Origin of the sequence: Pseudomonas sp. TH41 (genome assembly GCF_016650695.1) — a bacterium.
GTDB lineage: Bacteria > Pseudomonadota > Gammaproteobacteria > Pseudomonadales > Pseudomonadaceae > Aquipseudomonas.
On the sequence record NZ_JAEKFH010000003.1, the window covers coordinates 2,506,161 to 2,619,910 of the forward strand.

Consider the following 113,750-nt stretch of genomic DNA (forward strand, 5'->3'; position numbering starts at 1 on the left):
CAGCATCAAACCGCGCTTGGGGATCACGCCGGCTTCCTGGAACGAACCGCCGTGGAACTCGGGGTCGGTGAGGATCGCCTGGCGCGCCACTTCGTTGAACGCGATGTTCTGCGCTGACAGCTTGGGTGCCGAGGCAATGGCCAGGCAGTGGCGAATGCGATCCGGGTAGGTGATGCTCCATTGCATCGCCTGCATGCCCCCGAGACTGCCACCAATCACGGCGGCCCATTGGCTGATGCCGAGTTGGTCAGCCAGGCGCGCCTGGCTGTGGACCCAATCTTCCACGGTCAGCACCGGGAAGTCGGCGCCGAACGGCTTGCCGGTTTCCGGATTGACGCTGCTCGGGCCGGTAGAACCGTTGCAACCGCCGAGGTTGTTCAGGCTGACCACGAAGAACTTGAGGGTGTCGATCGGTTTACCGGGGCCGATGCAGCTGTCCCACCAACCGGGTTTGCGGTCGTCGGGGCTGTGGAAGCCGGCAGCGTGATGGTGGCCGGACAAGGCGTGGCAGATCAGCACGGCGTTGCTCGCCGTGGCGTTCAGCGTTCCGTAGGTCTCGTAAATCAGGTCATAGGCTGGAAGCGAACGGCCACAGGCCAGGGCCAGGGGTTCGCTGAAGTGCGCCATTTGCGGCGTCACCAGACCAACAGAATCGGCGGGAAAGGCAGTTGGCATCGACCCTGCTCTCGTTGAAATGAGGCGTAAGTCTAAAGACCAGTGCCTTTAGCAGCAAGCTAAGGCCCGAGCTGATTTCATTCAGTTAGACCGAGGTGCGCCATTCGCGAGCAAGTCGGATCGCCGCACCGCCGCTCCCACATTGGAATGCATTTCAAATGTGGGAGCGGGCTTGCTCGCGAAGAACGATAACGCAGTCTGCCAGAATTAGATCAGCCCAAACAGCTCCTTCGGCATCAGGGCGTAGTACGCAACGCGCGGAATCAGCCAGCTTTGCAGCAACTGCAGCGCAATGAACGCGAAGATCGGCGAAATGTCGAGGCCGCCCAGGTTTGGAATGAATCGGCGGAACGGTGCGAGTACCGGTTCAGTGATCTGTGTGACCAGTTCTGCGGCCGGGCTGTGGCTGCCCGGGGCGACCCAGGACAGAATCACACTGATGATCATCGCGTAGAACAATACCTTCAAAAACAGCGAGAAGATGCCGATCAGCGCCCACGGCGCCAGGAACAATACGTCGACCTTGTAGCCGCTGAGCAGCAGGATGACCGCGAACAGCGCCATCTGCACGACCAGCGCCAGTACCAGCGATGACATGTCCAGCCCGAACATGCTCGGGATGACCCGGCGCAGTGGCTTGAGTAAAGGTTGGGTGGCTTTTACGGCGAACTGGCAGAGCGGGTTGTAGAAGTTTGCCCGAACCAGTTGCAGGATGAAGCGCAGCAGCACGATCAGCAGGTATAGGCTGCCCAGGGTTTGAATCACGAAAATGGCAGCGTCATTGAGTCCGAGCATCATTGAGTCCTTTGTGAGAGCTGATTAGCGACCGAGTTGCTCAGCCATCTCGGCTGAACGATGTGCAGCGGCGCCGAGTGCTTTTTCTACCAGGGCTTCGAAGCCGCCGGCCTGGAACGACTTGATCGCCGCTTCCGTGGTGCCCGCAGGCGACGTCACGCGACGGCGCAATTCAGCCGCATCGACATCACTGGCCACCGCCATGTGTGCGGCGCCCAAAGCGGTTTGCAGGGTCAGTTGTGCGGCGATGTCTGCGGGCAGGCCGAGCTTCACGCCTGCAGCGGTCATGGCTTCGATCAGCAGGAAGAAGTATGCCGGGCCCGATCCGGAGACGGCCGTCACCGCGTCCAGTTGCTGCTCTTCGGTCAGCCACAATGCAATGCCGACGGCCGACAGCAGTTCTTGCGCTTGCTGGCGTTGATCGGCGTTCACTTCGGCGGTGGCGAACAAACCGCTCACGCCCTGACGTAGCAGCGCGGGGGTGTTGGGCATGCAACGCACGATCGGCTGGGCACCGAGCCAGTTGTTCATGCTGGCGCAGGTGATGCCTGCCGCGATGGAAACCACCAGTTGATTCGGTTTCAGGCTCGGGCGAATCGCTTCGCAGACGGCTTTCATCGCCTGGGGTTTGACGGCAAGCACGACGACGTCAGCGTCCTGGATGGCTTCGGCGTTGTCGGCGAATACGTCGATACCGTGTTCAGCATTCACTTTGGCGCGGGTTTCAGCGCCCGGATCGCTGGCACGAATCTGTGCGGCGTCCAGACCCTTGGCGCGCAGGCCGCCGATGAGGCTGGCGGCCATGTTGCCGGCACCGATAAAGGCAATACGAGTCTTGCTCATGTCAGGTCCTTATAAATAGAAGAGTCGGCCATGGATCAAGGTTGACCGTAGTCGCGGGCGCCAAACAGGGCCGTACCGATACGGACCCAGGTGGCGCCCATGGCGATGGCTGACTCAAGGTCGTGGCTCATGCCCATGGACAGTGTGTCGAGCGGCAGATTGAGGCTCGCTTGCAGACGTTGCACCGCCGAAAAAGCGGCGTCCTGTGCGGCACGATCTTCAGTCGGCTCGGGGATTGCCATCAACCCACGCAATTTGATGCGCGGCAATTCGCTGATGGCGTTGGCCAGTGCTGGCAGGTCGGCCGGGGTGCAGCCGGACTTGCTGGCTTCACCGCTGACGTTGACCTGGATGCAGATGTTCAAGGGCGGCATATCGGCAGGACGTTGTTCGGACAGTCGTTGTGCGATTTTCAAACGATCCACGGAATGCACCCAGGCGAAGTGCTCGGCGATAGCGCGAGTCTTGTTCGACTGAATGGGGCCGATGAAGTGCCAGATCAAGGGCAGGTCGGCCAATTCAAGCTGTTTGCTCAGGGCTTCCTGCAGATAGTTCTCGCCAAAATCGCGCAGCCCCGCGGCGTGGGCTTCACGCAGGGCCTCGGCGGGCTTGGTCTTGCTCACGGCCAGCAGCTGAACGCTGTGTTCGTCGCGGTGGGCGGCGAGGGCAGCGGCGTGGATGCGCGATCTAACCTGAACAATGTTGTCTGCTATCGTGGACATCAAGGGGCGCCAGCGGGTCTGAAGTTGGCCGCATTCTACTGGAATTGAGGAGTGCTATGGATATCACTGAGCTGCTGGCCTTCAGCGCTAAACAGGGCGCGTCCGACTTGCACCTGTCTGCCGGGCTGCCACCGATGATTCGTGTCGATGGTGATGTGCGGCGCATCAACCTGCCGGCCCTGGACCACAAACAGGTTCAGGCGCTCATCTACGACATCATGAACGACCCCCAGCGCGTGGACTTTGAGAAGCATCTGGAAACCGACTTTTCCTTTGATGTGCCCGGCGTAGCGCGCTTTCGGGTTAACGCGTTCAATCAGAATCGCGGTGCCGGCGCGGTGTTCCGGACCATTCCGTCGAAGGTCCTGAGCATGGACGACCTGGGCATGGGGGAAGTGTTTCGCAAAATTACCGATGCCCCCCGTGGTCTGGTGCTGGTCACGGGACCGACCGGCTCCGGCAAGTCCACCACCCTGGCGGCAATGATCGATTACCTGAACAACCATCGCCATCACCACATTCTCACCATCGAAGACCCGATTGAATTCGTCCACGAATCGCGCAAATGCCTGATCAATCAGCGTGAAGTCCACCGCGATACCCGCAGTTTTGCTACAGCCCTGCGCTCGGCCCTGCGGGAAGATCCGGATGTGATCCTGGTGGGGGAGATGCGCGATCTGGAGACCATTCGCCTGGCGCTGACCGCCGCCGAGACTGGTCACCTGGTGTTCGGCACGCTGCACACCACGTCAGCGGCGAAAACCATCGACCGGGTGGTGGATGTATTCCCGGGGGACGAAAAGTCGATGGTGCGTTCAATGCTGTCGGAGTCGTTGCTGGCAGTGGTGTCGCAGACACTGGTCAAGAAAATTGGCGGTGGGCGGATCGCGGCCCACGAAATCATGCTCGGCACGTCGGCGATCCGTAACCTGATCCGTGAAGACAAGGTGGCGCAGATGTACTCATCGATTCAGACCGGTGGGAACCTGGGGATGCAGACGCTGGATATGTGCTTGAAGGAGCTGGTGGCCAAGGGATTGGTCAGTCGCGACCATGCGCGTGAGAAGGCGCGATCACCGGATAACTTCTAAAGCAAAAGATCGCAGCCTGCGGCAGCTCCTACAGGGAAACATATCCCAATGTAGGAGCTGCCGAAGGCTGCGATCTTTTGATCTTGCGTTAAAAAATCAGCGCTGTACGACGCGCATCTGGCCCGGTTCTTTTGGCAGAACCCGCTTGGCAACCACGTAGTGGCTTTCCCAGTACGGTTTCTTCAGGGTGTCGATGCTCACCGACTTGCCACGACGCGGTGCGTGGATGAAGCGGTCGTTGCCCAGGTAAATGGCAACGTGATTGACCCGGCGGCTCTTGATGTTGAAGAAAATCAGGTCGCCTGGTTTCAGATCGTTGCGATCGACTTTCTCGCCATGACCGCTGGCCATCGCGTTGGACGTGCGCGGCAGGTCGAAAGTGGCGTCGTTAAACGCGTATTTCACCAGACCACTGCAATCGAACCCTTTACTTGGGCTGCTGCCGCCCCAACGGTATGGAGTACCGAGGACGTTGACTGCGCGGCTCAACACGTTGCTGCTTTCCTTGGCCGCCATCGGCGGTACAAGTTTGCTGTTGGCTTTGCTCAGGTGAGTCGAATGTTTTGCAGTTTGTTTGTTTTTGCTTGAAGGAGCAGAAACGTGGGATTTTGGGGTGTAACCATTAACGTTTGGAAGACGTTGCTCACGATTGGTGGCGTGGGCGGCCAGTGGCATCAAAAGGCAAATGGTTAGCCATGTCTTGAAAAATGGACGCATTAGGCAAGGCTCATATGGGTTAGCGCGAAACTTTATAACAGCTTTTTTGTCTCTTCCGAGGCCGTTGGTCGATTCAAACGGAGGGCAACGGAACCAAATAAGCGGAAAATTGACGCGATTGTCTGACAGAAGTCAGGTGCTATAAGGCTTTGACGGGGGACAAGCTAACATGTGCCATACGTCGGCAACCTGTAAAAAAGTCACAAAGAATTCAAGAATATTTATCTATCGTGTGAATCGAGGTCCTTCATGAACACCTATCAACAGGCCGGCCCGCATCAAGATACGCACAGCAAAGTGATCGGTTACCTGCTGTGGATTTTCGGTTTCACCGGGGCACACCGCTTTTATTACGGCAAGCCGGTCACCGGGACGATCTGGTTCTTCACGTTCGGTTTGCTGGGCATTGGCTGGCTGATCGACGTGTTTCTGATCCCTGCCATGGACCGTGAAGCGGATCTGCGGTTCACCGCCGGGCCTATCGAATACAACGTGGCGTGGATTCTGCTGACGTTTCTTGGGGTGTTCGGCGTACACCGGATGTATCAGGGGAAATGGATCAGCGGGTTGCTGTACCTGGTGACGGGCGGGTTGTTCTTTGTCGGGGTGCTGTATGACTTCTGGACGCTGAATGATCAGGTGTCGATTCGCAATGCGCAGAGCCGATAATCGAAGATCAAAAGATCGCAGGCTTCGCCAGCTCCTACAGAGGGATATGCGTTTCCCTGTAGGAGCTGCCGCAGGCTGCGATCTTTTTCGGTCTTAAGCCTGGTGACTAATCCGCCCATCCACCAAGGTGTAACGCACCAGTGCCGGCAGGCTATGCCCGATAAACGGGCAGTTCTCGCCCTTGGACAGCCAGGTTTCACCCGCCACGGTCGAAGCCGCCGGGTCGAACAGCACGATGTCCGCCGGGCCTCCGACGGCCAACTTGCCGGCCGGCAGGCGCAACGCCTCTGCAGGTCCGGTACTCAGCCGCGCCAGCAGCGTCGGCAGATCCAGCAAACCATCCTCGACCAAGGTCATTGCCAGCGGCAGCAACAATTCAACGCTGCTGATGCCCGGCTCGGTCGCCCCGAACGGCGCCAGTTTGGCATCGCGCTCGTGGGGTTGGTGATGACTGGAAATCGCCGAAATCACACCCGACTTCACCGCCTCACGCAAGCCATCGCGGTCGGCGCGGGTGCGCAACGGTGGCTGCACGTGATACAGGCTGTTGAAGTCGATCAGTGCTTCGTCGGTCAGGATCAGCTGGTACAGCGCCACATCGGCGGTCACCGGCAGTCCACGCGCCTGGGCCTGAGCGATCAAGGCCACGCCGCGAGCGCTGGTGAGCTGACTGAAATGCGCGCGCACGCCACTTTGCTCGACCAGCAGCAGATCCCGGGCCAGGGCTACGGTCTCGGCGGTTTCCGGAATGCCCGGCAAACCGAGGAAACTGGCGGTCGGGCCTTCATGCGCCAGGCCACCCTCGGCCAGATCATGGTCCTGAGAGTTGAAAATCACCGTCAGGTCGAACGTCGCCGCGTATTCCAGCGCCCGGCACAGCGTGCGGGTGTTGCGGAAGCTCTCCAGGCCGTTGCCGAAGGCCACGCAGCCAGCATCGCGCAGCGCGACCAGTTCGGCCAGCTGTTCGCCGTCCAGGCCTTTGCTCAGGGCGCCAATCGGGAAGACTTTGGCGTTGCCGGCCTCGCGGGCGCGGTCGAGGATCAGTTCGGCCACGGCCGAGGTGTCCAGCACCGGTTTGGTTTTCGGCGGGCAGCACAGGCTGGTGACACCACCGGCCGCAGCGGCGCGGGTTTCGCTGACGATTGAGCCTTTGCGGCTGTAACCCGGTTCGCGCAGGGCGACGTTCAGGTCAACCAGGCCAGGGGCGGCGACGAGGCCGTGGGCGTCGAGAGTGTCGACGGGCACAAAACCGGCTGGCGCCGCACCCAGGGCAACGATCTTGCAGGCTTCAATATGAATGTCGGTAACTTTATCCAGGCCAGTGGCTGGATCGATGACGCGGGCGCCGAGGATGCTGAGCTTCACTGGGCGTTCTCCTGCTCGAATTGGCGCTGGGCAGTCTGCCCGCTCATGGCCATGGACAGCACAGCCATACGAATGGCGATGCCGTAGGTTACTTGGTTGAGAATCACCGAGTGCGGACCGTCGGCCACCGCCGACTCAATTTCCACCCCGCGGTTGATCGGCCCCGGGTGCATGACGATGCAATCCGGTTTGGCCCCGGCCAGGCGCGCAGTGGTCAGGCCGAACAGGCGGTAGAACTCGCCCTCGCTCGGCAGCAGGCCACCGGCCATGCGCTCGCGTTGCAGGCGCAGCATGATCACCACGTCGACGTCTTTCAGGCCTTCGGTCATGTCGGTGTAGACCTTCACGCCGTATTGCTCGATACCGATCGGCAGCAGGGTTTTCGGCGCGATCACGCGGATATCCGGGCAGCCGAGGGTTTTCAGCGCCAGCATGTTCGAGCGTGCGACCCGCGAGTGCAGGATGTCACCGACGATGGCCACCGAGAGGTTTTCGAAGCCGCCCTTGTGCCGGCGGATGGTGAGCATGTCGAGCATGCCTTGAGTCGGGTGGGCGTGACGGCCGTCGCCGCCGTTGATGATCGCCACTTGCGGGCACACATGTTCGGCGATGAAGTGCGCGGCGCCAGAATCACCGTGGCGCACGACAAACATGTCGGCGGCCATCGCTTCGAGGTTGCGCAGGGTATCGAGCAGGGTTTCGCCCTTGCTCGCCGACGACGTGGACACGTTCAAGGTGATCACGTCAGCCGAGAGCCGCTGAGCGGCCAGTTCGAAGGTGGTGCGGGTGCGGGTGGAGTTCTCGAAGAACACGTTGCACACGGTCTTGCCGCGCAGCAACGGGACTTTCTTCACCGCTCGGGCGCCGACTTCAAGGAACGAGTCGGCGGTATCGAGGATTTCCGTCAGCAACTCGCGGCGCAAGCCGTCGAGCGAGAGGAAGTGGCGCAGCTGGCCCTGATCATTGAGCTGCAGCGGGCGCTTGGTTTCTAGAGGCGTCATCGCGAAGGGGACTCTCAATAGGGCGAATTAAAGGGCGAGGTCTTGCAGTTCGAGCGCAAGCTCCGGGCCGGACAACTTCACGCGCTCGTGGGCGGCGAGGGCCAGGGTTGCACCGACCACATTCGGACGGATCGGCAGTTCACCGGCGTCCAGGTCCAGCAGGCAGACCAGCGTCACGCTGGCCGGTCGACCGTAGTCGAAGAGTTCGTTCATGGCCGCGCGGATGGTCCGGCCGCTCATCAACACGTCGTCGATCAGCACCAGGTGCTGGCCTTCGATCTCGAACGGCAGGGCCGACGGGCGGACTTGCGGGTGCAGGCCGTTCTGGCTGAAGTCGTCGCGGTAGAAGGAAACGTCCAGCGTCCCCAGTGGCGAGTCGCTGCCCAGTTCATCGAGCAACGCCTGGGCGACCCAGACGCCGCCGGTACGGATACCGATGTAGCGCGGTTCGCTGATGCCACGGTGTTCCAGGTGTGCCTTGAGACGGATTGCCATCTGGCTGATCAGTTCGGCGGGATTGGGCAGGCTCATGGTTGCTCCTTCTTGGGCCCGAGCCGGGTATCGCTGCGTTTGGCTCGGGTTGTAGCTAAGAGAGACGTGATGACGGCTCTTCAGGATTCGAACAGTGCGGTGTTTTCGTCGAGCCAGCCTTGCAGCAGCAGGGCGGCGGCGATGGCATCGACCGGGTTGTCGCGGTAACTGCCCTTTTGCCCGCCACGATCCCGTCGTTCGCCTTTGGCCTCGAAGGTCGTCAGGCGTTCATCGTGGGTATAGAAAGGCAAGTTGTAGCGGCCGTTGAGGCGGCGGGCGAACTTTTCGGCCCGCAGGCACATGTCGCTGGGCGTACCGTCCATGTTCAGTGGCAGACCGACCACCACGGCATCGGGTTTCCACTCTTTAATGAGGGCTTCGACCTGGTTCCAGTCCGGAATGCCGTTTTGTGCCTTCAAGGTGCACAGCTCGCGGGCCTGGCCGGTAATCACCTGGCCGACCGCGACGCCGATCTGTTTGGTGCCGTAGTCGAATCCCAGAATCAGCCGCAGGGCCATCAGGCGTGCCCCGCCTGGCTGGTGAGCAGGCTTAGATTGATGCCCAGGTGTTTGGCCGCCGCTTCCAGGCGCAGTTCGCTGCTGGTGTTGAACAGGATGTCGGCGTCGAACGGGCAGGTGAGCCAGGCGTTGTCAGCCAGTTCGGCCTCAAGCTGCCCGGCTTCCCAGCCCGCGTAGCCGAGGATAATCAGGCTTTTCGCCGGACCAACGCCGTCGGCGATGGCGAACAGCACATCCTGGGAGGTCGATAGCGACAGTTCGCCTTCCAGATCAACGGTTGCCTGATAGTGCTGGCCTGAAGGGTGCAGGACAAAACCGCGATCAGTCTGCACCGGGCCGCCGATGAAAATCGGCACATGCTGGCAGAGCACCGGTGGTTCGACGTCGGGGCGCAATTGCTCGAGGATGTCGGCCAGATTGAGGTCCTGCGCACGGTTGACTACCAGCCCCATGGCACCATTGGCCGTGTGCTCGACGATGTAGGTCAAGGTGTGCGCAAAGTTCGGGTCGACCATGTGAGGCATGGCGATCAGGAAGTGATGCTTGAGGTAGCTGGGGCTGACGTTCTTCATGAGCGCTAGTGTGGCGTTGGAGGGGCGAACTGACAAGCTGGGGATGTGCAGGAAATGCCGCAAATCTGTAGGAGCAGCCGGTCGACGCTCGATTGCTCGCGATGGTCGTCAACGATAACGCTGCAAACCTGACACTCCGCGGTGTTCTCGGGTTTTTCGCGAGCAAGCTCGCTCCTACAAGGGTCTTGCGGTGTCAGTTGCTGGAAAGTTTATCCCCGCGCGCAAATTTCCAGGTCCGGATGATTTCCAGTCGGTCGACGTCTGACAGGTCCCCGGTAAAGGGTGAAAATGGCGCGGCCAGGCGCACGATGCGCTGGGCGGCCTGGTCGAGCAACGGCTGGCCGGAGGATTCCAGTACCAGCACTTCATAGAGCGAACCGTCGCTGTTGATCGAGACCATCAGGCGCAAATTGCCGTAGATCTGCTGGCGCCGTGCTTCGTCGGGGTAATTGAGATTACCGATCCGTTCAACCTTCTTGCGCCACTCATCCTTGTACCAGGCACCCTTGTCGCGCATGGTCGATGCTGCGCTCAGGCGATGGATGCGCGGGCGCTTGGCGTACAGCTGTTGTTCGTTGGCCAGTTCCGCTTCCAGGCTGGCAATGTCGCTGGACAGCTGCGAGCTGTCGAACGTCGGCGCCGCCACCGCAGGTTTGGTTTCAGTCTTGGGTTCCTGGTTTTTGGCGGGGGCTTTTTTCGGCTTCGGCGCCACGGTGGTCACGGCTGCCTTGGGCGGCGCTTCCTGTACTTCAGGCTTGGCGGCGGGCGGTGGCGTGACTTGCTGCACCTTGTTGTCCTGGAAGGGCGCGACCTCGGTCGTCTTCGGGATCGCCTTTTTATCCAGCGTGCCGCTGCCTTCCTGATTTTCCTGCGCGAGGAAGTCAGCTTTCGCAGGCTTTTTTTCGCTTTTGAAGGTGGCGAGGGTGATTTCCAGGGTTCTGCTGATCTGCTTGGGTTCGACCATCGTAAAGCCGACGCCCAACAGCAAGGCCAGGTGAATCAACGCCGCGAGAAACAGGGTAAAACCGAGGCGATCGGCCGGGCGCACGCCACGGTGGGCGAGTTCAGCGGGCAGATCGGACGGGAGCGTCATGACAAGAAAACCAACATCGCGTTTTTCACAGGCCGCGCATGATAACGCAATGTTGGTCGCATCTTGGCTGTTCTATATCAACGAGCCTTGAGCTTCTGATCGATGGCATCCATCAGCATCCCGCCGATATCGGTGCCAAACGCGTTATCAATTTCGCGAATGCACGTCGGGCTGGTGACGTTGATTTCCGTCAGGTGCTCGCCGATCACGTCAAGCCCCACGAACAGCAGGCCTTTCTCGCGCAGGGTCGGGCCGACTTGGGCGGCGATCCAGCGATCCTTGTCGGTCAGCGGACGGGCTTCACCACGGCCACCGGCCGCGAGGTTGCCACGGGTTTCGCCAGCAGCGGGAATCCGCGCCAGGCAGTAATCCACCGGCTCGCCGTCGATCATCAGGATGCGTTTGTCGCCATCGACGATAGCGGGCAGATAGCCCTGGATCATGATCTGCTGCTTGCCATGCAAAGTCAGGGTTTCGAGGATCACCGACAGGTTCGGGTGGCCGGCGGTGTGACGGAAGATCGATGAGCCGCCCATGCCGTCCAGCGGCTTGAGGATCACGTCGCCGTGGTGATCGGCGAATTCACGCAGGACGTCCGGGCGACGGCTGACGATGGTCGGCGGCGTGCACTGCGGGAACAGCGTGGCGAACAGCTTTTCGTTGCAGTCACGCAGGCTCTGCGGCTTGTTGACCACCAGCACGCCGGCGCGCTCGGCCTGCTCCAACAGGTAAGTGGAGTAGACGAATTCCATGTCGAACGGCGGATCCTTGCGCATCAGGATCACGTCCAGATCGCTCAGCAGCGCGTCAGTCTCGGCTTCCAGTTCGAACCATTTCTGCGGGTCGGCGAAGACTTTCAACGGCCGCATCCGCGCCCGCGCTTCACCTTCAGCCTGGTACAAATCGCTCTGTTCCATATAGAACAGTTCCCAGCCGCGCTTCTGTGCAGCCAGCAACATGGCCAGCGAGCTATCCTTTTTATAGGAAATGCCGGCAATAGGATCCATGACAATCCCGACGCGAACGCTCATGGGTTTTTCCTCGAAATTTGGGGGCTAATGTCGATCTCCTGTAGGAGCGAGCTTGCTCGCGATGGACCTGAGAGCACCGCGCTTATCCAGCCAGCACGCGTCATCGTTAACGATCATCGCGAGCAAGCTCGCTCCCACAAAGGATCAGTCCAAAAGGACCGTATAAAAGTGGCGTCAGAGTGGCGCTGAGTGTGTTCCCGGTCAAGGAAAAACCCACGTCAAGGTCGGCTGATAGATTGGATTTGGAGACTGTGCTAAAAAGGCTGCCATGCCGTGCTGGCCCTTGAGCATCAAGGGTTTCGAGCCCCTGGTAACCGGAAAACGGACAAATTGATTCGCAAAGGCGACGGTAGAGCCACTATGGAACAGCATTCCAGCGCCTTGAAGGTCATGGTGATCGACGATTCGAAGACGATTCGCCGCACCGCCGAAACGCTGTTGAAGAATGTAGGGTGTGAGGTCATCACGGCCATCGACGGTTTCGATGCCCTGGCCAAGATTGCCGACAATCACCCGGGCATCATCTTTGTCGACATCATGATGCCGCGTCTGGATGGCTATCAGACCTGCGCTTTAATCAAGAACAACAGTGCGTTCAAGTCCACGCCAGTGATTATGCTGTCGTCCAAGGACGGGCTGTTCGACAAGGCCAAGGGGCGCATCGTCGGCTCCGACCAGTTTTTGACCAAGCCTTTCAGCAAGGAAGAGCTGCTGAACGCGATCCAGGCCCATGTACCGGGCTTCGCCGCCGTTTTGCCGCAGTAGGACACGCACAGTGACGCTCGGCCAGCGGGCCCGGCGTCGACAAGAATGGGGAAGACCATGGCACGTATTCTGATCGTCGATGATTCGCCGACCGAAATGTACAAACTGACCGGCATGCTCGAAAAGCACGGCCATGAAGTGTTGAAAGCCGAAAACGGTGCCGACGGCGTGGCACTGGCCCGCCAGGAAAAACCCGATGCGGTGCTGATGGACATCGTCATGCCCGGCCTCAATGGTTTCCAGGCGACCCGTCAGCTGACCAAAGACCCGGACACCGGGCACATCCCGGTGATCATCATTACCACCAAGGATCAGGAAACCGACAAGGTCTGGGGCACACGCCAGGGCGCCAAGGACTACCTGACCAAGCCGGTCGATGAAGAGACGCTGATCAAAACCCTGAACAACGTGCTGGCCGGTTGATCATTCGGCCATGACGGAGTCGCTGACTGCCTTCGAACTGCTGTTGCAGATCGACCAGCGCTGCCGTTTGCTGGCGGCGGATTTACCGTCCCAGCCGACCCGGCAGGACAGCTGGAGCGGCATCGGCTTCCGTTTGGGTGAACACTGGTACGTCGCGCCGATGGGCGAAGTCAGCGAAGTGTTGCACGAGCCGCGGTTCACTCAGTTGCCGGGGGTAAAACCCTGGATCAAAGGTGTGGCCAATCTGCGCGGACGGTTGCTGCCAATCCTGGATTTATGCGCTTTCTTCGGCCATGAACTCTCGACACTGCGCAAGCAGCGGCGGGTGTTGGTGGTGGAGCATCAAGACGTGTTTGCGGGGTTGATGGTCGATGAAGTCTTCGGCCTCCAGCACTTTGCGCAAGACAGCCTTGAACCGATAGAGACCTTGAGCGGCCCGATTGCACCGTTCATCAAAGGCCGGTTTCAGCGCGAGCAGACCTGGCAGGTGTTCAGCCCGTTTGCGTTGGCGCAATCGCAGAGCTTTATGAACGTAGCGCTGTAAACGCGGACCCTTTGTAGGAGCGAGCTTGCTCGCGATGGTGTGTCAGTCGACATCAATTTAGCTGACACACCTTCGCGAGCAAGCTCGCTCCTACAAGGGGGCTCGGCGAGGTTCACAGGTGTTGGTTAACAGGCGAGGACCGATGATAAAAACAAAAACAGGCAATCCAGAAGGGTCGCGCAGCCGGTCGCAGATCATCGTGCTGTTCATCGCGCTGATCGTCTTCATCATGCTGCTGTTTGCCAACTTCGCTTACCTCAACACCCAAGCCACGTACGACAAACAGTACATCGGTCACGCCGGCGAGTTGCGCGTGCTGTCCCAGCGCATTGCCAAAAACGCCACCGAAGCCGCCGCCGGCAAGGCGGCTGCGTTCAAGTTGTTGAGCGAGGCGCGAAATGACTTCGCCCAGCGCTGGGGTTACTTGAAGAAGGGCGACCCCACCACCGGCCTGCCACCGGCGCCGTCCACCGTGCGCCCGGAAATGCGCGCCGTTCAGCAGGATTGGGAGCGCCTGCTGAAAAACACCGACGCCATCCTCTCCAGCGAACAGACCGTTTTGTCACTGCATCAAGTCGCTGCGACCCTGGCCGAAACCGTGCCACAGTTGCAGGTCGAGTACGAAAAGGTCGTCGAGATCCTCCTGCAACGCGGCGCGCCTGCCGCCCAGGTCGCGATGGCCCAGCGTCAGTCGCTGTTGGCCGAGCGCATCCTGGGGGCGGTGAACACCGTGTTGTCCGGCGACGAAAACTCGCAACAGGCCGCCGACGCCTTTGGTCGAGATGCCGCGCGTTTCGGCCAAGTGCTCAATGGCATGCTTCAGGGCAATCCGACACTGAAAATCAGCCAGGTCGAAGACCGCGATGCTCGCGCCCGTTTGACCGAGATTGCCGAGCTGTTCGAATTCGTTTCCGGCTCGGTGGATGAAATCCTCGAAACCTCGCCGGAGCTGTTCAAGGTCCGTGAATCGGCCAGCAACATTTTCACCCTGTCGCAAACCCTGCTCGACGAAGCCTCGCACCTGGCCACCGGTTTCGAAAACCTCGCCGGCGGGCGCAACATCGACACCATTGGTGGCTATGTGCTGGGCCTGCTGGCGCTGATGTCGATCATCCTCATCGGTCTGGTGATGGTTCGGGAAACCAACCGACAGCTGCGCGAAACCGCCGAGAAAAACGAGCGCAACCAGAACGCGATCATGCGCCTGCTCGACGAAATCGAAGACCTGGCGGATGGCGATCTGACCGTGACCGCCTCGGTGACCGAAGACTTCACCGGGACCATCGCCGACTCAATCAACTATTCCGTGGACCAGTTGCGCGATCTGGTGGCGACCATCAACCTCACCGCCGGCCAGGTTGCCGCTGCCGTGCAGGAAACCCAGGCCACCGCCATGCACCTGGCGCAGGCCTCGGAACATCAGGCCCAACAGATCAGCGAAGCCTCTACTGCGATCAACGACATGGCCCAGTCCATTGACCAGGTCTCGGCCAACGCCGCTGAATCCTCCGCGGTGGCGGAGCGCTCGGTGGAAATCGCCAACAAAGGCAACGAGGTGGTGCACAACACCATCCACGGCATGGATAACATCCGTGAGCAGATTCAGGACACCGCCAAACGCATCAAGCGTCTGGGCGAGTCTTCTCAGGAAATCGGCGACATTGTCAGCCTGATCGATGACATTGCCGATCAAACCAACATCCTCGCGCTCAACGCGGCGATCCAGGCCTCGATGGCCGGTGACGCCGGACGTGGTTTTGCGGTGGTGGCCGACGAAGTCCAACGCCTGGCCGAGCGCTCGTCCGCCGCCACCCGACAGATCGAAACCCTGGTGCGGGCGATTCAGACCGACACCAACGAAGCGGTCATTTCCATGGAACAGACCACCACAGAAGTGGTGCGCGGCGCGCGTCTGGCGCAGGATGCCGGTGTGGCGCTGGAGGAAATCGAAGGCGTATCGAAGACACTGGCAGCGCTGATCCAGAGTATTTCCAACGCCGCCCAGCAGCAGACCTCTTCCGCCGGGCAGATTTCCCTGACGATGAACGTGATCCAGCAGATCACCTCGCAGACCTCGTCCGGTTCAACCGCCACTGCCGAGAGCATCGGCAACCTGGCGAAAATGGCCAGCCAGCTGCGGCGTTCGGTGTCCGGTTTCACCTTGCCGGCCGCCAAGGCGCAGACTGTGGATAAAGTGTGAAGTGCCTAGGGGCGCTTGCGTGTTTTGACTGGAGCAGTGACTGGAGTGGTTATGGGTGATCGGCACGACTATGTGGCCCTCGAGTGGGTCAAAGGCGAGATTGCCGAAACGCTGAAAGTGGCTCACCAGGCGATTGAAACGTTGCTTGATGACCCTCAGGCAACGCACGCCCTGAACGATTGCCTGGCGTGCGTCCATCAGGTACACGGCAGTTTGCAGATGGTCGAGTTCTACGGCGCGGCGTTGCTCGCCGAAGAGATGGAACAGTTAACGACGGCCTTGCAGCTAAACCGCGTGAGTCATCGCGATGAAGCGATTCATTTATTGCTGCAAGCCCTCGGACAGCTACCGATCTACCTCGACCGGGTGCAGGGCGCTCGCCGTGATTTGCCATTGGTGGTACTGCCGCTGATCAACGATTTGCGCAGCGCCCGTGGTGAAAGCCTGTTATCGGAAACCAGCCTGTTCAGCCCGCAACTGCCGGACCTTCCACCGCTGGATGATGAGGCGCTGGCGCTGCTGGAACCGGCGGACTTGCCCGGTGTGCTGCGCAAGTTACGGCAGATGTTGCAAATGGCGCTGGTCGGTTTCTTGCGTGAGCAAGATAACGACACCACGCTTGATTACCTGGCCAAGGTCTTCGCGCGCCTCGAAGGGTTGTGCGGCAACGCACCGCTGAGTCCGTTATGGCAAGTCGCCTCGGCGCTGGTCGAGGGCATGCGCGGCGGCTCGATTGCCAACAGCCCGGCGCTGCGCAGCCTGTTCAAGGACGCTGATAAAGAACTCAAACGCCTGCTCGAACAGGGCATGGCCGGCATCAATCAGCCGGCGCCGCCCGAATTGCTGAAAAGTTTGCTGTTTTACATTGCCAAGGCCGAACACCCCACCGGGCAGATGCTGACCATGAAAGATCGCTACGGACTGGATGACGCATTGCCTGACCGCGCGATGGTCGATGAAGAACGGGCACGGCTCGCCGGCCCCGATCGCGACGCCATGCGCTCAGTGCTGGCCGCGCTGTGTGAAGAACTGGTGCGGGTCAAGGAGCGCCTGGACCTGTTCGTGCGCAGCGACCGTCAGCACACTTCCGACCTCGACAACCTGCTGGCCCCCCTGCGCCAAATCGCCGACACCCTGGCGGTGCTGGGGTTCGGTCAGCCGCGCAAGGTCATCATCGATCAGTTGGCAGTGGTCCTGAGCCTCGCCCAGGGTCAGCGCGAACCCAATGACGCGATCTTGATGGACGTCGCCGGTGCCTTGCTCTACGTCGAAGCGACGTTGGCTGGCATGGTCGGCACCGTGGAGCCGGAAAGCCAGGAGGACAGTCGTCTGCCGACGACCGACCTCACGCAGATTCATCAGATCGTGATTCGCGAGGCGCGGATTTGCCTGCAACAGGCCAAGGACATGATCGTCGACTACATCGACGCCGATTGGGATCGCCAGCATTTGCTGCCGTTGCCTGCGCTGCTGACCCAGGTGCGCGGTGCGCTGGCGATGATTCCGTTGAGCCGGGCGGCGAGCCTGATCGAGACGTGCAACCACTTCATCCGCGAGCATCTGCTGCTGGAACCGGACCAGCCCGGCTGGCAGGAACTGGACAGTCTGGCCGACGTCATTACCAGCATCGAATATTACCTGGAACGCCTCAGCGATGACCCGCAAGCATCCGGCGAACAGCTGCTCGACGTTGCGGAAAAAAGCCTGGCCGCGCTCGGGTTTTTCCCCCGCGAGCTGCAGGTGCCGGTCCTTGAAGATGTGCTCAGCCCGGGTGAAGCGCAGGTCATGCAGGACCTTCAGGAACTGGACGACCCAGAGATCGTCCAGACCCTCGCCGATGTGCTCACCAACCCCGTGTCTGCGCTTAACCCGCCAGCACTGAACACGCCGGGCAGTCTGTTACCGCCCCCGTCAGGCGAGGAACCGGTGGACGATGAACTGCGCGAAGTGTTCCTCGAAGAAACCGGCGAAGTCCTGGAAGTGCTCCGCGAATACCTGCCGCGATGGTCGGCCAACCCCGACAATAAATCAGCCTTGAGTGAGTTGCGCCGGGCCTTTCACACGCTTAAAGGCAGTGGCCGGATGGTGCGTGCACTGCTGCTGGGCGAGTTGGCGTGGGCCGTAGAAAACCTGCTCAACCGGGTGCTGGAACACAGTGTTCAACCAGGGCCATTGGTGCAACAGCTGGTGGCCGATGCGCTGAAACTGTTACCCGAGCTGGTGGCTGAATTCGCCGCCAATGCCCAGCGCCAGCGCCACGATGTCGACCAATTGGCGGCCCGCGCGCATGCCTTGGCCAAGGGTGATGCGTCTGTCTGCGATGAAGATACGCAGGACGTCGCCGCCCTTGATCCGCTGTTGCTGGAGATCTTTCACAAAGAAGCCGAAACCCATCTCGCCAGCCTGAACCGCTTCCTCGATCAGGCCGCCGAGCATGTTCCGCTGCAGGCCAGCGATGAGCTTCAACGGGCGCTGCATACACTCAAGGGCAGCGCCTTCATGGCCGGCGTATTGCCGATCGCCGAGCTGGCAACGCCGCTGGATCAACTCGCCCGCGAGTACAAGGCGCATCTGATTGCGCTGGACCTGGACGAAATTGAGCTGCTGCTCGAAGCCGAAGGCTTGTTCCGCCTCGGACTGCGACAACTCAAGACTGACCCGCTGGCGGAGATTCCGCGCGCCCGTTCGTTGATCGAGCGCACGCAGACGTTGCTTGCCGAGCGACTGGAAACGCATTTGAGCGCGCCGAACACCCGGTTGCGGATCAAGCGCGATCCGCAGCTGATCAATAACTTCCTCGCCCAAGGCATGGACATCCTGCTGGACGCGGAAAATCTGTTGCAACGTTGGCAGCAACATCCCGGCGAGCGCCAGGAACTCAGCGCGCTGCTGGACGAATTGACCACCCTGGGCGAAGGCGCGCACCTGGCTGATTTACATCCCGTGGACGCGCTCTGCGAAGCCTTGCTCGACCTGTATGGCGCGGTGGAAGAAAGCAGCCTGGCGGTCAGCGAGGCGTTTTTCCATGAAGCGCAAAGCGCCCACGAAGCGCTGATCAACATGCTCGACGAACTGGCCGCCGGCCAGGAAGTCAGCCCGCAACCGGAACGGGTCCGGGCGTTGCGCGGCTTGCTCGATGCCAGCCTCGATCCTTCCGCCATGGGGCTGATTCGCAGCGACGGCAGCCGCACCCTGAGCATTCGCGAGCTGGGCAGCGCAACCGCCGAACTTGTGGGAGCGAGCCTGCTCGCGAAGGACGTTAACGATGACGCATTGTCATTGGAAAAACGCGGCGCCCGTGAGCCCTTCGCGAGCGAGCTCGCTCCTACAAGTGACCGCGCTGTCGAGCTCGATGATGAGATCGTTTCGATCTTCCTCGAAGAGGCGGTGGATATCCTCGAAAGCGTTGGCCAGGCCTTGCAGCGTTGGCTCGGCGACCCGGACAACGCCGCGCCTCTGTCGTCCTTGCAGCGAGATTTACACACCCTCAAGGGCGGCGCGCGGATGGCTGAGGTTGAGCCGGTTGGCGATCTGGCCCAAGAGCTGGAAAACCTTTATGAGGGGCTGGTGGATCGTCGTTACAGCCACAGTGAAGCGCTGGCGCAGCTGCTGCAACAGAGCCATGAGCGACTGGCGGTGTTCCTTGAGCGGTTGCAGCACAACCAGCCTTTGGGCAATCCGGATGATTTGATCGAGGCCATTCGCGCGTTTCGTCAGGGCAATGTCGGCAGTGCCGATGTGATCGAGCCGACGGTCAGCAGCGACTCGCCGGGCCACGATCCAGAGTTGCTGGAAATCTTCCTCGAAGAAGGTTTTGACATCATCGAAAACTCCGGTGCGGCGCTGCTGCGCTGGCAGGCCGAGCCTTCGAATCGTCAGGAAGTGGAAACCCTGCTGCGCGACCTGCACACCCTCAAGGGGGGCGCGCGGATGGTCGAAATCGTCCCGATTGGCGACCTCGCCCATGAGCTTGAGTTTCTGTACGAAGGCCTGTCCGCTGGGGTGCTGCAACCGACTGCCGCGCTCTTCGCGTTGCTGCAAAGCAGCCACGACCGATTGGCGCAGATGCTCGATGCCGCGCGTGCCGGGCAGCCATTGCCGCCGGCCGATCGGCTGATTGATGCGATCAAGAATTTCAGTCATCCGGCCGTGCTGGAAACACCGGTGGTGGTACCCGCCGTTCCTAAATTCGAGGTTCCCGCCCTGCAGGCCGAAGCGGGCGCCGACATGGTCAAGGTCTCGGCAGAATTGCTCGATGATCTGGTCAACCTGGCCGGCGAAACCTCGATTTTTCGGGGTCGTATCGAGCAACAGGTCAACGATGCTCGTGTGGCCCTGAACGAGATGGAAACCACCATCGAGCGCATACGCGATCAGTTGCGCCGCCTCGATACCGAAACCCAGGGGCGGATTCTCAGCCGGCAACAAGTCGACGCCGAACGCCTGGGCTACGAAGAATTCGATCCACTGGAAATGGACCGGCACTCGCAATTGCAGCAACTCTCGCGGGCACTGTTCGAGTCTGCCTCCGACCTGCTCGACCTCAAGGAAACCCTCGATCGGCGCAATCAGGACGCGGAAAACCTGCTGCAACAACAGGGGCGCATCAACACTGAATTGCAGGAAGGCCTGATGCGTACGCGCATGGTGCCCTTCGAACGGATGCTGCCGCGCTTGAAACGTATCGTCCGTCAGGTGGCCAGCGAGCTGGGCAAGGACGTTGAGTTCATCGTCGGCAACGCCGAAGGCGAGATGGACCGCAACGTCCTCGAACGCATGGCGGCGCCGTTGGAACACATGCTGCGTAATGCCGTCGACCATGGTCTGGAGTCCGCCGAGGTGCGTATTGCGGCGGGTAAACCGGCTCAAGGCCGGATCACGCTCGACTTGTCCCGCGAGGGCGGCGACATCATTTTCGACATCCGCGACGACGGTGCCGGGGTGCCGCTGGAGGCTGTGCGGCGCAAGGCGATCAAGCGCGGTTTGCTCGGTGCGAACAGCGAAATCAGCGACCACGATGTGCTGCAATTCATCCTGCAGCCGGGGTTTTCAACCGCCGAGAAAATTACCCAGATCTCCGGCCGTGGCGTGGGTATGGACGTGGTTCACGAAGAGGTCCGGCAGTTGGGCGGCACCATGAGCATCGACTCGACACCGGGGCTGGGCGTGCACTTCCGGATTCGCCTGCCGTTCACCGTGTCCGTCAATCGGGCGCTGATGGTGCAGTGCGGGGAGGATCAGTATGCGATCCCGCTGAACACCATTGACGGCATTGTTCGCGTGTTGCCCAACGAACTCGAAGGGCATTACCGGCTCGATCCACCGACCTACAAATACGCCGGGCAACGCTACGAGCTGTGCTACCTCGGCGAATTGCTGAAAACCAGCACCCGTCCGAAACTGTTGGGCCAGAGCCTGCCGCTGCCGGTATTGCTGGTCCAGTGCAATGAGCGGCGAATCGCTGTGCAGGTCGATGCCATGGCCGGCACTCGCGAGATTGTGGTCAAAAGCCTCGGGCCGCAATTCGCGGCGGTGCAGGGCTTGTCCGGCGCGACGATCCTGGGGGACGGCCGGGTGGTGTTGATTCTCGATTTACTCGCGCCGATCCGCGCCATGCAGGCGCAGGTACCGCAGCGGACGTTGGGCCAGGACGCCGAGCCTGAGCCGCACAAGCCGTTGCTGGTGCTGGTGGTCGACGACTCGGTGACGGTGCGCAAGGTCACCAGCCGTTTGCTCGAACGCCACGGCATGAACGTGCTGACCGCCAAGGACGGGGTCGACGCCATGCTGCTGCTCGAAGAGCACATGCCGGACGTCATGCTGCTGGACATCGAAATGCCGCGCATGGACGGCTTCGAAGTGGCAACCCAGGTGCGCAACGATGAACGCTTGCAGCACTTGCCGATCATCATGATCACTTCCCGCACCGGGCAGAAACACCGTGATCGCGCCATGGCCATCGGCGTCAACGACTACCTCGGCAAGCCGTACCAGGAATCGGTGCTGCTCGAAAGTATCGCCCTGTGGAGCAAAACCCATGCTTGAGCATCGCACCAGCAACCTCACCGGCCTGCTGCTGCCCTTGGCTGACCGCACCCTGATTTTGCCCAACGTCGCGGTTGCGGAGCTGATCGACTATCAGCCGGGAGCGTTCGACCTCGATACGCCGCCGTGGTATCTGGGGCGGGTTACGTGGCGCAACCGGCAGATTCCGTTGCTGAGTTTCGAGTCGGCGTGTGGTGACAAAATCGTGATTGGTGAAAGGGCGCGGATCGTCATTCTCAATGCGCTGGGTGGGCGGCCGGCGCTGAAATTTATTGCGCTGCTGGTGCAGGGAATTCCACGGTCTTGCAAGCTCGACAGTCAGTTGAGTTATGTCGATGTGCCGTTGTGTGCGCTGGAACAGGCGGCGGTGCAGGTGGGCGAGCAAGTGGCGAAGGTGCCGGATTTGTTGGCGCTGGAGGAGTTACTTGTGAATGCTGGGTTGATCTGACTGGCCCCTTCGCGAGCAAGCCCGCTCCCACAGGGGTTTTGTGTGCGCCTCGATCCAATGTGGGAGCGGGCTTGCCCGCGAAGGCGGCCTTCAGTTCACACAGGCCTCACTGCTAAACCTTGCCCTGAGCCAACGCCTCATGATTATCCAGCGCCCGCTCCACCAACAACTGCACGCCATCGGCCATTCGGCTGAGCGCCAAGGCTACCGAGCGGCGTGAGCCTTCCACATCGTCCGCCAAATCGGCCGCAATGGCACTGATGGACAGCAGGTCTTCAGAGGCATTGGCCAGAAGGGCTTCGGTATCGATATCGGGAGCGACGGTGAAGAGCTGGAATTTGCGGGGTTTGGCTGGTTTTTCGTCAGCCGGAGGGAAGTAGTGGGCGAAGGCGCGGTCGGCGGCTTCCTTGTATTGTTCGGCTTCGAGGGATGCTTCGGCGTCAGTGCCGGATTCCGGGGGGTTGGGAGTAACTTTGAACATAGTGAATCTCCGCGTAAAGAGTTTCAGCTGCGCCATTCGGTTACCAGGCGAAGGGGTGGCAGCTGTACGCGGGCTGGAAACCCGGGGTGCGGATAACCCGGCAGACACTAAGGTCTCCCGCGCACAACCGCCATAACGGAGTGCACACAATAAAGGTGCGCAAGCATACGTTAAGAAAGGCGCTTTTGCGTTATCTACACCTCGGGTTTCCAGGCCCGGTCGCTGAATTGGCAGCGACACCCCAAACGATAAAGATCAGCGCAAAAGCCCACCAGTCGGCGGGTTCCGGCATTGTTGTAGGCAGCGACGCCAGGATTTGTAGCCTCTCACCGTTCCTGTGGACAAATGTTTAAACACAAATCCTCAGGCAGTCGAACCTCCCTGTGGCGAGGGGGCTTGCCCCCGTTCGGCTGCGCAGCAGTCGTAAAACCATTGCATGCGGTGTACCTGATACACCTCGGTTGCAGGTTTTGGGGCTGCTTCGCAACCCAACGGGGGCAAGCCCCCTCGCCACAGGGTTGAAGATTCCCAAAAAGGGACCTATCGTTCCCTTTTTGGGACTCATCGGTTGTCACTGTGAAAAACCTTTCCCTCAGCGAAGCCTTGTTCACGACCACTCAGCAAAGAGTGCTGGGCTTGTTGTTTGGCAAACCCGACCGAAGTTTTTACGCCAACGAGATCGCCCGCTGGGCTCAAGTGGGTAAAGGCAGCCTCATGCGCGAGCTGGATCGGTTGCAGCAGGCAGGCGTGCTGACCCTGACCCGTCAGGGCAATCAGACCCACTATCAAGCCAATCCCGATTGCCCGATCTATACCGAACTGTTGGGCATCGCCCGTAAAACCTTTGGTATTGCCGAGCCTCTACGTCAGGCGCTCCAACCCTTTGCCGAACAGATCACCTGGGCATTTGTGTACGGCTCTATCGCCAAGGATCAGGCAAACGCATCCAGTGACATTGATCTCATGCTGATCAGCGAAGGCCTGCACTACAGTGACGTGATGGAGCGGCTTATGCCTCTGGAGGAGCAATTAGGCCGCGTCCTCAACCCGACGCTCTACACCCCCGACGACTGGGCCGCAAAACTGGCGGCAGAAAACAGTTTTGTCGTGCGAGTAGCGCAGCAGGACAAGATCAATCTGATGGGAGAAAACCCTTTGGAGTCCAAGGATGGGCAGCAACGAGAATCTGGAAAACCTGTTACGTAGCGGTGGACTGAAAGCCGAGCCGCCGGATCGCAAGGAATGCGAAGGGCTGATGCGTTCGGCTGTGGATCGATTGAAAGATGCGCAAAACTCTTCGCTTTCCTTCGCGAGTCGTTTCGATCTGGCTTACAACGCTGCCCATTCCCTTGCACTGACCGCTCTTCGCTTGTGTGGCTACCGTTCAGACAAGCGATATCTGGTGTTCCAGTGCCTGGTTCATACGGCTGATATTGGCAAAGTGCAGGTTCGGCTATTTGCCTTGTGTCATGAGCGACGAAACCTGGCGGAGTACGAAGGCTACATGGATGAAGATGAGGCGTTGTTGGCGCAGTTACTGGAAAGCACTGCGCAGCTTCTGATTCGGGTGCAGCAGCAGATGACTGGGCTGTAGTGCTTCGCCACTGAAAACTGCGGTGATTGTTCTGGCCCCATCGCGAGCAGGCTCGCTCCCACAAGGTTTTGTGTACGCCACAGATCCAATGTGGGAGCGAGCTTGCTCGCGATGGCGCCAGGAGCGTCGGCGAGGATCGGGTGCAGCTGACCGGGCTGTAGTGTTCCGTCATTGAAAACTGCGGTGATTGTCTGGCCCCTTCGCGAGCAGGCTCGCTCCCACAGGGTTTTGTGTGCGCCACAGAACCAATGTGGGAGCGAGCCTGCTCGCGAAGACGTCGGCAATGGCAACCATTACCCTGACCGTAACGATCCACCGCTCTGCTTGATTGATGCCCCCACCCAACACTCCTAAGGTGACCCCCACGACAGCGAACCCGTGGAGTGGTCATGACAACAACAATATCCCCCGACTCGCGATGGACGCGACGGCGCAGCGAAAAGCAGCGGCGTCTGGCGTTGGTCAAGGGCCTGGCCGACGGTGTGGTATTGCCCACCGACAAGATCGTGGCGGCGCTAGAGGCGTTGATCCTGCCCGGCGACCGAGTGGTGCTGGAGGGCAACAACCAGAAGCAGGCGGATTTCCTCTCCCGCTCACTGGTCAAGGCTGACCCGGCGAAGCTGCATGACCTGCACATGATCATGCCCAGCGTTGGCCGCGCGGAGCACCTGGACCTGTTCGAACGCGGCATCGCCCGCAAGCTCGACTTCTCCTTCGCCGGTGCCCAGAGTCTGCGCATCAGCCAATTGCTGGAAGATGGTGTGCTGGAGATCGGCGCGATCCACACCTACATCGAGCTCTATGCGCGACTGGTGGTCGATTTGATCCCCAACGTGGTGCTCTCGGCCGGTTTCATGGCCGACCGGGCCGGCAACATCTATACCGGCCCGAGCACTGAAGACACCCCGGCGTTGATTGAGCCGGCCGCTTTCAGCGACGGCATCGTCATCGTTCAGGTCAATCAACTGGTGGACGACGTCAGCGAACTGCCCCGCGTCGACATTCCCGCCTCCTGGGTCGATTTTGTGGTGGTGGCGGACAAGCCGTTCTATATCGAACCGCTCTTTACCCGCGACCCTCGGCACATCAAACCTGTGCACGTGCTGATGGCGATGATGGCGATCCGCGGAATCTACGAAAAACACAACGTTCAGTCCCTGAATCACGGCATCGGTTTCAACACCGCTGCTATCGAACTGATCCTGCCGACCTACGGTGAATCCCTCGGGCTCAAAGGCAAGATCTGCCGCAACTGGACGCTCAATCCTCATCCAACCCTGATTCCGGCCATCGAAAGCGGTTGGGTCGAAAGCGTGCATTGCTTCGGGACCGAACTGGGGATGGAAAACTACATCGCCGCCCGGCCTGATGTGTTCTTCACCGGCCGCGACGGCTCCCTGCGGTCCAACCGGATGTTCAGTCAACTGGCCGGGCAATACGCGGTGGACCTGTTCATCGGCGCCACCCTGCAAGTCGACGGCGACGGCCATTCCTCCACCGTGACTCGCGGCCGCCTGGCCGGTTTTGGTGGTGCGCCGAACATGGGCCACGACCCGCGCGGTCGTCGCCACAGCACGCCGGCCTGGCTCGACATGCGTCACGACGATGCACCCGAACCGATGCTCGAACGCGGCAAAAAACTGGTGGTGCAAATGGTCGAGACCTTCCAGGAGGGCGGTAAACCGACCTTCGTCGAAACCCTCGACGCGATCGAAGTGGCGAAGAAAAGCGGCATGCCGCTGGCGCCAATCATGATCTATGGCGACGACGTCACCCACCTGTTGACCGAAGAAGGCATCGCCTATTTGTACAAGGCCCGTTCGCTGGAAGAGCGCCAAGCCATGATCGCCGCCGTCGCTGGAGTGACCGTCATCGGCCTGCGGCATAACCCGAAAGACACCGCGCGCATGCGCCGTGAAGGCTTGATCGCCTTGCCCGAAGACCTCGGAATCCGCCGCACCGACGCCACCCGCGAATTGCTCGCCGCCAAAAGCGTGGCCGATCTGGTCGAGTGGTCCGGTGGCCTCTACAACCCGCCCGCCAAGTTCAGGAGCTGGTAATGCACGCCTTTAACCTGCAACCGAAAACCTTAACGCTGGCCGAACGGCTGGCGGACCTGGCGGTGGACGCGCTAATCGATGAAGCGGACCTGTCGCCAAAACCGGCGTTGGTCGACCGTCGTGGCAATGGCGCACACACCGATTTACACCTGGGGCTGATGCACGCTTCGGCGCTGGCGCTGTGGCCGGCGTTCAAGGAAATGGCGGAAGCGGCCATTGAGTTCGGTGAAGTCGGTGTGCCGCTGCGAGAAGCCATTGGGCGCATTGGCCGGGAAGGGGAGCAAGACATGCTCGCCACCACCGGTGGAGTGAACACACACCGTGGCGCAATTTGGGCCTTGGGCCTGTTGGTGGCCGCTGTCGCGCTGGCGCCTGAATCCGCTGCCGCAAGCGCTATCACGCTGCGCGCCGCACGCCTGGCGTTGCTTGATGACCGCTACGCGCCGCGTTCACTGAGTCATGGCGCCCTGGTCGCGCAACGTTACGGCGCACGCGGTGCCCGTGAAGAAGCGCAGCTCGGGTTCCCGGCGGTGATTCAACGTGCGCTGCCACAACTCAAACGCAGCCGCGCTGCCGGTCATGGCGAGCAGAACGCCCGGCTCGATGCCTTGCTGGCGGTGATGACCCAACTGGCCGACACCTGCGTGCTCTACCGCGCGGGTGAACACGGCCTGCAAACGATGCAACTGGGCGCCAAAGCGGTGCTCGATGCGGGTGGCAGCGCCAGCCTTGCCGGTCGCCGTCGTTTGCATGAGCTGGACCAACAATTAATCGCGTTGAATGCCTCGCCCGGCGGCGCTGCGGACTTACTTGCGGCCTGCCTGTTCATCGACCGTGTCGAGTCGGCAGATGGCATCACCCAGGGAGCGTTTTGATGGAAACTTTATCCTTTGAATTCCCCGCCGGGCAGCCGCCACGCGGTCGCACGCTGGTGGGTTGTGTCGGCTCGGGCGATCTGGAAGTGATGATCGAGCCGGGCCAGGCCGGCAAGCTGACCATCAATGTGCAGACCTCGGTCAACGGCGCCGAACAACGCTGGCAGCATCTGTTTGCGCGAATGTTCGACGGCCAGACGCCGCCTGCGATGGTCATCGATATCCACGATTTCGGCGCCACGCCGGGCGTGGTGCGTCTGCGACTGGAGCAAGGCTTTGAGGAGATCGGCCATGACTGACAGCGCAGCGCTCCTCCATAAACATAGCTTCGTCGAACTCGGCGCCCGGCAACGAGCAAGAGCCCTGCTCGACGCCGGTACTTTCCGCGAATTGCTCGACCCGTTTCAACGCGTCATGTCGCCATGGCTCTCACGCCAAGGCGTGGTGCCGCAAGCCGATGACGGCGTGGTCATCGCCAAAGGCAGCCTTGGCGGTTTGCCCGTGGTGATCGCCGCCATTGAAGGCGCGTTCCAGGGCGGCAGCCTCGGTGAAGTCGGCGGTGCGAAGATTGCCGGTGCACTCGAGCTGGCGGCTGAAGACAACCGTAACGGCATTCCAACCCGCGCCGTGTTGCTACTGGAAACCGGCGGCGTGCGTTTGCAGGAAGCCAACCTGGGGCTGGCGGCGATTGCCGATATTCATGCGGCGATTGTCGATCTGCGCCAATACCAGCCCGTCGTGGGTGTGGTGGCCGGCAGCGTGGGTTGTTTTGGCGGGATGTCGATTGCCGCTGGGTTGTGCAGTTATTTGCTGGTGACCCAGGAAGCACGACTTGGCTTGAACGGCCCGCAAGTGATCGAACAGGAAGCCGGTCTTGAGGAATACGACTCCCGCGACCGGCCTTTCATCTGGAGCCTGACGGGTGGCGAGCAACGTTTCGCCAGCGGTTTGGTAGACCGATACGTCGCCGACGATGTGGCGCAGATTCAACAGCAGGTCAGCGAATTGCTCCACCAGGGTTTGCCGGCGCAACAACGCAGCCGTCAGGCCGACCTATTTCTGCAACGGCTGGCCCGTCTGGATGCCGAGCCACAAATCGACCCGGCGACGGTTCGCGATCTGTATCAAGGAGAGCGCTCATGAGTTCGTATTCCCTGAGAGGTTTGAACTGGTTCAACGCCTTGAGTGCGGCGGCGAAACCAGTGGAGGGCTTGCCGGCTTCGTTGAAGGTGGCCGACGGCGTATTGGGTGACCAGCCTGTTCGGTTCATCGCGGTGGTGGCTGATCCCGGCAACCGTTTCATCCGCGCTCGCAATGGCGAGGTCGGTTTGCTGGAAGGTTGGGGATTGGCCAAGGCTGTGGATGAAGTCATCGCTGCGGATAACGATAAGCCGCACAAACGTGCCTTGATCGCTATCGTCGACGTACCCAGTCAGGCTTATGGTCGACGCGAAGAAGCCCTCGGCATTCATCAGGCATTGGCCGGCGCGGCGGACAGTTATGCCCGCGCCCGACTGGCCGGCCACGCGGTGATTGGTTTGCTGGTGGGCAAGGCGATGTCCGGGGCATTTCTGGCGCATGGTTATCAGGCCAACCGATTGATTGCCCTGCGCAATCCGGGCGTGATGGTGCATGCGATGGGCAAGGCTTCAGCGGCGCGGGTGACCTTGCGCAGTATCGAAGAGCTGGAAGCGTTGGCGGCCAGTGTGCCGCCGATGGCGTATGACATCGAAAGCTACGCGAGCCTCGGTTTGCTCTGGGAAACCCTGTCGGTGGAACAGATTGAGCAACCGACGGCGGGCGATGTGGCGCGGGTGACTGAATGCCTGAATCAGGCGATTGATGAGGTAGCCGCAAGCGGTCGCGATTTGAGCAGCCGCCTGGGCGCTACCAATCGCGCGGCGTCCAGCAAGGTTCGCCAACTATTGAGAGCGCAGTGGTGAACACGTTTCTGGCCCACGACCTGCTCTGGGGGATGACGCTGGAGCAGTTGCCGGTGGACGCGCCTTTGTGGGTGATCGCGTCGATCAGCGCGGGTCAGCCGGTGGTGGTTCGGCGTGCGTTGAGTACGCCGGACCACGTCGCGGTCGGGGTGCGTGGGCGGGGGCGTGAACAGCGTTATGCCGCGCTGATGTCGATCGCTTCGATTTCGCGTCGCGTCACACCGGAAGAACTGTGTCAGGTCTCGATCGATCGGGACTTGCCGGTCGTGCATGCCCTCCATCAATTGCGGCCGATGCTCGATGCCTGCGGTTGGGCGTGGGGTGTCAGCGGCAGCGCCGGGTTTGAATTGGCCTGCGGTGTTCATGCCTTGCACGAGGGCAGCGATCTCGATCTGATTTTACGCACGCCACAACCGCTGGAACGGTCGCGGGCGCAGGGATTGGTGAAGGTGCTCGATACGGCGGGGTGCCAGGTGGACATGCAGTTACAGACGCCATTTGGCGCCGTCGCGCTGCGCGAATGGGCCAGCCCTGCACGTCGGGTGTTGCTGAAAAATGCCACTCAAGCCTGCCTGGTCATTGATCCGTGGAACCCGCAGGAGTACGCAGCGTGAGCAGTCTGCTGGTGTTCCCCGGCCAAGGCGCGCAACAGCCGGGTATGCTCCATCGTTTACCTCGCGAGACGCTGATCGAGGCGAGTGATGTCCTCGGGGAAGACGCTTTACGGCTGGACTCTGCCGAGGCGTTGAAGTCGACTCGGGCGGTTCAGCTGTGCCTGTTGATTGCCGGTGTGGCGGCTTCACGCCAGTTATCCATGGCGCCGGATTACGTCGCGGGATTGTCCATCGGTGCCTATCCAGCAGCGGTGGTTGCCGGCGCCTTGAGCTTCCGCGACGCGCTGCATCTGGTCAGCCTGCGCGGTGAGTTGATGCAACAGGCTTATCCACAGGGCTACGGCATGACCGCGATCATCGGCCTGGAACTGGCGGTGGTAGAGGAATTGCTGGCGCAGGTTCACAGCCTCGACACACCGGTTTACCTGGCCAACATCAATGCCGGTAACCAGGTGGTGATCGCCGGAAGCGACGGTGCGATGAACGCAGTTGCCGAGTTGGCGAAAAGTCGCGGCGCCGGCCTGGCAAAACGCTTGGCGGTCAGTGTGCCGTCGCATTGTCCTTTGTTGGAGTCGCCTGCCAAATCCCTGGCTGAAGCCTTTAACGCGGTGCAGTTGAACACGCCGACACTGGGTTACCTGAGCGGCAGTCGTGCCCGGCCCATCATCAACACTGAAGCCTTGCGTGACGACCTGGCCTTCAACATGTGCCGCGTCGTCGATTGGCGCGGCACCGTACAAAGTGCTTACGAGCGCGGCGTACGTCTACAAATCGAACTGCCGCCCGGCGCGGTGCTGACCGGGCTGGCGCGCCGGGTGTTCGAGCAGGGCACCGTGATTGCCTTTGACGGTGCGCGAATCGATACCTTGCAGGCGCTGTTGCGTGAGGAGGGAAGCCGCCAACCCTAGACCCGCGACTCAGGCCTTCGAACAACAAAAACAATATTCGACGATGCACTTTGAGGACTACAACAATGATTATTTACGGTGTGGCGCTGTTGGCGATTTGTACGCTGGCAGGGGTGATCATGGGTGACGCTCTTGGCGTATTGCTGGGTGTGAAATCAAACGTTGGCGGCGTCGGGATCGCGATGATCCTGTTGATCTGCGCGCGGTTGTGGATGCAAAAGCGTGGCGGCATGACCAAGGATTGCGAGATGGGCGTTGGTTTCTGGGGCGCCATGTACATTCCGGTCGTGGTCGCGATGGCCGCGCAACAGAACGTTGTGACGGCACTGCACGGCGGACCGGTGGCGGTACTGGCGGCGATGGGTTCGGTGGTGATTTGCGGCTGCACCATTGCCTTGATCAGCCGGACCCACAAAGGCGAACCGTTGCCCGATGAACCGGCGGAAACAACGCCGGTCGGCACGCCAGTAGGAGGTCGCTGATATGTGGGATCTCATCGAGAAAGGTCTGGTCAATAACAGTCTGGTCACTGCGTTCGCCTTCGTCGGCGTGATCATGTGGGTGTCGGTGGTGCTGTCCAAACGCCTGACGTTCGGGCGGATTCACGGCTCGGCGATTGCCATCGTCATCGGGTTGGTGTTGGCCTGGGTTGGCGGGACGATGACTGGCGGGCAAAAAGGCCTGGCGGATCTGTCGCTGTTTTCCGGTATCGGGTTGATGGGCGGCGCGATGCTGCGTGACTTTGCGATCGTCGCCACGGCGTTCGAAGTGCAGGCCACCGAAGCGAAAAAGGCTGGGTTGATCGGCGCGATTGCGCTGCTGCTGGGCACGATTCTGCCGTTCATTGTCGGGGCGAGTATTGCCTGGGCGTTCGGCTATCGCGATGCGGTAAGCATGACCACTATCGGCGCGGGCGCGGTGACTTACATCGTCGGGCCGGTGACGGGCGCGGCGATTGGTGCCAGTTCGGATGTGGTGGCGTTGTCGATTGCCACCGGGTTGATCAAGGCGATTTTTGTGATGGTGGGGACACCGATGGCGGCGCGCTGGATGGGGCTGGATAACCCACGTTCGGCGATGGTGTTTGGCGGGCTGGCCGGGACGGTGAGTGGTGTGACCGCCGGGTTGGCAGCGACGGATCGGCGGTTGGTGCCTTATGGCGCGTTGACGGCGACGTTCCATACCGGGCTTGGGTGCTTGCTTGGGCCATCGTTGTTGTACTTCATTGTTCGCGGGATTGTGGGATAGGCCGCTGGATTTTCACTGCATGTTCTGGCGCCTTCGCGAGCAAGCCCGCTCCCACATTGGAATGTATTCTCCTGTGGGAGCGGGCTTGCTCGCGAAGGGCGCGCCCCGGTCTGTCAGGCCTGGCGATTGGCATACATCCGACACTCCGCCAGCAACGCCAGCAAGTTCGGGTCCCGCTCCTTGGCCTTCAAGAACACCACCCCAATGTGCTGCTTCAACCGGTACCGTTCCTGCAACGGAATCAGCTTCACCCGGTTCTCATATACCGCTGCAATTCTGCCGGGCAGCAACGCATAACCCACACCCGAGCTGACCATGCTCAGCAGGGTGAAGATGTCGTTGACCTGCATGGCCACCTTTGGCTCAAACCCCGCCTGCTTGAATACCCGATTGCTATCCTGGTGCGTGGCGAAGCCCTGAGTCAGGGTGATGAACGTCTCGTCGCGCACTTCGGCCAGGTCAACTTCAGTGCGTTGGGCAAAGGTCGAATCCGCCGGGGCCGCGAGAAAGATGTCATCGGAAAACAGCGGAATCTGCTCGCAATCCGGGTCGTTTACGCTGTCGTCCAGCGACACCAGGATCGCGTCGACTTCCATGTTCTTGAGCTTGTAGAACAGGTCGAAATTCGACCCCAGGATCAGGTCGATATTCAGTTCGCTGCGGCGGATTTTCAGGCCCATGATCAGCTGCGGCACGGTCTTCACCGTCAGTGAATACAGCGACCCCAGCTTGAAGCGTTCAGCCGAGAACCCGGCCGCTTCACGCGTCAGGCGCACCGTTTCGACCACGTCCTGAATCAGCTTCTGCGCCCGCTCTTCCAGCACATAAGCGCTCTCCAGTGGCGTCAGGTTGCGGCCTTCGTGTTTGAACAGCGGGCAACGCAGGGCGCTCTCCAGAGAGTGGATAGCGCGGTGCACGCTGACGTTGCTGGTCTGCAACTCGGCGGCGGCCCGGGCCAGATTGCCGGTGCGCATGAAGGCCAGGAACACCTCGAGCTTTTTCAGGGTCAACTCTTCGTCGATCAACATGGGGCGGACTCTTATTCGAATGGCTCGATTGTGCACGGTATACACGGACCTTTGTAGGAGCTGCCGAAGGCTGCGATCTTTTGATCTTGATCTTCGGCATTTTCAACGACCCTAAAAATCAAGATCAAAAGATCGCAGCCTTCGGCAGCTCCTACAGTGCGAGAGTCCGCCAGTCCGATGGGGGATTTGTGTTCTGAAACATTGCGCTTTTACGCTTGAGGCCTGAGCCTTGCGCACTGTTGTGTTGGATTTTGAGGGAGCAGCACATGTATCACGGGGAAAAATTGAACGCCTGGACGCATTTGGTCGGGGCAGTGGCGGCGTGCGTCGGGGTGGTCTGGATGCTGGTAATCGCCAGCATCGACGGCAGTCCGTGGAAAATCGTCAGCGTGGCGATTTACGGTTTTACCTTATTGGTGCTGTACAGCGCGTCGACCGTTTACCACAGCGTGCGCGGGCGCAAAAAAGCGATCATGCAAAAGGTCGATCACTTTTCGATCTACTTGTTGATTGCCGGCAGCTACACGCCGTTTTGCCTGGTGACGTTGCGCGGGCCGTGGGGCTGGACGTTATTCGGAATTGTCTGGGGGCTGGCGCTGATCGGTATCCTGCAAGAGATCAAACCGCGTTCGGAAGCGCGGATTCTGTCGATCGTGATTTACGCGGTGATGGGCTGGATCGTGTTGGTAGCGGTCAAGCCGTTACTGGCGGCCTTGGGCAGCACCGGGTTTGCCTGGCTGGCGTCGGGCGGGGTTTTGTACACCGTCGGCATCATCTTTTTTGCCCTCGATCATCGCCTGCGGCATGCGCACGGGATCTGGCATTTGTTCGTGATTGCCGGGAGTTTGCTGCACTTTGTGGCGATTATGTTTTATGTCCTTTGAGGCCTTTACGGGATCAAGCGATCCAGTTGCGCCTGCGCCCGTCGGCTGAACACTTGCAACAAGTCGCTCAAGGTATGGGGCGGCGGTTCGTCGGCGCGGATTACCGCATATAAAGTGATCGGTAACGCTGGCGCCAGAGGCCTAATCGCCGTGGTGGCCGGGGATGCGCCGAGCGCGGTAAACGGATCGATCACTGCCAGCCCGGCACCGGATTCAACCATCGCCCGCGCGAGCGAATAGGTCTGTACGGCGATGCTTACCCGAGGTGGCGGATCGACTGCCTCAAGGTAGCTGTCGAGTCTGGCCGCCAGCGGGTCGGCGCTGGACAGTCCGATCAGCGGCGCACCGGCCAGTTCGCTCAACGGTAGCGGTTGACCAAGGCTGTCATCGGCCCAATAACCGGTCGGCGCCAGCGCCACCAACATCCCGCGGGCCAGCACTTGTGCCTTCAGGCCGGGATGATCGGGTGGTTGCAAGGTCAGCGCGATATCGACTTCGCGCATCAACAAATTCTGCATCAGCTCACGGCTGTGGGCGCTGGACAGTTCGCAGGCAATTTCCGGGTAGCGCTGCGTCCATTCGTTGATTGTCGGCGGCAGTAACGACAAGGCCAGCGCCGGGATGGCGCCGATCCGGACACTGTGGCCCGGCTCGCGGCGCAGGCTCTGGGCCAGACGTCGCACGCCTTGCAGGCTTTCGGTGACCTTGTCGACCTCGCGCTCAAGCTCCAGCGCTTCAGGCGTAGCCTGCAATTTACCGCGCACTCGCAGGAATAACGCAAAGCCCAGTTGCTGTTCGGCGTGCTGCAGAACTTTGCTCACCGCCGGCTGCGACACGTGTAGCAACTGCGCGGCGCCACTGACCGAGCCGGTCTGGCGAATAGCCTGGAAAATCTCGATATGTCGCAATCGCATGGCAAGTCCATAACCTTTGTTTATGGGATAGCCATCTTTATGCATTGTTCAACGCCTGTCACCTGGTCCTAACCTGAGGCCTGCTTCAACAACGGTTAAGGACAGACATGGCTCAGCGAGTTTGCATCATCGGAGGGGGCGTCATCGGATTGACGACAGCTTATGCACTGGTGCGAGAAGGCATTGACGTGACGCTGATCGAGTCGCGGGATTCCCTGGGCAGCGAGACCAGTTTCGCCAACGGCGGCCAGTTGTCCTACCGTTACGTCGCGCCCCTGGCCGATGCAGGCGTGCCGTTGCAGGCGCTTGGCTGGATGCTGCGCGGTGACTCGCCACTGAAGCTGCGTCCGCGCCTGGACCCGGCGCAATGGCGCTGGATGGCGTCCTTTCTGGCAGCCTGCCGTCGCTCGGTGAATCAGCGCAATAGCGCGCACCTGCTGCGTCTGGCGCTGCTGAGCCAGTCCACGCTGCAAGGCTGGCGCGACGAAGACCGCCTCGACGGTTTCGACTGGCGGCGCAACGGCAAACTGGTGACATTTCGTGAAACCGTCAGTTTTGAACATGCTCGCCATAGCCGGGCCGATCCACGACAGCAGCACGTGCTGTCGCGGGCCGAATGCGCGCAGTTAGAGCCTGCACTCGCCGAGGCGCCGTTTGTGGGCGCGATTTATACCCCCGATGAAGAAGTCGCCAATTGCCATGCTTTCTGCCAGCAACTGCTGGCTCGGCTCCAGGCGTCGGGGCGTTGCGAGTTTTTGCTGGGGCGCAAGGTCACCGGCATTCGCCACACGAACGGCGCGGTGCAGGCCATAGAAATGGGTTCGCAGGTGCTGCCGGTCGAGCAACTGGTGATTGCCGCCGGTCATCGCAGTCCGGCGCTGGCGTTACCGGGCATGAACCTGCCGCTGTATCCGCTCAAGGGCTACAGCCTGACCTTGCCCATCCGCGCCGAACACCGCGCGCCGGACCTGAGCATCACCGATTACAACCGCAAGATCGTTTACGCCCGCATCGGTGACCAACTGCGCGTGGCGGCGATGGTCGACATTGTTGGTTTCGACCCGGCGCTCGACCCCAAACGTCTGGCGCTGATCAAGCGCCAGGCGCAGGAAACCTTGCCCAATGCCGGCGATTACGACGCCGTCATCGAATGGGCCGGCATGCGCCCGGCCACCCCCAGCGGCGTGCCGTTGATCGGGGCCACGGCGTACCGCAACCTGTGGCTCAACCTCGGTCATGGCGCCCTGGGTTTTACCCTGGCCTGTGGCAGCGCCCGGTTGCTCAGCGAGTTGATCGCCCGGCGCACACCTTCAATCGAAATGCAGGGCCTCGCCCCCCGCGTCGCCTGACTTGAAAAGGAAAAACCGATGAGCATCAACCGTATCAACAGCAACAGCCGCCTTTCTGGTGCGGTGACTTATGGCGATCTGGTGTTTCTCTCGGGACAGGTTCCAGGTGACAGCGCCGACGTCACCGGCCAAACCGCCGAAGTACTGGCGAAAATCGATGCGTTGTTGGCCGAAGCTGGCAGCGACAAGGATCATCTGCTCAACGCGACCATTTACCTGAACGACATTGGCCGCGATTTCGCCGCCATGAACGAGGTCTGGTCGCGGTGGTTGTCGCCGGGTCAGGCGCCGACCCGCACCACCTTGCAGGCGCAGCTGGCCCGTCCAGAGGTTCTGGTGGAAATCACCGTGATTGCCGCCCGCCGCTAATCGACTGACCCACAACGGAGAATAACAATGCAAAAAATCACGTTGATCGGCTGCACCCTCGGCCTGCTGCTCGCCAGCCAGGTCCAGGCCAACGAAGCGCCGCTGACCGGCACGCTGAGCAAGGTTGCCAATGCCAAGAGCATCACGCTGGGCTATCGCGACGCGTCGGTGCCGTTCTCCTATGTGGGTGATCACACGGGGCAACCGATGGGATATTCGGTCGATCTGGCGAGCAAGATTGTCGAGCGTATCAAACAAAAACTTGAGCTGCCGGATCTGAAGGTGAAGTACAACCTGGTGACCTCGCAAACGCGTATTCCGCTGGTGCAGAACGGCACTGTCGACCTTGAATGCGGTTCAACGGGCGTGACTGCCGAGCGCATGCAGCAAGTGGCGTTTTCCTACGGGTTTATTTATGTGAAGGGGCAATTGCTCACGGCGAAGGACAGCGGCATTAAGAGTTTCGCCGACCTGCGCGGCAAGAACGTTGTGACCACCGCTGGCACCACCAACGAGCGGTTTCTCAAGAGCTACAACATCGATCACAAAGTCGATATGTTCGTGATCAGTGCCAAGGACCACGGTGAAGCCTTCCAGATGTTGCAATCCGGCCGGGCGGTGGCGTTCTATATGGACGACGCGCTGCTCTACGGTGAGCGCGCCAAGGCCCGCGATCCGCATAACTGGGTGGTGGTTGGTGAGGAGCAATCGCGAGAAATCTACAGCTGCATGGTGCGCAAGGATGATCCGCAATTCCTGGCGCTGGTCAACGGCGCGTTGGGCGAGTTGTATCGCTCAGGAGAAATCAACAGCATCTACCAGCGTTGGTTCGAACAACCGATCCCACCGAAAGGTCTGAATCTTGAGTTCCCGATGACCAGCGAACTCAAGGCGATCATTGCTAAACCGGTGAGTGATCCGGTGCAATAGTTCCTGGAGGATCGTCCCCGCGTAGAGGGGGGGAAGGATCAGGCGCTGTTTTATGTCCTGTAGACCGCGTCGCGGCCATTCGCGAGCAAGCCCGCTCCCACATTGGAACGCGTACACCTGTGGGAGCGGGCTTGCTCGCGAAGGCGCATTAGAAGTCGCCCCAAAGCTGCTGGGCCACCGCCAATGCCACCACCGGCGCGGTCTCTGTGCGCAACACGCGAGGACCGAGGCGGGCGGCATGGAAACCGTTAGCCTTGGCCTGATCAACCTCAGCCTCCGACAACCCACCTTCAGGCCCGATCAAAAACGCCAACGTCGCCGGTTTCGCATGACTCACCAACGGCTCAGCCACCGGATGCAGCACCAGCTTCAACTCAGCGTCCGACTGCTTCAACCAGTCCGCCAACAGCAGCGGCGGATGAATCACCGGCACCCGTGAACGCCCGCATTGCTCGCATGCGCTGATCGCCACCTGACGCCAGTGCATCAGGCGTTTGTCGGCCCGCTCGTCCTTCAAGCGGACTTCGCAGCGATCGCTGAAGATCGGGGTGATTTCAGTCACGCCCAGTTCGGTGGCTTTCTGAATGGCCCAGTCCATCCGCTCGCCGCGGGACAGGCCTTGGCCGAGATGGATCGCAAGCGTCGACTCGACCTGGCCGGCGAAGCTTTCATCGATTTGCACCACGACGCGCTTCTTGCCCACTTCCACCAGGGTGGCGCGGAATTCATGGCCCGAGCCGTCGAACAGCTGCAACGCGTCGCCCTCGGCCATGCGCAACACGCGGCTGATGTAATGGGCCTGGGCCTCGGGCAACTCGTGTTCGCCAGTGCTCAAGGGGGCGTCGATAAAGAAGCGGGACAGTCTCATGCGGGGTCTCTGGAAAGTGTTAATCATCTGAATCGGTGCCGACTTCATTCGCGAGCAAGCCCGCTCCCACAGGGTATACGCGGTCAACTGTGGGAGCGGGCTTGCTCGCGAAGGTGGCCCAGGCACCAAAGTAGCTCAAGTGAAATCAATCAGCCCGGATCACGGAAACCCGGATGGAAGTCCTTCGGTACCGACACACTGACGCTGTCACGGGTCGCGATGTCGATGCCTTCGCTGGCCACTTCGGCCAGAAAGTCGATCTGCTCCGGGGTGATCACGTACGGCGGCAGGAAATACACGACGCTGCCCAACGGACGAAGTAAAGCACCTCGCTCCAATGCATGCTGGAACACCTTCAAGCCGCGACGTTCCTGCCACGGATACGCTTCCTTGGTGGCCTTGTCCTTGACCATCTCGATGGCCAGCACCATGCCGGTCTGACGGACTTCCGACACGTTCGGATGATCCACCAGATGCGCGGTGGCGGTGGCCATGCGCTGGGCCAGAGCCTTGTTGTTCTCGATGACGTTGTCTTCTTCGAAGATATCCAGCGTCGCCAGTGCTGCCGCGCAGGCCAGCGGATTGCCGGTGTAGCTGTGCGAGTGCAGGAAGGCGCGCAGGGTCGGGTAGTCGTCGTAGAACGCGCTGTAGACATCGTCGGTCGTCACGCACGCCGCCAGCGGCAGGTAACCGCCAGTCAGGGCCTTGGACAGGCAGAGGAAGTCCGGGCGGATGCCGGCCTGCTCGCAGGCGAACATCGTGCCGGTACGGCCGAAGCCGACGGCGATCTCGTCATGGATCAGGTGCACGCCGTAGCGGTCGCAGGCTTCACGCAGCAGCTTCAGATACACCGGATGATACATGCGCATGCCGCCAGCGCCCTGGATCAGCGGTTCGACGATCACGGCCGCGACGGTGTCGTGGTGCTCGGCCAGGGTCTGTTCCATGGCGGCGAACATATGCCGCGAATGGTCTTCCCAGCTCATGCCCTCGGGGCGCAGGTAGCAATCCGGACTGGGCACCTTGATGGTGTCCAGTAGCAGCGCCTTATAGGTTTCAGTGAACAGCGGCACGTCGCCCACCGACATCGCCGCCATGGTCTCGCCGTGGTAGCTGTTGGTCAGGGTGACGAAGCGCTTCTTGTTCGGTTGACCGCGATTGAGCCAGTAGTGAAAGCTCATTTTTAGCGCGACTTCGATGCAGGACGAGCCGTTATCGGCGTAGAAGCATCGAGTCAGGCCTTCCGGAGTCATTTTTACCAGGCGCTCGGACAGCTCGATCACCGGCTGATGGCTGAAGCCGGCCAGGATCACGTGCTCCAACTGATCGACCTGATCCTTGATGCGCTGGTTAATGCGTGGATTGGCATGGCCAAACACGTTGACCCACCAGGAGCTGACGGCGTCGAGGTAGCGTTTACCTTCGAAGTCTTCCAGCCACACGCCTTCACCGCGCTTGATCGGGATCAACGGCAGCTGTTCGTGGTCTTTCATCTGGGTGCAGGGATGCCACAACACCGCGAGATCGCGTTCCATCCACTGTTTATTCAGGCCCATTTTCTGTCTCCTCGAGGCTACCCGCGATGTAAGCGGTTAAACAATCGCGCAAGCCTATGCAATGCATCGCGCGGGGACAACCCATTGCGTCGATTGAGCTACTTTGTATAGGTCGATAGACGTTGCTGGCGGCCTTTTGATGGCTGACGTATTCTTCGCGGTTCTTTGAGTCGTCTGACTCGCAAAACCGTATTTTCCTACGTGTATTTCCGGAGTTCGCTGAATGTCTGCTGGTTGGCTGCGCGCCTGTGCGCTGGTGATGTTAGGGCTGTTCAGCGTGTCTGCGCTGGCCAAGGATAAAACTGCGATCGTGATCGGCGGCGGGCTGTCTGGCCTGACTGCTGCTTATGAGCTGCAGAACAAAGGCTGGCAGGTCACCCTGCTGGAAGCCAAACCGAGCATGGGTGGTCGCTCCGGCATGGCCACCAGTGAGTGGATCGGCAACGATAAGACTCAACCGGTGCTGAACAAGTACGTCTCGACGTTCAAGCTGAGCACTACGCCAGCCCCTGAATTCGTACGGACCCCGAGCTACCTGATCGATGGCGAGTACTTCACCGCCGCCGATCTGGCGACCAAGCAACCGGCCACGGCCGACGCGCTCAAGCGCTACGAAAAGACCCTGGATGATCTGGCGCGCTCGATCGACGATCCGCAGAACCCGGCCGCCAATAGCACGCTGTTCGCCCTGGACCAGGTCACTGTGTCCAGCTGGCTTGATCGTCTGAACCTGCCAGCGACGGCCCGTCAGCTGGTGAATCAGCAAATTCGTACCCGTTATGACGAACCTTCGCGCCTGTCGCTGCTGTACTTCGCACAGCAGAGCCGTGTTTATCGTGGCGTCTCTGACCGTGACCTGCGCGCTTCGCGTCTGCTCGGTGGCAGCCCGGTGTTGGCCCAAGCCTTCGTTAAACAGCTGAAAACCATCAAGACCAACGCCCCGGTTTCGTCCATTACTCAGGACAAGGACGGCGTGACCGTCAAAGTCGGTAGCGTTGGCTATCAGGCTGACTATGTCGTCGTGGCCGTGCCTTTGCGCGCATTGAGCAAGATCCAGATGACCCCGTCGCTGGATGCCCAGCACATGGGCGCCATCAAAGGCACCAACTACGGTTGGCGCGACCAGATCATGCTGAAGTTCAAAACGCCCGTGTGGGAAAGCAAGGCACGGATGACCGGCGAGATCTACAGCAACGCCGGTCTCGGCATGTTGTGGGTTGAGCCAGCCTTGAAAGGCGGCGCCAACGTGGTGATCAACCTGTCCGGCGATAATGCCCGGGTGATGCAGGCCTTCGGCGACAAGCAGCTGGTCGATCAGGTGTTGATCCGCCTGCACACGTTTTATCCACAGGCTCGCGGTGCGTTCACCGGTTATGAAATCCGCCGCTACAGCACCGACCCTTCGATGGGCGGCGCTTACCTGGCCTTTGGCCCGGGGCAGATCAGCAAGTACTGGCGCTTGTGGGAACGCCCACTGCAACGTGTAACCTTTGCTGGCGAACACACCGACACCTTGTACCCTGGCACCCTCGAAGGCGCTCTGCGCACCGGTCAACGTGCGGCCAGTCAGGTTGAAGACCTGGCGGCAGGCAAGTCGTTTGAACCGGCGAAGGTTGTTCCGGCAGCGACCGTTGCGGCGGCGGGCGCAGTGGCAGCGAAGAAAGGTAATTTCTTCAGCAACCTGTTCAGCGGCTCGGATGACGATAAGAAACCGGAACCGGTCAAGGCGCCTGAACCAGTAGCTCCGGCCCCTGCACCAGCACCGGCTCCGACACCTGCACCCGCGCCGGTCGAAGCTCCAATGCCTGCTGAGCCGGTGAAAGCCGAGCCAGCTAAAAAGTCCACGGCCAAAGCTGCGGCGAAGAAACCGGCAGCCAAGACCGAGGCGAAAAAAGCCCCGGCCAAGGCTCCGGCGAAAAAGGCTGAACCGGCGAAGAAACCAGCAGCCAAACCGGCGGCGACCACTGAGACCACTGCTCAGTAACGTTCAGGCGTAAAAAAGCGCGGCCCAAGGGCCGCGCTTTTTTTTGCTCATTTATCAAGCATGAGACATCTCGGCTTTGCCTGTGCGCATTGGGCTCGTGCAATCCACAATATCGGTCCTACACGCTTCAGCGATATATCAGAGGCTTCCCACAAAGTAATCGGAAAGAAACGATATATGACGGCTGACTTAAAATTCTATGCTCTTCAAAAAATTGGAGGGCGTATGAAAGCATTAGCAGCAATAGTTGTATTGATAGCACTTTCTGGTTGTGAAAATGGCCATTTTTTTCCTAAAGGATATAACCAAGAGCTGGCCTATAAATGCGATATAGATCCGTACAGTCCCGATTGCTTACAGCCGCCTCCAGTATTCAAAGGTCCTTAGATGACTAAGGCATATATCATAATTAGAGTGGGCCTAATGAGAACTTCCATTCATGAATCTTTGTGCCCGTCGGTAGCACTTTGACAAAATGTTCGCTTGGCTTTGGAATACGACCAGGGACGAATCCAAAGCGAGCCCAGCACAGATTTCCCGTGCGCTGATCGTAAATGACCAAATTCCCATCATCTTGAATAACCATACATGTGTTGTACCAAAGCGACTTATCAATGCTATGAGTGCTTTCAGCGATCCATAAACGCCTTCTGGACGGATCATAAAGAAAGCCATTATTGCTTATCGAAAATTTCAGAGGTTCACGCATTTTTTTCTGATACAAGGTTCTGCTATAAATCTGATTGCCATCTGCAATCCAGACTACAGCCTCCCCATCCTTGATGACCAAATTTCCATCAGCTTGCAATACCAATCGAAATCGCCCGTTCACGGACGTAAGGTAGTGCCCCGGCGACATCGTTTGATTGGGAGGCAGCACCGGCGTGCCACTTGCTTGAAACGGGGTATATGTAATAGCCATGTATTTTTCACCTTGACCAATGAGTTGTTGAGCGCTCATTCAATCAAGTTCAAATACGGAAATGGCCGTACATATGTATTACATGGCATAAATATTGGCGAAACACGCTCTTGGTAGCAGCTGGCGAAGCCTGCGTTCGGCTGCGCAGCAGTCGTAAAACCTGTGCGCGCGGTCTTCCTGAAACACCACATCGCCTGATTTCACGACTGCTGCGCAGCCGAACGCAGGCTTCGCCAGCTGCTACAGATCGCGTTTGGCTTAACTGACAGGCAAGGGCCGCGCTTTTTTTGCCTAGAGAAAAACCTGAGCAGAAAATCGAATAAACCTTTTGATACAGGTGTTCTTTGGTTTGTATTCACTTTTTTTCACAATTTGGCGCCTTTAATCTTTCCTTAACTCAGCCATTTCAGACTCTTGATCGTATTTCTCGATATTTCAAAGCGAAATTTTCCGCTTTAAATCGATAGATAAGTCGATAGTCTTGGGCCAGCACTCACAGGGATCTAGGCAATGCAGCTACGTAACTCTACTTCACGCTACGGCTGGGTCAGCATCTTCCTGCACTGGGGTGTGGCGCTAGCCGTATTCGGCTTGTTCGCTCTTGGCTTGTGGATGGTTGATCTGGGTTACTACGACCCTTGGCGTAAAGCCGGGCCGGATATCCACAAGAGCATCGGGTTGATATTGCTGGCGTTCATGGTGTTGCGTGTGTTGTGGCGCTTCATCAGTCCACCGCCGCCGACACTGCAAAGCTACAGCCGCCTGACGCGCCTCGGCGCCAAGTTCGGCCATGGTTTTCTTTATCTCAATCTGTTTGCTGTGATGATTGCCGGTTACCTGATTTCCACCGCAGAAGGCGTCGGGATTCCGGTGTTTGACTGGTTTGAAGTGCCTGCGCTGGTTTCCGGACTACCGGACCAGGCAGATACCGCCGGTGCGATTCATCTCTACCTGGCGTGGGTACTGGTCATTTTTTCCGGTCTCCATGCGTTGGCAGCATTGAAGCACCACTTTATCGATCGTGATGTGACTCTGACACGAATGCTGGGTCGCAAAGCCTGACGTTCAATTTTGACTCCCAAGGAATACAAAGCATGTTGAAAAAGACTCTCGCCGCTCTGGCAATCGGTTCCGCCCTGTTGTCCGCCAATGTAATGGCCGCTGACTACGTCGTTGACAAGACTGGCCAGCACGCCTTCGTCAACTTCAAGATCAGCCACCTGGGTTACAGCTACATCACCGGTACCTTCAAGGACATCGACGGCAAGTTCAGCTTTGACGCTGCCAAGCCCGAAGACAGCAAGATCGAGTTCAATGTGCACACCGCCAGCGTGTTCACCAACAACGCTGAGCGCGACAAGCACATCTCCAGCAAAGACTTCCTGGACGTGAGCAAATTCGCCGACGCCAAGTTCGTCTCCACCAGCGTCAAATCCACCGGCAAAAACGCCGCTGGCAAAGACACTGCCGACGTGACCGGCGACCTGACTATCCACGGCGTGACCAAGCCTGTCGTGGTCAAGGCCACTTTCCTGGGTGAAGGCAAGGATCCATGGGGCGGCTACCGTGCCGGCTTCGAGGGCACTACCAGCATCAAGCGTTCTGACTTCGGCACGATGATGGACCTGGGACCACAGTCCGACGCTGTTGATCTGTACGTTACGTTTGAAGGTGTCAAAGCGAAGTAATGCTGAGACCGTAGGAGCTGCCGCAGGCTGCGATCTTTTAAGATCAAAAGATCGCAGGCTTCGCCAGCTCCTACAAAAGCTTTTCGCAGCGCACATAAACGCCCCAGACTTCACGGTCGGGGGCGTTTTTTTTGTCAGACAAAATTACCGTTGTAGGAGCGAGCTCGCTCGCGATGGACGTTAACGATAACGCGCGTTTTCTGGATAAACGCGTTGCCCTCTGGTTTTTCGCGAGCAAGCTCGCTCCTACAGGATTTTTTGTCGGCCATAAAAAATGCCCCTGATCTCGCGACCAGGGGCATTTTTTATGGCTCGAAAAACTCAGCGATTGCGTGTCAGCAGCGCTGGTTTTTCGCCGCGAGGACGGCCTGGCAGTTGATCAAGTTGCTCGGGAGTCGGGAAACGGTCGGTTTTCGACTCCTTGTGAATGATCTTCGGTGCCGGACCGCGCGGGTTCTGCACGGCCGGTTCCGAACGCGGCTGATCATCACGTGCCGGGCGACGGTTGCGGCCTTCTTCGCGACGGGCCTGACCGTCACGAGGAGCACCGTTACGTGGGCCGCTACGTTTGGCTGGCGGAGTGCCGGTGGTGGCGCCATCGCTGCTGCGGGGACCGCTTTGGCGACCCTGTGGCTTGCCGCCGGTGCGCGGAGCACCTGCGCCGGTTGCCGTGCCTTGTGCCGGAGCACCCGGACGGCGACCACGGCCTTGAGCAGGTTTGGCCTGCGGCACGTAGTCGACGCGGTTGCCGAAGTTATCGATGTCGTCGTCCAGGAACTCGTCCGGGGCACGATCAGCGGCCGCGCGTGGCGCCGGACGCTGTTGTTCGCGGGCCGGAGTGCCTTCGCGTGGTTTTTGCTCACGTGCCGGGCGCTCGCCGCGGCCAGTGGCTGCAGGTTTTTCCTTGCCGCCTTTGTCTTTGCCTTTGTCCTTGCGACCGCCGCCACCGCCGCTGCCGTTCGGACCGTCGCCGCGCGGGCCGCGTGGGTTGCGCGGGTTACGCACATCCGGACGCTCGCGAACTTCAGGTTTCTCGGCTTCCACAGCGCTGGAATCGAAGCCCATCAGGTTGCCGTCGGCAATCTTCTGTTTGGTCATGCGCTCGATGCTTTTCAGCAGCTTTTCTTCGTCCGGAGCCACCAGCGAGATCGCCTCGCCCGAACGACCGGCACGGCCAGTACGGCCGATACGGTGAACATAGTCTTCGTCGACGTTCGGCAGCTCGAAGTTGACCACGTGTGGCAACTGGTCGATGTCGAGGCCGCGAGCGGCGATGTCGGTGGCCACCAGAATGCGCACTTCACCGGCCTTGAAATCGGCCAGGGCTTTGGTGCGGGCGTTCTGGCTCTTGTTGCCATGGATCGCGACGGCGCTGAGGCCGTGTTTGTCCAGGTACTCGGCCAGGCGGTTGGCGCCATGCTTGGTGCGGGTGAACACCAGCACCTGTTCCCAGGCGCCAGCGGTGATCAGGTGCGCCAGCAACGAACGTTTGTGGTTCGCTGGCAGGCGGAAGACGCGCTGTTCGATACGCTCGACCGTGGTGTTCGGCGGCGTGACTTCGATGCGTTCCGGGTTGTGCAGCAGCTTGCCGGCGAGGTCGGTGATGTCTTTGGAGAAGGTCGCCGAGAACAGCAGGTTCTGACGTTTGCTCGGCAGGCGAGCCAAGACCTTCTTCACGTCATGGACAAAGCCCATGTCGAGCATGCGGTCGGCTTCGTCCAGCACGAGGATTTCCACGTGAGACAGGTCGACGCTGCCTTGGCCGGCGAGGTCGAGCAGGCGGCCCGGGCAGGCCACCAGCACGTCGACACCACGGGACATGGCCTGAACCTGCGGGTTCATGCCAACGCCACCGAAGATGCAGGCGCTGACGAACTTCAGGTCACGGGCATAGACCTTGAAGCTCTCGTGCACTTGAGCGGCGAGTTCGCGAGTAGGGGTCAGGACCAGTACGCGCGGTTGGCGCGGGCCGTGACGCTGGGATTTGTCCGGGTGACCGTTAGGGAACAACCGTTCCAGGATCGGAAGGGCGAAGCCGCCGGTTTTACCAGTACCTGTCTGAGCCGCAACCATCAGGTCGCGACCTTGCAACACGGCGGGAATAGCCCGCTGTTGCACCGGAGTAGGCTCGGTATAGCCCGCTGCCTCGATGGCGCGGACTAAAGCCTCGGAGAGACCGAGGGAAGCAAAGGACATGAGTAATCCTGTTCTAGTTAGGGCTTGGCCCAATGGGAGTCTTGCCTGGCGCGAATAGCGTTTAAGAGGACGCAATCCCGTCCGGTCCTGCTGGGCCTCGAAGGCTCATCTGGAGTGCTCGCGCGGGCTGAAAAGCTGCGCTGTAGCGGTGTCGAGATGCCTTGAACGAGTCCGAGCGTCCGGGCGTGAGCCTGGCGGGAAGGCCGGAGTATAACAGAGCAATCACTGCGCGCTGCTTTCATGCTGCTCAACGGTTTTTCCACTGGCGGTGGCGGCCGTTGCGGATTTCACCTCGGTCGCCGGCTCGGCGCCGTAACGCGCGCTCAGTTCGGCGTAGGCAGGCTCGCGCTTGAAGCGTTTGAGTTCAGCGCCGAAACGCTGCACCAGCAAGTCCATCCCCGCATTGCGGCGCACCGCGAGAAACTGGCTCTGGTGGCTGATGACGGTGGGGTTCTCGGTAATCTTGTCGCGGATGCCCAGTTCGTCGATCAAGTGCTGGCCGACCCTGCGATCTGTGATCAACAGGTCGATCCGCCCACGCAACAGTTTGCCGAAGTTGGCTTCATGGGTCGGCGCGGGTTCACGGGTGAACAGCGTCGATTCACGAAAGTCCGGGCTATACAGATAGCCTGGGGACGTGCCGATGGTCAGCCCTTTGAGGTCGGCCAGGGTGCGAAAAGGGTGGGGGCGCTCATTGGCGTAGAACATCACGAACTCCACTTCCGAGAGTGGCTCGCCGGGGTAGAGCAAGGTGGCGTCGCGCTCATCGCTGTGGAAGATATCCAGCGCGCCATCTGCCTGGCCTGTTTCGAGCATCGATAGGCAGCGTTTCCACGGCAGGAACTGCCATTCGACTTCGATACCCAAGCGTTGGAAGACGATAGCTGTGGTTTCGTAGTCCAACCCCAGGAATTTGCCGTTTTCCTCGTACACGTAGGGCGCCCATGGCTCGGTGACAATACGCAGCTTCTCGCCCCGAGCGACGAAGCTCAGGCAAGTGAAAAGAAACACGGTCAGTATCTGCGCGATCAAAGGCATGGCTTGAGATTACGACGAGAAACCGGAAAGAGCCAGAAACGGGATCCAGAAGCTCTATCTCCGTGTGTTGCATCACAATAAACGCGCATTAAACGCAAAAGATCGCCGCCTTCGGCAGCTCCTACAGGGAATGCACATTCCAATGTAGGAGCTGCCGAAGGCGGCGATCTTTTGATCTTGCTTTGCTTAACGCGGCAACTTCAGATTGTTCCACACGGCCAGGCTCGCTTCCGCCTGATTCAACGTGTAGAAGTGCAGCCCTGGAGCACCACCCTGCAGCAGGCGATCGCACATCTCGGTGATGACTTGCTCACCAAAGCCTTGGATGCTCTGGGTGTCGTCGCCGTAGGCTTCCAGCTGCTTGCGGATCCAGCGCGGGATTTCCGCACCGCAGGCGTCGGAGAAGCGCGCGAGCTTGCTGTAGTTGGTGATCGGCATGATCCCCGGCACGATCGGGATGTTCACGCCCATCGCCCGTACCCGCTCGACGAAGTAGAAGTAGCTGTCGGCGTTGAAGAAGTACTGGGTGATCGCACTGTCGGCTCCGGCGTTGGCCTTGCGCACGAAGTTGGCGATATCGTCTTCGAAATTGCGCGCTTGCGGATGCATTTCCGGGTAAGCCGCCACTTCAATGTGGAAATGATCGCCGGTCTCTTCACGAATGAATTCAACCAGGTCATTGGCGTGGCGCATTTCGCCGCTGGCCATGCCCATGCCTGACGGCAGGTCACCGCGCAGGGCAACGATACGCTTGATGCCGGCCGCTTTGTATTGAGCCAGCAGGCCGCGCAAGTCGTCCTTGCTGTCGCCTACGCAAGACAGATGCGGAGCGGCAGGAATTTTGACTTCGCTTTCGAGCTGCAGCACGGTGTTGAGGGTGCGATCACGGGTCGAACCGCCAGCGCCATAGGTGCAGGAGAAGAAATCGGGATTATACGTCGCCAGCTGACGGGCAGTGGCGAGCAGTTTTTCATGCCCAGCGTCGGTCTTCGTAGGGAAGAACTCGAAACTGTAGCGACGGTCTTGGGACATGGTCATATCCTTGAAAACACGAAAACCGGCAGGGCCGGCCAAACCGCCAATCTCCCTGTGTAGGAGCGAGCTTGCTCGCGATGGACGTCAACGATAACGCGTGTTTACTGCTGAAACGCGTTGCCCTGACGTTTTTCGCGAGCAAGCTCGCTCCTACATTAAGGAGAGCCGGCCTATCAGTAACGGTAAGCGTGCGGCTTGAACGGACCTTCGACGGTCACGCCGATGTAGTCGGCCTGGGTCTTGGTCAGTTGAGTCACAACGCCGCCGAAACCGCGGACCATTTCCAGGGCCACTTCTTCGTCGAGTTTCTTCGGCAGTACTTCAACGGTCAGGCGCTCGGCTTTCTGGGCTGGCGACAGGTCGGCGTACTTCTGGCCGAACAGGAAGATCTGGGCCAGGACCTGGTTGGCGAACGAACCGTCCATGATGCGGCTTGGGTGACCTGTGGCGTTGCCCAGGTTAACCAGACGGCCTTCGGCCAGCAGGATCAGGTAGTCGTCGTTCTGAGCGTCAAAAGCGCCAGGACCGGTGCGGTGGATCTTGTGAACCTGTGGCTTCACTTCTTCCCATGCCCAGTTTTTGCGCATGAAAGCGGTGTCGATTTCGTTGTCGAAGTGGCCGATGTTGCAGACAACAGCGCGCTTCTTCAGGGCTTTGAGCATGTTCGCGTCGCAAACATTGACGTTGCCGGTGGTGGTCACGATCAGGTCGATCTTGCCCAACAGCGCTTTGTCGATGCTGGCTTCGGTGCCATTGTTGATACCGTCGATGAACGGCGAAACCAGTTCGTAACCGTCCATGCAGGCTTGCATGGCGCAGATCGGGTCTACTTCGGAAACCTTGACGATCATGCCTTCCTGACGCAGGGACTGAGCGGAGCCCTTGCCCACATCACCGTAACCGATGACCAGCGCTTGCTTGCCGGACAGCAGGTGGTCGGTACCGCGCTTGATCGCATCGTTCAGGCTGTGACGGCAGCCGTACTTGTTGTCGTTCTTGCTCTTGGTCACCGAGTCGTTGACGTTGATGGCCGGGATTTTCAGCTCGCCCTTGGCCAGCATGTCCAGCAGGCGGTGAACGCCGGTGGTGGTTTCTTCGGTCACGCCGTGGACGCGGTCCAGGATCGCCGGGTATTTCTTGTGCAGCAGCTCGGTCAGGTCGCCGCCGTCGTCGAGGATCATGTTGGCATCCCAAGGCGCGCCATCTTTCAGGATGGTTTGCTCCAGGCACCACTCGTACTCTGCTTCAGTCTCGCCTTTCCAGGCGAAAACCGGGATACCGGCAGCGGCGATAGCGGCAGCGGCCTGGTCTTGAGTCGAGAAAATGTTGCAGGACGACCAGCGCACTTCGGCACCCAGGGCAACCAGGGTTTCGATCAGCACGGCAGTCTGAATGGTCATGTGGATGCAGCCGAGAATCTTGGCGCCTTTGAGCGGCTGCTCACCGGCATACTTGCGGCGCAGACCCATCAGGGCTGGCATTTCGGATTCGGCGATGATGGTTTCGCGACGGCCCCAGGCAGCCAGGGACATGTCGGCCACTTTGTAATCGTTAAAATCTGCAGGCGTGATAACAGCGCTCATGATGAGCCTCCATTCGTAATGTATGCGAATGGGCGCCGTTGTGCGTTTAGTGTCTGGTCGATGACGACCAAGCAACGCCCCATCCGAGCCTGACAGGAATACCTGCTGCAGCGCCCCTCGGACAGGTGGCGGGAAAACGGTATCAATGGAACGTTACCGTTTTGAAACGGGGGCGATTATAGCGGGCTATGCTGATCTTCCAAAGCCTTTCTGCAGGTCAATGTCTGAACGGTAATCGAGTCCATAGTCGATGCTAGATAGAGCTCTGGGTCGGGCTCTGCCATGATGCCCACGATCATTCGGCAAGACGCTCAGGAGTGAATATGAATTTCCACACCCGCAAATGGGTAAAACCCGAAGACCTAAACCCCAACGGCACACTGTTCGGCGGCAGCCTTCTGCGCTGGATCGACGAAGAAGCGGCCATTTACGCCATTGTTCAGTTGGGCAACCAGCGCGTGGTCACCAAGTACATTTCCGAAATCAACTTCGTCAGTGCCTCGCGCCAGGGCGACATCATCGAGCTGGGCATCACCGCCACCGAGTTCGGTCGCACCTCGATTACGCTGACCTGCGAAGTGCGCAACAAAATCACCCGCAAGAGCATCCTGACGGTGGAGAAAATGGTCTTCGTCAACCTCGGTGAAGACGGCTTGCCCGCCGCTCACGGCCGGACCGAGATCAAATACGTCAAAGACCAGTTCCAGGATGATGTCATCCACGACTGATATCGCGTTGCACCCTTCGCGAGCAGGCTCGCTCCCACACTTGATCTTCAGTGAACACAGACTTTGTGTACGACCGAGATTAAGTGTGGGAGCGAGCCTGCTCGCGAAAGCGGTCTACCCGTCACCGATGATTTAACGGGGCAGTGAACAGCGCCGAACCGCACGTGTCGTACTTAAATGACACGCCACAGGTTCAGGAGCTTTATGGACGCCCCAAAAGACGGCAAGACCCCGAACCTCTCGGCGCACGAGCAGCACGAAGTCGAGAAGAGTCAGCCGCCGCGCGCTGCTGTTTTGCATGAAATCATCCGCACCCAGGGCGATCAGGAGCTGGAGCGCAGTGTCGCCGCGCTGTGGTGGTCGGCACTGGCCGCCGGTCTGACCATGGGCTTGTCGCTGATGGCCATGGGGTTGCTCAATTCCCGCCTGCCGGACGGCGATGCCTTCAAGGTGATCGCCAGCTTCGGTTACTGCGCCGGTTTTCTCGCGGTCATTCTCGCCCGCCAGCAATTGTTCACCGAGAACACGTTGACGGCGGTGTTGCCGATCATGACCAAGCCTACTTTGGGTAATTTCGGTCGGCTGATACGGCTGTGGTCGGTAGTGCTAGTGGGCAATCTCTGTGGCACGTTGCTGGTGGCATACGTGATGCTGCACCTGCCGATATTCGACAGTAAAACCGACCTGGCTTTCCTCGGCATCGGGCGCAAGATCATGGAGAACGACGCCAGCCAGATGTTCGCCAAAGGCATCATATCGGGCTGGATGATCGCCACCATGGTCTGGATGATTCCGTCCATGGAGAGCGCCAAAATGTGGATCATCATCCTCATCACCTACCTCATGGCGCTGGGGGATTTCACCCATATCGTGGTCGGGTCGGCCGAGGTTTCGTATCTGGTGTTCGCCGGCGAGTTGCCCTGGAAGGATTTCTGGCTAGTGTTCGCCGGGCCGACATTGGCGGGGAACATCGTCGGCGGCAGCTTTATCTTCGCGCTGATCAGCCATGCGCAAATTCGTAGCGAGAGCGGGCCGCCGAAAAGCCAGGAAAACAAGACCGAGCCGGCGCCTGACGATCGCTAGGTAGCCGGGCGAGGCTTCAGTGCTCGCCCAACCGGCAAGGATACTGCGGTTATCAGCCAGGGATCAGCCATGCCCGGGCTTGATCGATCGTTGTCGAGTTGAAAGGACGCGACGAGTTCGGGAAGTTGCGTGAGACATAGTTTTTGATAATTCGACGGAGTTCGGCATTGAAATCCTCGCTGGTCTTGGCTTGTCGCAAGTCGTCGATTGCCCAGGTCAACAGATTCACGTTTGAATCAGGTTGGTCGAGACGATACAGGGAGGGAAAGATCACTTCGCGGATGAAGTTTTCGCTTTTGGTTTTGATATCGCGCATACCCATTTCCTCGATTGCTTTGGTCATGACAGCAGACTTTGGCCCTGGCGCTTGGGCATCCATGCGTTTAATGGCTTGGAGCAGCTCCATATAATCGGGGTGGTTTCCGTGATTGAGCCTTTTTGCCAACCAATCGATTTTTGCCGGTGTGTCGCCGAGCTGATCAAGAGTATTGATCGCTGCGCGCAGTTCTGGGGTGAGTTCCAGTGTGGCGTTCTTTTTGGTTGGGTCTTCTTCTTTGTCTTTGGCTTTGGAGATGACATCCAGAGCGTGCTTTAAATCTTTCAGCGTCTGTTGAGCGAGCAGTCGGAAACTGATGACCGCTTCGGATGCTGGATCTTTCAGCGCAATCCTCGCTTCGTTGAACGATTGATCGTCAAGGGCCAGTAGCGCGCTACCAATGGAGTTGAAGGTGTATGTTTCGCTGCGGTTATGGCTGTTCAGGTGTTCTTCAACTGTAGAACGCAGGTCTTCCTGCAGCAGGTTTCTGAGCTCTTTCTGCATGCCGAAGTTGATCGTGCCTCCCGACATGGTAGTGAAGTCGCCTTTATCGTTTTTCAGGGGAACGATGACCGTTTCTTCTCTAAACGCCTTGATGCCTTTGTCTTCTTGTGCGTCTCGGGCCGAGTGGTCCACACCGATGGCCCTGTCGATCGCTCTCGAGGGAAGTGTGCCTCTATCGTTTTTTTTACCGCTATTCTCGCTCTCGAATTTGAGAATTAACTGATCGCTTTCGGGAATTGCGCTCATGGGGAATTGAGAATCGTATAGACCCTGGATCGGAGTGTTGAGCACGATCCCGCCATCCTGAAAGGAAGTTCGTTCTCCCTTACGCTGAAAGGGCTGACCTTGTTCCGAAGGTGATTGGAAAACGACGGGCAATGAACCTGAAATATGGGCTGCGCGAGCCACATCCAGATCCGGGGTCAGGCTGGCATTGAACACCACCATTTGGGGGCGCCCGTCGAACATGGCGGTGCCGGTGATGTGCAGTTGCTTGATTTCCGGCATGTCCTTGCTCAGCGTCGCCAGATCACCAAAGGTCACGTAGCCGTTGGTTTTTATTTTTTCTACGCAGGCTTTGCTCGCCTCCGAGATTTGTCGCTGAGGATCGTTAAGGGCCTCGCTGAAGCGAGACAGGGTCGACTGAACCGTTTTCTCCTGGATCAATACCTCCAGCGGCATGGCTTTGGATTGAAGGCGAGGTAGCAGGTCGAACAGCAACCGTCCGATGGTGCCGGTCTTGCCCGGGATCTTTCCGATGCCTTTACCAAGGGTGGAGCTGAAGCGCTGTATAAGTTCAAGCACCTTGCTGTGACTGTCGAGCAGCGACACAAGGTCGATGTCGTCCAACAGATTGTCGATTTCCGCGTGTGTCATACCGCTGGCGAGCAAAGCCGCAGTAATGGCGCCGGCCGATGAGCCTCGAATGTTCCGGATATTGTGCAGATGACCACTTTCTTCCAGCGCTTTCACCGCTCCAGAGAAGGCGACCCCTTTAGCTCCACCGCCGCTTAGCACCAGGTCTTTGATATCGGGCCGCTTGAGCTCCATTTTCACCACGCCGTTATCATAACGGCTGATCGAAAGCTCTCGGCCGGTCGACGAGTTCAGCAGCGTTTCGAGCCGGCCTTGGCCTTCACGCTGTGTGCATTGCATGAAGTCGCCCCAATCTTCGTCTGCGGGACTTTTCGGCGAACCTTGAGCGACATTGTTCGATACGGTCAAAGGGTGCGACGTAATCGGTGGACTGCTGATGGGAGTGGTCATGCTTGTCTCTTCCTTGAGGAATATCCGGGAAGTGACACTTTAGGTGTACTTGGGTGCGCGCAGAGCCCTGCGCAGCAATTGGCAACAGTTGCTCACAAGGGTGTTTAAAAAGTGTTCTGAAGGCTCTGGCGTGAGCTTTTCAGAGGGCACTGGCTAATCGGCCATACGGTCCGGAAAGTATTCGCACAATGTGCGTCTCCAATGCCTCCACGCTAAAAGCAGATTTCTGAACCGGGCTCTGCTCCCCGGATCAGCCGGGCATATCGGCCAACGTTGCAACGCGACGTTGCCGATAAATAAAGTACAGCGCGGTCAGCACGGTCAATCCGCTGACTAACGCGCCGGTCCAGGGCAAGTCCGCCAGGTCCGCGCCACTGGCGACGACCAATCCGCCGATCCACGCGCCTGCGGCGTTGCCGAGGTTGAAGGCACTCTGATTCAACGTCGATCCCAGGTTCGGTGCCTCGTGAGCCTGATCGATGATCAGCAACTGCAGGATCGGGCACAGGGCGAAGGCGAAAATCCCCCACAGCACCAGGGTGATTGCTGCCGGAATGACCGAGTGACTGGTCTGCGTGAACGCGGCCAACACCACCATCACGGCCAGCGCCATGCCCACCAGCGAAGGTAGCAATCGACTGTCCGCCAGTCGTCCGCCCAGCATGCTGCCCGCCGTCAAACCCACGCCGAACAACAGCAGCATAATGGTGACGCCATGGGGGCTGACGCCGGTGATGTCCTGCAGGATCGGCGCGATATACGTGAACACGCTGAACAGGCTCGTCGACGCCAGCACGCTCATGCCCAACGCCAATAACACGTTGACCTTGCCCAGTACCTTGAACTCGCTGGCCAGGTTGGCTTTGTCCATCGCAATGTCCTTTGGCAGCCAGGCCCACTGCGCGATCGCCGCGATCACGCCAATCACTGACACTGCCCAGAACGTCGAACGCCAGCCCGCGTATTGTCCGAGCGCCGTGCCTAAAGGCACGCCGAGCACGTTGGCCAGGGTCAGACCGGTGAACATCATGGCAATCGCCTGGGCCCGTTTGTTCGGAGCCACCAAGCCGGCGGCGACCACCGAGCCGATGCCGAAGAACGCCCCGTGACACAGCGCGGTGACCACTCGCGCGGCCATCAGCGTGGCGTAGTTGGGGGCCAGGGCGCACAGGATGTTGCCGAGGATGAACATCAGTGTCATGCCCAGCAGCGTCGCTTTGCGCGGCATATTGGCGGTGCCGATCGCGAGGATCGGGGCGCCGAACACCACGCCCAGGGCGTAGCCGGTAATCAGCAGCCCGGCGTGGGGAATGCTCACCGCAAGGTCGCGGGCGACGTCGGGCAGCAAGCCCATGATGACAAATTCAGTGGTGCCGATGCCGAACGCGGCAACAGCGAGGGCAAGCAAAGCGAGTGGCATGCGCAAGGTCTCTGTCAGTAGTCTTGACGCTTTGATCAGGCATACGCATGCCATTGACCATTCTCGACGAGAGCGGGCAAGGGCAAAAATTATTGGAATTAGTCTGTGCGCAACTGAGTGCGGCGTGGTCGCTTGCAGTATAAACAGCTACTGACCTATGGCGAATCAATTCTCCACACGATCCCTGTAGGAGCGAGCTTGCTCGCGATGGACGTCAACGATAACGCGTGTTTGCTGTTTAAACGCGTTGCATCGACGTTTTTCGCGAGCAAGCTCGCTCCTACAAGGGGATTACAGGGGGCAAAAATAAGGAGTGTGCCGTGCTTGCAACAGCACTGGTGTTAGTAGCGGCGCTGTTGCATGCGGCGTGGAATACCCTGATCAAATTCAGCGCCGAGCGGTTGCTGGTGGTGGCCTGCATGGACACGGTGGCGATGCTTTTCGTTGCCGCGATGTTGCCGTTCGTGGCGCTGCCGCCCATCGAAATATGGCCGTGGATTCTAGCGTCGGCGGCGTTCGAGTTGCTCTATCGCTATTTGCTGATCCAGGCGTATCGGGTCGGCGACCTTGGGCTGGTCTATCCGTTGATGCGTGGTTTGTCACCCTTGGTGGTGCTGGCGCTGACGCTGGTCTTTGCCGGGGAAGTGCTGACGAATCAGCAAATCTTCGGGATTCTGCTGATTCCCTTCGGCATGCTTTGCCTGCTCTGGCAGGGCGGCGGCGGTGCGCGCTTACCGTGGTCGATGCTGCCGGTGGTGGCGTTGATCGGCCTGTGCATTGGCTGCTACACCTTCATTGATGGCCAGGCGTTGCGGCGCTGGTCGCATCCACTGGACTACCTGGTCTGGGTCACGCTGCTGAGTGCCTGGCCATTCCCGTTGCTGGCATGGGTGCGCAAGCGCCCGGCGTTCATGCTGTTTTGGCGTGAACAGTGGCGACTGGGGTTGGCGGTCGGGTTTTGCGTGTTGTTCAGCTACGCTCTGGTGCTGTGGGCCATGCAGCTGGGCTCGATTGCCGAAGCGGCGGCATTGCGCGAGATCAGCGTGATTCTGGTGGTGCTGTTCGGCATGCGCTACCTGAAAGAACCTTTCGGCGGGCCGCGGCTCTTAGCCTGTGGGCTGGTGCTGGTTGGCATGCTGGTGATGAAGTTTTGACGTGAATGTGTATTTCTAAAACGTGAAGAAAGGACTGCTTTATGACGGTTGCTCTGTGGTGCATTTTGATTGCGATTTTCCTGCCCTACCTCTGCACGGGCATCGCCAAGGCCAGTGGCGGGTACGGGCTGAAAGACAACCATGACCCCCGGGATTTTCTCGAGTCACTGAATGGTTTGGGTAGGCGCGCACATGCGGCGCAACTGAACAGTTTTGAAGTGACCCCGGCATTCGCGGCGGCAGTGATCGTCGCGCACCTGGCCGGCAATGCCGAGCTGGTGACGGTCAATGTGCTGTCGGTGTTGTTCATTACCAGCCGGTTGCTGTACATCATTTGCTACCTGGCGGACTGGGCGATTTTGCGTTCGCTGGTGTGGTTTGTCGGGATGGGGTTGATTGCCAGTTTCTTTTTTGTGTCTATTTAAGATCAAAAGATCGCAGCCTCGTTTTTCACTCGTCAGCTCCTACATCCCTGTAGGAGCTGGCGCAGCCTGCGATCTTTTGACTTCAGAGCTTGTCAGCCACCTGCGGCACTTGCGGCAATGCCGCGCCTTTGGGCCACAACATCCAGATCTGCCCCTGCTGTTTCATGTCGCCAGCCAATTGCCCGGCCGCCTCACCCGTGCCCCAGAACAGATCCGCTCGCACTTCGCCAGCAATCGCGCCGCCAGTGTCTTGAGCCGCTACCGGGCGAACCAGCGCAGTACCATCCGGACGAGTTGTGGATAACCACAACAGACTCCCGAGCGGAATCACTTTGCGATCCACTGCTGCGCTATAACCGGCGGTCAACGGAACGTTCAACGAGCCGCGCGGCCCTTCGTTGCTGTCGGGGTTGCGGGTGAAAAACACGTAGCTCGGGTTGCTGCCGAGCAGTTCCGGGATGCGCGTAGGGTTGGCTTTGGCCCAGGCACTGATAGCGCTCATGGTCACGTCTTCTTTCTTCAGCTCACCCTGGTCTACCAACCAGCGACCAATCGGTCGATACGGATGTCCATTTTGATCGGCATACGCAATGCGCAATTGACGACCATCGTCGAGCTGGATGCGCCCCGAACCCTGGATTTGCAGGAATTGCAGGTTCATCGGATCGGTCAGCCAGGCCACGACCGGGGCCTTGACCCCTTTGGTCTCAATCGTCGCCGCATCGTCGTAAGGTTTAAGCACGCGACCTTCGAGTCGACCGCGCAGGCGTTTGCCCTTGAGTTCGGGGTAGAGGCTGTCCAGCGAGACAATGATCATGTCCTCTGGAACACCGTACACCGGGATATTCGCGACGTTGGTCTGCGTCAGGCTGCCGGGGTAGACCGGCTCGTAGTAACCGGTGATCAACCCGTTGGGATTGTCGTTGGCGGCCCGCAGGCCGTAGACATCGAGGCTCTGCTTGAGAAAGCCGCGAATGTCATTGGCGGATTGCGGCACATTGGCGGCTGCTGCGCAGGTCGAGCCCCAGACCGGGTCGGCTTTGAGACGGGTGCAGGCGCTGCGCCACGAACCGAAACCGGCGACCAGGTCATTGTCGGATACGGTCGGCAGCGCTTCCCACGTGGCGCTGGAGTAGGTGGCCAGGGCATGGGTTTTGGGTTTGTTGTTGTCACCACCGGTGCAGCCAGCAAGCACGGCTACCATCGGAAGGGTCCAGGCCAGGCTGTGACGCCATGCCTTGAAACGGCTGTTCATGGAGTAATTCCTTTGTCGGTTGCCTGAGTGCTCCATGCGCTCAAACAACCCATGTTGTTAATAGGGCTATTGGTCTTTGGCGATGACGCGGGGATACTGGCCGTCGTTCCCGTGACCTGAAGCCACCATGACTCTTAAAAGACTTTCCGTTGTATTGCTGGCCTGTCTGACGTTGTCTGCTTGCGGCGGCGTAGACCCTAATTCGCCGCTGGGTCAGCGCAAGGCTATTTTCAAGCAAATGCTCAAGGCCGGTGAAGACTTGGGCGGCATGTTACGTGGCCGCATTCCGTTCGACGGCCCGAAATTCGCAGAAGGCGCCGAGAAACTTGACGCCTTGTCCCATGAACCCTGGAAACATTTCCCGCAGGTGCGCGAAGAAGATCACACCAGCGCCAAGGATAATGTGTGGCAACAACAGTCCCGCTTCCAGGAAATGGCCCGCAACCTTGAAAGCGCTACCGGTGAATTGGTGATGACCAGCAAGGTTCAGCCTTACAAGGTCAGCAATCTGGGGCCGGCGGTGCAGAAGGTCGAAGATGCCTGCAGTGCGTGCCATAAACAGTTTCGGGATCATTGATTGCTAAAAGATCGCAGCCTGCGGCAGCTCCTACATGTCACGCGTACCCCTGTAGGAGCGAGCTTGCTCGCGAAGGTCGTTAACCATAATGCGTTCTTCCTGAATAAACGCGGTGATCTCAAGTCCTTCGCGAGCAAGCTCGCTCCTACAGGTGTACGCATGACAGGTAGGAGCTGCCGAAGGCTGCGATCTTTTAAGGTTTATTTATCCAGCTCATCCAGTGCGTCCTGCAACTCCTTGCGGGCCTCGGCGAGTTTGTCTTTACGCTTGTTGATCTTCTCGGGGTCGCCTTTTTTCATGGCCTTGTCGAGATCAGCCTGACGCGTGCTGACTTCATGCTTGGCATCAAGCACCTTGTTTTCCCGTTCTTTCTTCAGGGAGGCGTCGGTGCAGTGGGCAGTCACTTCACTCAGGGCCGTTTCCAGGCCTGCCTGCTGATCGGCGTTGCCGTGGGATTTAGCCAGTTCGATCTGATTGATGATGCCCTGCTTCTTGGCGGCACATCCGGACAGCCCCGGAGCCTCTTCGCCGGCCATCAATGGGGCGGCTATCACACTGCAAAGAGCCAACAGGGCGAGCGGTGAAAGAAATTTCATAAAAGCTCCATGTGAAAAGGCAATCAGGTCGATGTGGCGATGAGCTGTTTGAGCCCATCGCTACCATTGGGTTCCCGGGGCACGGGCATCATCGGCCGCTAAAAACCGTCGACGCCCGCCACACGTAATATTTCACTTAAGGCCAGGACCTGTGGGTCGCGGAAAAATGCGCTCAATTGCGCCGCGCGTCCCGGCCCGATGCCGGCTTCAGCCTGCCATTGTTCGGTGCTTCGTTGTGCCAGCGCCTGCCAGGAATCGGCAAGCGGTGCCTGGCCCGTCGGTGGCAAACCCAAGGCTTTGAGCCAGCGAGTAAACGGGCGTTGTCGGGCACTGTTGAAACTGTTCAAAAGGCGAGCGGTACTGCGTTCGCCGAAGCCGTCAATGTTACCAAGCTCTTGAGCATCGAGGGTCAACCAATCCAGCAGCCCATTCAGATGGCCTGTTGCGAACAGTTTCTCCCACGTACCAGGGCCGACATGAGGCAAAGCCAGCCCCTGCTTGCCGCTGAGCCAGGTCAATCGCGCGAGAAATTGGCTCTCGCACCCCGGTGTCGGCTGCCAGCAACTCAAATGATGAAAGTCAGCGGCCACCGGTACGTTCAATTCAGGGCGTTCGGTGGCGCGTAGAACGACCCCGTCAAGCTTTGGAATAGTCAGTCCCGCCAGGCTGATCGACACTTGATCACCGGGCCGGATATCCAATGCCTCCCAGCGTCGCAGGGAACTGACGCTGACGCGCTTGATCAGTCGGTCATCGAGCGTCACAGGTTTCAGGTCCAGCACCGGTGTGATCCGTCCGGTACGACCGACCTTGAAGTCAACGTTGCGTACCTCGGCCAGCGCCTGGGCAAAGGGGTATTTCCAGGCGATGGCCCAGTAAGGCGTTTTTGCCTGCCAGCGTTCAGCCAAGGGTCGCTGGCTCTGGCGCAGGACGACACCGTCAGTGGCAAAGGGCAGGGGCGAGCGATACCAGTGGTCGCGCCAACGTTCAGCACCGGCAACTGCCTTGATCGGCTGACTGTACGCAACGGTGCTCGGGAAGCCCAGGTCATCCAGAATCACCAGGCGGGCGGACAAATTGGCCGGGCCTTGTGGCCAGTCCCAGATAAACAACCCGATACCGGCGGCTTGCTCGGCGTCGAGTCGCTTGCGGGCCATCAGGCCGGCCACCGTGGAACGGGCGTTGAGGCTGCCGGATTCGGCCTGTACATGGTCGGTCAGACGCCAATAGAGTTCGCCTTGCACCACCAGGTCCAGCGGTTGCGGCAGTTGCCGGGGGATGGCCGGGATGAGCAGCGCCGAGGTCGTCCAGTCTTGTCCTTTCACCCCGTCACCGCGACTGATGGCTTGGTGCAGTAAGCCGTGGCGATAAACCAGCGTCACGGCCACGCCGTCGACCTTGGGTTGTACCCAGATGTCCTTGCGGTCACGTAGCCAGTGCTCGACTGCTCGACCATCACGCAGTTTTTCCAGGCCCGTGTGAGCGATGGGGTGGGCAATGTTGCCGCCAGCCGTACGTAATGGTTCAGGCGCCAGACCCAAGTCAAAACACTCACGCCATTCGGTCAGCCGTACACGGGACTGATCGTAGAGTTCGTCGGCGACCAGCGAGCGGCCATGGCGGTGATAACTGTCGTCCCAAATGTCGATTTGTTTTTGCAGGGCTTTGATTTCGTCCAGAGCCCTGGCGGGTGGCCAGTCGGGACAGTTCGCAGCGTTTGCGTTCAGGCAGGCCAAGGCGAGGAAGAAAGCGGAAAACAGGCGCAGAAACATCGGGAGCGTCCTTGCTCGAGGGGGTGTTTTCAAGGCTAGTCAGTTTTCGGGGGGTGAGGCGGGGGATGTTTTTCAGTGTGTTTCGCGGCCAGAAGATCAAAAGATCGCAACCTTCGGCAGCTCCTACAGGTGTACGGCATGCCTTTGTAGGAGCTGCCGAAGGCTGCGATCTTTTGATCTTCACCCATTAAAAAGCCCCGCACGGAGAACCGTGCAGGGCTTTTGGTACCGCCGGGGAAGTGTTACAGGCCGGCAGCCGAACGCAGCTCGTCGGCGCGGTCGGTTTTTTCCCAGGTGAAGGTGGTGAACGTGTCTTCGCCCACAGTCTTGGTGGCCGGGGTGCGGCCGAAGTGGCCGTACGCAGCGGTTTCCTGGTACATCGGGTGCAGCAGGTCGAGCATGGTGGTGATGGCGTATGGACGCAGGTCGAACACTTCACGAACCAGTTTGACGATTTTGTCGTCGCTGATTTTGCCGGTGCCGAACGTGTTCAACGAAATCGAAGTCGGTTGAGCGACACCAATCGCGTAGGACACCTGAATCTCGCAGCGCTCGGCCAGGCCGGCAGCGACGATGTTCTTGGCGACGTAACGACCGGCGTAGGCGGCGGAACGGTCAACCTTCGATGGATCTTTACCGGAGAATGCGCCACCGCCGTGACGGGCCATGCCGCCGTAGCTGTCGACGATGATCTTGCGGCCGGTCAGACCGCAGTCGCCTACCGGGCCGCCGATGATGAACTGGCCGGTCGGGTTGATGTGGAACTGGGTGTCTTTGGTCAGCAGTTCGGCAGGCAGTACGTGCTTGACGATCAGCTCCATCACGCCTTCGCGCAGGTCTTTGTAGGACACGTCAGGGTTGTGCTGGGTCGACAGAACAACGGCGTCGATACCGACAACCTTGCCGCCTTCGTAACGGCAAGTCACTTGCGACTTGGCGTCCGGGCGCAGCCAAGGCAGCAGGCCGGATTTACGGGCTTCGGCCTGACGCTGAACCAACTGGTGCGAGAAGGTAATCGGTGCTGGCATCAGCACGTCGGTTTCGTTGCTGGCGTAGCCGAACATCAGGCCCTGGTCGCCAGCGCCCTGATCTTCAGGCTTGGCACGGTCAACGCCCTGGTTAATGTCAGGGGACTGCTTGCCGATGATGTTCATCACGCCGCAAGTGGCACCGTCGAAGCCGACATCGGAGCTGTTGTAGCCGATGTCCAGAATGACGTTACGCACGATCTCTTCCAGATCGACCCAGGCCGACGTGGTGACTTCACCGGCGATGATTGCCACACCGGTTTTCACCAGGGTCTCGCACGCCACGCGGGCGAACTTGTCTTCAGCAATGATGGCGTCCAGCACCGCATCGGAAATCTGGTCGGCGATTTTGTCCGGATGCCCTTCGGACACGGACTCGGAGGTGAAGAGGGAGTATTCGCTCATCTCGATTTTTTCCTGAATTTACCGATGGTGAGTGTCGCCAGTTGGCCGCTGAAAGTGGCGGACCTGAATCTGGAAACCATTACGTAAGCCTACATAGAGGCTTTCCCCGGGAACGAGTCCCGCAGCGGTGGCCCAACGGGCCAAATCGTCCTGTTCAAACCCCAACCAGAGATCACCGCAGGCCTCCCTGGCCCAACTCTGGTTGTGGCTACATAACTCTGTCACGAGCAGGCTACCGCCCGGTTGCAGCAATTCGGCCATGTGCTTGAGCGCTTCGGCCGGCGCGGCAAAATGGTGCAGCACCATGTTCAGTACAACGCAATCAGCCTTGAGGCTTACACCGTTCAATGCATCGGCCAATTGCAGACTGACGTTAGTGAGCGTTTCACGCTCGCAGACCTGGCGCGCCAGTTCGAGCATCGCCGGGCTATTGTCCAGCGCCGTCACCTGAGTGAAGCGGTGTGCCAGTTCCGGCAAAAATGCACCGTCGCCAGGACCGACTTCGATGGCCGTGGCACCTGCGCTGAAACTCAGCTTGTCGAGCAGAGCCACCACGCTTTCGCGGTATTGCGGCAAGCCGGCGATCAAGTCTTGCTGAGCGCGGAACTTCTCCGCGACCCGTGAGAAAAAGTCCTGGCTGGCCGCCGCTCGTTGTCCGTGAACCTGACCGATCCGCGACTGCACATCGGCAGGCAGGGTCAGATTGTCCACTTCTTCCAATAGCGCGGCGTGCAGCTTGCCCCCCAGCAAATCGGTGTGGGGCAGGGCGCGACGGTAGAAAATCGCGTTGCCTTCACGGCGAGTCGCCACCAGATCGGCCTGTGCCAATACCTTGAGGTGGTGACTCATCCCCGACTGGCCGATGCCGAAAATCTGCGCCAGTTCCAGTACGCCAAACGAATCGTTGGCCAGTGCGCGCAATACATTCAGTCGCAGAGGATCGCCACCGGCCTTGCACAGGGCCGCCAGCTCATCGCAATCGTCATGTTGAATGGAGGGCACACGTAAATTCATAAGGCCAGCAGTCTAGTGACGGTCCGAAATCATCGCAAGGGCAATATCAAAAAGTTTTGATATTGCTCGATAGATGGCACTTCTGGGGCCTTGTTTCACTCTACAACCGAACGGCGGAAAGGTTTCATCAGTCGAAACCGTGGTTATCCGTGGGAAAAACGTCTCCAGATGACTATCTGTCATTGCCCCGAGGCGGCCCGGTGAGGGAAAATGCTCGCCTTTTTTCCGTTTCGTTTTATTCACTCTCGATTCAATATCCGCAGGAGAACAGCGATGCCCAGCCGTCGTGAGCGTGCCAACGCCATTCGTGCCCTCAGCATGGATGCCGTGCAAAAAGCCAACAGCGGCCATCCCGGTGCCCCTATGGGTATGGCGGATATCGCCGAAGTACTTTGGCGTGACTACCTGAAGCACAACCCGAGCAATCCATCGTTTGCCGACCGCGACCGCTTCGTGCTGTCCAACGGTCACGGCTCGATGTTGCTCTACTCGCTGCTGCACCTGACCGGCTATGACCTGTCGATCGATGACCTGAAAAACTTCCGCCAGCTGCACAGCCGCACCCCGGGTCACCCGGAGCTCGGCTATACCCCGGGCGTTGAAACCACCACCGGTCCACTGGGCCAAGGCCTGGCCAACGCGGTAGGTTTTGCCCTGGCTGAAAAAGTCCTGGCGGCGCAGTTCAACCGTCCTGGCCATAACGTTGTCGACCATCACACCTACGTGTTCCTGGGTGATGGCTGCATGATGGAAGGCATTTCCCACGAAGTCAGCTCGCTGGCCGGTACTTTGGGCCTGGGCAAGCTGATTGCTTTCTACGATGACAACGGTATCTCCATCGACGGCGAAGTCGAAGGCTGGTTCACCGACGACACCCCGAAGCGTTTCGAAGCCTACAACTGGCAGGTGATCCGCAACGTCGACGGTCACGACCCGGAAGAAATCAAGACGGCGATCGACACCGCACGCAAAAGCGATCAGCCAACCCTGATCTGCTGCAAGACCACCATCGGTTTCGGTTCGCCGAACAAGCAAGGTAAAGAAGATTGCCACGGCGCCCCATTGGGTGAAGCGGAAATCGCTCTGACCCGTGCTGCACTGAAATGGAACCACGGTCCGTTCGAAGTCCCGGCCGACATCTACGCCGAATGGGACGCCAAGGAAGCCGGCCGTGCGGCCGAAGCCGAGTGGGATCAGCGTTTTGCCGCTTACTCTGCTGTATTCCCTGAGCTGGCCAACGAACTGGTACGTCGTTTGAGCGGTGACCTGCCGGCCGACTTCTCGGAAAAAGCCTCGGCGTACATTGCTGAAGTCGCTGCCAAGGGCGAAACCATCGCCAGCCGTAAAGCCAGCCAGAACGCCCTGAACGCGTTCGGTCCGTTGCTGCCTGAGTTCCTCGGTGGCTCGGCTGACCTGGCCGGTTCCAACCTGACCCTGTGGAAAGGCTGCAAAGGTGTTACGGCGCAAGACGCCAGCGGCAACTACATGTACTACGGCGTTCGCGAATTCGGCATGACTGCCATCATGAACGGCGTGGCGCTGCACGGCGGCCTGGTGCCTTACGGCGCGACCTTCCTGATGTTCATGGAATATGCCCGCAACGCAGTGCGCATGTCGGCCTTGATGAAGTTGCATTTGATTCACGTCTATACCCACGACTCCATCGGTCTGGGCGAAGACGGCCCGACTCACCAGCCAATCGAGCAACTGGCCAGCCTGCGTTGCACGCCGAACCTCGACACCTGGCGCCCGGCCGATGCCGTTGAATCGGCCGTGTGCTGGAAGTACGCGCTGGAGCGTAAAGACGGCCCGTCGGCGCTGATCTTCTCGCGTCAGAACCTGCAGCACCAAACCCGCAATGCGATCCAGATCGCCGAAATCGCCCGTGGCGGTTACGTGTTGAAGGACTGCGCGGGCGAGCCTGAGCTGATCCTGATCTCCACCGGTTCGGAAGTGGGTCTGGCAGTTCAGGCTTACGACAAGCTGACCGAACAAGGTCGCAAAGTGCGCGTTGTTTCGATGCCTTGCACCAGCGTGTTCGATGCCCAGGACGCCGACTACAAGCAATCGGTTCTGCCGTTGCAAGTCAGCGCCCGTATCGCCATCGAAGCCGCTCACGCGGACTACTGGTACAAATACGTGGGCCTGGAAGGCCGCGTGATCGGCATGACCACCTACGGCGAGTCGGCGCCTGCGCCTGCCTTGTTCGAAGAGTTCGGCTTCACCCTGGAAAACATTCTGGGTCAGGCTGAAGAGCTGCTGGAAGATTAAGCACGACGCGGTGGTTTCATAACCACCGCAATCTCCTGTAGGAGCGAGCTTGCTCGCGAAAAACGTGAGGGCGACGCGCTTATCCAGAAAGCGCGCGTTATCGTTAACGTCCATCGCGAGCAAGCTCGCTCCTACAAGGGGCGTGTTGTTAACAAGAATTCTTCTACCCGCGTCTATCGAGAACCCCATGCCTCAACCGCGTCCTTACAAAGTTGCACTCAACGGCTACGGCCGGATTGGTCGTTGCGTCTTGCGTGCGTTGTTTGAGCGAGGCTCGACGGCCGGGTTTGAAATTGTCGCGATCAACGATCTGGCGGATATGGCCAGTATCGAATACCTGACACGCTTTGACTCCACTCACGGGCGTTTTCCCGGCGAAGTGAAGGTCGACGGCGATTGTCTGCATATTAATGGCAACTGCGTGAAGGTCTTGCGCAGTGCCACCCCCGAAGGCATCGATTGGGCGTCGCTGGGCGTCGATCTGGTGCTGGAGTGCTCCGGCGCTTACCACACGCGTGAAGACGGCCAGCGGTTCCTCGACGCCGGCGCGCCGCGCGTGCTGTTTTCCCAGCCGATGGCCAGCGAGGCGGATGTCGACGCCACCATCGTCTACGGCGTGAACCAGGATTGCCTGACCGGCGACGAGTTGCTGGTGTCCAACGCATCCTGCACCACCAACTGCGGCGTGCCGCTGTTGCGCCTGCTGGATCAGGCCATTGGTCTGGAGTACGTGTCGATTACCACCATTCACTCGGCAATGAACGATCAGCCAGTGATCGACGCCTATCACCACGAAGACCTGCGCCGCACCCGTTCGGCGTTCCAGTCAGTGATTCCGGTGTCCACTGGTCTGGCGCGCGGCATCGAACGCCTGCTGCCGGAACTTGCCGGGCGAATTCAGGCCAAAGCCGTACGGGTGCCGACGGTTAACGTGTCTTGCCTCGACATTACGATGCAGACCGTGAGTGACACCGATGCCGCCGAGGTCAACCGGATTCTGCGCGAGGCCGCCACCAGCGGCCCGCTCAAAGGCCTTTTGGCCTACACCGAGCTACCCCACGCAAGCTGTGATTTCAACCATGACCCACATTCGGCGATTGTCGATGCCAGTCAGACTCGAGTTTCCGGCCCGCGGCTGGTGAACATCCTGGCCTGGTTCGACAACGAATGGGGTTTTGCCAACCGCATGCTGGACGTTGCAGAGCACTATCTGCAAACAGCTACTTCACTCCCTGTCTCTAAAGAACAGTAACTCAGGAATTGCGACCCATGACCGTGTTGAAGATGACCGACCTCGATCTGCAAGGTAAGCGCGTACTGATCCGCGAAGACCTCAACGTCCCAGTCAAGGACGGTGTTGTCACCAGCGATGCGCGAATCCTGGCTTCGCTGCCGACCATCAAGCTGGCCCTGGAAAAAGGCGCGGCCGTGATGGTCTGCTCCCACCTTGGCCGTCCGACCGAAGGCGAGTTTTCTTCCGAGAACAGCCTCAAGCCAGTCGCTGACTACCTGAGCAAGGCGCTGGGTCGCGAAGTGCCGCTGGTGGCCGATTACCTGGGCGGCGTCGACGTGAAAGCCGGCGACATCGTGCTGTTCGAAAACGTGCGCTTCAACAAGGGCGAGAAAAAGAACGCTGACGAACTGGCCCAGCAATACGCCGCCCTATGCGACGTGTTCGTGATGGATGCCTTCGGCACCGCTCACCGCGCCGAGGGTTCGACCCACGGCGTGGCCAAGTTTGCCAAAGTCGCTGCGGCAGGTCCGCTGCTGGCTGCCGAACTGGATGCACTGGGCAAAGCCCTGGGGGCTCCGGCCCAGCCAATGGCGGCCATCGTTGCGGGCTCCAAGGTGTCGACCAAACTCGATGTACTCAACAGCCTGAGCCAGATCTGCAACCAGCTGATCGTCGGCGGCGGCATTGCCAACACCTTCCTGGCCGCCGCTGGCCACCCGGTCGGCAAGTCCCTGTACGAGCCGGACCTGCTGGAGACCGCTCGCGCCATCGCCGCCAAGGTGAGTGTGCCTTTGCCGGTCGACGTTGTGGTTGCCAAGGAATTCGCTGAAAGCGCCACCGCGACCGTCAAGTTGATTGCTGACGTGGCGGCAGACGACATGATTCTGGACATCGGCCCACAGACCGCGGCGAATTTCGCCGAACTGCTGAAGTCGTCCAAGACCATTCTGTGGAACGGCCCGGTGGGCGTGTTCGAATTCGATCAATTCGGTAACGGCACCAAAGTCCTGGCCCAGGCCATCGCGGAGAGCTCGGCGTTCTCGATCGCTGGCGGCGGTGACACCCTGGCCGCTATCGATAAATATGGCGTTGCTGACCAAATCTCCTACATTTCTACCGGCGGCGGCGCGTTCCTTGAATTCGTCGAAGGCAAGGTGCTGCCCGCTGTTGAAGTGCTGGAAAGCCGGGCCAAGGGCTGAGGCCGCCCATTTGACCAGGCAAAGGAGTGTTCAGATGGTCAAGACGTTAGCGCTGTTGATCGTCGCGGGTATGCTGGCAGCTTGCGGGAGTAATCCGAAAGCCACGCCGGAGCCGGCACCGTCTGCGCCGCAGAATGGCTGTTACCAGGCCGACTGGCAGGCGGAAACCAACCCAGTGATCAACAAGCGTTCCGGGCCGGAAGGCCTGGACAAATACGAGACACAGACGCCTGCCAAGGAACGTGGCTGCCCTTGACGGGTCTGACTCTTTACTCAGGGCTGGTAGCGTGCGCCGCCAGTCGAGGAACACGGATGAAAGGTTTTATCGCCGTTACGGCGTTGGCACTGCTGGCAGGTTGCTCCAGTTTGAACCTGTTCAAGCCCGCTGAATCGACGGACAGTTGGACCACCTGGACCTGCGACAGCCAGGCCAAAGTGGTTTGGCGCTACAGCGACGACAGCCACAAGGAAGTCGACGTTCGCCTGGGTGGGGCCGATCAGGTCTACCGCTTGAAACATGAGCCGGGCGCCGACGGTTCGCTGTACAGCAACGACATGCTGGCGTTTCACGTAAAAGGTGAGGAAGGCCTGGTTTACTGGGTCGCCACTAATGATTTGATTGGCCGCGGTTGTAAAGCGCAGTAATTGACACACCACAGATCCAATGTGGAAGCAGATCCAAAATGTGGGAGCGGGCTTGCTCGCGAATGCGGTTTAGCATTCAACATTGATGCAAGCTGAACCACCGCTTTCGCGAGCAAGCCCGCTCCCACAGTAGATCTGTGTAGGTACATGAGATTTTGGTAGCACCGAATTCGCAGCGCGGGCCAACCCCCGATCTGCAATAACTTGAATAGCCGCCGCCGCTACGGCAGGCTGGCACGATTAACGACCCTCAACCGGGAGATACACACACAATGGCACTTATCAGCATGCGCCAGATGCTGGACCACGCAGCCGAGTTCGGCTACGGCGTTCCAGCCTTCAACGTCAACAACCTTGAGCAGATGCGCGCCATCATGGAAGCCGCTGACAAGACTGACTCCCCGGTGATCGTCCAGGCTTCGGCCGGTGCTCGCAAATACGCCGGCGCGCCGTTCCTGCGTCACCTGATCCTCGCCGCCATCGAAGAATTCCCCCACATCCCGGTGTGCATGCACCAGGACCACGGCACCAGCCCTGACGTCTGCCAGCGTTCCATCCAACTGGGCTTCAGCTCGGTGATGATGGACGGTTCCCTGGGCGAAGACGGCAAGACCCCGACCGACTACGACTACAACGTGCGTGTCACCCAACAAACCGTAGCCATGGCCCACGCCTGCGGCGTATCGGTAGAAGGCGAGCTGGGCTGCCTGGGTTCGCTGGAAACCGGCATGGCCGGTGAAGAAGACGGCATCGGCGCCGAAGGCGTTCTGGATCACAGCCAGATGCTGACCGACCCGGAAGAAGCCGCTGACTTCGTCAAACGCACTCAGGTCGACGCCCTGGCCATCGCCATTGGCACCAGCCACGGCGCGTACAAGTTCACCAAGCCACCTACTGGCGACGTGTTGGCGATCGACCGTATCAAAGAGATCCACAAGCGCATCCCGAACACTCACCTGGTGATGCACGGTTCCTCTTCGGTGCCACAAGAGTGGCTGGCGATCATCAACCAGTACGGCGGCGACATCAAAGAAACCTACGGCGTACCGGTTGAAGAAATCGTCGAAGGCATCAAGCACGGCGTGCGCAAGGTCAACATCGACACCGACCTGCGCCTGGCGTCCACCGGTGCGATGCGTCGCCTGATGGCCACCAACCCGAGCGAATTCGACCCACGTAAATTCTTCGGCGCCACCGTGACCGCCATGCGTGATGTGTGCATCGCTCGTTATGAAGCCTTCGGTACCGCAGGCAACGCTTCGAAGATCAAGCCGATCTCCCTGGAAGCGATGTACCAGCGTTACCTGAAAGGTGAGTTGAACGCCAAGGTCAACTAAGCCTTAAGCGTTTCACGAAACACAAAAAAACCCGCAGAGATGCGGGTTTTTTTATGGGCCCAGGATCAAAAGATCGTCCGAACGCGGCCCGAACCTTCGGCAGCTCCTACATTGGATTGTGTACGCCTGTAGGAGCTGCCGAAGGCTGCGATCTTTTAAGGTGTGGACGCGGTCTTGCTACTTATCGTGATCAATATCCAGCTTGCTGAACGTTACTTTCCCGCCTTCGCTGGTGTACCCGGTATGGTCCTGCACATAAACCCCGGCCTTGAAGTACAGCGGCTTGTCGCGCCAGGTCGCGCTGATGTCCGTGTCCCACTGGTAGCCCGCGGCGCTGATGCCCAGCGCGCCGCCAGGGCTCAGGTGAATCAGGTAGGAGAATTGCTGATCCAGTTTCACGCCGGTGGCGATGGTGATCACCCGGCCTTCGCCGTCGTCGGGGTGCATGCGCACTTTGGCCACGATGTTGCCTGTCTGCGTACTGGTCTTGTACTGATATTCGACCTTCACCATGGGCTTCTGGCTGTTGTAGGCGTGGATCTGGCCGATGACGATTTTGCCCGAGCTGGGCACCTGATTCACCGCGAGGGTCGCACGCAGGGAGTTGTCAGCCTCCGGATAAAGCCAGTTGCGCAGGGTGCCGTTGCTGTAGGTTTCGCGAAGTTCGGTGCGGGGATACTTTGCATTTTCAGTTTTTGAACCGGTGACCGGGGCCCAAAAAAACAAGGTGCCGGTGTCGGAGTGGAAGTATTGATCCTTGAAGCCATTCACCAGTTTTGGCGTGTCAACGGTGTACGGCGGATTGCCGACAGGAACGCTGAGGTTCCAGGTTGCGAGATCGATCATAGACAAAAGCTTCCACAATTTTTACAGCACGCACGTGCCAGAAGCTCTAGCACGCGCATTGGAGGGCGCTCTTTATAAGCGCAGAAGGCCGATTTGTTAATGTCTGGCTGACAGATGGATGGCGTCAATATCCTGTTAAAAGGCCATCGTTCGCGTTTTTAGCGGCTTGTAGGCGTGACCGTTAGTCGGTAAATGGACGGATTGGTTAAATGATGGCGTACTGACACCTTCTGCTTTCACGGAACCCGGTCTAGAGTGAAGGCTTAGTATTTGTCCGGTTTTCACGAGAAACCGGCCTGTCGTCCCGAACAAGAGAAGCAGCATGGAATGCGCGCACCCCACGCCAGCTGAAAGCAACTCAATCCTTTTAATCGTTGATGATTACCCTGAAAACCTGATCAGCATGAGCGCGTTGTTGCAGCGCCAGGACTGGCAGGTCATGACCGCCGCCTCGGGTTTCGAGGCGCTCAACCTGTTACTCGAACATGATGTCGATCTGGTGCTGCTGGATGTGCAGATGCCGGGCATGGACGGTTTTGAAGTGGCGCGCCTGATGCGCGGCAGTCAGCGGACCCGTCTCACGCCGATCATTTTCCTCACCGCCAACGAGCAGTCCCAGGACGCCGTGATCAAAGGCTACGCCAGTGGCGCGGTGGATTACCTGTTCAAACCCTTCGACCCGCAGATTCTCAAGCCAAAAGTCCAGGCGCTGCTTGAACATCAGCGCAATCGCCGTGCGTTGCAGCGCCTGAGCCATGATCTTGAAGCCGCTCGCGCGTTTAATGCCTCGGTGCTGGATAACGCTGCCGAAGGCATCCTGGTGGTCGATGAGGGCGGCGTGATCCGCTTTGCCAACCCGGCAATGTCACGGCTGCTCAATGCCACGGTACAGGACCTGCAAGGCAGGGAGTTTCTGGATTTCCTGCAAAAACCCCCTATCCCGATCTGGGCCGATTCAGCGCTATTAGCCGGCTACAAACGCGGTGAAACCCTGCGCCTGCACGATGCATCATTGCGCACCGCACCCGGACAGCAAGTGCCGGTTGCGCTGTCATGCGCACCGTTGCCCTCCGAGCAACATGCCATGGTGGTGACAGTGCTGGACATGTCAGTGGTGCGCCACTTGCACAAGCAACTGGAATACCAGGCAGTGACTGACCCGCTGACCGGGCTGCTCAACCGACGGGGTTTCTATCAGACGGTGGAGAACCTGCTGCTGCGCGGCGAGCGCTCAGACAGTACGTGGGTCTTGTTATACCTCGATCTCGACGGCTTCAAGCGGGTCAACGATTCTCTTGGCCATGATGCCGGTGACCGTGTGTTGCGCTGGGTGTCCGAGCAATTGAAAGCCTGCTTGCGGCCCTTCGACATACTGGCGCGCATGGGGGGTGACGAATTCACGGCATTGCTGGACCTGGAATTCCCTGAACAAGCGGCAAAGATTGCCGAGAAGCTCATTGAGCGAGTGTCGATCTGTCAGCAGATTGAGGGTCTGGATATCGCCCTGGGCGCCAGCATCGGCATCGCCACGTTCCCGGATTGCGGTGCCAATCTCGACGGCATGCTGCGCGCGGCTGACATTGCCATGTACGAAGCCAAGCGCGCCGGCCGTCAGCAGTATCGCTTCTACGATCACGAAATGAACGGCCGGGCGCGTTCGCGGCTGATGCTCGAAGACAGCGTGCGCACGGCCATCGAGAAGCGCGATTTCAATCTGGTGTATCAACCTCAGGTGGCCATCGCCGATGGGCGGATTCGCGGGTTTGAGGCGTTGTTGCGCTGGCAGCATCCAAGTGTCGGCGACGTACCGCCAGGGCTGTTTTTACCGCTGCTGGAGGAGGCGCGGTTGATCAGTCGTCTGAGCAGCTGGATTTACCACCGCGGCGCCGGGCAGCGCAAAGCCTGGGAAACGGTGTTTGCCGAGGACTTGGTGCTGGGCGTCAGTTTGAGCAGTACCCAGTTCGGCATGCCGAATCTGGTGACCGAACTTCGCCAGGCGTTGGAGCGTCATGGCTTGCAGCCGCGTCATCTGGAAGTCGAGGTCACTGAAGACGCTTTAGCGCAAAACCCTGAGGAAACCCGCAAGCAGCTGCGTTTGCTGCGTAATCTCGGGGTAAGGGTAGCGCTGGATGACTTTGGTTCCGGGCTCTGTTCACTATCGCATCTGCGCGACCTTGAGCTGGACACCCTCAAGCTTGATCGGCATCTGATCGCCCGCTTGCCAGACTCATCTCGGGATGCGGCGCTGGTGCGCATGGTGATCGAGCTGTGTAAGCAATACGGAATGCTGGTCATTGCCGAAGGGGTGGAGACCGTTGCGCAATATGAGTGGTTGCGCGCCAATGGCTGCGGTTACGTACAAGGCTTTCTGGTGGCGCGGCCGATGATGGCGGAGGACGTCGGAGACTTTGTGCAGCCGTTCGACTGGAGCGCGCTGACTGGCTGAATTCGCTACACTGACGACCTTTTCGTGACTCGTGTTGCCGCCCAATGACCGTGTTGAAATACCTCCAGGCCTATCCCGCTGCATTGCAGGACCAAGTGCGCCAGTTGATCAATGAAGGTCGGCTGGGCGATTACCTGAGCCAGCGTTACCCGGAAAAACATGGCGTGCAGAGCGACAAGGCGCTGTACACCTATGCGTTGGACCTCAAGCAGGAATACCTGCGTAATGCCCCGGCCATCGACAAGGTGTTGTTCGATAACCGTCTGGATTTAACCCACCGCGCCCTCGGCCTGCACACCACGATTTCCCGGGTGCAGGGCGGCAAGCTCAAGGCCAAGAAAGAAATTCGTGTGGCTGCCTTGTTCAAGGAGGCGCCGTCCGAGTTTCTGAAAATGATCGTGGTGCATGAGCTGGCGCACTTCAAAGAGTCGGATCACAACAAGGCGTTTTACAAGCTTTGCGAGCACATGTTGCCGGGGTATCACCAGGTTGAGTTTGATTTGCGGGTGTATCTGACGTGGCGGGACATGCATTAAAAGATCAAAAGATCGCAGCCTGCGGCAGCTCCTACAGGGTGTACGCCATCCAATGTAGGAGCCGCCGAAGGCTGCGATCTTTTAAAAATGGGAGTGTTCAGATGGAAGTCAGCAAGACCAAGAGCAGCTTCTACCGCCGGTTGTACGTGGCGTACTTGATCGACAGCGGGCTAGCCAGCAGCGTGCCGGCGCTGACTGAAGTCACCGGTATGCCTCGGCGTACGGCACAGGACACCATTGCTGCGTTGGCGGACCTGGATATTACTTGCGAATTCGAGCAGGAAGAAGGTGCGCGCAACCATGCGGGACGCTATCGGATTCGCGAGTGGGGGGCGATTGATCGCGGGTGGATTGAGCGAAATCTTCGGCAGATTAAAGCGGTGTTGGAATATCCCTGAATGCCTGCGGTGTTGGTACTGACGCCTTCGCGAGCAGGCTCGCTCCCACATTGGATCTGTGGCGTACACAAGTCCCATGTGGGAGCGAGCTTGCTCGCGATGGGGCCCTCAGGGGCGACGCATCCCGATATGCGCAATGCCATCCTCCATATATTCCTCACCCGCCACGGCAAACCCGTATCGCCCGTAATACCCCTGTAAATGCGCCTGGGCCGAAAGATAAATCGGCACGTCAGGCCAGCGTTTTTCAGCGTGCTTCAGCGCTTGGGCCATCAACTCATGCCCAAGCCCGGTGCCTCGCACCGGCGGGGCAATGATCACACGGCCAATCACCACATCGCCGCCCTGCAACTCCGGGTCGAGCAACCGCAGGTAGGCCACCAGCCGATCCTCGTCCCAGGCCATTAAATGGCAGGTGTCGCCCTCCAGATCCTGGCCATCGACGTCTTGATACACGCATTTCTGCTCAACGACGAACACCTCTGCCCGTAACTGCAGAATGGCGTACAGCTGCTCTTTGCCTAGATCGCTGTGGTGTTTGCAGATCCAATCGATTGTCATCTTCACACTTCCTTGACCAAGTCGCTCCGATACTAAGCGCCCGGATGAAAGATGTCTGTATGGCGAAGAATTCTGTGACAGAGACCAAAATGCCATCATTCATTTCGTGCGGCGTTGCCTACTTTGTGTAATCTTCCAAGACGCGCAATGCAATAGCTTCAATGAGCTAAGGTTAGACCGGAGTTATGCCGGTACAGGGCCTTGGAGTTTTGGCTGAAAACACGTTGGGCAGCCCGCCCGCTAAGGATTTTCTAGCATGCCGCGATTGCATCGAGCGTTTGCTTTGATTGGATTGCTGTTGCTGATTCAAAGCGCGGCAGCGGAAAAGCTGCGGCTGGTGGCCGATGCGTGGCCGCCCTTTACCGACGCCACGCTGGTCAACGGCGGGTTGGCCACGGACATCGTCAGCACCGCGCTGGCCCGGGCTGGTTATGCCAGTGATTTTGAACAAGTGCCTTGGGCGCGTGCCTTGCTGGGGGTGGGCGAGGGCCGATACGACGTGTTGGTCAACGCCTGGTACACCGACGAGCGCACGAAATTCGGGCAGTTTTCCGGGGAATACCTGCTCAACCGTGTGCGCTTTCTCAAGCGCAAAGATACGCCCATCGAATACAACAACCTGCAACAACTGCACACCTATCCGATTGCGGTGGTGCGCGGGTATGCCTATTCGCCGGAGTTCGATGACGATGAGTCGCTGCAGAAGGTTCCGGTGCACAGCTTTGCCATGGCCGTGCGCATGGTCGCGGCCGATCGGGTCAAGCTGACCCTGGAAGACGAATACGTCGCTCGTTACTACCTGGCCCGGGAATCACCTAAGGTGCGCAACGCCGTGGAGTTTTTGCCCAAGCCGCTGAGCGAGAACAGCCTGCACATCCTGGTCAGCCTGAAGAACCCGAGGCATGAACAAATCGTCGCCGGTTTCGACCGCGAGATCGCGGCGATGAAGGCGGATGGGAGTTATGGGCGGTTGATGCAACAGCATGGGATGTGAGTTTTGGGGGGTGGCGGGTTGCCCCTTCGCGAGCAAGCCCGCTCCCACATTTGATCTGCGGCGCACACAAATCCAATGTGGGAGCGGGCTTGCTCGCGAAGGGGCCGGCCCAGGCAGCACACCTCTCAATCCTCGCTCGTATCCTTGATCAGATGCGCCGCCAACGTGCGCAACGGCCCCAACTGCCGGCAGATCAACGCCAACTGCGTCTGCACCAACCGTTGGCCTTCATCGATTTCATCCGGCATCTGTTCCAGCGCGTTGGCCAGTGCCTCTTCCTCGTCGCTCTGAATCGCAATCGGCAGTTTGCTCGCCAGGCCTTGGGCGATTTCATCGATGCTGGCGGCCAGTTTCACTCCGGCGCCGTCAATCAAGTGCTCGCGCACGTCCGGCGGTAGCTGGGTTTCCCGGTGTGCGCCCAGACCCGACAAGTAGCTGAGCAACGTATGCGACAGCACCAGGAAGCGGAATCCGACGTCTGCTTCCTTACGGAAATGCCCCGGCTCCATCAGCATGTTGGCCAGCGTCGTCGACAGCGCGGCATCGGCGTTGTGGGCGTTACGCCGGGCTAGACGATAGGCCAGGTCGTCGCTTTTGCCAGCGGCGTATTGCTGCATGATTTGGCGCAGGTAGATGCTGTTACAGGTCAGGGTGTTGGCCAGCACTTTGTTCAAGCGCCGACCCTGCCAGTCCGGCAGGAAAAAGAACACCGCCAGCCCCGCGATCAGACTGCCCAGCAAGGTGTCGAGCAGCCGTGGCAGGAACAGTCCGTATCCGTCGCCTACCTGGTTGAAGCAGAACAGTATCATCAGGGTGATCGCGGCCGTGGCCAGGGTGTAGCGCGTGGTGCGGTTGATAAAGAACACCACCCCGGCGGCAATCGCGAAGCACGACTGGACCACCGGGTTCGGGAACAGATCGAACAACGCCCAGGCCGCGGTCAGGCCGATGGCGGTGCCGATGATCCGTTGGCCGAGTTTGCGTCGCGTGGCACCGTAGTTCGGTTGGCAGACGAACAGGGTGGTGAGGACGATCCAGTAACCCTGGGACGGGTGGATCAAATGCACCATCGCGTAGCCGATGCTCAAGGCCAGGGGCAAGCGCAGGGCATGCCGGAACAGCAACGAAGTGGGCGTCAGTTGGGTGCGCAGGCGCATCCAGACATCCTTGAGGTTGCGCGGTGAGCGGTCGAGCAAACTGCTGTCGGTGGCATCGGCCAGGGTGTCGGGGTTGCTGGCATCGCTGAGCAAGCGGTCGAGTGTTGCAAGGTTGGCGGCCAGTGCTCGCAATGACCGTAGCAAGCCGCGCCAGGCCGGGTTGCTCTGAATGCGCAGGTGTTCGAGGGAAGCATGCAGATCGCCCAATGCTTCGGCGAAGCTTGCGTCATAGATGAATGGCTGGCGCATCTGAATCGATTCGGCCAGCGCGCGGCAGGCCTTGCCTTGCTGACGCAGCAGACGCTGGCAGCGGAACAGCACGTCGCTGTGGAAGAACGCCTCGGCCAGCGCGTTGTAAGGATAGTGCGAGGAACTGGCGCGCTCGTGGATGTCCTGGGCGAGGAAGTACAACTTCAGATAGCGGCTGACTTTCGAACCTGGCCGACCGTTGCCGACCCGATGCAGGATGATTTCCTTGGCCGCGTTCAGTGCGGCGACCACCCGACCGTTCTGCTGGGCCAGTTCCAGGCGGCGCGCCTCTACGTCTATCTGTCGGATCGGCTCGAACAGCGACGATTTCAATTTCAGGTAATAACCCAGCTCGCGGAACAGGCGCGCCAGGCTCTGCTGCACCGGCTGGTTGGAAAACAGCGCTTGCCACACCACCGAGAGCAAGCCGTACCAGGCCGCGCCGGCCACCAGCAGCACGGGCTCATGCCAGAAATCGGTCACCTCGCCACCGCGCTGGTCCACGCCGATCACGGTGTACACCGACAGAATCAACGTCGCCGAAGCAATCGCGCCATAGCGCTCTCCGAGGGCGCCGAGCATGGTCAGGCCAAAACTGGCCAAGGCCAGGGCGATGATAAAGATTATGGGGTAGGGGAAGAGCAATTCGACCGAGAGCGCGGCGACGCTGAAGCACACCAGCGTCACGGCCAGCGCGTTGAGGCGGCCCTGCCAACTGTCGTCGGTTTCAGCCAGGGCGCTGGCAATGATCCCGAGGAATAACGGGATCAACAACCCCATTTCATCCTGATACCAACAGACCGCCATGGTGCCGGTCAGGGCGATGAACACCCGCACGCTGTAGCTGAATTTATCCAGCGCCCAAAGGCGACGCAGAGACTGACGAAACGGGGTCGATGGCATGAAGTGTGAAGGCCTTCCGAGGCAATGACGCTAAATTGAGCCAGTAATGACGTCGACGCAATGGCGCCGATCACATCTGACAGCAAAATCTGTTCCTTCCCTGTGGAGAACACTGGCCTCCTCACCTTGAAATGCAATCACCTGTAGGAGCTGCCGAAGGCTGCGATCTTTTTTAAGATCAAAAGATCGCAGCCTGCGGCAGCTCCTACACGGGGGCGGTGCGGTCAGACGTATTGTGCGGCGGCGTAACCGGAGGCCCAGGCCCACTGGAAGTTGAAGCCGCCCAGGTGCCCGGTGACGTCGAGCACTTCGCCGATGAAATACAGGCCAGGGCTTTTCAGTGATTCCATGGTCTTGGACGACACTTCGTTAGTGTCGACGCCACCCAGGGTCACTTCTGCGGTGCGGTAGCCTTCGGTGCCGGCCGGTACGACTTTCCAGCTCGCCAGTTTTTCGGCGATGTCGGCAATTTCCCCGTGGGTGTATTGCTTCATCGGTTTGGAAGCGAACCAATTATCCGCCAGCAAGTTGGCCATCTTCTTGGTGAAGATTTCCCCCAGCAGGGTTTTCAACTCACTGTTCGGACGTTCGGCTTGCTGCTGTTGCAGCCAGCTCGGCACGTCGTGGTCCGGCATCAAGTTAATCTCGACCGTGTCGCCGGATTCCCAGAACGAAGAAATCTGCAAAATCGCCGGGCCACTGAGGCCGCGATGAGTGAATAGAATGTTCTCGCGAAAGCTCTGATCGTTGCAGCTCACCAGGCAATCTACCGACGTTCCGGACAACTCGGTGCAAAGCTCCTTGAGCTGATCGGTGATGGTGAACGGCACCAGCCCGGCGCGTGTCGGCAGCAGATCGTGGCCGAACTGCCTGGCAACCTGATAACCGAAACCGGTGGCGCCCAAGGTCGGAATCGACAGGCCGCCGGTGGCGATCACCAGCGATTCACAGGTGATCTGGCCCAGCGTGGTGTCCAGCAGGTAGCCGCTTTCGAGCTTCTCGATGGTCTGGATCGAGGTGTCCAGGTGCAGGCTGACGCCCACCTGATCGCACTCGTTGAGCAGCATCTCAAGGATGTCGCTGGATTTGTTATCGCAGAACAACTGCCCGAGTTTTTTTTCGTGGTACGGCACGCCGTGTTTGGCGACCATGCCGATGAAATCCCACTGGGTATAGCGCGCCAGTGCGGATTTGCAGAAGTGTTCGTTGCGCGAGAGAAAATTGCCCGGTTCGGTGTACATATTGGTGAAATTGCAGCGACCACCGCCCGACATCAGGATTTTCTTGCCGGCCTTGTTCGCATGGTCGAGCAACATCACTTTGCGCCCGCGCCCGGCGGCGGTCAGTGCACACATTAAACCGGCGGCGCCAGCGCCAATGATCACGACTTCGGTAGAGCGCAAAACGGTGTCCTCACACAAGTCTCAGAACGGTTTCGGTCCTTGTAGGAGCGAGCTTGCTCGCGAAGGACGTTAACGATAATGCGGGTAACCTGGCTCAACGCGGTGAGCTCAGGTTTTTCGCGAGCAAGCTCGCTCCTACAGGGGCGCTGGTGTTCTTACAGGATACGAACGCGCAACGAACGGCCTTTGATCTTGCCGTCGTTCAGGCGCTGCAAAGCCTGCTTGGCAATCCCGCGTTCCACCGCCACATACGCCTGGAAGTCGAAAATCGCGATCTTGCCGACTTGAGCGCCCGGAATGCCGGCATCACCCGTCAAAGCACCCAGAATGTCGCCCGGACGCACCTTGTCTTTACGGCCAGCCCCGATGACCAACGTGCTCATCGCCGGCAGCAGCGGTGCGCCGCCCTGGGACTTGAGGTTGTCCAGCTGATCCCAGCTCAACGGCGACTTCTGCAGTAGCTCGATGGCTTGGGCGCGGTGCGCTTCGGACGGGGCGACCAGGCTGATCGCAATCCCTTTCTCACCAGCACGGCCGGTACGGCCAACGCGGTGAATGTGGATTTCCGAGTCGCGAGCCAGTTCGACGTTGATCACCATGTCCAGCGCATCGATGTCCAGACCGCGCGCGGCGACGTCGGTGGCAACCAGTACAGACGTACTGCGGTTGGCGAACATGGCCAGCACCTGGTCGCGGTCACGCTGTTCCAGATCGCCGTGCAGGCCGACGGCAGAGATGCCTTTGGCGGTCAGGTGATCGACGGTTTCCTGAACCTGCTGCTTGGTGAAGCAGAACGCGACGCAGGACGCCGGACGGTGATGCGCGAGGACTTTGACCACCGCGTCCATGCGTTCTTCCGGGGAAATCTCGTAGAAGCGCTGCTCGATTTGCGTGTCGTCGTGGAACGCCTCGGCCTTCACTTGCTGCGGGTTACGCATGAACTTCGACGCCAACTGCTTGATGCCCACTGGGTACGTGGCCGAGAACAACAGGGTCTGGCGGCGCTCCGGGCACTGGGCGATGATTTCTTCGATGGAATCGTAGAAACCCATGTCGAGCATGCGGTCGGCTTCGTCGAGGATCAGGGTGTTCAGGCCATGAAGCACCAGCGAACCTTTGCGCAGGTGCTGCTGAATCCGGCCCGGGGTGCCAACGATGATGTGCGCGCCGTGTTCCAGCGAGCCGATCTGCGGGCCGAACGACACACCGCCGCACAGGGTCAGGACCTTGATGTTGTCTTCGGCGCGGGCCAGACGACGGATTTCCTTGGCAACCTGGTCAGCCAGTTCACGAGTCGGGCAAATGACCAATGCCTGGCAACCGAAGAAGCGCGGATTGATCGGGTTCAGCAGGCCGATACCGAAGGCCGCGGTTTTGCCGCTGCCGGTCTTGGCCTGGGCGATCAGGTCCATCCCCTTGAGGATCACCGGCAAGCTTTGCGCCTGGATCGGCGTCATCTCGGCATAACCCAAAGAGTCGAGGTTAGCCAGCATGGCGGCGGACAGCGGCAAAGTATTAAAAGCGGTGGCGATGGTGGTCACGGGACTGGCCTGCAAAACAAAATGTCGCGCAGTGTACCAGCCTCTGGCCACTTACCTCGAAAGTTCTGGACGAACGCAAAACCTGTGGCGAGGGGATTTATCCCCGTTGGGGTGCGTAGCGCCCCTTGGATCTGCCGCCTCGGTGGTTCAGATTGATCGCATTTCACCTTCTCAGGATTGCTGCGCAATCCAACGGGGATAAATTCCCTCGCCACAGATAAATCCTTCACAACAATTGCCCGGCTCAGTGTTCGATGTGTTGTTCGGGACTTCTAACACGCCGTCCGTCTTCCCGCGAGAGCTGGGAGAAGATCGTCGCGGCCAGCATCGCCATGACGCCAACGGTGACGAAAGTCAGCTGGAATGCGCCCAAAACTGTGTCGACGCCGTCGTTGCCGACTTCTGCGGTGAAGCCGCCGAGCAACGCACCGGCGCAGGCAACGCCGAGACTCAGGGACAATTGCGCGACCACCGACAGCAGGCTGTTGCCGCTGCTGGCGCTGGCGTCGTCGAGATCGATGAGCGTAACGGTGTTCATCGCCGTGAACTGCAAGGAGTTGATCGCCCCCAGAATCGACAGCATTACCAACAGCAGCCAATATGGCGTTTGTTCGGTGACCAGGCCCATGCTCGCCAGCATGAGTCCCAGCGCCAGCGTGTTGCCGGTCAGCACGATTCGGTAGCCCAATCGCTCGATCAACGGTCGCGCGACGGACTTGGCGACCATCGCCGCAGCGGCCAGCGGCAGCATGCTCATCCCGGCCTGGGACGGTGAATAACCCAGCGCTACTTGCAGCAGCAATGGCACGAGGAACGGCAGTGCGCCGCTGCCCAAACGGGCGAACAAGTTGCCGAGGATCCCCACGGCAAAGGTTCGGGTCTTGAACAGTGAGGGCGCGAACAGCGGATTTTCGATGTGTCCGGCCCGCAGCCAATACGCCGCCAGACACGCCATGCCGCCGAACAGCAACAACATCACCCGCAAGTGCGGCAGGTGCAGTTCGCCGAGGCCTTCCATGGCGATGGTGATCAGCACCATCGCCGCGCCAAACAGTAGAAAGCCCAGGCTGTCGAAGCGCGTGCGTTCACTGCCGCGCAGGTCGGGGATGAACTTCCACACGGCGTAGCACCCGACGGCGCCGACCGGCAGGTTGATCAGGAAGATCCAGTGCCAGGTCAGGTATTGCACCATCCAGCCGCCCATGGTCGGGCCGATCAAGGGGCCGAGAAGACCGGGGATGGTGATGAAGCCCATGATTCGCACCAGTTCCGAGCGCGGGTAGGCGCGTAGCACCACGAGTCGACCGACCGGCAGCATCAGCGCACCGCCCAGACCTTGAATCACACGAGCGCCGATCAGTAGGCTGAGTGTGTTCGACAACGCACAGAGCAGCGAGCCGATGCTGAACAGCAGGATCGCGCCGAAGAAGATTTTCTTGGTGCCAAAACGGTCAGCGATCCAGCCCGAGGCCGGGATCAGCAACGCGACGGTGAGCATGTAGGCAATGATCACGCCTTGCATGCGCAATGGGTCTTCCGCCAAGTCGCGAGCCATGGCCGGGAGGGCGGTGTTAAGGATCGTCCCGTCGAGGGACTGCATGAAGAAGGCAATGGCAACGACCCACGGCACCCAGCGGGCGGTGAGAGCGTCGAGAGGTTGGCGGTTGGGCATGGGACCCCTTGTCAGTGTGAGCATTACACCAATCCTGTAGGAGCGAGCTTGCTCGCGATGGAGTGTCAGTCGACGTCAATATGGCTGACACACCATCGCGAGCAAGCTCGCTCCTACAGGGATATGCGTGTTTTACAGCGTAAGGGTCAGTCGGTTGATCAGCGCGCCCGGCAACAACGCCGAGGCAGTCGCCCGCTGACTGTAGGTGCTGGCGGACAACAGCAACTCGCGTTCTTCGGTCAGCGCCTCCAACTGCGAACCCAGCAAACTGTAGGCACTGTCATCAAAGCGCATGGTGCTCACCGGCGCCTGGATCTCGCCGTTCTCGACCCAGAAGGTCGCAAACCGCGTCATGCCGGTCAGGCGTGCGGCCGGTTGGTCCGAGTAGTTCAGGTACCACAGATTGCTGATGTACAAACCCGTGCCCAGCTGCTTGAGAATCTCGGCATCGGGCAAGGTGCCGGCCGCCATGTTCAATGCGCTTGGCATTTCACCGCCACTGGCGCCGTTGGCCGTCAGGCCATATTCGGCGGCGCTGCGTGAACTGACCATTTGCGCGCCGGCTTTACCGTTAACAATTAGCCCCAAATCACTGCGTGGGTAACCTTCGCCGGAAAACGCCGGGCTTAACGACCCACTGACTTTTTCATCCAGCGAGACCAACGGGCTGAACGAGCTGTCACCCGCGTAGAGCTTCTGCAGCGGACTGTTTTTGCTGGCAATCGACTGCGCAGAAAAACCGCCCCAGCCCAACATGTCCATGATTTCGCCCAGAGCTGCCGGCGCCAGATAGGCGCGGTATTGACCCGGCGCCAAGGTGCGTTGCGGTCTACCCAGAAACGCGAGCTGCTCGCGCGCCTGCGCAAAGCGCTTGGCAAACCCTTCGCTGCTCCAATCGTGCCCGGCGTAGCTGGCTTTTACGGCCTGGCCGTTTTCATGAAACAGACTGAAGTCGAAGTTGAAGCTGTTCGCCTGGTGCCAGCCGAACGCGCCCGAAGAGCTGGCGAAACCGCGACTGATCGGGCCAGCGGCGTAGAAACCCACCAGATCCAGCCCTTCAGCGGCGTGGCTGATTTCAGCGATCACCTGCTCGGTGTCCGGCAGCGGATGTTCCTGCACGTTCTTGCTCTGCCAGCCGTTGTAGTTGAGCAACAGGTACGGGTCCGGTGGCAGCAATGGCAGGGTTTCACGCAACTGTTGCAGGCCTTCGGCCAGCCGCTGAAGGTCAACTTCAGGGTCGCCTGCCAGCGTGATGTTGAGGTCGGCATGGCGGCCATCGTTGATCAGCTTCAAACCGATGCTTGCCTGTTGCACCTGACCGGCCTGTCGAACCTTGGCGTGATTGAAGCGCACGAAGGCCGACGACTCGGCGGCGTAGCTGAGGGTGAACTGTTCCGGTTCGCGAATCGCGTCGCGCAACCCGTTGACCAAGGCCTTGAACGCATCGGCCTGACTTTTCGACGTACTCATCAGGCGTCTCCCCCAAACACATCAACGTTGCTGAACACGCAGGCGGGCGACGCGTGGCCGACGCGAATCACCTGATTCGGTTCACCCTTGCCGCAGTTCGGTGTGCCCAGGACCTTGAAGGTGCTGGCATCGCCGACGGCGCTGAGGCTTTTCCAGAATTGCGCGGAAATCGCCCGGTAGTTGGGGTTTTTCACCACGCCTTTGAGTTCGCCGTTTTCGATCAGTTGAGCCCATTCGCAACCGAACTGGAATTTGTTGCGCGCATCGTCGATGGACCATGAGCGGTTGGTCGACATCATGATTCCATGTTCGATGTTGCCGATCAGTTGCGCTAGCGGCTGATCCCCGGGTTCGATATTGAGGTTGGCCATGCGGTCGATTGGCGGACGGTTCCAGCCGCAGGCCCGGCTGTTGGCGACGCCGTCCATGCCGGCACGGAATTGCGACAGCGCACCGCCCAGTGGACGCAACAACAAACCTTCGCGAATCAGGAATTGCTTGCTTGCAGCGGTGCCGTCGTCGTCATGACCGTAGCTGGCAAGCTGCTCGGGAATGTCCGGATCGAACGTCACGTTGAGGAGTTTGGAGCCGTATTGCAGGCTGCCGAAATCTTCGGCTTTGACGAAACTGGTGCCGGCGTAATTGCGTTCGTCGCCGAGGATGCGATCCAGTTCCAGCGGGTGGCCGATGGATTCGTGGATCTGCAGCATCATCTGATCGGGCATCAGCAGCAGGTCGCGTGGGCCTTGCGGGGTGTTCGGCGCCAGCAGCAATTGCAGCGCTTGATCGGCGACTGTCGGACCGGCACCGACCAGGCCGCAACGGCTGATCACATCGGCACCGCCCTGCTGGCCAAAGTTCTCGCGGCCCAGGCTACGCGTCTGGCTGTCGTTACCGTCGTAGGCGGTGACGTCCAGGCCCGGATAGACGAAACGTTGGGCCTGACGCAACTCGGCGCCGGCACTGTTGAGGTAGATCTGCTCAACGTGAGTGATGCCGATGCTGACTTGCCAGTTCACCAGTCGCTCGTCTTTGGGTATCGCAGCAGACTCGGCACCAAGCAGTTGGTAGCAGTCGCTCAGGGACGGGAAGGGCTGGTCGATGTTCGGTGAAATGTAGTCGGCGCGATCGCTGGACACGGCATGCTCGCGCAGGTCGAGCAAGGCATGGGGTTTGAGCTGTCTTGCTTGTAGTTCGGCACGCTCGAGGGCGGCTTGCAGGCCCTGCGCGGACAGGTCGTTGGTCGCGGCGTAGGCTTCGACACCGTTGACTCGAACGGTCAGCATCGCACCTTCGTCACGGCTAAAACTCGGAGGTTCGGCAACATTCTTGCGCACCGACAGGTACTGGCCGGACTCGCGCACATAACGCAGCGAAAAGAATTCAGCGCCCGTGCGCAAGGCAGCGAAACGCTGCTTGAGCTGGGGGTGGAAATCGAACATTCGGGAACCTCCTTGGAATGGAGTGGGGGGTGTAGCGGTGTTGCGAATGGGGAGGTGAAACGTTTGCGTGGCGCTAGATTAGGCTTGTGCGGGGGGAAGGATCAAGCGTGGAGCTGTGTAGGTAAGGATTACATAGTGCGCAGGGCGCGTTGGCTGATGATTGAAGTTCGCGAACCCCCATGGAGGCTTGCTCGCGATCTATCCTCTTGTCAGACAAAGACTGCTTTCAACCGTTCAGATAGACGAACGCTACCAGATAAATGAATAGGCTTGCAAAGAAAGCAGGCAGGATTTTCTTTGTTTTGGCGACCGCGATGAAGGTGCCCATAAGCAAGGACAGCTTCAGCGCATCCAGCATTTTAAACTGCTGTATCAGTGTTAGCGCATCCATCTTGTTGAACGCGGTGTCGTAAATGATGACCCCCAACATAGCTTGCGCGCTGTAGCTGATAAACCGATAAAAGGAGCCTTGGGTCTGGGTGAGTGCAGTGCTGTTTTTGAAGGCAAAAGGCAAGGCACGAAATGCAAAGGCGGTAAGGGCGGAAAATGCGATAAGAAGCCAGATTGTCATGAAACTACACAGCCTCGCTTGTTGTAATTGTTTTCAATCAGTACGATTAAACCGCCGATTATAAAAGGCGTGCAGAGCAAGCTGTAATCCTTGAATAGATAGACCAGCAGTGGCGCACCGACAAAGCCCAGCCAGTAACTCGATACTTCCGCATAATGAGGCCAGTGCTTGCCGGCTAAGGCGGTGAATTGAAGCGGTAACAGGATTGTCATGACTGAAAAGATAGCCGGTGAGGAAAATTCTGCACCGGCGATGAAGCCGATATAGGTGCAGATAATCGACACGCCGAATATCGGAAGACCAAGACCAATCAAGTAAGTAAAGGGATGGTCGGTTCGCCGTTTGAATCGAGTGACGCAGCCGGTGAATATCGACGGTGTGATCAAAATCAAGGAAGCCATGATTTTCATGGTTGACGTGTTTCTTATATAAGGTGCAAGTGTCGCAGCGAGTAGTACAAAGCGAGCATTGAGTGCCATGATGATGGGGAATAATATCCATCCGTCGTTATAGTTTTGTATTAGCAGAAACTGCAGCGGAGTGGAGAATATTAACAGGGTCGTCGCTAGAGCCTGGCTTAAGGATAATGATTGCGTGGCGCTTAAAATTCCAATCGATAAGTATAGAAAGATGAAGGCGACGCCAAACGTGATTGCGTCGCGTGCCCCTTCCATAAATACGTTAGCGGCCGAAGATCGAGTAGGTGCGTCTGCGGCAACCATCAAAGGGCCACCCGCGTGTAAGTTGTTTCATCCAGCGGGTAGTATTGCTTTCTAGGGCCCTTGCTCCGGAATAATAGCCGAGGCGTTGTATTGAAAGTCGAGTTGTTTGCTTGTTGGCGAGCCTCGTTGGCATCGATATTCAGCATCGGGCGTGCATGCAGTATCTTGTGGTTGGCCATGATTAGGAACGTACCGGTTTCAGCCGTTGAGACATGATTTTTTGCGTTGGGCAGGCCGGCCCGGATTTTATCCAGCACGTGCTGGCCGCCATTTATTGCACGCATCCGTTCACCGTTCTGCGAATCAATGCGGAAATCCAGCGAAAAGTGAAAGCCGTAGATGTCAGAAAACTCAACCACGTGACGAACCCGTTCTTTTAAGCCGCTGACGTTTTTACCGGAAATAAAAGCGGCTTGCATCGTCAGTAATTCGCGTATCTCTTCATCGTTCAATTCGCAGAGTAAGTCGCTTGGGAAATAGTAGGCGGTGGGGGTTTTTGTTATGTCGCGGCAGACGGTCAGGGCCAGATAATCTACATTCAGGTTTTCATATAAATCATCGGAGTGCGGTGTGATATCACCATGGCCGTTGCCCCATTCCCGATATTTTTCTGCAGAAGGTTTTAGATACAACGCTTTGTGTTCTTCGTATTCGTATTTTATGTCAGTGAGGTGAAACAGGTCGGCCAAAGCCTCGTGCACCGTCAAGGCCAGTTTGGGTGAGTCCAGGCTGAATATATTTTTTATACAGACGGCGGCGGCACCATTTGCTAGGCCTACTTTGTCAAAGTGGAAGGTGTCTTCGGTGCGTAGGTAAGTTAGAAAAAGGTTAACCAATTGTGATTTTAAGGCGTGCGTGCCTTGGTTGTTGTTCTTTTTCCACCAAGATTCAACGACGCCAGTCAAATAGCCGAAGTCCAAAGTAATTGTTTTTTCTTTGGATGTTTTTTCTCGAAAGAAACTCACGTCGGTGGCCGGGTGGATGTCTTGCAAACCCTTGATTTCCATAAAATTGTTGTCGTCCAGCTGAGGCGGGGCGCGGATAATAATGGAAGTTTTTAAATGTGTGTAAATACAAGTGTTACCAGTTTTGTTAGGGTTTAATAATAAGTTTTTAGTTACTTTGTGTGATGGTTGTTGGTTGAGGCATGAACTTGTGCTAGACGAAAAAAAACCGCCAGCCTTGGGAGGTTGACGGTTTTTTTACAAGTGCGTTAACTGTTACCGAGCAGTCAGGCTCACATCCCGCAACGGCTTGCCACGCACCGGTGCATCACCGGCCACGAAGTAGGCAGCCTTGCTGCGCGGCAGCGGCTGGCGACCACGGATTTTGTCGGCGATTTTCTCGGCGATCATGATCGTCGGCGCATTCAGGTTGCCGGTGGTGATGATCGGCATGATCGAAGCATCGACGACCCGCAGGGCTTGCAGGCCATGCACACGGCCTTCGGCATCGACCACGGCCATTTCGTCAGTGCCCATCTTGCAGGAACAGGACGGGTGGAACGCGGTCTCGGCGTGTTCGCGGATGAACTTGTCCAGCTGTTCATCGGTTTGCACGTCGATGCCCGGGCTGATTTCGCGGCCACGGAAGGCGTCCAGTGCAGGCTGTTGCATGATTTCACGGGTCAGGCGAATGCCGTCACGGAATTCCTGCCAGTCCTGCTCGGTGGCCATGTAGTTGAACAGGATGCTCGGGTACTCCCGTGGGTCCTTCGACTTGGCCTGGATGCGACCGCGACTCGGCGAACGCATGGAACCCATGTGTGCCTGGAAGCCGTGTTCTTTCACACCGTTGCTGCCGTTGTAATTAATGGCAACCGGTAGGAAGTGGTACTGAATGTTCGGCCATTCGAATTCCGGGCGGGTACGGATGAAGCCGCCGGCTTCGAACTGGTTGCTGGCGCCGATACCGGTGCCATTGAACAGCCACTCGGCACCGATGGCCGGCTGGTTGTGCAAGAGCAGCGACGGGTACAGCGAGACCGGTTGGGTGCAGGCGTATTGCAGGTACAGCTCGAGGTGGTCCTGCAGGTTTTCACCGACGCCTGGCAGGTCGTGGACCACCGGGATGTCGAGCTTGTTCAGCAGTTCGGCAGGGCCGACACCGGAGCGTTGCAAAATCTGCGGCGAAGCGATGGCACCGGAGCACAGCAGTACTTCTTTGCGCGCACGGACTTCAACGCGCTCTTCAGCGGCGCCGATCAGGTAACGCACGCCGACCGCACGCTTGCCTTCGAACAGGATCTTGTCGGTCAGGGCGTGGGTGACGATGGTCAGGGTCGAACGCTTTTTGGCGATGTCCAGGTAACCGCGAGCGGTGCTGGCGCGACGGCCCTTCGGCGTGACGGTACGGTCCATCGGGCCGAAGCCTTCTTGCTGGTAACCGTTCAGGTCGGAGGTAGCGGGGTAACCGGCTTGTACGCCGGCTTCAACCATCGCGTGGAACAGCGGGTTGTTGCCGGCTTTTGGCGTGGTCACGCTGACCGGACCGTCGCCACCGTGGTAGTCGTTCGGGCCGATGTCACGGGTTTCGGCTTTGCGGAAATACGGCAGGCAGTTCAGGTAGTCCCAGTCTTCAAGACCCGGCAGTTTGGCCCAGTTGTCGTAGTCCATTGCGTTGCCACGGATGTAGCACATGCCGTTGATCAGCGAAGAGCCACCCAGGCCTTTGCCGCGACCGCATTCCATCCGGCGACCGTCCATGTGTGGTTCTGGATCGGTTTCGTACGCCCAGTTGTAGCGACGACCTTGCAGCGGGAACGCCAGGGCGGCCGGCATTTGTGTGCGGAAGTCGAAACGGTAGTCCGGGCCGCCGGCTTCGAGCAGCAGGACGGTGACGCCTTCGTCTTCAGTCAGACGGGTCGCCAGGGTGTTACCGGCCGAGCCGGCACCGATGATGATGTAATCGAATACTTGGGACATTGAATGCACCCTCTTTGAAGTTGGTTCAGGTCGCTGTGGCTGCGCAACTGTGGCGAGGGGATTTATCCCCGTCCGGCTGCGCAGCAGTCGTAAATCAGCGAAGGAGTTCTATCTGGGGATTGGCAGTGTCGGGGGTGGGGGCTGCTTCGCAGCCCAACGGGGATAAATCCCCTCGCCACAGAAAGCCCCTCGCCACACTCCAGACTTCGCTCGGATCAGAACACCGAGGCGTAATCGCCCAGTTCGACCTGTACCGATTTGATGCGTGTGAAGTTGTTCAGCGAGCTGATGCCGTTCTCACGACCCACGCCCGACTGCTTGTAGCCGCCGACCGGCATCTTGGCGTCGGACTCGCCCCAGGCGTTGATCCAGCAGATACCGGCTTCCAGTTGATGAATCACGCGGTGAGCGCGGTTCAGGTCCTTTGTGACGACGCCTGCGGCCAGACCAAAGTCGGTGTCGTTGGCACGACGGATCACTTCTTCTTCGGTTTCGTAGGTCAGGATGCTCATCACCGGTCCGAAGATTTCTTCGCGAACGATGGTCATCTCGTCGGTGCAGTCGGTGAACACGGTCGGGGCCACGAATGCGCCTTTGGCGAATTCGCCTTCGGTCAGACGGCTGCCGCCGCACAGCACGCGAGCGCCTTCTTCCTTACCTTTGGCGATGTAACCCAGCACGCTTTCCATGTGGGCGAAGCTGACCAGCGGGCCGAAGTTGGTGTTTTCGTCTTCCGGGTTACCGACGCGAATGCGCGCTACGCGCTCAACGATCTTGGCTTCGAATGCGGCTTTCAGGTGGCTCGGTACGAACACGCGAGTGCCGTTGGTGCAGACCTGGCCGGAGCTGTAGAAGTTGGCCATCATCGCGGTGTCAGCGGCGCGATCGAGGTCGGCGTCGTCGAAAATGATCAGCGGGGATTTGCCGCCCAGTTCCATGGTCACGTCTTTCAGCGACGAGGCGGACGCGCTGGCCATCACCTTCTTGCCGGTGTCAGTGCCGCCGGTGAAGGAGATTTTTTCGATGCGCGGGTGCTCGGTCAGCCAGGTGCCGACTTCACGGCCGCTGCCGGTCAGAACGTTGAATACGCCCGCTGGCAGGCCCGCTTCGGTATAGATCTCGGCCAGTTTCAGCGTAGTCAGGGAAGTGACTTCGCTTGGCTTGAAGATCATCGCGTTACCAGCCGCCAGGGCAGGTGCGGATTTCCACAGGGCGATCTGGATCGGATAGTTCCACGCGCCGATACCGGCCACGACGCCCAGCGGCTCGCGACGGGTGTAGACGAACGACGTGGTGCGCAGCGGGATCTGCTCACCTTCGATGGCCGGGACCAGACCTGCGTAGTATTCCAGCACGTCAGCGCCGGTGACGATGTCGACGTAGCGGGTTTCGGAGTACGACTTGCCGGTGTCCAGGGTTTCCAGGGCGGCCAGTTCATCATTGCGCTCGCGCAGGATGTCCACGGCACGACGCAGGATGCGCGAACGCTCCATGGCGGTCATCGCGGCCCAGATTTTCTGGCCCTTTTCGGCGCTGACTACAGCGCGCTCAACGTCTTCCTTGGTCGCGCGCTGTACGGTTGCGAGGACTTCACCGTTAGCCGGGTTGATGGCTTCGAAAGTGGCGTCGCTGCTGGCGTCACTGTAGCCGCCATCGATGTAGAGTTTTTGCAGTTCGAAACGGGCCATAAAGTCCTCGCAAGTGCATAAGTTGGTTGGCGTTAACCACTGGGGCGTGCCGTGTAGCGTTGGCATCGCTGATCAGTGGCGGTTCAGGGGTTGAGCGGTTATGTGTGCTCTAACTCACCTGCTTGGCCAGTTGGAAATCCATGTATTCGTAAGCAATCCGGTGCGCTTGCTCGGTGTCGAAAGCATCTCCGGACAGCGCGCCGCGCAACCACAAACCGTCAATGAGGGCTGCCAGGCCCCGGGCTGCACTGCGCGCTTCATCGAGCGGCAATACGCGGCGGAACTGGCAGCACAGGTTGGAATACAGACGGTGATCGTTGATCCGCTGCAACCTGTGCAAAGACGGGTGGTGCATGCTGGTAGCCCAGAAGGCCAGCCAGGTTTTCATTGCCGGGCCATTGACCTGGCTGGCGTCGAAGTTGCCTTCGATGATCACCTGCAAATGCGCCCGTGGGCTTTCATCTGCCAGCGCCTGGCGGCGCGCGGTGACGTTCTCGCTGAGGACACTCATCAGGTACTGCGCCGTGGCAGCGATCAGGCCGTTCTTGTCCTGAAAATAGTGACTGATGATGCCATTCGAGACACCGGCCAAACGGGCGATCAGCGCAATGCTGGCGTCCCCCATGCCGACCTGATCAACGGCCTGCAATGTGGCTTCGATCAACTGCTGGCGGCGGATGGGTTGCATACCGACCTTGGGCATCTTGCACATCTCCTTAGGCCTTCCGGCAGACGTCAAACGGCTACCGGATTGAAGGCCAGTCTATTTTGTTTTGATTGAACGTTCAATCAACAAAGAATAAGATCTGCGACAAATCGTCGCTGTTTACAGGTTTTTCCTACGTGTAAATGGCGATAAACCGACATCTGAAACGGCTCGAAGCCCATACGCGCTGGCGTTCCTGGGGGTTCGGGCTTTTTTCGGGGTGTCTTTATATCACCCACCGGTCGGCTGCCCACTAACCGATTGGTCGGGTAACGCCTTGCCTTGTGTTCTTCTCCCGCACTGCCCGGAGCCTCTGTGCCATGAGTTCTGCCTCTCTTATAAAGACCCCACCCGAGAAGGTGACGGTCAACGGTTGGGTGTTCTACACCTCTACCGCGTTGATTCTGTTGCTGACCGCCATTCTGATCATCGCCCCGCAAGAGGCTGGCAGATTGCTCGGTATTGCCCAGGCCTGGTTGTCCCGCAGCTTCGGCTGGTACTACATGGTGGTGATCGCCGCTTACCTTGTCTTCGTGGTTGGCCTGGCGTTTTCGTCCTACGGCAAACTCAAACTGGGCAGCAAGGACGACACCCCGGACTTCAGCTACGGGGCCTGGGCGGGGATGCTGTTCTCGTCGGGTATCGGCATCTCGTTGCTGTACTTCGGTGCTTCCGAACCGCTGGACCATTATTTCAATCCGCCGGAAGGCGTTTCGGCCAGCAACATGGCCGCGCGTCAGGCGGTGCAGCTGACATTCCTGCACTGGGGCCTGCATGGCTGGGCGATTTACGCACTGGTCGGCCTGGCCGTTGCTTACTTTGCTTACCGTCATAACCAGCCGCTGGCGTTGCGTTCGGCGCTGTATCCGCTGGTCGGCGAGCGTTGGGTCAAAGGCGCGGCGGGTCATGCGGTGGACGGCTTCGGCATGTTCGTGACCTTGCTGGGTCTGGTGACGAACCTGGGGATCGGCTCGCTGCAAGTGTCTTCCGGGCTGGAAAACCTGTTCGGCATGGAACACAGCAACACCAACCTGCTGATTGTGATCATCGTGATGAGCACCGTGGCGACCATCGCTGCCGTGTCTGGCGTGGAAAACGGCATTCGTCGTCTGTCCAACCTGAACATCGTGTTGTTCAGCGGCCTGCTGATTTTCGTGCTGTTGTTCGGCCCGACGTTGCACTTGCTGAACGGCTTTGTGCAGAACGTCGGTGACTACCTCAATGGCGTGGTGCTGAAGACGTTCGACCTCTATGTGTACGAGGGCGACAGTGAGAAGTCCGACCGCTGGTTGGGCCTGTGGACGCTGTTCTACTGGGCCTGGTGGATTTCCTGGGCGCCATTCGTGGGCATGTTCATCGCGCGTATTTCCCGTGGTCGTACCGTGCGTGAACTGGTCGCCGGTGTGCTGCTGATTCCGCTGGGCTTCACCCTGGCGTGGCTGTCGATCTTCGGTAACTCGGCTCTGGACCTGGTGATGAACCATGGGGCGGTGGAGCTCGGGAAGACGGCGCTCGAACAGCCGTCCATGGCGATCTACCAATTGCTTGAGCATTACCCGGCGTCGAAAGTGGTGATCGGCGTGTCGATCTTTGTCGGTTTTGTGCTGTTCCTGACCCCGGCGGACTCTGGCGCGGTGATGATGGCCAACCTTTCGTGCAAGGGCGGTAACGTCGACGAAGATGCCCCGCATTGGTTGCGGATCTTCTGGTCGGCGGTGATCACGCTGGTCACCATCGGCCTGCTGTTCGCCGGTAACTTCGAAGCCATGCAAACCATGGTGGTGCTGGCGGGCCTGCCATTCTCGGTGGTGCTGGTGTTCTTCATGTTCGGCTTGCACAAGGCCATGCGCCAGGACGTGCAGATCGAACAGGAGCAGGCGGAGCTGGCCGCCCGCGGCCGTCGTGGTTTCAGCGAGCGTTTGACTCAGTTGGACCTGCAACCGAATCAGTCGATTGTTCAGCGCTTTATGGACAAGCAAGTCAGCCCGGCGCTGGAAGATGCGGCGGCGCAATTGCGCGCGCAGGGGCTGGACGTGCAAACGTTGCTGGGTAAGTCGAAGCGTTGCATGGGCGTGCGGATCGACAGAGAAGAGGGCAACCCTTTTGTCTACGAAGTGAGCCTGGATGGCTATCTGGCCGCGGCGAGCGAAACGGTGTCGGCTGAAAGTGCCGATGAACCCCGCGCACGCTACTACCGCGCCGAGGTGTACTTGCACAACGGTAGCCAGGACTACGACTTGATGGGCTTCACCCAGGATCAGATCACCCGTGATGTGCTCGATCAGTTTGAAAGCCATCGGCAGCTCCTTGGCCGTGTCTATAGCTGAGTTGTGAGGGGCGCGGTGTTTCAGTAACACCGCGTCCAGCTTCAAAAGATCGCAGCCTTCGGCAGCTCCTACATGAAACACATTCCCCTGTAGGAGCTGCCGAAGGCTGCGATCTTTTGATCTTGCTCTTGAAACAAAAACGCCGCGATCCTCTCGCGGCGTTTTTGTGTCTGCTGTCTTAACCCAGGTTCTTGCCGAGCAACGCGTGATAGAGCTCGCTGTCCCCCAGTATCCCGACCACTTTGTTGTTGTCGTGCAGCACCAGTTTGTTGCCGGTGTGATAACGAATTTGCAGCGCATCGCGCATGCCGATGTTCGAGTCCACCAGCGTTGGCCGACGACCCAACCCTTCAACCGCTTGCCCTGGTACCCAGTTCTGCAGGTCCAGGCTCGCGCCGTTCTGGCGTGCGCCCTTGATGGTGTTGCCTTCAGCCAGGTCCAGCCACGAATCGCCGCCCGGATCGAGGCATACCGAACCGTTGATGCGTTTGCAGTTGTCCAGCGTGCGCATCAGGCTGCGACCGCACAGCACGTTCAGCGGATTGGTGTGGGCCACGAAGGTCCGCACGTAGTCGTCTGCCGGGTTCAGTACGATCTCTTCCGGCACGCTGTACTGAACGATGCGGCCGTCTTTCATGATGGCGATACGGCTGCCGAGCTTCAGCGCCTCATCAAGGTCGTGACTGACGAAAACGATGGTCTTGTTGAGCTTGCTTTGCAGTTCCAGCAGTTCGTCTTGCAGGCCTTGGCGGATCAACGGGTCGAGGGCCGAGAATGGTTCGTCCATCAACAGGATGTCGGCGTCCATCGCCAGCGCGCGGGCCAGGCCCACACGTTGCTGCATACCGCCGGAGAGTTCGTCGGGCTTCTTGTTGCGCCACTGGGTCAGGCCCACCAGCTCAAGCTTGTCGTCCACCAGTTTGCGCCGCTCTTTCTCAGGGCGACCCTGCATTTCCAGACCGAAGCTGATGTTCTCGCGAACGGTTAGCCAAGGCATCAGGGCGAACTTCTGGAACACCATCGCGATGCGCTTGGTGCGCATCATTTTCAGTTCTGCCGGAGTACAGGAAGCGATATCGATCTGCTTGCCTTCGTGCTCGACGAACAACTTGCCACGGCTGACGGTGTTGAGGCCGTTGATGCAGCGCAGCAGGCTGGATTTGCCGGAGCCGGACAGGCCCATCAGCACGCAGATTTCGCCTTTTTCGATGTCCAGGCTGGCTTTTTCAACGCCGACGATCTGCCCGGTTTTTTTCAGGATCTGGTCGCGGGTCATGCCCTGGTCGAGGAGTTTGAGCGCCTCACGCGGATCTTTGGAGAAGATCACGTCGACGTCTTCGAAGCGAATAATGCTCATGCGTCACCCCCTACTTTAGCGTCGGGTTGTTTGCAGATACGGTCGAGCATGATCGCCAGCAGTACGATTGCCAACCCGGCTTCGAAGCCCAGGGCGATATCGGCGGTGTTCAGTGCGTTGACCACGGGTTTGCCCAGGCCGTCGGCGCCCACCAGTGCCGCGATCACCACCATCGACAACGACAGCATGATGCACTGGGTGATACCGGCCGCGATGCTTGGCATGGCGTAAGGCAGTTCGATGCGCGCGAGCAGTTGACGGCGCGAACAGCCGAAGGCTTTGCCGGCGTCCATCAACTCTGCGGGAACATCACGGATACCCAGGTAGGTCAGGCGGATAGGCGCGGCAATCGCGAACACTACCGTCGAGATCAGACCCGGGACCACACCCAGCCCGAAGAGGGTCAGGGTAGGAATGAGGTACACGAAGGTCGGTACGGTCTGCATCAGATCGAGCACCGGACGCATCAGTGTGTAGAACATCGGTTTGTGCGCGGCGACGATGCCCAACGGCACGCCGATGATCACGCAGACGAAGGTGGCAAACAGCACCTGGGCGAGGGTTTCCATGGTTTCCTGCCAGTACCCCAGATTGAGGATCAGCAGGAAGGAGGCAATGACGAAAACGGTCAGGCCCCATTTGCGTTGGATGAAGTGTGCCAGTAGCGCGATGAGGCCGATCAATGCCAGCGGGTTGAACCAGGTCAGCGCAAAAGTCACGCCGTGGATCATCGTTTCCAGGGTCACGGCGATTGCGTCGAAGGTGCTGGCGCCGTGTTGCGTCAACCATTCAACGAAGCCCGCGATGTACTGGCCTAAGGGGATTTTCTGATCAATCAGCATGGTAGTGAACGTCCGCATGCAAGGAAATTAACAGCCCGGGCGAGCGAGCTCGCCCGGCGTAAGCGATTACTTCGCGAGCTTGGCTTTAACGGCCTCCAGGCCTGGTTTACCGTCAATGGTGGTCACGCCAGCGAGCCAGGTATCGAGCACCTGTGGATTCTTTTTCAGCCAGGCCTTGGCGGCCGCGTCAGGCTTCATCTTGTCGTCCAGGATGTTGCCCATCAGCGAGCTTTCCATGTCGACGGTAAATTCCAGGTTTTTCAGCAATTGGCCTACGTTGCTGCACTCTTGGGTATACCCCTTGCGAGTGTTAGTCGCAACGGTGGCGGCACCGAAGTCCGGGCCGAAGAAATCGTCACCCCCGGTCAGGTACTGGATTTTGAAACGCTTGTTCATCGGATGCGGTGCCCAGCCGAGGAACACCACGGCGGTATCGCGTTTCTGGGCACGGTCGACTTGCGACAGCATGCCCGCTTCGCTGGACTCAACGACTTTGAAGCCGGCGTCTTTGAGACCGAAGGCGTTCTTGTCGATCATGGTCTGGATCAGACGGTTGCCGTCATTACCCGGCTCGATGCCGTAGATCTTGCCGTCGAGTTCTTTCTTGAATTTGGCGATGTCGGCGAAGTCATGCAGCCCTTTGTCGTACAGCGCTTGCGGTACGGCGAGGGTGTACTTGGCGCCGGTGAGGTTGGTTCGTACGACGTCCACGGTGCCGGCATCACGGTAAGCCTTGATGTCGTTTTCCATGGTCGGCATCCAGTTACCCAGGAAGACGTCCATGTTCTTGCCGTCGGCCAGGGACTTGTAGGTCACCGGCACGGAAATCATCGTGGTTTTAGTCTTGTAGCCGAGGGCGTCGAGCACGACGCTGGTGGTGGCGGTTGTCGCAGTAATGTCGGTCCAGCCGACATCAGAGAAGTTTACGGTGCTGCACTGAGCGGGTTCTGCGGCTTGAGCCAGTAACGGCAGACTCAGCATGGCGGCCAACAACAACGACGGGGAACCTTTCATGGATGGACTCCTTGGTGTTTTTTTTGGCAGTGTTCCGACTGGACCACCGCACTTATAGGTTGCGGTTGGATGGCGTTTTGGAGACAGCTCTACCACGGCGCCTTGCAATCGAGTCGATACGATCATGTACCAGTGAAAATCTGACGCCTACAGGGTGCGTCGTAACCAGTACAGGGATGGTCGCATCCAGTGTTGGTGACGTCGCTTACAGATTTTTTCAGCCCCGTTTGGCCCTCTGAACCGCAAAAAAACGGCGAAAACGCTGCGTAAAACGCCCGCGGCGTTTGTGGACAAGAGTGCGTCGGTGTGAGACGTCGAACGACACGGTAAAAGCCTGATGATGCAGCCATATCGGCGGATTGCAGCTTGAGCGTAGCAGCTCCGTCACTGGGCGCTTTTGCGCCTGGAGTTGGCACATTCAGGAGTTCGGCAGTAATGGCTATCAGCGTTTTCGACCTGTTCAAAATCGGTATCGGCCCTTCCAGTTCGCACACCGTAGGGCCCATGCGCGCCGCGGCGCTGTTTGTGCAGGGCTTGCGTGAGCAGGGTCTTTTGGAACAAGTGCGGCGCGTCGAAGTTCAGTTGTATGGCTCGCTGTCGGCCACCGGCATCGGTCACGGCAGCGACAACGCGGTGATCATGGGCCTGATGGGCGAGTGGCCGGACGCGATCGATCCGTCGCAAATCGGCATTCGCATCGAAACCCTGCGTGAAACCCACATGCTGTTACTCGACGGTCGTTTATCGGTCCCATTTATCTGGGCTCGGGACATGCGCCTGATCGAGGAGAACCTGCCGTTCCACCCCAACGCGATGACCCTGATTGTCGAAGGCGATGACGGCGAGCTGCATCGCGACACCTACTATTCCATCGGCGGCGGTTTTGTCGTTGATGAGGCGCAAGCGTCCAGTGGCGTGGTCGATCTGGATCGCACCGAGTTGCCTTACGACTTCTCCAGCGCGGCCGAATTGCTCAGCCTCTGCAAGCAGCACAACCTGCGTGTGGCTGAATTGATGATGGCCAACGAGCGGGTCTGGCGCAGCGAGGAGGAGATTCGCAGCGGCCTGATGAAACTCTGGCGTGCCATGCAGGATTGCGTCGACCAGGGCCTGAAGCATGAAGGTATCCTGCCCGGCGGCCTGAATGTGCGCCGTCGTGCGGCCAAGTTGCACCGCAGCCTGCAGGAGCTTGGTAAGCCCAATGTGATCGGCTCGACGCTGAGCGCCATGGAATGGGTCAACCTGTTTGCCTTGGCGGTCAACGAAGAAAACGCCGCCGGCGGGCGCATGGTGACGGCACCGACCAACGGCGCAGCCGGGATCATTCCGGCGGTGTTGCACTACTTTATGAAGTTCAGCGAAGCGGTGACCGACGCTAACGTCGTCGACTATTTCCTCAGTGCGGCGGCGGTCGGGATCCTGTGCAAGAAGAACGCTTCGATCTCCGGTGCCGAAGTCGGTTGCCAGGGCGAAGTCGGTTCGGCCTGCGCCATGGCGGCGGCCGGGCTGGCGGAGATTCTCGGCGCCACACCGGAGCAATTGTGCAACGCGGCGGAGATCGGGCTGGAACACAACCTCGGTCTGACCTGCGACCCGGTAGGCGGGCTGGTGCAAGTGCCGTGCATCGAGCGCAATGCGATTGCGGCGGTGAAAGCGATCAATGCGGCGCAGATGGCGCTGCGGGGTGATGGTCAGCACTTTATCTCGCTGGATCGGGTGATCCGGACCATGCGCGATACCGGCGCCGACATGCATGACAAATATAAAGAGACATCGCGGGGTGGGTTGGCTGTCAGCGCGGTTGAGTGCTGAGACCGAGTTGTCCCCATCGCGAGCAAGCTCGCTCCCACAGGATTCGTTGTGTGATAGAGAATTGAGTCACACCAAAAAAACCTGTGGGAGCGAGCTCGCTCGCGATAGCGTCAGACCAGTCAAAACTGCGCGCTAAGTGAACACCCGATCCAAAAGGCGCCACGTTTTGGCGCGTCGCTTACAGATAAGCAACCTCCACAAGGTCAGGGATCCAAACCACCCCTGACCGCTCGTCACCCGTGCCTGCGGTGACACTCTTTCCAGGGGCGTCGCAGCCCTGTTCCCACAAGTGCTACCGATTTGCTCACACGCAAAGGACCAGAGCGCTTGCTGCCCTTCCTGCTACTGATAACCCCCACTCTGACGCGGCTTATATAGACACGCCGCGACGTCGTTTTCAGGAGTTATTGAACGCGCATTCAATTTTAGGCATGGCAATTGCTCTGTCATAACAAAGCCCGTCTCCCACGCGAGAACGATGGCAATAACAAGAGCCTCCGCCTGAGGCCATCACCCGCTTTGTGTGAGGAGATACCGCGATGACGTCGTTCAACTCCGGGGCCCAACCCCAGAACCGTGCGCCTCAATCCATCGGCTTTTTGCTGCTGGACAATTTCACGCTGATTTCTCTGGCCTCCGCAGTCGAACCCCTGCGTATGGCCAACCAATTGTCCGGCCGCGAGCTGTATCGCTGGAGCACACTCACCGTCGATGGGGGTCAGGTCTGGGCCAGTGACGGCCTGCAGATCACTCCCGATTGCTCCATGCACAAAGCCCCGCCCCTGGACACCGTTATTGTCTGTGGTGGTATCGGTATCCAGCGCACTGTTACTCGCGAACACGTTTCATGGCTGCAAAGCCAGGCCCGTCAGTCCCGCCGTCTCGGCGCGGTCTGCACCGGCAGCTGGGCCCTGGCCTGTGCCGGCTTGCTGGATGGTTTCGATTGCAGCGTGCACTGGGAATGCCTGGCCTCGATGCAGGAAGCGTTCCCGCGTGTGGCCATGAGCACCCGGCTGTTCACCCTCGACCGAAACCGTTTCACCAGCTCCGGTGGCACCGCGCCGCTGGACATGATGCTGCACTTGATCAGCCGCGATCACGGCCGTGAACTCTCGGCCGCGATTTCGGAAATGTTCGTCTACGAGCGCATCCGCAACGAGCAGGATCACCAGCGCGTGCCGCTCAAGCACATGCTCGGCACTAACCAGCCGAAATTGCAGGAAATCGTGGCACTGATGGAAGCCAACCTCGAAGAGCCGATCGACCTCGACGAACTGGCGGTATACGTCGCCGTGTCCCGTCGTCAGCTGGAGCGGCTGTTCCAGAAATACCTGCATTGCTCGCCGTCCCGTTACTACCTGAAACTGCGCTTGATCCGCGCCCGGCAACTGCTCAAGCAAACGCCGATGTCGATCATCGAAGTGGCGTCGGTGTGTGGCTTTGTCTCTACTCCGCACTTCTCCAAGTGCTACCGCGAATACTTCGGCATTCCGCCGCGTGACGAGCGCGTAGGTTCCAACACCACTCAACAAGTGGCAATGATGCCACTGCCGCAAGCATTGGTGCTGTCGCCGTTGTCCGGGCCGTTGTCGGCGTTGAGTCAGGCGCGCAATGAGTCGACATTTGCCAGCGTAAGGCTTTAAACCGAGGGGCCTTCATTCGCGAGCAAGCCCGCTCCCACACTGGATCTGTGAACGCTGCAGATCCAGTGTGGGAGCGGGCTTGCTCGCGAAGGCGTCTAATCAGGCGCTACGGCTTTGCTGATACTCCGCCAATGCCGGCAACAACTGCTTATCAATGGCCTGGCGCACGGCCGGCAGGATGGTCGCGCTGCTGGTGTACATCTGCTTCACCATGGTCCGCAGTTCCATCGCCCGTTCGTTGTTCAAACCCCGTACCGCGCATTCGCAGGCCTGCTCAGCGGTGGCGCCTGGGGGCACTGCAAATCCCAACGACTTTAGCTGGCCCAACAGGTCTTCCTGGTCTATCAAATCGGCGTACATCATGACGCAATCCTTCTTCAGGGAACGGTGTCGTGGCTCGATTCTGGTAGGGGTGCGGGGTGGCGGCAAGGGCGATTTGTCGCAATGGCCGCAATACCTATGAACAGGTCGTTTTCGGCTAACTTGCGCAAGAAGAGAGTGGGCACACTGGATTCAGCTGGCTTCACGAAGGTTTGGTCACCCTCGCGCAACGGCTCCTCAACAGTACCCTCCTCAGCTCCGATCTTGTCACGGCTTGATCGGGGTTTTTTTTGCCTGTTGAAAAGCAAAAGATCGCAGCCTGCGGCAGCTCCTACAGAAACCGCGTACATCCGTGATTTTGCGGACATACGCGACCTCTGTAGGAGCTGCCGCAGGCTGCGATCTTTTAGCGGGTTAGCGTTGTAAAACGAGGATCCGCGACAGCAATTCATCGCGATCCACATAACAACCCTGGAAGTGCCGGGCGCCGCTGGCGGGGTCGAACGCGTTGCGGGCGTGGAGGGTACGGCGGTTGTCGAAGCACCACAATTCGCCGGGGTTGAGGCGGGTCATCACCCGGAATCGCGCCTCGCGGGTCATGGCAATAAAGCGGCGATAAGCGCGATACAGCCTGGGCATTTGCTCCACCGAGGCATCGAACGGGCCGCGCAAAAAGTTCGCCATGCGGATTTCCGAAACCTGCCCCACAGCATCCAGAGCGATGATTGGCGCCAGGCAGCGGTAGTCGCTGTGGCGGTCTTTGTTGCGGAACTCCACGGGGATTTCACACAAGGCTTGAAACGCCTCGGGATCCTCCTGACGCAAGGCCTCTGCGATAGCAAAGCCGTCGACGAAAATGCTCTCGCCACCGTCGGCGTCATTGACCAGGCAATGCAAAAATTGCAGCCCCGGTTGCAGCTCCCTGGTCGGCAGGTCGCTGTGCAATGGCAGGTTGAAAGCGGTGTAGGCGTTGCTGTCGGCATCGGCCTTGGATTGCACATTGAACAGCACGCCGAAATTACTCTCGCGGATGAAGGAAATCCTCTGGGCGATCAATTTCAGTGAGCCGGGCTCGGTGGGCACGCCACGGACTTGGGTCAAGCCGATATCGCGCACGGCCAGCAGCCATTGCAACAAGGCCTCGGCATCGTTCATCAGTGCCTGGTATTCGAACACTGGCAGCGTTAAATCGCTGTTCCAGAGACTGGCTTTTGGTTTGCCCGCGCGACGTTCGGCGCGGGACTCGTCGTCATAGGCGTGGGCGCGCAGCCAGCCCGCGTCGAAGCGACTGAGGTGACCGTCCTGCCACTGAACGCACAGGCAACCTTCAGCATCGACCCTGGTCTCTGTCGTCGCCAGATGTTCCGGGACGTCGACAATTTCCAGTACCTGTTCGCGGGTCACGGTGTAAACACACGACGGGCACGGGCAGTTGTCCCGCAGCCATTGATGATGAAAGGGGCTAATGCGATGGTCGGCCCACGTCACCAGTACGCGATCCGCCAGTGCCTGCACGCCTGTCAGTGCGCTGATCAACGGATAAGTACGAAAGTCGGCGAAAGCGGCAGCGGTGTTCATGACGATCTCCTTGTTATTTTTTTGAGGGTAACGCAATCACTCGGCCAATGTAGTCGGGGAGGGGCAGGTCGGCTTGCTCGGCAACGATGGCGTGGAGCTTGCTCAAGGTGTCGTCGCTGAACGGCGCGGATCGCGGGCCGGCGAGGTCGACGTGCAACAGCATTTGTTCATTGCCCGCCAGTTCCTTGTCGTCGCCTGGCAAGTGCAGGCTGTGATAGAGGTGCAGGCGTTTGCTGTCATGAGCGATGATTTGGGTGTGTACTTCTACATCCGCGTCGAGTTTCACTTCGTGGAGGTAGTTGAGGTGCAGTTCGAGGGTAAACAGCGAGTTACCACTGGCTTCGCGGTTGCTGCTGTCCATGCCTAAACGGTCCATCAACGCGTCAGTGGCGTAGCTGAAAATCAGCAGATAGAAGGCGTCGCGCAAGTGGCCGTTGTAGTCGACCCAGTCGGGGATGATTTTGGTCTGGTAGGTGGTCAATGCGGGCATGGTGTAGGTTCCAACATGAATGGTGACTGGGCTGCCGTCTTCGCGAGCAAGCCCGCTCCCACATGAGAATGCGGTCAAATGTGGGAGCGGGCTTGCTCGCGAAGGGGCCGGACCTGCTGGTTAGTTATTCGCTAAACGCCATCCCATGCTTCTCTTTGGTGGTCTTCACCGCCTCCAGCACCGCCAGCAGGCAATCATCACGATAGCGCTCCAGCGCTGAAATGCTGTGTTTGCCCAACTGATCGCTGGTGCCGTCCACCACATCGTCAATCAACTTGTCGGTCAGCTCCGGCGCCGGCAGATACGTCCACGGCAACTGCAACGCCGGGCCAAATTGCGCCATGAAGTGCCGCATGCCCGCGTCGCCACCGGCCAGGGTGTAGGTCAAGAACGTCCCCATGAACGACCAGCGCAGACCCGCGCCAAAACGGATCGCGTCGTCAATTTCACCGGTCGTCGCCACGCCGTCGTTCACCAGGTGCAGCGCCTCACGCCACAACGCTTCGAGCAAACGGTCGGCGATAAACCCCGGCACTTCTTTGCGCACATGCAGCGGGCGCATGCCCAGGGATTCGTAAACTTTAATCGCCGCTTGAATGGCTTCCGGGGCGGTGTTCTTGCCACCCACCACTTCCACCAATGGCAGCAGATAAACCGGATTGAACGGGTGCCCGACCACACAGCGTTCCGGGTGCGTCGAACTCTCGTAAAACTCACTCGGCAACAGCCCCGAAGTGCTGGAGCCGATGAGTGCATCGGGCTTGGCCGCCGCGCTGATTTTGCTGTGCAGCTCCAGTTTCAGATCGAGGCGTTCCGGAGCGCTTTCCTGAATGAAGTCGGCATCGCGAACGCATTCTTCAATCGTCGCTACAAAGCGCAGCCGATCCTGCGAAGCACCAGGCGCCAACCCTTGTTTTTCCAGGGCTCCCCAGGCATTGGCGACGCGTTTGCGCAGCGCGGCTTCGGCACCTGGCGCTGGGTCCCAGGCCACGACATCGAGGCCGTGAGCGAGGGCGCGGGATACCCAGCCGCTGCCGATGACACCGCTGCCCAGAGCGGCGAAGGTTTTGATTTCGGTGATGAAAGTCATGGCGACGTCCTAAAAGAATTCGGTGATTCCTGTAGGAGCGAGCTTGCTCGCGATGGTATTCCAGGCGCTGAGTGGCGTCGGCTGTACCTTTTTCGCGAGCAAGTTCGCTCCTACAGGGTTATGTGTGGATTCAGCCGCGCTTGGTCAGGCCCATTTTTACCCGGCCTTCAGCCGGTGTCAGAACGCGGGCGCCGAGGCGGCTGAGGATTTCCGAGGCGCGTTCGACCAGTTGGCCATTGGTCGCCAGTACGCCTTTGTCCAACCAGATATTGTCTTCCAGGCCAACCCGCACGTTGCCGCCCAGCAGCACCGCTTGCGCCGCCATCGGCATCTGCATGCGACCGATGCCGAAGCCGGCCCACACCGCATTAGCCGGCAGGTTGTCGACCATGGCCTTCATGGTGGTGGTGTCGGCGGGTGCGCCCCACGGGATGCCCAGGCAGAGCTGGAACAGCGGGTCATCGAGCAGGCCTTCCTTGATCAATTGCTTGGCGAACCACAGGTGACCGGTGTCGAAGATTTCCAGCTCGGCTTTCACGCCCAGCTCTTGAATGCGTTTGGCGCCAGCGCGCAGCTGGGCCGGGGTGGAAACGTAAATCGTGTCGCCATCGCCGAAGTTCAGGGTGCCGCAATCGAGGGTGCAGATTTCCGGCAGTAACGCTTCGACGTGGGCCAGACGGGTCAATGGGCCGACCAGGTCGGTGTTCGGGCCGAACTCCATCGGGTTCTCGCCCGCGCCGATTTCCAGGTCGCCGCCCATGCCGGCGGTGAGGTTGACGATGATGTCGACGTCCGCCTCGCGGATGCGCTCCATCACTTCGCGGTACAGCGCCACGTCACGGCTGAATTTGCCGGTTTCGGGGTTGCGCACGTGGCAGTGGACCACGGTGGCGCCGGCCTTGGCCGCTTCCACGGCGGCGGCAGCGATTTGTTTCGGGGTGACCGGCACGTGTGGGCTCTTGGCGGTCGTGTCGCCAGCACCGGTGAGTGCGCAGGTGATGATGACGTCGTGGTTCATGAGGCGGTTCCTTGCAGGCGTGATGAGTCTGTTCGCAGCCCATTTCGGGCTGCGAATCGGTCATTCAGTTGGGGTTTATTTAGTGGTCAGTTTCAGATTGTCAGCAGCCGGTTTGCCATCGAAGGTGGTCACGCCTTCGAGCCAGCGTTGCTTGTCTTGCGGATGATCTTTCAGCCATTGCTTGGCCGACTCGAAAGCGTCCTTGTGATCCAGCAACGGCTGCATCATCCGACTCTCGTCTTCGGCGGTGTAGGTCAGGTTGCTCAGCAAGCGACCGATGTTCGGGCACTGCTCGGCGTATTTCGGCGCGGTGACGGTCCAGACCGTGGCCATGCCTTCGTTCGGGCCGAGGGCGTCGTCGCTGCCGGTGAGGTACGTCATCTTCACGTTGACGTTCATCGGGTGCGGCGCCCAGCCGAAGAACACCACCGCTTCGTTGCGTCGAACGGCGCGATCCACTGCGGCGAGCATGCCGGCCTCGCTGGACTCGACCAACTGGAACTTGCCGAGGCCAAACTGGTTCTTGGCGATCATTGCCTTGATCTGGGTGTTGGCGCCTGAGCCAGGCTCAATGCCGTAGATCTTGCCGCCCAGTTCTTTTTCGAACTTGGCGATGTCGGCGAAGGTTTTCAGGCCTTTGTCGGCGAGGTAAGTCGGTACGGCGAGGGTGGCGCGGGCGTCTTTGAGGCTGGGTGCCTGAAGCACTTTGACCTGGTTGCCATCGACGAATGGCGTGATGGTCTGAGTCATCAGCGGGTTCCAGTAGCCCAGGAACAGGTCCAGGCGCTGGTCGCGGATCCCGGCGAAAATAATTTGCTGGGACGCGCTGGTTTGTTTGGTGTTGTAGCCGAGGCCATCGAGCAGGACCTGGGTCATGGCGCTGGTGGCAATTACGTCAGTCCAGTTGACTACGCCCATGCGCACGTTCTGGCAGGACGCGGGTTCGGCCGCCATGACACTGGCGCTCAGGAAAGCGGTACCGCTGAGTGCAAGAACACAGCTGCTGATCAGTCGTTTCATCTCAGGTTCCTCGGCAGTTCGTTATTGTGGGTCCGGGCGTCTTCGTGCGCCGGTGATGCCAAGTTACGCAGCTATACGCGGTATAAAGCGCACGGCGGCGACCAGCTCTTGCACTGTAGCGACCTGTCCTCTTGAATGCCGCCTGCAACTGGCGTATCAACGTCCACACGCTACCCGTCAACCGAGTGCGCTCCATGTCCCAGGATTTCTACTTCATGTTGATGCCGGGTTTCTCGGCCATCGGTTTCATTTCGGCCATTGAGCCGCTACGGGTCGCCAATCGCTTTCGCGGTGAACTGTATCGTTGGCATGTGCTCAGCGCCGATGGCGGTGCGGTGCTGGCCAGCAACGGCATGTCGGTCAACGCCGACGCGGCGCTGGAACCGCTGAAGAAAGGCGCGACCTTGTTGGTCGTCGCCGGGTTCGAACCGCTGAAATTCGCCACCCCGGCGCTGGAACACTGGCTGCGCCGGCTGGACAACGAAGGCGTGACGCTCGGTGCCATCGACACGGGCAGCTTCATCCTCGCTGAATCCGGCCTGCTCGACGGCCATCGCCTGACCCTGCACTGGGAAGCCATCGACGCCTTCAAGGAGTCCTATCCTCAGCTCAGCGTCACCCAGGAGCTGTTCGAGATCGACCGCCGCCGCATCACCTCTGCCGGCGGCACCGCCTCCATCGACCTGATGCTCGACCTCATCGCCCAGGCCCACGGGCCGGAGCTGGCGATCCAGGTCAGCGAGCAATTCGTACTCGGCCGCATCCGTCCACGCAAAGATCACCAGCGCATGGAAGTCGCCACGCGTTACGGCATCAACAACAAGAAGCTGGTGCAGGTGATTGGTGAGATGGAGCAGCACAGTGAACCGCCGCTGAGCACGCTGCAGTTGGCAGAATCGATCAAAGTGACACGGCGCCAGCTTGAGCGTTTGTTTCGCCTGCATTTGCATGACACACCGAGCAACTTCTACCTGCGCTTGCGACTGGAGAAGGCGCGCCAGCTGCTACGACAGACGGACATGAGTGTGCTGGAAGTAAGTATTGCCTGCGGGTTTGAATCGCCGTCGTATTTCACCCGCAGTTACCGGGCGAAGTTTGAGCGGTGTCCGCGTGAAGATCGGCGGCGGTTGGGGGATGGGCGGGAGCTGGTTTGATCTGTCTACAGGCTGAAAATCAAAAGATCGTCCGAACGCGGCCCGAGCCTTCGGCAGCTCCTACACGAGATTGCGCTGCCCCTGTAGGAGCTGCCGAAGGCTGCGATCTTTTGATCTTCGTGCCTGCATTATTTCTTCATCAATGCCGAACAAGCCGCTTTGTAAGCCTCATGCTGATACTTGTTCAACGTCCCCGGCAGTTCAAAGTCGAACTTCTTGTTCTGCGCATTGATGGTTTGCGGCGACAGCAGCGTGACCTCGCAATTCTCCAGTAACTGAAAAATGCCTTCGATCTTGAACGTGGTCGGCCCACCCGCGAACTCGCCTTTCTTGCTGCGCTTCTTGATCGCGATCCGGTCGATGGAATTCTCACGCACAAACGACGCCACCTGAGCGGCGAAGACTTTGACGTTAACGGCCTCATCGTCATCGTCCAGGGCGATTTTCTTGGTGGCCAAGGCGACGTGGCTCAGGGCCTGACCGTCGAGAGAGGCTACGGCGATGATCGCTTCGCTGCCTTTGATTTCGATGCCGCAGATGTTCATTGGAATTCCTTAACAGGCTGATGGCGTGCAGCTTACAACTCAAGCTGATCGGCGCAGGATCACTCCTGCAAAATCGACTCCAAGAACTCCGACCGCTCATCACTCATTCTTGCCACGCAATCATTCTGCGCAATGGTGAACGCCTTGCTACCGCTCGTCGCCGGAAACGCTTCCACCGCGCAATCCGCGTCTCTCGTCTTCAGCCATTGCTGCTGAGCAACCTTGAGTTTTTCGCTGATGTCGTTCAGCTGCGCTTTGTTTTTGCCATAGGCCGTTTGCAGGCGTTCGTTCAGGCCCTGGTAGTTTTCTTTGAGCAATTGCTCTGCGGTGGTTCTGCTGTAGACCGAGCATTCCAGGGTCTGGACGTCGTTTTCGACTTTGTCGCAGGGGTTGTCGTCGGACTCTTCAGCCGCGTGTACGCCGGTCGCTATCAGTGCCAAAGCCAGGAAGATCGTTTTCATTGCGCCGCAGCCCCTTTTTTCAGTGCCTATTCAGTAATGCGGCGAATTCTGGCCCATGCGGCGGCCCTTGAACAGGAGGGCGATCACGCCCATCGACGACCCTTTGTCGCAGATTGACGCTTTCGGCAAACCCCCTGTCGTTTTTGCACCCGGCTGCCCCGTCCCTCAGGCATATGCTGGCCCCAAAGCGCCGACACACGATTCGGCGCATGAATCGCTAATAGGGGACAGCCTGATGAGCCCAGCCGAATTGCACGCCGACAGCATCGTTATCGACGGCCTGATTATTGCCAAGTGGAACCGTGAGCTGTTTGAAGACATGCGCAAGGGCGGTTTGACCGCGGCCAACTGCACCGTGTCGGTGTGGGAGGGCTTCCAGGCCACTGTCAACAACATCGCTGCCAGCCAGAAGCTGATCCGCGAAAACAGCGACCTGGTGATTCCGGTGCGTACCACCGCCGATATCCGCAAGGCCAAGGAGCAGGGCAAGACCGGCATCCTCTTTGGTTTCCAGAATGCTCACGCGTTTGAAGACCAGATCGGCTACGTCGAAGTCTTCAAGCAGTTGGGCGTTGGTATCGTGCAGATGTGCTACAACACCCAAAACCTGGTCGGTACCGGCTGCTACGAGCGCGATGGCGGCCTGTCGGGCTTCGGTCGTGAAATCGTCGCCGAGATGAACCGTGTCGGCGTCATGTGCGACCTGTCCCACGTTGGCTCGAAAACCTCCGAAGAAGTCATCCTCGAATCCAAGAAGCCGGTCTGCTACTCCCATTGCCTGCCGTCGGGTCTGAAAATTCACCCGCGCAACAAATCCGATGAAGAACTGAAGTTCATCGCCGATCACGGCGGTTTCGTCGGCGTGACCATGTTCGCGCCGTTCCTGGCCAAAGGCATCGATTCGACCATCGACGATTACGCCGAAGCCATCGAATACACCATGAACATTGTTGGCGAAGACGCCATCGGTATCGGCACCGATTTCACCCAGGGCCATGGCCAGGATTTCTTCGAATACCTGACCCACGACAAGGGTTACGCCCGTCGGCTGACCAGCTTCGGCAAGATCATCAACCCGCTCGGCATCCGCACCGTCGGCGAGTTCCCGAACCTGACCGAGACGCTGCTCAAGCGCGGCCATTCCGAGCGCGTGGTCCGCAAGATCATGGGCGAGAACTGGGTCAGCGTCTTGAAAGACGTCTGGGGCGAATAAGCCCCGCTGCCAAAAACGATCCCTGTAGCAGCTGCCGAGGCACGAGGCTGCGTTGGGCTGCGAAGAGGCCCCCCGAGGGCGGTCCTGCGGACACGCAACGCAGCCTCGTACCTCGGCAGCTGCTACGGCACGACAACACAACGAATTTTTCTGGAGTTAAGTTTCCATGGCCAAGATCGCCCCGCAATTGCCAATCGAAGTCGACAGCGAAACCGGTGTCTGGACCTCTGACGCCCTGCCAATGCTGTACGTGCCACGTCATTTCTTCGTCAACAACCACATGGGCATCGAGGAAGTGCTGGGCGCTGACGCCTACGCTGAAATCCTCTACAAGGCCGGCTACAAATCGGCCTGGCACTGGTGTGAAAAAGAAGCGGAATGCCACGGTCTGGAAGGCGTCGCGGTGTTCGAGCACTACATGAAGCGCCTGTCGCAACGTGGCTGGGGCCTGTTCAAGATCCAGGACATCGACCTCGACAAAGGCACCGCCAGCGTCAAGCTCGAACACTCCGCGTTCGTCTACGTCTACGGCAAGGTCGGGCGCAAGGTCGACTACATGTTCACGGGCTGGTTTGCCGGTGCCATGGACCAGATTCTGCACGCCCGCGGCAGCAAGATTCGCACCGTTGCCGAACAAGTCTACGGTGGCTCCGAAGAAGGCCACGACGACGGTTTGTTCACCGTCAAGCCGTTGTAAGTCGAGGAACCCGCCATGGCTTTCGAAGCAATGTTCCAGCCGATCCAGATCGGCAAACTGACCATCCGCAACCGCGTGCTCAGCACCGCGCACGCCGAGGTCTATGCCACCGACGGCGGCATGACCACCGACCGGTACGTCAAGTATTACGAAGAGAAAGCCAAGGGCGGGATCGGCCTGGCGATTTGCGGTGGTTCGTCGGTGGTGGCCATCGACAGTCCGCAGGAATGGTGGAGCTCGGTGAACCTGTCCACTGACCGCATCATCCCGCACTTCCAGAATCTTGCGGACGCCATGCACAAGCACGGCGCCAAGATCATGATTCAGATTACCCACATGGGGCGTCGCTCGCGTTGGGACGGCTTCAACTGGCCGACCCTGATGTCGCCGTCGGGCATCCGTGAACCGGTGCACCGCGCCACCTGCAAAACCATCGAGCCGGAAGAAATCTGGCGGGTGATCGGCAACTACGCTCAGGCCGCGCGTCGCGCCAAGGCCGGTGGCCTGGACGGTGTTGAGCTGTCCGCCGTGCACCAGCACATGATCGACCAGTTCTGGAGTCCGCGGGTCAACAAGCGTACCGACGAATGGGGCGGCACCTTTGAAGGCCGGATGAAGTTCGGTCTGGAAGTACTCAAGGCTGTGCGGGCTGAAGTGGGCCCGGATTTCTGTGTCGGCATCCGCCTGTGCGGTGACGAATTCCATCCGGACGGCCTGTCCCATGAGGACATGAAGCAGATCGCCAAGTACTACGACGACACCGGCATGCTCGACTTCATCGGCGTGGTGGGGTCGGGTTGCGACACCCATAACACCCTGGCCAACGTTATCCCGAACATGAGTTATCCACCGGAGCCGTTCCTGCATTTGGCCGCCGGTATCAAAGAAGTGGTGAAGGCACCGGTACTGCACGCGCAGAACATCAAGGACCCGAACCAGGCGACGCGCATTCTGGAAGGCGGTTACGTCGACATGGTCGGCATGACCCGTGCCCACATCGCCGACCCGCACCTGATCGCCAAGATCAAAATGGGCCAGATTGACCAGATCAAACAATGCGTCGGCGCCAACTACTGCATCGACCGTCAGTACCAGGGTCTGGACGTGCTGTGCATCCAGAACGCCGCGACTTCCCGTGAATACATGGGCGTGCCGCACATCATCGAGAAATCGACCGGTGTGAAACGCAAAGTGGTGATCGTCGGTGCCGGTCCTGCCGGGATGGAAGCTGCTCGCGTGTCCGCCGAACGTGGCCACGATGTGACTCTGTTCGAGAAAAAAGAATTCATTGGCGGGCAGATCACTACGGCCTCGAAAGCGCCGCAACGGGACCAGATCGCCGGTATCACGCGCTGGTTCCAGCTGGAACTGGCGCGCTTGAAAGTCGACCTGCGCCTGGGCGTGGCGGCCGATGCGGCGACCATTCTCGACCTGCGTCCGGACGTGGTGGTGCTCGCCGTTGGCGGTCATCCGTTCCTGGAGCAGAACGAGCACTGGGGCGCGGCTGAAGGCCTGGTCGTCAGCAGCTGGGACATCCTCGATGGCAAGGTAGCGCCGGGCAAGAATGTGCTGGTCTACGACACCATTTGCGAGTTCACCGGGATGTCCACGGCGGACTTCCTCGCCGACAAGGGCAGTCAGGTCGAAATCGTCACCGACGACATCAAGCCAGGCGTGGCGATTGGCGGTACCTCGTTCCCGACGTACTACCGCAGCATGTACCCCAAAGAAGTGATCATGACCGGGGACATGATGCTGGAGAAGGTCTACCGCGAAGGCGACAAACTGGTCGCGGTGCTGGAAAACGAATACACCGGCGCCAAAGAGGAGCGGGTGGTGGACCAGGTGGTCGTCGAAAACGGCGTGCGCCCGGACGAAGAAATCTACTACGCCATGAAGGAAGGCTCGCGTAACAAAGGCCAGATGGACGTCGAAGCCTTGTTCGCGATCAAGCCGCAACCTTCGCTGAGCCAGGCGGGTGACGGCTACTTGCTGTTCCGCATCGGCGACTGCGTGGCGCAGCGCAACACCCACGCGGCGATCTACGACGCCCTGCGGTTGTGCAAGGATTTCTAAGAGCTTGTGGATAACCCTTGTAGGAGCGAGCTTGCTCGCGATGAATTTGAAGGCGACGCGTTTTTCCTGACCGCACGCGTCATCGTTTATCTCCATCGCGAGCAAGCTCGCTCCTACACAGGGAATCGGGCAAGGCATCCAGCTAGTTAAGCCTGCAAGACCCTGCGGTCTTTGGGAGCTCCACATGTTGAACACCCTTCTTCCAATCCTGTTGTTCGCTGCCCTGGGCCTTGCGGTTCTGGGCGCGTTGCGGCGGGCGGCAATGTGGCGCCAGGGTCGTGCCTCGAAGGTCGACCTGATCGGCGGCCTCTTCGCCATGCCCAAGCGCTACATGGTCGACTTGCACCACGTCGTCGCGCGGGACAAATACATTGCCAACACCCACGTCGCCACGGCCGGTGGTGCGGTGGCGTCCATCGTGCTGGCGATTCTGGTTCACGGTTTCGGACTGCATAACCGTTTCCTCGGTTATGCCCTGTTGCTGATGACGGCAGTGATGTTCGTCGGTGCGATCTTTGT

General features: G+C 59.4%; 105 protein-coding genes and 1 riboswitch (2 of these 106 cut by a window edge). Of the genes, 50 read left to right on the forward strand and 55 right to left on the reverse strand.

The window, feature by feature from the left end; all coding sequences use genetic code 11:
* The 4 genes from metX to JFU37_RS14120 all read right to left on the reverse strand — a co-directional run.
* Positions 1-675, reverse strand: the 5' portion of a protein-coding gene (metX, locus tag JFU37_RS14105; protein ID WP_201115850.1) for a homoserine O-succinyltransferase MetX. It extends 465 nt beyond the left edge of the window; only the first 675 of its 1,140 coding nucleotides appear in the window; it begins with the start codon at positions 673-675; the stop codon falls past the left edge of the window.
* A gap of 207 nt (positions 676-882) precedes the next feature.
* Positions 883-1,470, reverse strand: coding sequence for a YggT family protein (locus JFU37_RS14110; protein WP_201115851.1), 588 nt, complete (start codon positions 1,468-1,470; stop codon positions 883-885).
* Positions 1,471-1,494: 24 nt separating this feature from the next.
* Positions 1,495-2,313, reverse strand: a complete 819-nt coding sequence (gene proC / locus JFU37_RS14115) for a pyrroline-5-carboxylate reductase (RefSeq protein WP_201115852.1) — start codon at positions 2,311-2,313, stop codon at positions 1,495-1,497.
* Between the two features lie 35 nt (positions 2,314-2,348).
* Positions 2,349-3,035, reverse strand: coding sequence for a YggS family pyridoxal phosphate-dependent enzyme (locus tag JFU37_RS14120; protein ID WP_201115853.1), 687 nt, complete (start codon positions 3,033-3,035; stop codon positions 2,349-2,351).
* A 56-nt stretch (positions 3,036-3,091) separates the two neighbouring features.
* Here JFU37_RS14120 and JFU37_RS14125 point away from each other — a divergent pair, with 56 nt between their 5' ends.
* Positions 3,092-4,126 (forward strand): type IV pilus twitching motility protein PilT, encoded by a 1,035-nt coding sequence (locus JFU37_RS14125; protein WP_201115854.1) that lies wholly within the window; start codon positions 3,092-3,094, stop codon positions 4,124-4,126.
* A 96-nt stretch (positions 4,127-4,222) separates the two neighbouring features.
* On the opposite strand, the gene JFU37_RS14130 is transcribed toward JFU37_RS14125, so the two are convergent.
* Positions 4,223-4,843, reverse strand: a complete 621-nt coding sequence (locus JFU37_RS14130) for a C40 family peptidase (protein ID WP_201115855.1) — start codon at positions 4,841-4,843, stop codon at positions 4,223-4,225.
* A gap of 249 nt (positions 4,844-5,092) precedes the next feature.
* Between JFU37_RS14130 and JFU37_RS14135 the strand changes: the two genes are divergently transcribed.
* Positions 5,093-5,512, forward strand: coding sequence for an NINE protein (locus tag JFU37_RS14135; RefSeq protein ID WP_201115856.1), 420 nt, complete (start codon positions 5,093-5,095; stop codon positions 5,510-5,512).
* A 93-nt stretch (positions 5,513-5,605) separates the two neighbouring features.
* On the opposite strand, the gene JFU37_RS14140 is transcribed toward JFU37_RS14135, so the two are convergent.
* From JFU37_RS14140 to gshB, 7 genes are all read right to left on the reverse strand, one after another.
* Complete coding sequence (locus JFU37_RS14140; protein ID WP_201115857.1) at positions 5,606-6,877, reverse strand: dihydroorotase; 1,272 nt, start codon at positions 6,875-6,877, stop codon at positions 5,606-5,608.
* Positions 6,874-7,878: an aspartate carbamoyltransferase catalytic subunit gene (locus JFU37_RS14145; protein WP_201115858.1), complete on the reverse strand. Its 1,005-nt coding sequence runs from the start codon at positions 7,876-7,878 to the stop codon at positions 6,874-6,876. Before JFU37_RS14145 ends, JFU37_RS14140 begins: the two co-directional genes overlap by 4 nt.
* Before the next feature lie 27 nt (positions 7,879-7,905).
* Entirely contained in the window at positions 7,906-8,409 is a 504-nt protein-coding gene (gene pyrR / locus JFU37_RS14150; RefSeq protein WP_201115859.1) for a bifunctional pyr operon transcriptional regulator/uracil phosphoribosyltransferase PyrR, read from the reverse strand.
* Positions 8,410-8,489: 80 nt separating this feature from the next.
* Positions 8,490-8,927, reverse strand: a complete 438-nt coding sequence (gene ruvX, locus JFU37_RS14155; RefSeq protein ID WP_005792259.1) for a Holliday junction resolvase RuvX — start codon at positions 8,925-8,927, stop codon at positions 8,490-8,492.
* Positions 8,927-9,499, reverse strand: a complete 573-nt coding sequence (locus JFU37_RS14160) for a YqgE/AlgH family protein (RefSeq protein WP_201115860.1) — start codon at positions 9,497-9,499, stop codon at positions 8,927-8,929. Before JFU37_RS14160 ends, ruvX begins: the two co-directional genes overlap by 1 nt.
* 193 nt (positions 9,500-9,692) lie before the next feature.
* On the reverse strand, positions 9,693-10,592 hold the full coding sequence (locus JFU37_RS14165) for an energy transducer TonB (RefSeq protein WP_201115861.1): 900 nt from the start codon (positions 10,590-10,592) through the stop codon (positions 9,693-9,695).
* 77 nt (positions 10,593-10,669) lie between these two features.
* Positions 10,670-11,623: a glutathione synthase gene (gshB, locus tag JFU37_RS14170; protein WP_201115862.1), complete on the reverse strand. Its 954-nt coding sequence runs from the start codon at positions 11,621-11,623 to the stop codon at positions 10,670-10,672.
* 360 nt (positions 11,624-11,983) lie between these two features.
* On the opposite strand from gshB, the gene pilG reads away from it, so the two are divergent.
* The 6 genes from pilG to JFU37_RS14200 all read left to right on the forward strand — a co-directional run bounded on the left by pilG (position 11,984) and on the right by JFU37_RS14200 (position 22,048).
* Positions 11,984-12,388: a twitching motility response regulator PilG gene (gene pilG, locus JFU37_RS14175; RefSeq protein ID WP_008152601.1), complete on the forward strand. Its 405-nt coding sequence runs from the start codon at positions 11,984-11,986 to the stop codon at positions 12,386-12,388.
* Positions 12,389-12,445: 57 nt separating this feature from the next.
* Positions 12,446-12,811 carry a twitching motility response regulator PilH gene (gene pilH / locus JFU37_RS14180; protein ID WP_027926574.1) on the forward strand — a complete coding sequence of 122 codons (366 nt, stop codon included), beginning with the start codon at positions 12,446-12,448 and terminating at the stop codon, positions 12,809-12,811.
* 10 nt (positions 12,812-12,821) lie between these two features.
* Positions 12,822-13,355, forward strand: coding sequence for a chemotaxis protein CheW (locus JFU37_RS14185; protein ID WP_201115863.1), 534 nt, complete (start codon positions 12,822-12,824; stop codon positions 13,353-13,355).
* Between the two features lie 142 nt (positions 13,356-13,497).
* On the forward strand, positions 13,498-15,555 hold the full coding sequence (locus JFU37_RS14190; protein ID WP_201115864.1) for a methyl-accepting chemotaxis protein: 2,058 nt from the start codon (positions 13,498-13,500) through the stop codon (positions 15,553-15,555).
* Positions 15,556-15,606: 51 nt separating this feature from the next.
* Positions 15,607-21,600 (forward strand): Hpt domain-containing protein, encoded by a 5,994-nt coding sequence (locus JFU37_RS14195; protein ID WP_201115865.1) that lies wholly within the window; start codon positions 15,607-15,609, stop codon positions 21,598-21,600.
* The gene (locus tag JFU37_RS14200) at positions 21,593-22,048 is read left to right on the forward strand and encodes a chemotaxis protein CheW (protein WP_201115866.1); all 456 of its coding nucleotides are present in this window, start codon (positions 21,593-21,595) and stop codon (positions 22,046-22,048) included. Before JFU37_RS14195 ends, JFU37_RS14200 begins: the two co-directional genes overlap by 8 nt.
* Before the next feature lie 112 nt (positions 22,049-22,160).
* Here the strand turns inward: JFU37_RS14200 and JFU37_RS14205 are convergent, their stop codons facing one another.
* Positions 22,161-22,529: a DUF6124 family protein gene (locus tag JFU37_RS14205; RefSeq protein WP_201115867.1), complete on the reverse strand. Its 369-nt coding sequence runs from the start codon at positions 22,527-22,529 to the stop codon at positions 22,161-22,163.
* Between the two features lie 576 nt (positions 22,530-23,105).
* Between JFU37_RS14205 and JFU37_RS14210 the strand changes: the two genes are divergently transcribed.
* From JFU37_RS14210 to madM, 11 genes are all read left to right on the forward strand, one after another.
* On the forward strand, positions 23,106-23,735 hold the full coding sequence (locus JFU37_RS14210; protein ID WP_201115868.1) for a nucleotidyltransferase domain-containing protein: 630 nt from the start codon (positions 23,106-23,108) through the stop codon (positions 23,733-23,735).
* Positions 23,698-24,123: a hypothetical protein gene (locus JFU37_RS14215; protein WP_201115869.1), complete on the forward strand. Its 426-nt coding sequence runs from the start codon at positions 23,698-23,700 to the stop codon at positions 24,121-24,123. Before JFU37_RS14210 ends, JFU37_RS14215 begins: the two co-directional genes overlap by 38 nt.
* Before the next feature lie 389 nt (positions 24,124-24,512).
* Positions 24,513-26,183, forward strand: a complete 1,671-nt coding sequence (mdcA, locus tag JFU37_RS14220; protein ID WP_201115870.1) for a malonate decarboxylase subunit alpha — start codon at positions 24,513-24,515, stop codon at positions 26,181-26,183.
* The gene (locus tag JFU37_RS14225; RefSeq protein ID WP_201115871.1) at positions 26,183-27,058 is read left to right on the forward strand and encodes a triphosphoribosyl-dephospho-CoA synthase; all 876 of its coding nucleotides are present in this window, start codon (positions 26,183-26,185) and stop codon (positions 27,056-27,058) included. The genes mdcA and JFU37_RS14225 overlap by 1 nt, the downstream gene beginning before the upstream one ends.
* The gene (locus JFU37_RS14230; protein WP_201115872.1) at positions 27,058-27,357 is read left to right on the forward strand and encodes a malonate decarboxylase subunit delta; all 300 of its coding nucleotides are present in this window, start codon (positions 27,058-27,060) and stop codon (positions 27,355-27,357) included. Before JFU37_RS14225 ends, JFU37_RS14230 begins: the two co-directional genes overlap by 1 nt.
* A complete protein-coding gene (locus JFU37_RS14235) occupies positions 27,350-28,201 on the forward strand; it encodes a biotin-independent malonate decarboxylase subunit beta (protein WP_201115873.1) in 852 nt (283 codons plus the stop codon). Before JFU37_RS14230 ends, JFU37_RS14235 begins: the two co-directional genes overlap by 8 nt.
* Positions 28,198-29,001, forward strand: a complete 804-nt coding sequence (mdcE, locus tag JFU37_RS14240; RefSeq protein ID WP_201115874.1) for a biotin-independent malonate decarboxylase subunit gamma — start codon at positions 28,198-28,200, stop codon at positions 28,999-29,001. The genes JFU37_RS14235 and mdcE overlap by 4 nt, the downstream gene beginning before the upstream one ends.
* Positions 28,995-29,615: a malonate decarboxylase holo-ACP synthase gene (locus JFU37_RS14245; RefSeq protein WP_201115875.1), complete on the forward strand. Its 621-nt coding sequence runs from the start codon at positions 28,995-28,997 to the stop codon at positions 29,613-29,615. The genes mdcE and JFU37_RS14245 overlap by 7 nt, the downstream gene beginning before the upstream one ends.
* Positions 29,612-30,523: a malonate decarboxylase subunit epsilon gene (mdcH, locus tag JFU37_RS14250; protein ID WP_201115876.1), complete on the forward strand. Its 912-nt coding sequence runs from the start codon at positions 29,612-29,614 to the stop codon at positions 30,521-30,523. Before JFU37_RS14245 ends, mdcH begins: the two co-directional genes overlap by 4 nt.
* Before the next feature lie 65 nt (positions 30,524-30,588).
* Positions 30,589-31,005 carry a malonate transporter subunit MadL gene (madL, locus tag JFU37_RS14255; RefSeq protein ID WP_201115877.1) on the forward strand — a complete coding sequence of 139 codons (417 nt, stop codon included), beginning with the start codon at positions 30,589-30,591 and terminating at the stop codon, positions 31,003-31,005.
* A gap of 1 nt (position 31,006) precedes the next feature.
* A complete protein-coding gene (gene madM / locus JFU37_RS14260) occupies positions 31,007-31,771 on the forward strand; it encodes a malonate transporter subunit MadM (RefSeq protein WP_201115878.1) in 765 nt (254 codons plus the stop codon).
* A gap of 113 nt (positions 31,772-31,884) precedes the next feature.
* On the opposite strand, the gene JFU37_RS14265 is transcribed toward madM, so the two are convergent.
* Positions 31,885-32,799 carry a LysR family transcriptional regulator gene (locus JFU37_RS14265; protein WP_201115879.1) on the reverse strand — a complete coding sequence of 305 codons (915 nt, stop codon included), beginning with the start codon at positions 32,797-32,799 and terminating at the stop codon, positions 31,885-31,887.
* A gap of 266 nt (positions 32,800-33,065) precedes the next feature.
* Between JFU37_RS14265 and trhA the strand changes: the two genes are divergently transcribed.
* On the forward strand, positions 33,066-33,683 hold the full coding sequence (gene trhA / locus JFU37_RS14270) for a PAQR family membrane homeostasis protein TrhA (protein WP_201115880.1): 618 nt from the start codon (positions 33,066-33,068) through the stop codon (positions 33,681-33,683).
* A gap of 5 nt (positions 33,684-33,688) precedes the next feature.
* Here the strand turns inward: trhA and JFU37_RS14275 are convergent, their stop codons facing one another.
* Positions 33,689-34,597 (reverse strand): LysR family transcriptional regulator, encoded by a 909-nt coding sequence (locus JFU37_RS14275; RefSeq protein ID WP_201115881.1) that lies wholly within the window; start codon positions 34,595-34,597, stop codon positions 33,689-33,691.
* Positions 34,598-34,704: 107 nt separating this feature from the next.
* Between JFU37_RS14275 and JFU37_RS14280 the strand changes: the two genes are divergently transcribed.
* Genes JFU37_RS14280 through JFU37_RS14290 form a run of 3 tightly spaced genes read left to right on the forward strand, consistent with a single transcriptional unit; the run spans position 34,705 to position 37,245 of the window.
* Complete coding sequence (locus tag JFU37_RS14280) at positions 34,705-35,946, forward strand: D-amino acid dehydrogenase (RefSeq protein ID WP_201115882.1); 1,242 nt, start codon at positions 34,705-34,707, stop codon at positions 35,944-35,946.
* Positions 35,947-35,964: 18 nt separating this feature from the next.
* Positions 35,965-36,315: a RidA family protein gene (locus JFU37_RS14285; protein ID WP_201115883.1), complete on the forward strand. Its 351-nt coding sequence runs from the start codon at positions 35,965-35,967 to the stop codon at positions 36,313-36,315.
* Between the two features lie 27 nt (positions 36,316-36,342).
* Complete coding sequence (locus JFU37_RS14290; RefSeq protein WP_201115884.1) at positions 36,343-37,245, forward strand: transporter substrate-binding domain-containing protein; 903 nt, start codon at positions 36,343-36,345, stop codon at positions 37,243-37,245.
* Between the two features lie 148 nt (positions 37,246-37,393).
* Here the strand turns inward: JFU37_RS14290 and JFU37_RS14295 are convergent, their stop codons facing one another.
* Positions 37,394-38,113, reverse strand: coding sequence for a 16S rRNA (uracil(1498)-N(3))-methyltransferase (locus JFU37_RS14295; RefSeq protein ID WP_201115885.1), 720 nt, complete (start codon positions 38,111-38,113; stop codon positions 37,394-37,396).
* A 149-nt stretch (positions 38,114-38,262) separates the two neighbouring features.
* A complete protein-coding gene (locus JFU37_RS14300) occupies positions 38,263-39,669 on the reverse strand; it encodes an adenosylmethionine--8-amino-7-oxononanoate transaminase (protein WP_201115886.1) in 1,407 nt (468 codons plus the stop codon).
* 223 nt (positions 39,670-39,892) lie between these two features.
* On the opposite strand from JFU37_RS14300, the gene JFU37_RS14305 reads away from it, so the two are divergent.
* The gene (locus JFU37_RS14305) at positions 39,893-41,653 is read left to right on the forward strand and encodes a flavin monoamine oxidase family protein (protein ID WP_201115887.1); all 1,761 of its coding nucleotides are present in this window, start codon (positions 39,893-39,895) and stop codon (positions 41,651-41,653) included.
* Between the two features lie 177 nt (positions 41,654-41,830).
* Positions 41,831-42,040 carry a hypothetical protein gene (locus JFU37_RS14310; protein ID WP_201115888.1) on the forward strand — a complete coding sequence of 70 codons (210 nt, stop codon included), beginning with the start codon at positions 41,831-41,833 and terminating at the stop codon, positions 42,038-42,040.
* A 22-nt stretch (positions 42,041-42,062) separates the two neighbouring features.
* On the opposite strand, the gene JFU37_RS14315 is transcribed toward JFU37_RS14310, so the two are convergent.
* Positions 42,063-42,614 carry a hypothetical protein gene (locus JFU37_RS14315; RefSeq protein ID WP_242485727.1) on the reverse strand — a complete coding sequence of 184 codons (552 nt, stop codon included), beginning with the start codon at positions 42,612-42,614 and terminating at the stop codon, positions 42,063-42,065.
* 471 nt (positions 42,615-43,085) lie between these two features.
* Here JFU37_RS14315 and JFU37_RS14320 point away from each other — a divergent pair, with 471 nt between their 5' ends.
* Positions 43,086-43,637, forward strand: a complete 552-nt coding sequence (locus JFU37_RS14320) for a cytochrome b (protein WP_201115889.1) — start codon at positions 43,086-43,088, stop codon at positions 43,635-43,637.
* A gap of 32 nt (positions 43,638-43,669) precedes the next feature.
* Entirely contained in the window at positions 43,670-44,263 is a 594-nt protein-coding gene (locus JFU37_RS14325) for a YceI family protein (protein WP_201115890.1), read from the forward strand.
* Positions 44,264-44,584: 321 nt separating this feature from the next.
* On the opposite strand, the gene JFU37_RS14330 is transcribed toward JFU37_RS14325, so the two are convergent.
* The 4 genes from JFU37_RS14330 to ahcY form a co-directional block, all read right to left on the reverse strand.
* Positions 44,585-46,459 (reverse strand): DEAD/DEAH box helicase, encoded by a 1,875-nt coding sequence (locus JFU37_RS14330; RefSeq protein WP_201115891.1) that lies wholly within the window; start codon positions 46,457-46,459, stop codon positions 44,585-44,587.
* 222 nt (positions 46,460-46,681) lie between these two features.
* The gene (locus JFU37_RS14335; RefSeq protein ID WP_201115892.1) at positions 46,682-47,497 is read right to left on the reverse strand and encodes a substrate-binding periplasmic protein; all 816 of its coding nucleotides are present in this window, start codon (positions 47,495-47,497) and stop codon (positions 46,682-46,684) included.
* Between the two features lie 186 nt (positions 47,498-47,683).
* A complete protein-coding gene (gene metF, locus JFU37_RS14340; RefSeq protein ID WP_201115893.1) occupies positions 47,684-48,529 on the reverse strand; it encodes a methylenetetrahydrofolate reductase [NAD(P)H] in 846 nt (281 codons plus the stop codon).
* A gap of 176 nt (positions 48,530-48,705) precedes the next feature.
* Entirely contained in the window at positions 48,706-50,115 is a 1,410-nt protein-coding gene (gene ahcY / locus JFU37_RS14345) for an adenosylhomocysteinase (protein ID WP_033060420.1), read from the reverse strand.
* Positions 50,116-50,138: 23 nt separating this feature from the next.
* A riboswitch (S-adenosyl-L-homocysteine riboswitch) is annotated at positions 50,139-50,240 on the reverse strand.
* A 198-nt stretch (positions 50,241-50,438) separates the two neighbouring features.
* On the opposite strand from ahcY, the gene JFU37_RS14350 reads away from it, so the two are divergent.
* Positions 50,439-50,843, forward strand: a complete 405-nt coding sequence (locus tag JFU37_RS14350) for an acyl-CoA thioesterase (protein ID WP_201115894.1) — start codon at positions 50,439-50,441, stop codon at positions 50,841-50,843.
* A gap of 204 nt (positions 50,844-51,047) precedes the next feature.
* Positions 51,048-51,926, forward strand: a complete 879-nt coding sequence (locus JFU37_RS14355) for a formate/nitrite transporter family protein (protein ID WP_201115895.1) — start codon at positions 51,048-51,050, stop codon at positions 51,924-51,926.
* Between the two features lie 52 nt (positions 51,927-51,978).
* On the opposite strand, the gene JFU37_RS14360 is transcribed toward JFU37_RS14355, so the two are convergent.
* Together JFU37_RS14360 and JFU37_RS14365 are read right to left on the reverse strand one after the other, a co-directional pair.
* Positions 51,979-54,012, reverse strand: a complete 2,034-nt coding sequence (locus JFU37_RS14360; protein ID WP_201115896.1) for a patatin-like phospholipase family protein — start codon at positions 54,010-54,012, stop codon at positions 51,979-51,981.
* Between the two features lie 250 nt (positions 54,013-54,262).
* The gene (locus tag JFU37_RS14365) at positions 54,263-55,432 is read right to left on the reverse strand and encodes an MFS transporter (RefSeq protein WP_201115897.1); all 1,170 of its coding nucleotides are present in this window, start codon (positions 55,430-55,432) and stop codon (positions 54,263-54,265) included.
* Positions 55,433-55,752: 320 nt separating this feature from the next.
* Here JFU37_RS14365 and JFU37_RS14370 point away from each other — a divergent pair, with 320 nt between their 5' ends.
* Complete coding sequence (locus JFU37_RS14370; protein WP_201115898.1) at positions 55,753-56,586, forward strand: EamA family transporter; 834 nt, start codon at positions 55,753-55,755, stop codon at positions 56,584-56,586.
* A 41-nt stretch (positions 56,587-56,627) separates the two neighbouring features.
* Positions 56,628-57,011 carry an MAPEG family protein gene (locus tag JFU37_RS14375; protein WP_201115899.1) on the forward strand — a complete coding sequence of 128 codons (384 nt, stop codon included), beginning with the start codon at positions 56,628-56,630 and terminating at the stop codon, positions 57,009-57,011.
* Positions 57,012-57,093: 82 nt separating this feature from the next.
* On the opposite strand, the gene mltA is transcribed toward JFU37_RS14375, so the two are convergent.
* A complete protein-coding gene (gene mltA / locus JFU37_RS14380; RefSeq protein ID WP_201115900.1) occupies positions 57,094-58,266 on the reverse strand; it encodes a murein transglycosylase A in 1,173 nt (390 codons plus the stop codon).
* A 127-nt stretch (positions 58,267-58,393) separates the two neighbouring features.
* Here mltA and JFU37_RS14385 point away from each other — a divergent pair, with 127 nt between their 5' ends.
* A complete protein-coding gene (locus JFU37_RS14385) occupies positions 58,394-58,843 on the forward strand; it encodes a c-type cytochrome (RefSeq protein ID WP_201115901.1) in 450 nt (149 codons plus the stop codon).
* A 200-nt stretch (positions 58,844-59,043) separates the two neighbouring features.
* On the opposite strand, the gene JFU37_RS14390 is transcribed toward JFU37_RS14385, so the two are convergent.
* From JFU37_RS14390 to JFU37_RS14405, 4 genes are all read right to left on the reverse strand, one after another.
* Positions 59,044-59,439: a DUF1090 domain-containing protein gene (locus tag JFU37_RS14390; protein ID WP_201115902.1), complete on the reverse strand. Its 396-nt coding sequence runs from the start codon at positions 59,437-59,439 to the stop codon at positions 59,044-59,046.
* 98 nt (positions 59,440-59,537) lie between these two features.
* Entirely contained in the window at positions 59,538-61,211 is a 1,674-nt protein-coding gene (gene ligB, locus JFU37_RS14395) for an NAD-dependent DNA ligase LigB (RefSeq protein WP_201115903.1), read from the reverse strand.
* Between the two features lie 242 nt (positions 61,212-61,453).
* Complete coding sequence (metK, locus tag JFU37_RS14400; protein ID WP_201115904.1) at positions 61,454-62,644, reverse strand: methionine adenosyltransferase; 1,191 nt, start codon at positions 62,642-62,644, stop codon at positions 61,454-61,456.
* 18 nt (positions 62,645-62,662) lie between these two features.
* Positions 62,663-63,658: an ArsR/SmtB family transcription factor gene (locus tag JFU37_RS14405; protein ID WP_201115905.1), complete on the reverse strand. Its 996-nt coding sequence runs from the start codon at positions 63,656-63,658 to the stop codon at positions 62,663-62,665.
* A gap of 273 nt (positions 63,659-63,931) precedes the next feature.
* Here JFU37_RS14405 and tkt point away from each other — a divergent pair, with 273 nt between their 5' ends.
* The 6 genes from tkt to fba all read left to right on the forward strand — a co-directional run bounded on the left by tkt (position 63,932) and on the right by fba (position 70,344).
* Positions 63,932-65,929 (forward strand): transketolase, encoded by a 1,998-nt coding sequence (gene tkt / locus JFU37_RS14410; RefSeq protein ID WP_201115906.1) that lies wholly within the window; start codon positions 63,932-63,934, stop codon positions 65,927-65,929.
* Between the two features lie 187 nt (positions 65,930-66,116).
* A complete protein-coding gene (gene epd, locus JFU37_RS14415) occupies positions 66,117-67,181 on the forward strand; it encodes an erythrose-4-phosphate dehydrogenase (protein ID WP_201115907.1) in 1,065 nt (354 codons plus the stop codon).
* Positions 67,182-67,198: 17 nt separating this feature from the next.
* A complete protein-coding gene (locus JFU37_RS14420; RefSeq protein ID WP_201115908.1) occupies positions 67,199-68,362 on the forward strand; it encodes a phosphoglycerate kinase in 1,164 nt (387 codons plus the stop codon).
* A 34-nt stretch (positions 68,363-68,396) separates the two neighbouring features.
* Positions 68,397-68,618: a hypothetical protein gene (locus JFU37_RS14425; RefSeq protein ID WP_201115909.1), complete on the forward strand. Its 222-nt coding sequence runs from the start codon at positions 68,397-68,399 to the stop codon at positions 68,616-68,618.
* Between the two features lie 56 nt (positions 68,619-68,674).
* The gene (locus JFU37_RS14430; protein ID WP_201115910.1) at positions 68,675-69,007 is read left to right on the forward strand and encodes an MliC family protein; all 333 of its coding nucleotides are present in this window, start codon (positions 68,675-68,677) and stop codon (positions 69,005-69,007) included.
* 272 nt (positions 69,008-69,279) lie between these two features.
* The gene (fba, locus tag JFU37_RS14435; protein ID WP_008081027.1) at positions 69,280-70,344 is read left to right on the forward strand and encodes a class II fructose-bisphosphate aldolase; all 1,065 of its coding nucleotides are present in this window, start codon (positions 69,280-69,282) and stop codon (positions 70,342-70,344) included.
* A 177-nt stretch (positions 70,345-70,521) separates the two neighbouring features.
* On the opposite strand, the gene JFU37_RS14440 is transcribed toward fba, so the two are convergent.
* Positions 70,522-71,190: a polysaccharide lyase family 7 protein gene (locus JFU37_RS14440; RefSeq protein WP_201115911.1), complete on the reverse strand. Its 669-nt coding sequence runs from the start codon at positions 71,188-71,190 to the stop codon at positions 70,522-70,524.
* Positions 71,191-71,512: 322 nt separating this feature from the next.
* Here JFU37_RS14440 and JFU37_RS14445 point away from each other — a divergent pair, with 322 nt between their 5' ends.
* The 3 genes from JFU37_RS14445 to JFU37_RS14455 all read left to right on the forward strand — a co-directional run bounded on the left by JFU37_RS14445 (position 71,513) and on the right by JFU37_RS14455 (position 74,570).
* Positions 71,513-73,636 (forward strand): putative bifunctional diguanylate cyclase/phosphodiesterase, encoded by a 2,124-nt coding sequence (locus JFU37_RS14445; RefSeq protein WP_201115912.1) that lies wholly within the window; start codon positions 71,513-71,515, stop codon positions 73,634-73,636.
* 44 nt (positions 73,637-73,680) lie between these two features.
* The gene (locus JFU37_RS14450) at positions 73,681-74,172 is read left to right on the forward strand and encodes a M48 metallopeptidase family protein (protein ID WP_201115913.1); all 492 of its coding nucleotides are present in this window, start codon (positions 73,681-73,683) and stop codon (positions 74,170-74,172) included.
* A gap of 101 nt (positions 74,173-74,273) precedes the next feature.
* Positions 74,274-74,570 carry a winged helix-turn-helix domain-containing protein gene (locus JFU37_RS14455; RefSeq protein ID WP_201115914.1) on the forward strand — a complete coding sequence of 99 codons (297 nt, stop codon included), beginning with the start codon at positions 74,274-74,276 and terminating at the stop codon, positions 74,568-74,570.
* A gap of 108 nt (positions 74,571-74,678) precedes the next feature.
* Here the strand turns inward: JFU37_RS14455 and JFU37_RS14460 are convergent, their stop codons facing one another.
* Positions 74,679-75,131: a GNAT family N-acetyltransferase gene (locus JFU37_RS14460; RefSeq protein WP_201115915.1), complete on the reverse strand. Its 453-nt coding sequence runs from the start codon at positions 75,129-75,131 to the stop codon at positions 74,679-74,681.
* A gap of 256 nt (positions 75,132-75,387) precedes the next feature.
* Between JFU37_RS14460 and JFU37_RS14465 the strand changes: the two genes are divergently transcribed.
* Entirely contained in the window at positions 75,388-76,125 is a 738-nt protein-coding gene (locus JFU37_RS14465) for a substrate-binding periplasmic protein (protein WP_201115916.1), read from the forward strand.
* Between the two features lie 125 nt (positions 76,126-76,250).
* On the opposite strand, the gene yccS is transcribed toward JFU37_RS14465, so the two are convergent.
* From yccS to betI, 12 genes are all read right to left on the reverse strand, one after another.
* Positions 76,251-78,434 (reverse strand): YccS family putative transporter, encoded by a 2,184-nt coding sequence (gene yccS / locus JFU37_RS14470; RefSeq protein ID WP_201115917.1) that lies wholly within the window; start codon positions 78,432-78,434, stop codon positions 76,251-76,253.
* Between the two features lie 224 nt (positions 78,435-78,658).
* Positions 78,659-79,837: an NAD(P)/FAD-dependent oxidoreductase gene (locus JFU37_RS14475; protein WP_201115918.1), complete on the reverse strand. Its 1,179-nt coding sequence runs from the start codon at positions 79,835-79,837 to the stop codon at positions 78,659-78,661.
* 155 nt (positions 79,838-79,992) lie between these two features.
* The gene (dbpA, locus tag JFU37_RS14480) at positions 79,993-81,330 is read right to left on the reverse strand and encodes an ATP-dependent RNA helicase DbpA (RefSeq protein ID WP_242485765.1); all 1,338 of its coding nucleotides are present in this window, start codon (positions 81,328-81,330) and stop codon (positions 79,993-79,995) included.
* 292 nt (positions 81,331-81,622) lie between these two features.
* Positions 81,623-83,050 (reverse strand): multidrug transporter subunit MdtD, encoded by a 1,428-nt coding sequence (gene mdtD / locus JFU37_RS14485; RefSeq protein ID WP_201115920.1) that lies wholly within the window; start codon positions 83,048-83,050, stop codon positions 81,623-81,625.
* 132 nt (positions 83,051-83,182) lie between these two features.
* Positions 83,183-84,520 carry a TldD/PmbA family protein gene (locus tag JFU37_RS14490; protein ID WP_201115921.1) on the reverse strand — a complete coding sequence of 446 codons (1,338 nt, stop codon included), beginning with the start codon at positions 84,518-84,520 and terminating at the stop codon, positions 83,183-83,185.
* Complete coding sequence (locus JFU37_RS14495; RefSeq protein ID WP_201115922.1) at positions 84,520-85,962, reverse strand: TldD/PmbA family protein; 1,443 nt, start codon at positions 85,960-85,962, stop codon at positions 84,520-84,522. The genes JFU37_RS14490 and JFU37_RS14495 overlap by 1 nt, the downstream gene beginning before the upstream one ends.
* A gap of 226 nt (positions 85,963-86,188) precedes the next feature.
* Positions 86,189-86,533, reverse strand: coding sequence for an AzlD domain-containing protein (locus JFU37_RS14500; protein WP_201115923.1), 345 nt, complete (start codon positions 86,531-86,533; stop codon positions 86,189-86,191).
* Positions 86,530-87,255 (reverse strand): AzlC family ABC transporter permease, encoded by a 726-nt coding sequence (locus tag JFU37_RS14505; protein WP_201115924.1) that lies wholly within the window; start codon positions 87,253-87,255, stop codon positions 86,530-86,532. Before JFU37_RS14505 ends, JFU37_RS14500 begins: the two co-directional genes overlap by 4 nt.
* Entirely contained in the window at positions 87,255-88,262 is a 1,008-nt protein-coding gene (locus JFU37_RS14510; protein WP_242485728.1) for a hypothetical protein, read from the reverse strand. Before JFU37_RS14510 ends, JFU37_RS14505 begins: the two co-directional genes overlap by 1 nt.
* 213 nt (positions 88,263-88,475) lie before the next feature.
* Positions 88,476-90,179, reverse strand: coding sequence for a choline dehydrogenase (betA, locus tag JFU37_RS14515; RefSeq protein ID WP_201115925.1), 1,704 nt, complete (start codon positions 90,177-90,179; stop codon positions 88,476-88,478).
* 215 nt (positions 90,180-90,394) lie between these two features.
* Positions 90,395-91,867 carry a betaine-aldehyde dehydrogenase gene (gene betB, locus JFU37_RS14520; protein WP_201115926.1) on the reverse strand — a complete coding sequence of 491 codons (1,473 nt, stop codon included), beginning with the start codon at positions 91,865-91,867 and terminating at the stop codon, positions 90,395-90,397.
* A 109-nt stretch (positions 91,868-91,976) separates the two neighbouring features.
* Positions 91,977-92,570 (reverse strand): transcriptional regulator BetI, encoded by a 594-nt coding sequence (gene betI, locus JFU37_RS14525; protein ID WP_201115927.1) that lies wholly within the window; start codon positions 92,568-92,570, stop codon positions 91,977-91,979.
* A gap of 380 nt (positions 92,571-92,950) precedes the next feature.
* Between betI and JFU37_RS14530 the strand changes: the two genes are divergently transcribed.
* Positions 92,951-94,900, forward strand: coding sequence for a BCCT family transporter (locus tag JFU37_RS14530; RefSeq protein WP_342214947.1), 1,950 nt, complete (start codon positions 92,951-92,953; stop codon positions 94,898-94,900).
* 178 nt (positions 94,901-95,078) lie between these two features.
* Here the strand turns inward: JFU37_RS14530 and choV are convergent, their stop codons facing one another.
* The 3 genes from choV to JFU37_RS14545 form a co-directional block, all read right to left on the reverse strand.
* On the reverse strand, positions 95,079-96,257 hold the full coding sequence (choV, locus tag JFU37_RS14535; RefSeq protein WP_201115929.1) for a choline ABC transporter ATP-binding protein: 1,179 nt from the start codon (positions 96,255-96,257) through the stop codon (positions 95,079-95,081).
* The gene (gene choW / locus JFU37_RS14540; protein WP_201115930.1) at positions 96,254-97,099 is read right to left on the reverse strand and encodes a choline ABC transporter permease subunit; all 846 of its coding nucleotides are present in this window, start codon (positions 97,097-97,099) and stop codon (positions 96,254-96,256) included. The genes choV and choW overlap by 4 nt, the downstream gene beginning before the upstream one ends.
* Positions 97,100-97,165: 66 nt before the next feature.
* The gene (locus JFU37_RS14545; protein WP_201115931.1) at positions 97,166-98,113 is read right to left on the reverse strand and encodes a choline ABC transporter substrate-binding protein; all 948 of its coding nucleotides are present in this window, start codon (positions 98,111-98,113) and stop codon (positions 97,166-97,168) included.
* A gap of 435 nt (positions 98,114-98,548) precedes the next feature.
* On the opposite strand from JFU37_RS14545, the gene JFU37_RS14550 reads away from it, so the two are divergent.
* Both JFU37_RS14550 and gbdR read left to right on the forward strand, forming a co-directional pair.
* Positions 98,549-99,925, forward strand: coding sequence for an L-serine ammonia-lyase (locus tag JFU37_RS14550; protein WP_201115932.1), 1,377 nt, complete (start codon positions 98,549-98,551; stop codon positions 99,923-99,925).
* 539 nt (positions 99,926-100,464) lie between these two features.
* Positions 100,465-101,568 (forward strand): choline metabolism transcriptional regulator GbdR, encoded by a 1,104-nt coding sequence (gbdR, locus tag JFU37_RS14555; RefSeq protein ID WP_201115933.1) that lies wholly within the window; start codon positions 100,465-100,467, stop codon positions 101,566-101,568.
* A gap of 99 nt (positions 101,569-101,667) precedes the next feature.
* Here the strand turns inward: gbdR and JFU37_RS14560 are convergent, their stop codons facing one another.
* The 7 genes from JFU37_RS14560 to choX all read right to left on the reverse strand — a co-directional run bounded on the left by JFU37_RS14560 (position 101,668) and on the right by choX (position 107,085).
* Positions 101,668-101,931, reverse strand: a complete 264-nt coding sequence (locus JFU37_RS14560) for a hypothetical protein (RefSeq protein ID WP_201115934.1) — start codon at positions 101,929-101,931, stop codon at positions 101,668-101,670.
* Between the two features lie 14 nt (positions 101,932-101,945).
* A complete protein-coding gene (locus tag JFU37_RS14565) occupies positions 101,946-102,257 on the reverse strand; it encodes a hypothetical protein (RefSeq protein WP_242485729.1) in 312 nt (103 codons plus the stop codon).
* Between the two features lie 46 nt (positions 102,258-102,303).
* Entirely contained in the window at positions 102,304-103,467 is a 1,164-nt protein-coding gene (locus JFU37_RS14570) for a gamma-butyrobetaine dioxygenase (RefSeq protein ID WP_201115935.1), read from the reverse strand.
* 13 nt (positions 103,468-103,480) lie between these two features.
* Positions 103,481-103,957 (reverse strand): thioesterase family protein, encoded by a 477-nt coding sequence (locus JFU37_RS14575; RefSeq protein WP_201115936.1) that lies wholly within the window; start codon positions 103,955-103,957, stop codon positions 103,481-103,483.
* Positions 103,958-104,081: 124 nt separating this feature from the next.
* Complete coding sequence (locus tag JFU37_RS14580; protein WP_201115937.1) at positions 104,082-105,047, reverse strand: L-carnitine dehydrogenase; 966 nt, start codon at positions 105,045-105,047, stop codon at positions 104,082-104,084.
* A gap of 130 nt (positions 105,048-105,177) precedes the next feature.
* Complete coding sequence (locus JFU37_RS14585; RefSeq protein ID WP_194691076.1) at positions 105,178-106,065, reverse strand: 3-keto-5-aminohexanoate cleavage protein; 888 nt, start codon at positions 106,063-106,065, stop codon at positions 105,178-105,180.
* 75 nt (positions 106,066-106,140) lie between these two features.
* Complete coding sequence (choX, locus tag JFU37_RS14590) at positions 106,141-107,085, reverse strand: choline ABC transporter substrate-binding protein (RefSeq protein ID WP_201115938.1); 945 nt, start codon at positions 107,083-107,085, stop codon at positions 106,141-106,143.
* 194 nt (positions 107,086-107,279) lie between these two features.
* On the opposite strand from choX, the gene JFU37_RS14595 reads away from it, so the two are divergent.
* Positions 107,280-108,239 (forward strand): GlxA family transcriptional regulator, encoded by a 960-nt coding sequence (locus JFU37_RS14595; RefSeq protein ID WP_201115939.1) that lies wholly within the window; start codon positions 107,280-107,282, stop codon positions 108,237-108,239.
* A gap of 128 nt (positions 108,240-108,367) precedes the next feature.
* On the opposite strand, the gene JFU37_RS14600 is transcribed toward JFU37_RS14595, so the two are convergent.
* Positions 108,368-108,784 (reverse strand): DUF3010 family protein, encoded by a 417-nt coding sequence (locus JFU37_RS14600; protein ID WP_201115940.1) that lies wholly within the window; start codon positions 108,782-108,784, stop codon positions 108,368-108,370.
* 59 nt (positions 108,785-108,843) lie between these two features.
* A complete protein-coding gene (locus JFU37_RS14605; RefSeq protein ID WP_201115941.1) occupies positions 108,844-109,245 on the reverse strand; it encodes a lysozyme inhibitor LprI family protein in 402 nt (133 codons plus the stop codon).
* A 235-nt stretch (positions 109,246-109,480) separates the two neighbouring features.
* Here JFU37_RS14605 and JFU37_RS14610 point away from each other — a divergent pair, with 235 nt between their 5' ends.
* From JFU37_RS14610 to dgcB, 4 genes are all read left to right on the forward strand, one after another.
* On the forward strand, positions 109,481-110,458 hold the full coding sequence (locus JFU37_RS14610) for a dipeptidase (protein WP_128874053.1): 978 nt from the start codon (positions 109,481-109,483) through the stop codon (positions 110,456-110,458).
* A gap of 166 nt (positions 110,459-110,624) precedes the next feature.
* On the forward strand, positions 110,625-111,155 hold the full coding sequence (locus tag JFU37_RS14615) for a DUF5943 domain-containing protein (protein ID WP_201115942.1): 531 nt from the start codon (positions 110,625-110,627) through the stop codon (positions 111,153-111,155).
* 15 nt (positions 111,156-111,170) lie between these two features.
* Positions 111,171-113,231 carry a dimethylglycine demethylation protein DgcA gene (gene dgcA, locus JFU37_RS14620; RefSeq protein ID WP_201115943.1) on the forward strand — a complete coding sequence of 687 codons (2,061 nt, stop codon included), beginning with the start codon at positions 111,171-111,173 and terminating at the stop codon, positions 113,229-113,231.
* A gap of 184 nt (positions 113,232-113,415) precedes the next feature.
* Positions 113,416-113,750 carry the 5' portion of a dimethylglycine demethylation protein DgcB gene (gene dgcB, locus JFU37_RS14625; protein ID WP_201115944.1) on the forward strand. 1,615 nt of this gene lie beyond the right edge of the window, so only the first 335 of its 1,950 coding nucleotides appear in the window; its start codon is at positions 113,416-113,418; its stop codon lies beyond the right edge, outside the window.

What these genes read in the sequence shown, in the direction of transcription:
- JFU37_RS14110 (WP_201115851.1), bottom strand. Translation starts at nt 1,470, where the DNA reads ATGCTCGGACTCAATGACGCTGCCATTTTCGTGATTCAAACCCTGGGC.
- proC (WP_201115852.1), bottom strand. Translation starts at nt 2,313, where the DNA reads ATGAGCAAGACTCGTATTGCCTTTATCGGTGCCGGCAACATGGCCGCC.
- JFU37_RS14120 (WP_201115853.1), bottom strand. Translation starts at nt 3,035, where the DNA reads ATGTCCACGATAGCAGACAACATTGTTCAGGTTAGATCGCGCATCCAC.
- JFU37_RS14125 (WP_201115854.1), top strand. Translation starts at nt 3,092, where the DNA reads ATGGATATCACTGAGCTGCTGGCCTTCAGCGCTAAACAGGGCGCGTCC.
- JFU37_RS14130 (WP_201115855.1), bottom strand. Translation starts at nt 4,843, where the DNA reads ATGCGTCCATTTTTCAAGACATGGCTAACCATTTGCCTTTTGATGCCA.
- JFU37_RS14135 (WP_201115856.1), top strand. Translation starts at nt 5,093, where the DNA reads ATGAACACCTATCAACAGGCCGGCCCGCATCAAGATACGCACAGCAAA.
- JFU37_RS14145 (WP_201115858.1), bottom strand. Translation starts at nt 7,878, where the DNA reads ATGACGCCTCTAGAAACCAAGCGCCCGCTGCAGCTCAATGATCAGGGC.
- pyrR (WP_201115859.1), bottom strand. Translation starts at nt 8,409, where the DNA reads ATGAGCCTGCCCAATCCCGCCGAACTGATCAGCCAGATGGCAATCCGT.
- ruvX (WP_005792259.1), bottom strand. Translation starts at nt 8,927, where the DNA reads ATGGCCCTGCGGCTGATTCTGGGATTCGACTACGGCACCAAACAGATC.
- JFU37_RS14160 (WP_201115860.1), bottom strand. Translation starts at nt 9,499, where the DNA reads ATGAAGAACGTCAGCCCCAGCTACCTCAAGCATCACTTCCTGATCGCC.
- JFU37_RS14165 (WP_201115861.1), bottom strand. Translation starts at nt 10,592, where the DNA reads ATGACGCTCCCGTCCGATCTGCCCGCTGAACTCGCCCACCGTGGCGTG.
- gshB (WP_201115862.1), bottom strand. Translation starts at nt 11,623, where the DNA reads ATGAGCGTTCGCGTCGGGATTGTCATGGATCCTATTGCCGGCATTTCC.
- pilG (WP_008152601.1), top strand. Translation starts at nt 11,984, where the DNA reads ATGGAACAGCATTCCAGCGCCTTGAAGGTCATGGTGATCGACGATTCG.
- pilH (WP_027926574.1), top strand. Translation starts at nt 12,446, where the DNA reads ATGGCACGTATTCTGATCGTCGATGATTCGCCGACCGAAATGTACAAA.
- JFU37_RS14185 (WP_201115863.1), top strand. Translation starts at nt 12,822, where the DNA reads ATGACGGAGTCGCTGACTGCCTTCGAACTGCTGTTGCAGATCGACCAG.
- JFU37_RS14190 (WP_201115864.1), top strand. Translation starts at nt 13,498, where the DNA reads ATGATAAAAACAAAAACAGGCAATCCAGAAGGGTCGCGCAGCCGGTCG.
- JFU37_RS14195 (WP_201115865.1), top strand. Translation starts at nt 15,607, where the DNA reads ATGGGTGATCGGCACGACTATGTGGCCCTCGAGTGGGTCAAAGGCGAG.
- JFU37_RS14200 (WP_201115866.1), top strand. Translation starts at nt 21,593, where the DNA reads ATGCTTGAGCATCGCACCAGCAACCTCACCGGCCTGCTGCTGCCCTTG.
- JFU37_RS14205 (WP_201115867.1), bottom strand. Translation starts at nt 22,529, where the DNA reads ATGTTCAAAGTTACTCCCAACCCCCCGGAATCCGGCACTGACGCCGAA.
- JFU37_RS14215 (WP_201115869.1), top strand. Translation starts at nt 23,698, where the DNA reads ATGGGCAGCAACGAGAATCTGGAAAACCTGTTACGTAGCGGTGGACTG.
- mdcA (WP_201115870.1), top strand. Translation starts at nt 24,513, where the DNA reads ATGACAACAACAATATCCCCCGACTCGCGATGGACGCGACGGCGCAGC.
- JFU37_RS14225 (WP_201115871.1), top strand. Translation starts at nt 26,183, where the DNA reads ATGCACGCCTTTAACCTGCAACCGAAAACCTTAACGCTGGCCGAACGG.
- JFU37_RS14230 (WP_201115872.1), top strand. Translation starts at nt 27,058, where the DNA reads ATGGAAACTTTATCCTTTGAATTCCCCGCCGGGCAGCCGCCACGCGGT.
- JFU37_RS14235 (WP_201115873.1), top strand. Translation starts at nt 27,350, where the DNA reads ATGACTGACAGCGCAGCGCTCCTCCATAAACATAGCTTCGTCGAACTC.
- mdcE (WP_201115874.1), top strand. Translation starts at nt 28,198, where the DNA reads ATGAGTTCGTATTCCCTGAGAGGTTTGAACTGGTTCAACGCCTTGAGT.
- madL (WP_201115877.1), top strand. Translation starts at nt 30,589, where the DNA reads ATGATTATTTACGGTGTGGCGCTGTTGGCGATTTGTACGCTGGCAGGG.
- madM (WP_201115878.1), top strand. Translation starts at nt 31,007, where the DNA reads ATGTGGGATCTCATCGAGAAAGGTCTGGTCAATAACAGTCTGGTCACT.
- JFU37_RS14265 (WP_201115879.1), bottom strand. Translation starts at nt 32,799, where the DNA reads ATGTTGATCGACGAAGAGTTGACCCTGAAAAAGCTCGAGGTGTTCCTG.
- trhA (WP_201115880.1), top strand. Translation starts at nt 33,066, where the DNA reads ATGTATCACGGGGAAAAATTGAACGCCTGGACGCATTTGGTCGGGGCA.
- JFU37_RS14275 (WP_201115881.1), bottom strand. Translation starts at nt 34,597, where the DNA reads ATGCGATTGCGACATATCGAGATTTTCCAGGCTATTCGCCAGACCGGC.
- JFU37_RS14280 (WP_201115882.1), top strand. Translation starts at nt 34,705, where the DNA reads ATGGCTCAGCGAGTTTGCATCATCGGAGGGGGCGTCATCGGATTGACG.
- JFU37_RS14285 (WP_201115883.1), top strand. Translation starts at nt 35,965, where the DNA reads ATGAGCATCAACCGTATCAACAGCAACAGCCGCCTTTCTGGTGCGGTG.
- JFU37_RS14290 (WP_201115884.1), top strand. Translation starts at nt 36,343, where the DNA reads ATGCAAAAAATCACGTTGATCGGCTGCACCCTCGGCCTGCTGCTCGCC.
- JFU37_RS14295 (WP_201115885.1), bottom strand. Translation starts at nt 38,113, where the DNA reads ATGAGACTGTCCCGCTTCTTTATCGACGCCCCCTTGAGCACTGGCGAA.
- JFU37_RS14300 (WP_201115886.1), bottom strand. Translation starts at nt 39,669, where the DNA reads ATGGGCCTGAATAAACAGTGGATGGAACGCGATCTCGCGGTGTTGTGG.
- JFU37_RS14305 (WP_201115887.1), top strand. Translation starts at nt 39,893, where the DNA reads ATGTCTGCTGGTTGGCTGCGCGCCTGTGCGCTGGTGATGTTAGGGCTG.
- JFU37_RS14310 (WP_201115888.1), top strand. Translation starts at nt 41,831, where the DNA reads ATGACGGCTGACTTAAAATTCTATGCTCTTCAAAAAATTGGAGGGCGT.
- JFU37_RS14315 (WP_242485727.1), bottom strand. Translation starts at nt 42,614, where the DNA reads ATGAGCGCTCAACAACTCATTGGTCAAGGTGAAAAATACATGGCTATT.
- JFU37_RS14320 (WP_201115889.1), top strand. Translation starts at nt 43,086, where the DNA reads ATGCAGCTACGTAACTCTACTTCACGCTACGGCTGGGTCAGCATCTTC.
- JFU37_RS14325 (WP_201115890.1), top strand. Translation starts at nt 43,670, where the DNA reads ATGTTGAAAAAGACTCTCGCCGCTCTGGCAATCGGTTCCGCCCTGTTG.
- JFU37_RS14330 (WP_201115891.1), bottom strand. Translation starts at nt 46,459, where the DNA reads ATGTCCTTTGCTTCCCTCGGTCTCTCCGAGGCTTTAGTCCGCGCCATC.
- JFU37_RS14335 (WP_201115892.1), bottom strand. Translation starts at nt 47,497, where the DNA reads ATGCCTTTGATCGCGCAGATACTGACCGTGTTTCTTTTCACTTGCCTG.
- metF (WP_201115893.1), bottom strand. Translation starts at nt 48,529, where the DNA reads ATGTCCCAAGACCGTCGCTACAGTTTCGAGTTCTTCCCTACGAAGACC.
- ahcY (WP_033060420.1), bottom strand. Translation starts at nt 50,115, where the DNA reads ATGAGCGCTGTTATCACGCCTGCAGATTTTAACGATTACAAAGTGGCC.
- JFU37_RS14350 (WP_201115894.1), top strand. Translation starts at nt 50,439, where the DNA reads ATGAATTTCCACACCCGCAAATGGGTAAAACCCGAAGACCTAAACCCC.
- JFU37_RS14355 (WP_201115895.1), top strand. Translation starts at nt 51,048, where the DNA reads ATGGACGCCCCAAAAGACGGCAAGACCCCGAACCTCTCGGCGCACGAG.
- JFU37_RS14360 (WP_201115896.1), bottom strand. Translation starts at nt 54,012, where the DNA reads ATGACCACTCCCATCAGCAGTCCACCGATTACGTCGCACCCTTTGACC.
- JFU37_RS14365 (WP_201115897.1), bottom strand. Translation starts at nt 55,432, where the DNA reads ATGCCACTCGCTTTGCTTGCCCTCGCTGTTGCCGCGTTCGGCATCGGC.
- JFU37_RS14375 (WP_201115899.1), top strand. Translation starts at nt 56,628, where the DNA reads ATGACGGTTGCTCTGTGGTGCATTTTGATTGCGATTTTCCTGCCCTAC.
- mltA (WP_201115900.1), bottom strand. Translation starts at nt 58,266, where the DNA reads ATGAACAGCCGTTTCAAGGCATGGCGTCACAGCCTGGCCTGGACCCTT.
- JFU37_RS14385 (WP_201115901.1), top strand. Translation starts at nt 58,394, where the DNA reads ATGACTCTTAAAAGACTTTCCGTTGTATTGCTGGCCTGTCTGACGTTG.
- JFU37_RS14390 (WP_201115902.1), bottom strand. Translation starts at nt 59,439, where the DNA reads ATGAAATTTCTTTCACCGCTCGCCCTGTTGGCTCTTTGCAGTGTGATA.
- ligB (WP_201115903.1), bottom strand. Translation starts at nt 61,211, where the DNA reads ATGTTTCTGCGCCTGTTTTCCGCTTTCTTCCTCGCCTTGGCCTGCCTG.
- metK (WP_201115904.1), bottom strand. Translation starts at nt 62,644, where the DNA reads ATGAGCGAATACTCCCTCTTCACCTCCGAGTCCGTGTCCGAAGGGCAT.
- JFU37_RS14405 (WP_201115905.1), bottom strand. Translation starts at nt 63,658, where the DNA reads ATGAATTTACGTGTGCCCTCCATTCAACATGACGATTGCGATGAGCTG.
- tkt (WP_201115906.1), top strand. Translation starts at nt 63,932, where the DNA reads ATGCCCAGCCGTCGTGAGCGTGCCAACGCCATTCGTGCCCTCAGCATG.
- epd (WP_201115907.1), top strand. Translation starts at nt 66,117, where the DNA reads ATGCCTCAACCGCGTCCTTACAAAGTTGCACTCAACGGCTACGGCCGG.
- JFU37_RS14420 (WP_201115908.1), top strand. Translation starts at nt 67,199, where the DNA reads ATGACCGTGTTGAAGATGACCGACCTCGATCTGCAAGGTAAGCGCGTA.
- JFU37_RS14425 (WP_201115909.1), top strand. Translation starts at nt 68,397, where the DNA reads ATGGTCAAGACGTTAGCGCTGTTGATCGTCGCGGGTATGCTGGCAGCT.
- JFU37_RS14430 (WP_201115910.1), top strand. Translation starts at nt 68,675, where the DNA reads ATGAAAGGTTTTATCGCCGTTACGGCGTTGGCACTGCTGGCAGGTTGC.
- fba (WP_008081027.1), top strand. Translation starts at nt 69,280, where the DNA reads ATGGCACTTATCAGCATGCGCCAGATGCTGGACCACGCAGCCGAGTTC.
- JFU37_RS14440 (WP_201115911.1), bottom strand. Translation starts at nt 71,190, where the DNA reads ATGATCGATCTCGCAACCTGGAACCTCAGCGTTCCTGTCGGCAATCCG.
- JFU37_RS14445 (WP_201115912.1), top strand. Translation starts at nt 71,513, where the DNA reads ATGGAATGCGCGCACCCCACGCCAGCTGAAAGCAACTCAATCCTTTTA.
- JFU37_RS14450 (WP_201115913.1), top strand. Translation starts at nt 73,681, where the DNA reads ATGACCGTGTTGAAATACCTCCAGGCCTATCCCGCTGCATTGCAGGAC.
- JFU37_RS14455 (WP_201115914.1), top strand. Translation starts at nt 74,274, where the DNA reads ATGGAAGTCAGCAAGACCAAGAGCAGCTTCTACCGCCGGTTGTACGTG.
- JFU37_RS14460 (WP_201115915.1), bottom strand. Translation starts at nt 75,131, where the DNA reads ATGACAATCGATTGGATCTGCAAACACCACAGCGATCTAGGCAAAGAG.
- JFU37_RS14465 (WP_201115916.1), top strand. Translation starts at nt 75,388, where the DNA reads ATGCCGCGATTGCATCGAGCGTTTGCTTTGATTGGATTGCTGTTGCTG.
- yccS (WP_201115917.1), bottom strand. Translation starts at nt 78,434, where the DNA reads ATGCCATCGACCCCGTTTCGTCAGTCTCTGCGTCGCCTTTGGGCGCTG.
- dbpA (WP_242485765.1), bottom strand. Translation starts at nt 81,330, where the DNA reads ATGCTGGCTAACCTCGACTCTTTGGGTTATGCCGAGATGACGCCGATC.
- mdtD (WP_201115920.1), bottom strand. Translation starts at nt 83,050, where the DNA reads ATGCCCAACCGCCAACCTCTCGACGCTCTCACCGCCCGCTGGGTGCCG.
- JFU37_RS14490 (WP_201115921.1), bottom strand. Translation starts at nt 84,520, where the DNA reads ATGAGTACGTCGAAAAGTCAGGCCGATGCGTTCAAGGCCTTGGTCAAC.
- JFU37_RS14495 (WP_201115922.1), bottom strand. Translation starts at nt 85,962, where the DNA reads ATGTTCGATTTCCACCCCCAGCTCAAGCAGCGTTTCGCTGCCTTGCGC.
- JFU37_RS14500 (WP_201115923.1), bottom strand. Translation starts at nt 86,533, where the DNA reads ATGACAATCTGGCTTCTTATCGCATTTTCCGCCCTTACCGCCTTTGCA.
- JFU37_RS14505 (WP_201115924.1), bottom strand. Translation starts at nt 87,255, where the DNA reads ATGGTTGCCGCAGACGCACCTACTCGATCTTCGGCCGCTAACGTATTT.
- JFU37_RS14510 (WP_242485728.1), bottom strand. Translation starts at nt 88,262, where the DNA reads ATGGAAATCAAGGGTTTGCAAGACATCCACCCGGCCACCGACGTGAGT.
- betA (WP_201115925.1), bottom strand. Translation starts at nt 90,179, where the DNA reads ATGTCCCAAGTATTCGATTACATCATCATCGGTGCCGGCTCGGCCGGT.
- betB (WP_201115926.1), bottom strand. Translation starts at nt 91,867, where the DNA reads ATGGCCCGTTTCGAACTGCAAAAACTCTACATCGATGGCGGCTACAGT.
- betI (WP_201115927.1), bottom strand. Translation starts at nt 92,570, where the DNA reads ATGCCCAAGGTCGGTATGCAACCCATCCGCCGCCAGCAGTTGATCGAA.
- choV (WP_201115929.1), bottom strand. Translation starts at nt 96,257, where the DNA reads ATGAGCATTATTCGCTTCGAAGACGTCGACGTGATCTTCTCCAAAGAT.
- choW (WP_201115930.1), bottom strand. Translation starts at nt 97,099, where the DNA reads ATGCTGATTGATCAGAAAATCCCCTTAGGCCAGTACATCGCGGGCTTC.
- JFU37_RS14545 (WP_201115931.1), bottom strand. Translation starts at nt 98,113, where the DNA reads ATGAAAGGTTCCCCGTCGTTGTTGTTGGCCGCCATGCTGAGTCTGCCG.
- JFU37_RS14550 (WP_201115932.1), top strand. Translation starts at nt 98,549, where the DNA reads ATGGCTATCAGCGTTTTCGACCTGTTCAAAATCGGTATCGGCCCTTCC.
- gbdR (WP_201115933.1), top strand. Translation starts at nt 100,465, where the DNA reads ATGACGTCGTTCAACTCCGGGGCCCAACCCCAGAACCGTGCGCCTCAA.
- JFU37_RS14560 (WP_201115934.1), bottom strand. Translation starts at nt 101,931, where the DNA reads ATGATGTACGCCGATTTGATAGACCAGGAAGACCTGTTGGGCCAGCTA.
- JFU37_RS14565 (WP_242485729.1), bottom strand. Translation starts at nt 102,257, where the DNA reads ATGTCCGCAAAATCACGGATGTACGCGGTTTCTGTAGGAGCTGCCGCA.
- JFU37_RS14570 (WP_201115935.1), bottom strand. Translation starts at nt 103,467, where the DNA reads ATGAACACCGCTGCCGCTTTCGCCGACTTTCGTACTTATCCGTTGATC.
- JFU37_RS14575 (WP_201115936.1), bottom strand. Translation starts at nt 103,957, where the DNA reads ATGCCCGCATTGACCACCTACCAGACCAAAATCATCCCCGACTGGGTC.
- JFU37_RS14580 (WP_201115937.1), bottom strand. Translation starts at nt 105,047, where the DNA reads ATGACTTTCATCACCGAAATCAAAACCTTCGCCGCTCTGGGCAGCGGT.
- JFU37_RS14585 (WP_194691076.1), bottom strand. Translation starts at nt 106,065, where the DNA reads ATGAACCACGACGTCATCATCACCTGCGCACTCACCGGTGCTGGCGAC.
- choX (WP_201115938.1), bottom strand. Translation starts at nt 107,085, where the DNA reads ATGAAACGACTGATCAGCAGCTGTGTTCTTGCACTCAGCGGTACCGCT.
- JFU37_RS14595 (WP_201115939.1), top strand. Translation starts at nt 107,280, where the DNA reads ATGTCCCAGGATTTCTACTTCATGTTGATGCCGGGTTTCTCGGCCATC.
- JFU37_RS14600 (WP_201115940.1), bottom strand. Translation starts at nt 108,784, where the DNA reads ATGAACATCTGCGGCATCGAAATCAAAGGCAGCGAAGCGATCATCGCC.
- JFU37_RS14605 (WP_201115941.1), bottom strand. Translation starts at nt 109,245, where the DNA reads ATGAAAACGATCTTCCTGGCTTTGGCACTGATAGCGACCGGCGTACAC.
- JFU37_RS14610 (WP_128874053.1), top strand. Translation starts at nt 109,481, where the DNA reads ATGAGCCCAGCCGAATTGCACGCCGACAGCATCGTTATCGACGGCCTG.
- JFU37_RS14615 (WP_201115942.1), top strand. Translation starts at nt 110,625, where the DNA reads ATGGCCAAGATCGCCCCGCAATTGCCAATCGAAGTCGACAGCGAAACC.
- dgcA (WP_201115943.1), top strand. Translation starts at nt 111,171, where the DNA reads ATGGCTTTCGAAGCAATGTTCCAGCCGATCCAGATCGGCAAACTGACC.